Annotated in this window: 77 protein-coding genes; 36 read left to right on the top strand and 41 right to left on the bottom strand. The window is 44.8% G+C overall.

Annotation, left to right across the window (positions count from 1 at the left end; genetic code table 11):
* Nucleotides 1–116 precede the first annotated feature (116 nt).
* The 3 genes from R7Q11_RS21115 to R7Q11_RS21105 form a co-directional block, all read right to left on the bottom strand.
* Nucleotides 117–497 (bottom strand): hypothetical protein, encoded by a 381-nt coding sequence (locus R7Q11_RS21115; RefSeq protein WP_005375467.1) that lies wholly within the window; start codon nt 495–497, stop codon nt 117–119.
* A 167-nt stretch (nt 498–664) separates the two neighbouring features.
* On the bottom strand, nt 665–1051 hold the full coding sequence (locus R7Q11_RS21110) for a GlcG/HbpS family heme-binding protein (RefSeq protein WP_042521512.1): 387 nt from the start codon (nt 1049–1051) through the stop codon (nt 665–667).
* Between the two features lie 9 nt (nt 1052–1060).
* Nucleotides 1061–2029: an aldo/keto reductase family oxidoreductase gene (locus tag R7Q11_RS21105; RefSeq protein ID WP_115386740.1), complete on the bottom strand. Its 969-nt coding sequence runs from the start codon at nt 2027–2029 to the stop codon at nt 1061–1063.
* Between the two features lie 141 nt (nt 2030–2170).
* Here R7Q11_RS21105 and R7Q11_RS21100 point away from each other — a divergent pair, with 141 nt between their 5' ends.
* A complete protein-coding gene (locus R7Q11_RS21100) occupies nt 2171–3046 on the top strand; it encodes a LysR family transcriptional regulator (RefSeq protein ID WP_017635840.1) in 876 nt (291 codons plus the stop codon).
* 9 nt (nt 3047–3055) lie between these two features.
* Here R7Q11_RS21100 and R7Q11_RS21095 read toward each other — a convergent pair whose 3' ends face one another.
* Nucleotides 3056–4813 carry an SgrR family transcriptional regulator gene (locus tag R7Q11_RS21095; RefSeq protein ID WP_225466703.1) on the bottom strand — a complete coding sequence of 586 codons (1758 nt, stop codon included), beginning with the start codon at nt 4811–4813 and terminating at the stop codon, nt 3056–3058.
* 566 nt (nt 4814–5379) lie between these two features.
* Between R7Q11_RS21095 and R7Q11_RS21090 the strand changes: the two genes are divergently transcribed.
* Both R7Q11_RS21090 and R7Q11_RS21085 read left to right on the top strand, forming a co-directional pair.
* A complete protein-coding gene (locus R7Q11_RS21090) occupies nt 5380–5919 on the top strand; it encodes a redoxin domain-containing protein (RefSeq protein ID WP_225466702.1) in 540 nt (179 codons plus the stop codon).
* Nucleotides 5920–6431: 512 nt separating this feature from the next.
* Entirely contained in the window at nt 6432–7115 is a 684-nt protein-coding gene (locus R7Q11_RS21085; protein ID WP_225466701.1) for a hypothetical protein, read from the top strand.
* 195 nt (nt 7116–7310) lie between these two features.
* Here R7Q11_RS21085 and R7Q11_RS21080 read toward each other — a convergent pair whose 3' ends face one another.
* Nucleotides 7311–7676: a winged helix-turn-helix transcriptional regulator gene (locus R7Q11_RS21080; protein ID WP_005375456.1), complete on the bottom strand. Its 366-nt coding sequence runs from the start codon at nt 7674–7676 to the stop codon at nt 7311–7313.
* 167 nt (nt 7677–7843) lie between these two features.
* Complete coding sequence (locus R7Q11_RS21075) at nt 7844–8428, bottom strand: NAD(P)H-dependent oxidoreductase (protein WP_017635228.1); 585 nt, start codon at nt 8426–8428, stop codon at nt 7844–7846.
* A 270-nt stretch (nt 8429–8698) separates the two neighbouring features.
* Here R7Q11_RS21075 and R7Q11_RS21070 point away from each other — a divergent pair, with 270 nt between their 5' ends.
* Nucleotides 8699–9040 (top strand): ArsR/SmtB family transcription factor, encoded by a 342-nt coding sequence (locus R7Q11_RS21070; RefSeq protein WP_009706198.1) that lies wholly within the window; start codon nt 8699–8701, stop codon nt 9038–9040.
* Nucleotides 9041–9125: 85 nt separating this feature from the next.
* On the top strand, nt 9126–10181 hold the full coding sequence (gene arsB / locus R7Q11_RS21065; protein ID WP_005375449.1) for an ACR3 family arsenite efflux transporter: 1056 nt from the start codon (nt 9126–9128) through the stop codon (nt 10179–10181).
* Between the two features lie 36 nt (nt 10182–10217).
* Here arsB and R7Q11_RS21060 read toward each other — a convergent pair whose 3' ends face one another.
* Nucleotides 10218–10997 carry an AraC family transcriptional regulator gene (locus R7Q11_RS21060; RefSeq protein ID WP_136976486.1) on the bottom strand — a complete coding sequence of 260 codons (780 nt, stop codon included), beginning with the start codon at nt 10995–10997 and terminating at the stop codon, nt 10218–10220.
* A 19-nt stretch (nt 10998–11016) separates the two neighbouring features.
* Nucleotides 11017–11550 (bottom strand): YbhB/YbcL family Raf kinase inhibitor-like protein, encoded by a 534-nt coding sequence (locus R7Q11_RS21055; RefSeq protein ID WP_047101665.1) that lies wholly within the window; start codon nt 11548–11550, stop codon nt 11017–11019.
* A gap of 187 nt (nt 11551–11737) precedes the next feature.
* Between R7Q11_RS21055 and R7Q11_RS21050 the strand changes: the two genes are divergently transcribed.
* The 4 genes from R7Q11_RS21050 to R7Q11_RS21035 all read left to right on the top strand — a co-directional run bounded on the left by R7Q11_RS21050 (nt 11738) and on the right by R7Q11_RS21035 (nt 15715).
* Complete coding sequence (locus tag R7Q11_RS21050; RefSeq protein ID WP_225466700.1) at nt 11738–12529, top strand: PhzF family phenazine biosynthesis protein; 792 nt, start codon at nt 11738–11740, stop codon at nt 12527–12529.
* A 207-nt stretch (nt 12530–12736) separates the two neighbouring features.
* Nucleotides 12737–13687, top strand: a complete 951-nt coding sequence (locus R7Q11_RS21045; RefSeq protein ID WP_395229540.1) for an HlyD family secretion protein — start codon at nt 12737–12739, stop codon at nt 13685–13687.
* A 4-nt stretch (nt 13688–13691) separates the two neighbouring features.
* Nucleotides 13692–14618 carry an ABC transporter ATP-binding protein gene (locus tag R7Q11_RS21040; RefSeq protein ID WP_225466699.1) on the top strand — a complete coding sequence of 309 codons (927 nt, stop codon included), beginning with the start codon at nt 13692–13694 and terminating at the stop codon, nt 14616–14618.
* Nucleotides 14618–15715, top strand: a complete 1098-nt coding sequence (locus tag R7Q11_RS21035) for an ABC transporter permease (RefSeq protein ID WP_017635233.1) — start codon at nt 14618–14620, stop codon at nt 15713–15715. The genes R7Q11_RS21040 and R7Q11_RS21035 overlap by 1 nt, the downstream gene beginning before the upstream one ends.
* 109 nt (nt 15716–15824) lie before the next feature.
* Here the strand turns inward: R7Q11_RS21035 and R7Q11_RS21030 are convergent, their stop codons facing one another.
* Nucleotides 15825–16196, bottom strand: coding sequence for a hypothetical protein (locus R7Q11_RS21030; RefSeq protein WP_005375433.1), 372 nt, complete (start codon nt 16194–16196; stop codon nt 15825–15827).
* A 360-nt stretch (nt 16197–16556) separates the two neighbouring features.
* Entirely contained in the window at nt 16557–20795 is a 4239-nt protein-coding gene (gene fdhF / locus R7Q11_RS21025) for a formate dehydrogenase subunit alpha (RefSeq protein ID WP_225466698.1), read from the bottom strand.
* Nucleotides 20796–21110: 315 nt separating this feature from the next.
* Between fdhF and R7Q11_RS21020 the strand changes: the two genes are divergently transcribed.
* From R7Q11_RS21020 to R7Q11_RS20990, 7 genes are all read left to right on the top strand, one after another.
* Nucleotides 21111–21533, top strand: coding sequence for a hypothetical protein (locus R7Q11_RS21020; RefSeq protein ID WP_225466697.1), 423 nt, complete (start codon nt 21111–21113; stop codon nt 21531–21533).
* Nucleotides 21534–21670: 137 nt separating this feature from the next.
* Nucleotides 21671–23083, top strand: a complete 1413-nt coding sequence (locus R7Q11_RS21015; RefSeq protein ID WP_029788421.1) for a TolC family protein — start codon at nt 21671–21673, stop codon at nt 23081–23083.
* Between the two features lie 97 nt (nt 23084–23180).
* Nucleotides 23181–24905: an efflux RND transporter periplasmic adaptor subunit gene (locus tag R7Q11_RS21010; protein ID WP_225466696.1), complete on the top strand. Its 1725-nt coding sequence runs from the start codon at nt 23181–23183 to the stop codon at nt 24903–24905.
* A complete protein-coding gene (locus R7Q11_RS21005; RefSeq protein WP_225466695.1) occupies nt 24902–28081 on the top strand; it encodes an efflux RND transporter permease subunit in 3180 nt (1059 codons plus the stop codon). The genes R7Q11_RS21010 and R7Q11_RS21005 overlap by 4 nt, the downstream gene beginning before the upstream one ends.
* A 77-nt stretch (nt 28082–28158) precedes the next feature.
* A complete protein-coding gene (copI, locus tag R7Q11_RS21000) occupies nt 28159–28725 on the top strand; it encodes a copper-resistant cuproprotein CopI (RefSeq protein ID WP_017821519.1) in 567 nt (188 codons plus the stop codon).
* A gap of 326 nt (nt 28726–29051) precedes the next feature.
* Nucleotides 29052–29903, top strand: a complete 852-nt coding sequence (gene blaCARB, locus R7Q11_RS20995; protein ID WP_225466694.1) for a CARB family carbenicillin-hydrolyzing class A beta-lactamase — start codon at nt 29052–29054, stop codon at nt 29901–29903.
* Between the two features lie 282 nt (nt 29904–30185).
* Entirely contained in the window at nt 30186–31235 is a 1050-nt protein-coding gene (locus R7Q11_RS20990; RefSeq protein ID WP_213970909.1) for a sensor domain-containing diguanylate cyclase, read from the top strand.
* Nucleotides 31236–31347: 112 nt separating this feature from the next.
* Here R7Q11_RS20990 and R7Q11_RS20985 read toward each other — a convergent pair whose 3' ends face one another.
* Nucleotides 31348–31500, bottom strand: a complete 153-nt coding sequence (locus R7Q11_RS20985; RefSeq protein WP_005375418.1) for a hypothetical protein — start codon at nt 31498–31500, stop codon at nt 31348–31350.
* Between the two features lie 246 nt (nt 31501–31746).
* On the opposite strand from R7Q11_RS20985, the gene speG reads away from it, so the two are divergent.
* Complete coding sequence (gene speG / locus R7Q11_RS20980) at nt 31747–32286, top strand: spermidine N1-acetyltransferase (RefSeq protein WP_005375417.1); 540 nt, start codon at nt 31747–31749, stop codon at nt 32284–32286.
* A gap of 47 nt (nt 32287–32333) precedes the next feature.
* Here the strand turns inward: speG and R7Q11_RS20975 are convergent, their stop codons facing one another.
* From R7Q11_RS20975 to R7Q11_RS20945, 7 genes are all read right to left on the bottom strand, one after another.
* Nucleotides 32334–33131, bottom strand: a complete 798-nt coding sequence (locus R7Q11_RS20975) for a hypothetical protein (protein WP_213970908.1) — start codon at nt 33129–33131, stop codon at nt 32334–32336.
* 175 nt (nt 33132–33306) lie between these two features.
* On the bottom strand, nt 33307–34392 hold the full coding sequence (locus tag R7Q11_RS20970; RefSeq protein WP_213879478.1) for an OmpP1/FadL family transporter: 1086 nt from the start codon (nt 34390–34392) through the stop codon (nt 33307–33309).
* Nucleotides 34393–34512: 120 nt separating this feature from the next.
* Nucleotides 34513–37653: an efflux RND transporter permease subunit VmeQ gene (gene vmeQ, locus R7Q11_RS20965; RefSeq protein WP_225466693.1), complete on the bottom strand. Its 3141-nt coding sequence runs from the start codon at nt 37651–37653 to the stop codon at nt 34513–34515.
* Nucleotides 37654–37663: 10 nt separating this feature from the next.
* Nucleotides 37664–38806, bottom strand: coding sequence for an efflux RND transporter periplasmic adaptor subunit (gene vmeP / locus R7Q11_RS20960; protein WP_213893308.1), 1143 nt, complete (start codon nt 38804–38806; stop codon nt 37664–37666).
* 90 nt (nt 38807–38896) lie between these two features.
* Nucleotides 38897–39688 carry a hypothetical protein gene (locus tag R7Q11_RS20955; RefSeq protein WP_213873891.1) on the bottom strand — a complete coding sequence of 264 codons (792 nt, stop codon included), beginning with the start codon at nt 39686–39688 and terminating at the stop codon, nt 38897–38899.
* Between the two features lie 529 nt (nt 39689–40217).
* A complete protein-coding gene (locus tag R7Q11_RS20950) occupies nt 40218–42377 on the bottom strand; it encodes a prolyl oligopeptidase family serine peptidase (RefSeq protein ID WP_225466692.1) in 2160 nt (719 codons plus the stop codon).
* A 206-nt stretch (nt 42378–42583) separates the two neighbouring features.
* Nucleotides 42584–44155 (bottom strand): ATP-binding cassette domain-containing protein, encoded by a 1572-nt coding sequence (locus R7Q11_RS20945; protein ID WP_033906795.1) that lies wholly within the window; start codon nt 44153–44155, stop codon nt 42584–42586.
* Between the two features lie 445 nt (nt 44156–44600).
* On the opposite strand from R7Q11_RS20945, the gene R7Q11_RS20940 reads away from it, so the two are divergent.
* The 3 genes from R7Q11_RS20940 to R7Q11_RS20930 all read left to right on the top strand — a co-directional run bounded on the left by R7Q11_RS20940 (nt 44601) and on the right by R7Q11_RS20930 (nt 47771).
* The gene (locus R7Q11_RS20940; protein ID WP_005375398.1) at nt 44601–45026 is read left to right on the top strand and encodes a universal stress protein; all 426 of its coding nucleotides are present in this window, start codon (nt 44601–44603) and stop codon (nt 45024–45026) included.
* A gap of 166 nt (nt 45027–45192) precedes the next feature.
* Nucleotides 45193–45810 (top strand): NAD(P)H-dependent oxidoreductase, encoded by a 618-nt coding sequence (locus tag R7Q11_RS20935; RefSeq protein WP_005375391.1) that lies wholly within the window; start codon nt 45193–45195, stop codon nt 45808–45810.
* A complete protein-coding gene (locus R7Q11_RS20930) occupies nt 45807–47771 on the top strand; it encodes a monovalent cation:proton antiporter-2 (CPA2) family protein (RefSeq protein ID WP_225466691.1) in 1965 nt (654 codons plus the stop codon). The genes R7Q11_RS20935 and R7Q11_RS20930 overlap by 4 nt, the downstream gene beginning before the upstream one ends.
* A 92-nt stretch (nt 47772–47863) precedes the next feature.
* On the opposite strand, the gene R7Q11_RS20925 is transcribed toward R7Q11_RS20930, so the two are convergent.
* Complete coding sequence (locus R7Q11_RS20925; RefSeq protein WP_005392536.1) at nt 47864–48157, bottom strand: hypothetical protein; 294 nt, start codon at nt 48155–48157, stop codon at nt 47864–47866.
* A gap of 245 nt (nt 48158–48402) precedes the next feature.
* On the opposite strand from R7Q11_RS20925, the gene R7Q11_RS20920 reads away from it, so the two are divergent.
* The gene (locus tag R7Q11_RS20920; protein ID WP_005375388.1) at nt 48403–48696 is read left to right on the top strand and encodes an ArsR/SmtB family transcription factor; all 294 of its coding nucleotides are present in this window, start codon (nt 48403–48405) and stop codon (nt 48694–48696) included.
* Between the two features lie 108 nt (nt 48697–48804).
* Here the strand turns inward: R7Q11_RS20920 and R7Q11_RS20915 are convergent, their stop codons facing one another.
* Nucleotides 48805–50154 (bottom strand): alpha-amylase family protein, encoded by a 1350-nt coding sequence (locus R7Q11_RS20915; protein WP_005385092.1) that lies wholly within the window; start codon nt 50152–50154, stop codon nt 48805–48807.
* Between the two features lie 520 nt (nt 50155–50674).
* On the opposite strand from R7Q11_RS20915, the gene R7Q11_RS20910 reads away from it, so the two are divergent.
* Both R7Q11_RS20910 and R7Q11_RS20905 read left to right on the top strand, forming a co-directional pair.
* Nucleotides 50675–51031 (top strand): MerR family transcriptional regulator, encoded by a 357-nt coding sequence (locus R7Q11_RS20910; RefSeq protein ID WP_017821530.1) that lies wholly within the window; start codon nt 50675–50677, stop codon nt 51029–51031.
* Nucleotides 51032–51089: 58 nt separating this feature from the next.
* Nucleotides 51090–51467: a carboxymuconolactone decarboxylase family protein gene (locus R7Q11_RS20905; protein WP_042521541.1), complete on the top strand. Its 378-nt coding sequence runs from the start codon at nt 51090–51092 to the stop codon at nt 51465–51467.
* Between the two features lie 77 nt (nt 51468–51544).
* On the opposite strand, the gene R7Q11_RS20900 is transcribed toward R7Q11_RS20905, so the two are convergent.
* Both R7Q11_RS20900 and R7Q11_RS20895 read right to left on the bottom strand, forming a co-directional pair.
* Nucleotides 51545–51775, bottom strand: a complete 231-nt coding sequence (locus tag R7Q11_RS20900; protein ID WP_005375384.1) for a PAS factor family protein — start codon at nt 51773–51775, stop codon at nt 51545–51547.
* A gap of 282 nt (nt 51776–52057) precedes the next feature.
* On the bottom strand, nt 52058–54484 hold the full coding sequence (locus R7Q11_RS20895) for a M9 family metallopeptidase (protein ID WP_005375382.1): 2427 nt from the start codon (nt 54482–54484) through the stop codon (nt 52058–52060).
* Between the two features lie 447 nt (nt 54485–54931).
* On the opposite strand from R7Q11_RS20895, the gene R7Q11_RS20890 reads away from it, so the two are divergent.
* A complete protein-coding gene (locus R7Q11_RS20890; RefSeq protein ID WP_225466690.1) occupies nt 54932–55909 on the top strand; it encodes a hypothetical protein in 978 nt (325 codons plus the stop codon).
* 31 nt (nt 55910–55940) lie between these two features.
* Here R7Q11_RS20890 and accD read toward each other — a convergent pair whose 3' ends face one another.
* Nucleotides 55941–56804 carry an acetyl-CoA carboxylase, carboxyltransferase subunit beta gene (gene accD, locus R7Q11_RS20885; protein WP_017821534.1) on the bottom strand — a complete coding sequence of 288 codons (864 nt, stop codon included), beginning with the start codon at nt 56802–56804 and terminating at the stop codon, nt 55941–55943.
* A gap of 141 nt (nt 56805–56945) precedes the next feature.
* Between accD and R7Q11_RS20880 the strand changes: the two genes are divergently transcribed.
* Complete coding sequence (locus R7Q11_RS20880; protein ID WP_047101713.1) at nt 56946–57845, top strand: LysR family transcriptional regulator; 900 nt, start codon at nt 56946–56948, stop codon at nt 57843–57845.
* Nucleotides 57846–57993: 148 nt separating this feature from the next.
* On the opposite strand, the gene R7Q11_RS20875 is transcribed toward R7Q11_RS20880, so the two are convergent.
* Entirely contained in the window at nt 57994–59553 is a 1560-nt protein-coding gene (locus R7Q11_RS20875) for a methyl-accepting chemotaxis protein (RefSeq protein WP_225466689.1), read from the bottom strand.
* Between the two features lie 550 nt (nt 59554–60103).
* Nucleotides 60104–61180 (bottom strand): nickel/cobalt efflux protein RcnA, encoded by a 1077-nt coding sequence (locus R7Q11_RS20870; protein ID WP_225466688.1) that lies wholly within the window; start codon nt 61178–61180, stop codon nt 60104–60106.
* Between the two features lie 135 nt (nt 61181–61315).
* Here R7Q11_RS20870 and rcnR point away from each other — a divergent pair, with 135 nt between their 5' ends.
* Nucleotides 61316–61588 carry a Ni(II)/Co(II)-binding transcriptional repressor RcnR gene (gene rcnR, locus R7Q11_RS20865; protein WP_005375370.1) on the top strand — a complete coding sequence of 91 codons (273 nt, stop codon included), beginning with the start codon at nt 61316–61318 and terminating at the stop codon, nt 61586–61588.
* A 359-nt stretch (nt 61589–61947) separates the two neighbouring features.
* Here rcnR and R7Q11_RS20860 read toward each other — a convergent pair whose 3' ends face one another.
* The 4 genes from R7Q11_RS20860 to R7Q11_RS20845 form a co-directional block, all read right to left on the bottom strand.
* Nucleotides 61948–62583 carry a DsbA family protein gene (locus R7Q11_RS20860; RefSeq protein WP_053303806.1) on the bottom strand — a complete coding sequence of 212 codons (636 nt, stop codon included), beginning with the start codon at nt 62581–62583 and terminating at the stop codon, nt 61948–61950.
* A gap of 32 nt (nt 62584–62615) precedes the next feature.
* Complete coding sequence (locus tag R7Q11_RS20855; RefSeq protein ID WP_053303807.1) at nt 62616–63497, bottom strand: glutathione S-transferase C-terminal domain-containing protein; 882 nt, start codon at nt 63495–63497, stop codon at nt 62616–62618.
* Between the two features lie 96 nt (nt 63498–63593).
* Nucleotides 63594–64058: a Dps family protein gene (locus R7Q11_RS20850; RefSeq protein ID WP_053303808.1), complete on the bottom strand. Its 465-nt coding sequence runs from the start codon at nt 64056–64058 to the stop codon at nt 63594–63596.
* Between the two features lie 10 nt (nt 64059–64068).
* A complete protein-coding gene (locus R7Q11_RS20845) occupies nt 64069–64608 on the bottom strand; it encodes an NADPH-dependent FMN reductase (protein ID WP_225466687.1) in 540 nt (179 codons plus the stop codon).
* Between the two features lie 147 nt (nt 64609–64755).
* On the opposite strand from R7Q11_RS20845, the gene R7Q11_RS20840 reads away from it, so the two are divergent.
* Nucleotides 64756–65655, top strand: a complete 900-nt coding sequence (locus tag R7Q11_RS20840; RefSeq protein ID WP_053303810.1) for a LysR family transcriptional regulator — start codon at nt 64756–64758, stop codon at nt 65653–65655.
* A gap of 91 nt (nt 65656–65746) precedes the next feature.
* On the opposite strand, the gene R7Q11_RS20835 is transcribed toward R7Q11_RS20840, so the two are convergent.
* Nucleotides 65747–66649, bottom strand: coding sequence for a DMT family transporter (locus R7Q11_RS20835; RefSeq protein WP_053303811.1), 903 nt, complete (start codon nt 66647–66649; stop codon nt 65747–65749).
* Between the two features lie 287 nt (nt 66650–66936).
* Here R7Q11_RS20835 and R7Q11_RS20830 point away from each other — a divergent pair, with 287 nt between their 5' ends.
* A complete protein-coding gene (locus R7Q11_RS20830; RefSeq protein WP_202599865.1) occupies nt 66937–67737 on the top strand; it encodes a hypothetical protein in 801 nt (266 codons plus the stop codon).
* Nucleotides 67738–68050: 313 nt separating this feature from the next.
* Here R7Q11_RS20830 and R7Q11_RS20825 read toward each other — a convergent pair whose 3' ends face one another.
* The 6 genes from R7Q11_RS20825 to ppiC form a co-directional block, all read right to left on the bottom strand.
* On the bottom strand, nt 68051–69805 hold the full coding sequence (locus tag R7Q11_RS20825; RefSeq protein ID WP_405532257.1) for an ABC transporter permease subunit: 1755 nt from the start codon (nt 69803–69805) through the stop codon (nt 68051–68053).
* A gap of 4 nt (nt 69806–69809) precedes the next feature.
* The gene (locus R7Q11_RS20820) at nt 69810–71324 is read right to left on the bottom strand and encodes an ABC transporter substrate-binding protein (protein WP_005375350.1); all 1515 of its coding nucleotides are present in this window, start codon (nt 71322–71324) and stop codon (nt 69810–69812) included.
* Nucleotides 71314–72162 carry an ABC transporter ATP-binding protein gene (locus R7Q11_RS20815; RefSeq protein ID WP_005375349.1) on the bottom strand — a complete coding sequence of 283 codons (849 nt, stop codon included), beginning with the start codon at nt 72160–72162 and terminating at the stop codon, nt 71314–71316. The genes R7Q11_RS20820 and R7Q11_RS20815 overlap by 11 nt, the downstream gene beginning before the upstream one ends.
* A gap of 20 nt (nt 72163–72182) precedes the next feature.
* A complete protein-coding gene (locus R7Q11_RS20810; protein ID WP_005375347.1) occupies nt 72183–72944 on the bottom strand; it encodes an ATP-binding cassette domain-containing protein in 762 nt (253 codons plus the stop codon).
* Nucleotides 72945–73116: 172 nt separating this feature from the next.
* Nucleotides 73117–74421: an MATE family efflux transporter gene (locus R7Q11_RS20805; RefSeq protein ID WP_005375345.1), complete on the bottom strand. Its 1305-nt coding sequence runs from the start codon at nt 74419–74421 to the stop codon at nt 73117–73119.
* A gap of 343 nt (nt 74422–74764) precedes the next feature.
* Complete coding sequence (ppiC, locus tag R7Q11_RS20800; RefSeq protein WP_080276970.1) at nt 74765–75106, bottom strand: peptidylprolyl isomerase PpiC; 342 nt, start codon at nt 75104–75106, stop codon at nt 74765–74767.
* A 214-nt stretch (nt 75107–75320) separates the two neighbouring features.
* Between ppiC and R7Q11_RS20795 the strand changes: the two genes are divergently transcribed.
* Entirely contained in the window at nt 75321–76235 is a 915-nt protein-coding gene (locus R7Q11_RS20795; RefSeq protein ID WP_005375335.1) for a chemotaxis protein, read from the top strand.
* Nucleotides 76236–76315: 80 nt separating this feature from the next.
* Here the strand turns inward: R7Q11_RS20795 and R7Q11_RS20790 are convergent, their stop codons facing one another.
* From R7Q11_RS20790 to hutW, 4 genes are all read right to left on the bottom strand, one after another.
* Nucleotides 76316–76852 carry an ATP:cob(I)alamin adenosyltransferase gene (locus tag R7Q11_RS20790; RefSeq protein ID WP_005375333.1) on the bottom strand — a complete coding sequence of 179 codons (537 nt, stop codon included), beginning with the start codon at nt 76850–76852 and terminating at the stop codon, nt 76316–76318.
* Nucleotides 76853–76949: 97 nt separating this feature from the next.
* A complete protein-coding gene (hutZ, locus tag R7Q11_RS20785; RefSeq protein ID WP_225466685.1) occupies nt 76950–77480 on the bottom strand; it encodes a heme utilization protein HutZ in 531 nt (176 codons plus the stop codon).
* Between the two features lie 56 nt (nt 77481–77536).
* Complete coding sequence (hutX, locus tag R7Q11_RS20780) at nt 77537–78040, bottom strand: heme utilization cystosolic carrier protein HutX (protein WP_005375329.1); 504 nt, start codon at nt 78038–78040, stop codon at nt 77537–77539.
* Nucleotides 78041–78072: 32 nt separating this feature from the next.
* Nucleotides 78073–79443, bottom strand: a complete 1371-nt coding sequence (hutW, locus tag R7Q11_RS20775) for a heme anaerobic degradation radical SAM methyltransferase ChuW/HutW (RefSeq protein WP_017821234.1) — start codon at nt 79441–79443, stop codon at nt 78073–78075.
* 160 nt (nt 79444–79603) lie between these two features.
* Here hutW and R7Q11_RS20770 point away from each other — a divergent pair, with 160 nt between their 5' ends.
* From R7Q11_RS20770 to R7Q11_RS20745, 6 genes are read left to right on the top strand one after another with little or no spacing between them, the layout of a single operon-like run.
* On the top strand, nt 79604–80350 hold the full coding sequence (locus R7Q11_RS20770) for an energy transducer TonB (protein ID WP_085569329.1): 747 nt from the start codon (nt 79604–79606) through the stop codon (nt 80348–80350).
* A complete protein-coding gene (locus R7Q11_RS20765) occupies nt 80350–81048 on the top strand; it encodes a MotA/TolQ/ExbB proton channel family protein (protein ID WP_017821236.1) in 699 nt (232 codons plus the stop codon). The genes R7Q11_RS20770 and R7Q11_RS20765 overlap by 1 nt, the downstream gene beginning before the upstream one ends.
* The gene (locus R7Q11_RS20760; protein WP_005375322.1) at nt 81045–81458 is read left to right on the top strand and encodes an ExbD/TolR family protein; all 414 of its coding nucleotides are present in this window, start codon (nt 81045–81047) and stop codon (nt 81456–81458) included. Before R7Q11_RS20765 ends, R7Q11_RS20760 begins: the two co-directional genes overlap by 4 nt.
* A 28-nt stretch (nt 81459–81486) precedes the next feature.
* Complete coding sequence (locus R7Q11_RS20755; protein WP_005375320.1) at nt 81487–82356, top strand: hemin ABC transporter substrate-binding protein; 870 nt, start codon at nt 81487–81489, stop codon at nt 82354–82356.
* A 9-nt stretch (nt 82357–82365) separates the two neighbouring features.
* On the top strand, nt 82366–83403 hold the full coding sequence (locus R7Q11_RS20750; protein WP_053350537.1) for a FecCD family ABC transporter permease: 1038 nt from the start codon (nt 82366–82368) through the stop codon (nt 83401–83403).
* Complete coding sequence (locus tag R7Q11_RS20745) at nt 83403–84185, top strand: heme ABC transporter ATP-binding protein (protein WP_005385036.1); 783 nt, start codon at nt 83403–83405, stop codon at nt 84183–84185. Before R7Q11_RS20750 ends, R7Q11_RS20745 begins: the two co-directional genes overlap by 1 nt.
* A gap of 113 nt (nt 84186–84298) precedes the next feature.
* On the opposite strand, the gene R7Q11_RS20740 is transcribed toward R7Q11_RS20745, so the two are convergent.
* On the bottom strand, nt 84299–84760 hold the full coding sequence (locus R7Q11_RS20740; RefSeq protein WP_005385033.1) for a TetR/AcrR family transcriptional regulator: 462 nt from the start codon (nt 84758–84760) through the stop codon (nt 84299–84301).
* A gap of 607 nt (nt 84761–85367) precedes the next feature.
* On the opposite strand from R7Q11_RS20740, the gene R7Q11_RS20735 reads away from it, so the two are divergent.
* The gene (locus R7Q11_RS20735; protein ID WP_005375307.1) at nt 85368–85667 is read left to right on the top strand and encodes a YfcZ/YiiS family protein; all 300 of its coding nucleotides are present in this window, start codon (nt 85368–85370) and stop codon (nt 85665–85667) included.
* The last annotated feature ends 74 nt before the right edge of the window (nt 85668–85741 follow it).

The following is an 85741-nucleotide window of genomic DNA, read 5'->3' as shown; positions in this document are numbered from 1 at the left end:
AGTAGTTTTACAGGCAAAGCCGAAACGGATGATAACCACCTACTGAAGTAGGTGGTTTAGGGCTGAAAACAAAAAAAACTCGTCAAATGACGAGTTTTATTCTTTATATCAGTCCGTTACTCTAGGCTTTTCAATTCCGATGTATCAACGCCTTTTATTGCATCTTTCGCCACTTTATCAGGATCAAAGACATCACGTTCTTCATACGAATTATCAATCATGCCTTGTCCTATCGCGGTCGCCTGCTTTTGTAACTTGTTACCCTCTACCTCACCAGCATCCCAGCCTTGTCGATAATCTGAGTCGGTTTGATACCTTGTTTCGTCCTTAATATAGTGTTCAAAATCATTCCCTGCCTCTTGCATACCACTATGCCGACCGTCATGAAAGCCTTGGATATAAGCTTCATCATAACCGCTCTCTTTTAACGCGCTGTCACTCGTACCACAGCCTGAGAGGAGAACAAAAAATAGCGAAACGAATACCTTATGAAACATATTTAGGCCTCAAAGCTTTCAAATAAATTAATCATAGTTCGCGATTTCAACTTCTGCTTACTTCAGGCTATTAGATAGCATTGTGACTCGACGAAGCCTGTGAACTTGAGTCCCTACAGTGAGTACAAAGCTGGACAAAGCATCACACCTACTGATAAACATTATACTCAACGCGCGTTTAATACTTCCATCGCAAGTGCTTCATCATCTTGCTCAGCCAAACCGCTAATGCCAATTGCACCGACGATTTTCCCCTCTTGTTCTATAGGCACACCACCCATAAAGCCTGTGATCTTCGGGTCAGTCCAATAACTCAACTGCTTACCCGTCTCACGAGCCCAAGCACCCAGATTGCCGCTAGGCTGACGGTCTCTAGCCGAGGTGTAAGCTTTGTTCTGTGCCAACAAACCTGCTTGCACACTCACATCATCCATTCGGGCAAAACCGAGCAATTCTCCATGTGTATCAACCACGGCAACCGCAATGTTTTGCTTGCGAGCAGTCGCAATTTCCAATGCCGTTTGAATTAGAGTTTGAACTTGTACGTATTTCATTTTTCTCTCCTACGGGATCTCATGACCAAGGGTTTTCTCGAACAAGCCATACCAATGGCTACGTGATAGCGTGACGCTCTCTACTTGAGCACAAGCGCGAATACGTTGTGGGTTTGCAGTACCAATAACAGGTTGAATTTGGCTTGGGTGACGCGTTAGGAAGGCTAAAACAATCGCCTCTGACGGCACGCCATATTCAGCTGCTAGCGCCATCACCATCTCCGCAATCTGTCTGGTGTTGTGATCATCAGAATGTAAACCACGCTCTGAGAATCTTCCCTGCGCCATACTGCCCCACGCTTGCAGTTGGATATTGTGCTTACGGGCATGTTCCAGTATTCCTGCAACGTAGTCAGATGCAGACGAAGGAAGCCCCATGCCTTGCTTGATGAAGTCAGACTTAGCCAGACTCATTTCCAACTGGTTCGCCACAACAACTTCGCCCGTAGCTTGTTGAAGAAGATCAATTTGAGCACTGTTCATGTTAGAAACACCGAAGTGGTTAACTTTGCCAGCTTGTTTCAGAGCTTTTAGCGCTGTGCCCAGTTCTTCAAATTCAACCAAAGGATCAGGACGATGCAGCATCAAAACATCAAGGTTTTCCACGCCAAGGCGTTCAAGAATGCCCTCAACAGAAGCCGTCACCCATTTAGCAGAGAAGTCATACTGCTTAACACCTTGCTCATCTCCTAGACGGATGCCGCACTTGGATTGCAAATAAATTCGTTCTCGTAAGGTTGAGTCATTGGCTAAGATGCGCCCAAACACTTCTTCTGCCTTACCGAATTTGTAGATATCCGCATGATCAAAGAGATTGATGCCCACCTCTAATGCTACCTCTACAGCGGCATAAGCTTGGTTTTCATCTTGGGCGGTTAATGGGTTGCGATTCCACTCCCCTCCAAGCCCCATGCAGCCGAAGACCAAGCGGCTAACGTTAGGTAAGGTTTTGGCGAGCGGTAGTGTTGGATTGTTCATCGTTATTCTCACTTTTCCGATTTCTGCATCTTCAATTTCTTAAGTTAACTCTAACCATCTTACCGTTCGTAAAAATTAGTTTAATACCGTAAAATCGAATTCATTATCCTTGATACCGAACAATAAAGACGAGCAATCAAGATGGCAGATTATAAGAGAATCGAAAAACTGATGCTGTTTGCCGAAGTGGCTCAAACACTTAACTTTTCTAGGGCAGCGGAGCAACTTGGCATTTCTAAAAGTTACCTGTCAGAACAAATCAAGCGATTGGAATCGGAACTCGCCACGCCTTTGATTGTTCGAACTACACGCAGCGTGAGATTGACGGCAGAAGGTGAATCGATCTTTGCACAAGCGGAAGATCTCAAACGCCGCGTAATGGAAATGGAAAAGAGTTTAAGTCAGCGATCTGAACAAATAGACGGTCTGATTCGTCTTACCGCTCCCAAGATGTTTGCTGAAGCGGTGCTGCATGATTTGTGCGTAGCGTTTCGCGCTTTACATCCAAACGTAGAGTTCGAGATCCTTTCTAGCTATCAAGCGTTTAATCTGACAGAAACCAGCGTTGATTTTGCGTTTCGAGCGACAAGAACGCCGCCAGAGAATATGATTGCTCATCACCTTTTGGACTACCACCACTGGCTGGTTGCCTCTCCTCAGTATCTGCAAGAAGAAGGTACGCCGGAGACATTAGATGATTTACAAGAGCATCAATGCTTAACCACATTGCATCAAAAAGAGTGGCCGTTAAAAACGGGAACAGTTCAAACCCAAGGTTGGCTTTCAAGCAATGAAAACCGCTTACTCAAAGAATCAGCCCTGTCTGGCAATGGCATTGCTCGGTTAGCAAGTTACTTTGTCGAACAAGACGTTGAACATGGCCGTCTAGTGCAGGTTCTATCGGAAGAAACCGACCACCAGCACAACGCGGTTTACTTGGTGTACCCACAACTTATCTATCAATCGGCGAAAACCAGAGCCTTCATTGAATTCGTGAAGCAGCACTTTGCTATATAACTAAAGCAGTTAATCCGCCGACCACACCGAGCGAATATCTGGCCAACCCCAGTTAGTAAGAGCGACGTCTTCTAAAACACCTTGGAAACGCAAAGTTTGTGTATGGTGAAACATGGGTGCAATCCAGTATTCGCTGATCAACGTCGATGCAATTGGCTCCAATGCATTAAGGTAGTCCTCAAGTGGAACGAAAGATCTTACTCTCTGTAGTTGTTCATCTAACCATTGTGCGTTCTTCTCTCCCAAAGTGTGGAATAGCACAGCGTTGCTGAAGAAGTTCGTGAACGCTGAGGCATGACGATTATCATCTAGGTTTATGTTCGTTACGACCATTGTCTCATTTAGCTCACCGTTCTTAGCCTTCTCGTTCAGCTCACGGTAGGAATACATAACAATTTCTACTTTACTGCCAACACTCGCCAAACGATTAGAAATAGCCCGCGCACAGCGACGCAACGCGGTATAGTTATATCCTGCTATCGTAATGTGTTTAGGTAACTTAAGCGGCTCACTGAACGGACGGAGCACTGGCTTCCAACCTGGTAGCAGGTTATAAGCGGGTATACTCCCAAATACAATATTCTCGCGGCGCATCACTTCGGCCAAGTGCTCAGGTTGAATTAGCTCACTAATATAACGGCGCTGCGCTAAAGAGAGTTTGTGCTTAGCGTGCTGATTAAATAAGGCGAATAAGCAACCATCTTCTATTCGACTACGCTTGCTCGCCGATGAGTGTTCTCGGTTTTGCGTCGACATATAGTGTCCACACAAATCCTCCTCGGGCGAAGCATCCCTTTGCAACGTATTTGCTGCCAATGACGGGTTCTCCATTTGCTCGTCATTAACAATCCAGATAGTCACCAAATCCGTTAGAACTCTACATGCATAGTAACCATTAAATGCTTGCAGTTTTAAACGACTTTCATTGTGCTCGACAACAGAGAATGGGCCACTTCCGACCACCAGCTTGTTATTCGCTACGTTAACTTGGCTTACTGGTTGAATGCCGTATTTCACACCAGAAATAAGTCCAGCAAAGCCCAAGTCAGCTCGATTAAGCTTAAAAACAACTTTCAATGGCGTTGGCGCAGTAATGTTAGCAACATGTGCCAACTCTTTTTCGTAGTACTGTAGTGAACTCAACTTTGCAAACAAGCTAACCACTGTTTCTGCATCAATGGAATTACCATTATGAAAAGTCAGACCAGGACGAAGGTAGAAAGTCCATTCGAAGGTGTTTTCGTCATAACGCCAGTGATGTGCGAGTTCTGGTTGCACTTTCCCATTGTTATCACTCGAAACTAAGCAACAATAGATTTGCCTTAATAAGAAACGTTCGCTGCTACGCTGAAGTTGATGTGGAACGACGCGCTCAAACATTCGCTTATAGGTTAATTGAATATTGAGCTGTCCTTCTTGAACAGAAGCACCAGACGTTGTTTTTAACAAACGGCCAAATGCCATTTCGTCTTCATCTAATATCGCTAGTGCTTTTTCATACTTGCCTAGCTTGATACGTTCAAGAGCCAAGCTCTCTTTTAAAACGTCTAACTCCATATTCAGAATAAGAGTCGATCGTTGGTTCCGCCCAGCTTTCGGGTGCCAGCTCAACCACGCCTTCTGCTGCATCTGCGTTAGCAGGCTACGAGCATGCCGAGAAGAAGTGAACATGATGTCGGCAATGTCCTGTAACGTGGTTTTTGTTTCATCACCAACGCTAAACGAGAGTAATCGTTGGTAATAGCGAAACAAATTGAGATCAGACACTGAATCAACCTTAGATCTGTGAAGTTTGTGGATAGGAATAGTTTACTTAAGTTGGCGGTAATAAAATAAGAAAACTTCCTAATTATCTGTTCCCCTTTTCCACAATTAACCTCCAAATTCGGCTTTAAAGCCCCCAGATATTTACGTTATTAGGAATAAAGTCAACAAAAGCACTCTCTTTTTTATCTCCCCTTTTATACGCATAATTTACTCGTCAGCGTAAAGGAGGAAGAAATGAAGAAGCCAATGATGGCGTACTTTTTTTCAGCAACGCCTAGCTCAATCGAGTAATAAAATAGAAGTGATGACTCTGGTCTATCTTAACGATATGTTCCAGTGGTCATAGCCTAACCTCAAGCAGAACTTAGCTCCTGATACTACACCCCCACTTCGTTGTATCTTAAGTTCTGCTTTTCATCTTTTGCACTCTAATGCCTTATTGCAGGTTACTAAAAGTTAACTAGTTGAAACACCTCAAAACAGAGTCTACATTGAAGTCTCATCCCCCCATCGCTTTGTTAAGAAAGGGGCATTCATGGATATACACCATCAATTCGGGAGTCAATATGGCAACTTCAGTGAAACTTAAAGCGGGCGACAGCTTCCCTCATCTTCAAGCCACTTTGCTAGATGGTTCAAGCGTAACGTTGGGTCAGCCGCAAGGTGATGCGACTTGGCAAGCAGTATTCATTTATCGTGGTAAACACTGCCCTCTTTGTACTAAGTACCTCAATGAGCTTGAGAGTTACAAACAGGCTTTCGCTGATGCTGGCGTCGATATTCTTGCCGTTTCTGGCGACTCAAAAGCACAGCTAGAGGGGCATCTAGAGAAACTCGAAATCAGCTTCCCTATCGCTTACGGCCTGACCGAAGAACAAATGAAAACGCTAGGCTTGTATGTATCTATTCCTCGATCTGAACAGGAAACCGATCATAATTTCGCAGAACCAGGTCTGTTTGTAGTGAATGAACACGGCGACTTACACGTGGTGGATATTTCAAACAACCCGTTTGTTCGCCCTGAGCTTGGCGCGCTATCACGCGGATTGGCATGGATTCGCGATCCAAACAATAACTACCCTATCCGTGGCACATTGGATTACTAATATCTTCTACACCCAAGTAAACTTTCTATCCTTAAAGAAGCTAGGATTCTTGCCTTAGTGAGAATAACTTGGAATGCATATCAGATCCGTGAGATCTGATATGTATCAACAAGTTGGAAATAGAGTCCTTGTTCATTATACAACGCCTTGATGAAAAACAAGATCAGTGAAGCCCAGGCTCCCCTCAAACAACGTTAAGCATTTACTTCTAAGTCACTTTCACGATAAATACATGAAATTAAGACTAAAAACTTAGACTTAACGGATGTATAAATCATAACGGTACCTACACAAGTAGTTGGCTAGCGATTATTATCCTATTGCAACTAACAATTGTGCAAATCTAATAATTCATACCATAAATGAAAACATAGATACCGTAAGAGACAAAATAAAAGCAAACGATTAAATTACCAATAAAACACCGTTCAATTAAAATAAAAAACATTTCACTTTATAAAAATGTAATTAATCGTTATTTGCAATCACACATCTTAATTGAGAAATACAGTATGAATAAAATCTCTTTACTTTATATGGCCGTTTGTATCGGATTAGTTGGATGCGGTTCAGAAGGAAGCGACAACGATCCAGCAAAAGATATACATCCCACCATTTCAAATCCGGAACAAGTCAACGCAATGACGGTGGACAAAGGTCATTTCTATTGTTCTGTAAACCAACAAAAACTGGAACACGGAGGGACATCTGCAACTATGTCCTACCTGATTGAAAAGAAAAGAAATTCTACGGTTGTCGACGATTATGAATGTACCGAATACGGTTTAAAGAAAGGTGAGTCAATTATCGTCACTAAAAGTGCAATTGAAAACTTTTCATACTCAAAACATTATAAAAGCACGAAGAAGAATGACATTAATGGGTTTAAAATCATCTACCCTACAGGGCTTACGACTCCGATTAATAAAGATTATGAAAAAATTACGATCACGTATAATACGGAGAGACCTGACGTTAACATTAAGATAATTCAATATTTTGACGAAAAGTCTAAATTATATACCATCAAAAAATATGAAAGCCACGTTAACGACAACTCACCAATAGGTTTAGTTGAGAAAGAGGAATTCGATAAATATTCCGATTTTGAAAAGAAACTGGAATTAAATAGTGCTTTTTTAAATTCAACTGAAGTGAGTGATTTATTCTACAACTTACTAAGTATGATAAAATAATAACTAAAAATCAAAAACTTAAAAAGTACGATTATGCTCAAGTAGCCTCGATATGCCTGACTCGAAAGAGTACGTTGTTTTACGAAACAAATTACGTTTTGAATGAAGCACATCTAAGTTACTTGGGTATAAACGGCGATGTATTGTTAATCAGCTTTCAAAAGAGAGTAACGTTTGCGATTAACTACTTTGGTCTTAACGAAGCTCAATTTGATGCTTTTCAGACCAAATTCGCAAATCATCAAGAATCTTAAGTGCGGTACGGCCGAACTCTGTTAGTTCATAGCTTACGGCAATTGGGCGGTCGCTGATCACTTTGCGCACCACCATACCTTCCGCTTCTAGCTCTTTCAGGCGTTGGTCGATCATCTTTTTACTTGCACCGCCTAGCATGCGTGCTAAGTCATTGAAACGAACTGGGCCGTCTTTCAAATGATAAATCAGAGAACCTTTCCATTTACCACCAATTAGACGCATCCCTTTCTCGATAGCACATGGCTCCGCACATACGTTCGCCACTGACTTACGACCTTTGCTATCTACACTGATTCTGCTTTCCACAATACACCTCAAGATACGCACCTAATCTAGGTAACGAAAAGTAAGCTAGATACATTTAGTGCTTTAGAGTAATAAAAACGTCACCTCGCCGCAAACAAATAAAAATGGACCGCATGTAGCAGTCCATCTCAATTCATCATTCAGTTCGCACTATCTTTCTAAAAGGATTAGAAGTTTTCGTTAATGTGAGCTTCGAAACGAACAAAATCGTTTTCGATATCTGCGTTCTTCATCACGTCGTAACAAGCGAATGTAGGCAGTGCTGACATACCAAAGAAGCGGAAGTTAGCGTGCATGTGGAACATCAAATCGTCCACGCCTTTACCTTGGAATAGGTATTCGCTCTCATCATCAAACGATTCTTCTGGCGCGTTGAATGTCAGTGACAGCATGTATTTGCTGTTGGTTTGAGTGCCGCCTGTACCATAGTTTTTCTTTGGTTCTTCTGCGCTACGGCCATCGAATGCACATAGTGCGCCGCCCATACCCGCAGTAAACACGTCGTCCATGTATTTTTTGAATGACCAAGGCACAGACATCCAGTTGATTGGGCTTTGGATGATCACGCGATCAGCCCACTCAAAGTGTGCGAGTTGCTCATCTACGTTGATCTCATCTTGCATTGTCACAACGCGAACCTCATGGCCTTTTGCTTGCAGAAGCGTCTGTGCTTTGTCGACAAGAGAAGCGTTTAGACGACCTTCTGAGTATGGTGATGGTTCGTGTGCATTGATGATCAGTACGTTGCTCATGGGATTACCTTTAAATAAGTTCACAAGATGACGCAGTAACCATTGTGCGTCGGATGTGGTTTATTATGGTAACCTAGAAATATAGTGCAATTAGTTAACTTTTAGTAACCTACTTAATTTTTTATTATATCACTGTTTTTAAAACATATATTTTTTCAATTTTTCATTCATCGTTATTTTACGATTAATTTTTTCATCGCGTTGTTGCATCTTCCACAGAGCAGGCGTACACTTTATCGCAATTCGACGATTAACTATTAAGGCCAGCGAATGAGTGATAAGTGCAACGACACGTGCGAAGTTGTTTTTCAGACAACGCAACAACAGCTCGAGAAAGAACAAACTCTAGCAGCACAAGCAAAAGCTTTGTCACATCCAGCACGCTTGCGCATTCTGCACATCCTGCACACGCTCGATACCATGGGTGGTTGTTTGAACAGCGATTTGGTTTCTGAACTGGGTCTTGCGCAATCTACTGTTTCCGAGCACTTGCGTATTCTAAAGCAAGCAGGCTTTATCAGCGCCGAGCCAAACCCACCTAAGGTGTGTTACCGCATTCAACGCGACGCGTTTGATCAGTTCAATCTAGGATTTTCCAAGTTATTTGATTAATGCCCTTTGCACGCTGTTCAGGCGTGCAGAGATAAACTATACCTTTAAATATCGCCTTTCGACGATAAACGAATAAGAGAACACTATGACTACTCAAGTTTTAAATAGTGCCAGCGACAAAATGAGCTTCTTGGACCGTTACCTAACGGTGTGGATTTTTGTGGCAATGGCAATCGGTGTAGGTATTGGCGCAGCATTCCCTCAAGTTGCTGAGTGGAACGAGTCAATGTCAGTTGGTAGCACAAACGTACCGCTAGCGATTGGTTTGATTTTGATGATGTACCCGCCACTCGCAAAGGTGAACTACAACTTGCTAGGCACAGTGACGAAAGATAAAAAAGCGATCACGCTGTCTTTGGTCATGAACTGGATTGTCGGCCCTATTTTGATGTTCATCCTTGCATTGACTTTCCTAGGTGATCATCCGGGTTACATGGTTGGTATCATTCTGATCGGTCTTGCTCGTTGTATTGCCATGGTATTGGTATGGAACGATATCGGTGGCGGTAACAAAGAATACGGTGCAGCCCTAGTTGCACTAAACAGCGCTTTCCAAATCGTGACTTACAGTGTGATGGCGTGGTTGTTCATCACTGTGTTGCCACCAGTCTTTGGTTACGAAGGTTTCGTGGTTGATATCTCGATGATGGACATCGCGGAAAGCGTTCTGATTTACCTTGGTATCCCATTCCTAGCGGGCTTCCTAAGCCGCAAATGGCTGGTCGCTGCGAAAGGTGAACAATGGTACAACGACGTGTTCATCCCACGCATTTCACCAATTACGCTTATCGCCCTGCTTGCGACCATCGTACTGATGTTCAGCTTGAAAGGTGAAATGATTCTTGAACTGCCAATGGATGTATTCCGTGTAGCAATTCCACTGGCTATCTACTTTGTGTTGATGTTCTTTGTCAGCTTCTTCGTTGGTAAGAAAATGGGCATTGACTACGACAAAAACGCGTCGATTGCTTTCACGGCAACAGGCAACAACTTTGAATTGGCAATTGCGGTTTCTATCGCGGTGTTTGGCCTAAACTCAGACCAAGCTTTTGCTGGTGTCATTGGCCCGCTGATCGAAGTGCCGGTATTGATTGCTTTGGTGAACGTAGCATTGCGAATGAAAACCAAATATTATGGTTAACCTAAAAAGCACAAAAAATACAAAAGCGGTAAAACATTAACTCACCACCGTTTTAATATACTCACTGGGCGTTAGGCCGAACTTACTTTTAAAGCGTTGGCTAAAACGCCCCTCTGACTGATAACCACACAACTGTGCAAGCAGCGCAACGTTATACGAGCCATTTTGCATCAAGTAAAGTGCGTGATTTAAGCGCACTTCTGCCAATACTTCGCGATACTGGGTACCTTCTTGTTTCAGTTTTCGTATCAATGTTGCTCGGCTCATAGAAAAGTGCCCCGCGACCATGTCTAATGAATGCTCCTCCCCTGGAGAGCGCGATAAGTAACGACTAAGTTTCTGACTAAAAGAGATATGTGAACTCGAGAACAACCGATGCAATAACCCTCTCTCAGCTAGCTGCTGATATAGGCCCATAATCCAATAGCGTTGTGTCGCTTCACTTAAGCTTTCCCGCTCAAACGAAAACAAAGCATTTAACGTCGCTTGCAATGCTTTATCTGTCTCAACAACGGGTACATAGTTTCCTAATGCGTTGCTCATGCTTAGCTCCAACATTTCATCGCTAGGCACACAGTGAAAACTGAACATTCGAGAAAGAAATCGCCCTTGTAGAGGAAGATTTTCAAAATTTAGGGATGCATTTGCTTCACAAAGCATGATATTTGGATGATGGATGTCGAGTACTTCGTCTTTCCAGAAAAGATGTTTACTCCCCTTAACAATCTGAATAATGCTTGGGGAGTGAATCCTGACATTACGAAGCTTCTGCTGCTGCTCCGCACGAAACAGCGTAACCTGATATTGGTGACCCATTCTCTCCCCTTATATTCAATTATCGCGTGTAAGTCGTGGTTAATGTCGCTTTACCCAAAGCAACACTATTCAAAGTAAACCCTACAATGGCTGGTGGCGTGTTTTCATCCAAATTCAGTTCTTCAGTTGGCAATGCCCACACCGTAAACTGGTAACGATGCATCCCATCATTCTTTGGAGGACACGCGCCGCCGAACCCCGTTGTGCCGTAGTCAATACGAGATTCTTTGCCGCCTAACTTGTTCATATCAATGCCTCGAGGCAGCTCGCTAACGGTGGATGGAATATTAAACGCTATCCAATGCCAAAAACCACTGCCTGTTGGTGCATCGGGGTCATACACGGTGATCGCAAAACTTTTTGTGCCCTTTGGAGCTTCTTTCCACATCAATTGTGGTGATTGATTCCCGCCATCACATCCCCAACCAGAGTATTCAAATGTCTTCGCCATCGGGTGGCCTTCTTGAATATCTCTACTCACGAGTTCAAATGCATGGGTAGAACCGACCGCAAAAACACTCAATACCAAAACTGACTTGTATATCGCTTTCATGTTTTTCTTCCTTTCAATGAATTCAACACTAGTCTAAATACCCAGCAGTCCGAATCCTTGTCAGTAAGTATCAAAAACCACAAAATAATCTATAATTTTGACACTTTAAGATTCTAACACAAACTTCTTACTCTCTTAATTGCACTTGGTTTATGCTAATTAATCGCTCACGGAATAAGGAAGGAAAATGGAATTGGATATCTACGTGGTGGACGCCTTCACCGATACGCAATTCAAAGGCAACTCAGCAGCGGTGATACCGTTAGAGGAATGGCTAGCCCCAGAATTGATGCAAAATATCGCGACAGAAAACAACTTGTCGGAAACGGCTTTTCTAAAATCCATTGGCGCAAACCGATATGAGATTCGTTGGTTCTCTCCGATTACTGAAATCGATTTCTGTGGACACGCAACACTGGCCTCTTCGTTAGTTCTGTTTGATGAGTTTGGCATTAATGGCACGATTGAATTTCATACTCTGGAAGTAGGGACCCTCACCGTAGAGAAGAATGCGCAAGGTAAGATCGAGATGACGTTCCCTGCTCGTCCTCCAAAAGCCGTTTCTGATATTCCCTCGGCATTGATTGAAGGCCTAAGTTGCGATGTGGAACGCGTACTGCTTAGCCCTCAAGCGTATTTCGTGGTGGTCGGCAACCAGCAGGAGGTGCTTGAGGTTCAATACCGTTCAGAGCACCTCAAGACACTCGCTCCTTACGATGCGGTCGTTACCGCGAAAGGCGATCAACAAGACTTTGTATCTCGTTACTTTTGGCCTGCAAATGGTGGTGACGAAGACCCCGTAACTGGCTCGATTCACGCTAGATTAGCACCGTTCTGGGCAGAAGCGTTAGGCAAAACATCACTGATCGCTTACCAAGCTTCTCAGCGCGGAGGTATTTTGCACTGTGAAGTTACTGGCGAACAAGTAAGAGTATCTGGCGACGGCGTGCTCTACATGAAAGGCAAGATTTTTGTTTAAATGATATTCATGTAATCAACTTACAAGAGCCAAGTAAAGCACGGCTTCAGCAGGATAAAGCCAGTTTCAATAATTAATCAATTGATGAATATTGAAGGAATTAACTTCCTAGCCGGACAAAACTGACTCACGTTACACTGAATGCAGTCCCATACTCTTCTATAGCTTGATACGAGTTCGAGCTCACCTTCTTAGAGGAAGCGTCGCATGATGAAGCGAATCATTCTTGGCACCCTAGCCCTGACTCTTGTAACTGCCTGTTCCAAAGATGACGGACAGCAAGCCCTTGGCACATTAGAACGTGACCGCGTAACCTTCACTGCCACCTCTAGCGAGATAATTCGTGCCCTACCCATTAAGGAAGGCAGCCAAGTCACCGAAGGAGAAGTGCTGGTTCAGCTCGATACAAAGAACCAAGAAGCCGTTTTAGCTCACGCCGTAGCTGAACAAGCCAAGGCTGACGCTTATCTTTTAAAATTGACCAATGGTGAGCGACCAGAAGACATTGCCGCAGCGCAAGCACGCGTTGCCAGAGCGGAAGCTCAATTGGTTGAAGCGCAAAAGAACTACCAACGTAAAGCGGAGTTAGTTCGCAAGAAACTCATCAGCCAATCAGAAAAAGACACCGCTTTAGCAGCCAGAGATTCTGCCCGTGCAGAGCTAGACTCCTCACAAGAAGAGTTCAGCAAACTGACCGCTGGCTCTCGTCCTGAAGATATTGAACAAGCAAAAGCCGCACTCATGGCAGCAAAAGCCGATGTGGCACTACAAGAACAGAAACTGGCAGAACTCACCATCACCGCCACGCGAGATGGCTTGTTAGATAACCTACCGTTTAACCTTGGCGAACGCGTTCCTGTGAATGGTGTAGTTGCTGTAATACAAGCCAGCCGCGTCCCATACGCTCGCGTTTACGTTCCTGCCAACTACCGAGTCGATTTTGTGCCGGGTAAAACGGTTAACGTGCATGTAGATGGCGTTGAGCAACCATATAGCGGCACCGTTCGTTGGGTTGCGACTGAGCCTTCATTTACGCCTTATTTCGCGCTTACCGAGGAAGAACGCTCGCGTTTGATGTACCTTGCAGAAGTCGACCTACAAGACTCAGCACAATCCTTGCCTTCGGGCATTCCAGCGCAAGTGGATTTGGTGGAGTAAGCCAATGACCGAATACGCGATTCAAGCTGAAAATGTAGTGAAGAAGTTTGGTGACTTCACCGCCATCAACAACATCACGCTCAATGTACCCAAAGGCAGTATTTATGGTTTTCTTGGCCCGAACGGCTGCGGTAAATCAACAACCATTCGTGTGCTGACTGGCTTGCTTAGCCCAAGTGAGGGCAACGTGGATGTGCTTGGGCTAGAGATCCCAAAACAATCTGAGCTTCTGCGCCTCAAGATTGGCTACATGACACAAAAGTTCTCCCTCTATGATGACCTGACAGTTCAAGAGAATCTTGAGTTTATTGGACAAATCTTTGGTATGGAAACCAAGGCTCTGAAAGCTCGCATCGAAGAACAACTATCCACCTACGGTCTCGACCAGCTGCGTAAACAGCGCGTCGGCGGAATGAGTGGCGGCCAGAAACAACGCTTGTCTCTCGCCGCAGCCACTATGCACAAACCAGAACTGTTGTTTCTCGATGAACCCACGTCTGCGGTTGACCCAGAGAACCGACGCGATTTCTGGGAGCAATTGTTTGACCTCTCTGACCAAGGCACGACGATTTTGGTCTCTACGCACTACATGGACGAAGCCGAACGCTGTCATCGTCTGGCGATTATGGAAGCGGGCGAAATCCGCGCCGATGGTGAGCCAGAAGAACTCATGGCGCAAATGGGCGTTAACATCGTCGAAGTCAAAGCGGACAACCTACGCGAGCTAAAAGAGAAAGTCATTCAGCGCGAAGAAGTACGCTCAGCCGCACAGCTCGGCATTCGCTTACGCATTTTGATCCACCAGCACATCGAACAACCGATCGAATGGTTAACCCAAACCTTTCCTGAGCTTGAGGGCTGCGAGATGAACATTGCTCGCCCGAGCTTGGAAGATGTGTTTGTCAGTGTTACGGGAGAAGGTCGCCAATGATGAAATCTATTGCCCGTATGAAAGCGGTGATGATCAAAGAGATCCGTCAGCTTTCACGTGACCGAATTACCTTTGGCATGGTCGTGATGATCCCGTTGATTCAGCTTTTGCTGTTCGGCTTTGCCATTAATACGGATATTCGCAACATTCCCGTTGGCGTCGTCGATCAAAGTGGCAGTACTGCCGGGCGTGTGATTACCGAATCCGTCAAAGTCACACAAGTGGTCGATGTGGTCGAAACCTTCGCTACCGCTTCTGAAGCCGAGCAAGCCATTCAAGACGGTTTGGTGCGAGCGGCTTTAATTCTACCTAGCGACTTAACCCAACGTATGGTGCAAGGGCGAGAGCTTGGGCAGTGGATTGTAGATGGTTCAGACACCATGATCAGTTCTGCGATTCTCTCACTGCAAACCATGCCGTTAACAGATTTTGATTTTGAGATACGCCCTGCTCCAACCAAAACCTTTGAAGTTGCGCTGTATTACAACCCGAGTCGGCGCTCGGCGGTGAACATTGTCCCCGGTCTATTGGGCGTGATTCTGACTATGACGATGATCTTGTTCACCAGTGCGGCCATTGTTCGGGAACGGGAACGAGGCAATTTGGAGTTATTGATTACTACGCCAATCCACTCCATCGAACTCATGGTGGCGAAGATCATTCCCTACATCTTTGTTGGTCTGATACAAGTGTTTATCATTTTAGGCTTGGGGCACTGGATATTTGGTGTGCCGATAAACGGCGCCATTAGTCAGATACTGTTTGGCACGCTGTTGTTTATCGCCGCGAGTTTAACCTTAGGTTTGGTGATATCCACCATTGCGACGACACAGCTTCAAGCAATGCAAATGACGGTGTTTATTCTTTTGCCGTCGATTCTTCTGTCAGGATTTATGTTCCCTTATGAAGGAATGCCCGTCGCGGCACAATGGATATCAGAAGCCCTACCAGCCACTCACTTTATGCGCATTATTCGTGGTGTGGTGCTGCGCGGTGCAGACTTAATGGAGCTATGGCGAGATACAGTTTGGTTACTTGGATTCACCGTTATCGGCCTTATTGTCGCTTCATTTCGCTTCAAAAAATCACTCGACTAATCCCACGATATTGCGTTCATTCCTTAAAAACAAAAATAGCCCCAACGAAGGGCTATTTTTTGTTTCTGTATTCATACACTGTGCTATCGAGCTCAACTCTCAGACAATATTAATAGTACTCACCGTAGGAACAATCTCGTAAATCGGAAATATTGTAGTTTTTCAAAGAGTTTATTTTAAAGTTGAACACTACCTGTTTACAGACAACGCCTTCGCGATCCGTGTACGTGATAATACCTTCACTGTACGCACGCTGACCATCAGAGGATGTCACGTCAGCAACAAGTTCCAAATGGCCCTTATGCGCGTCTACGCGATTCATCATCTCAAACACATCTACCCACTCTTCGCGATTTGCCATTTGTATTAGCATGGACTTCGCCTGTGTTTCCAACTGCTGGGGGTATACATAATAACGGTTGTAACCAAAGTATGCGCACATAAGTAATAAAACGAGTGCAAATGAGGTTGTTCTTGTCATACAAGCTTCCTCTTGTTGTTATAAAAATCTTGCTTCGTTAATTCAGTATAGGAAGCGAGCAAAGTTTAGGTTATAGAACTTGCCCAAATAACAGAGGACAGTCAGAGACAGTCAATTCTATGACAAGCTCAACAACAAACTTTATTGCACTCTCATCATGGGCTTGAACAAAAATACGCCATAGAGACAGTAAGAAGTAAGAAGGGAAAACTAACCGGAGCGCGGTGATAACAGAAAAGTAAAAGGAGTTTGAAGAAAAAGACAATCCGAGTGAATGTAGTGAGAGCGGAAATCAAGATTAGATTATCCGCCCATCAACTAGGCTCAAATTGTCAGTGACAACAACGTGACTCACCGAGTTTAAACGTGTTGGTAACTATCTTCGAGAGACTCTGTCTGCGTTGTCTTTTCGCTCACTTCGACTTTAACCGCAGCGACCTTGAACTCAGGGATCTTCGCATGCGGGTCAGTTGCCGTTGTCGTTAGGCGGTTGACTGGCGATTCAACAAAGTGGAAAGGAATAAACACCACACCTTTTTGAATCCGCTTAGTCACAAAGGCATCAATCTCAATGCTGCCGCGACGTGTAGACACCGTCAGACGCTGACCATTACTGATGCCAAGTGCCTCTGCGTCTTCCACGCTCACCATCGCACGAGGGCCAGCAAGATTATCCAACCCTTTGGTTTTGCGCGTCATGGTTCCAGTATGGAACTGCTCAAGTACGCGACCCGTCGTTAACACAAGTGGGTACTCTTCATCTGGCAGCTCAGCCGCATAACGGAACGGTACGCCCACCATTTGACCTTTACCACGAGTAAACTGGGTTTGGTGCATGATGCGAGTACCGGCAGGGTTGTTCTTGTTGCTCGGCCATTGCACACCGTTTGGCGTAATGGCATCCCAACGAAGACCCGCGTATTGAGGTGTCACTCGTGCGATTTCATTAGTGATATCAGACACGCAGTGGTAATCCCAATCACTACCCATTGCATTGGCGATTTCTTGGATAATCCACCAATCTTCTTTCGCTTCACCCGGCGCCGTGACAACCGGATTCACGCGCTGAACACGACGCTCCGTATTGGTGAAGTGACCCGCTTTCTCTGCAAATGAGCAAGAAGGCAGAACCACATCCGCGTATTGCGCGGTTTCCGTTAAGAAGATGTCTTGAACCACCAAGAAATCGAGCGCTTCTAAGCCCTCAATCACATGCGCTTGGTTCGGGTCACTCAACACTGGGTTCTCACCCATGATGTACATACCACGAACGTCACGATGGCAAGCCGCATCAATGATTTCTGTCAGGGTTAAACCTTGCTCAGAAGGCAGATTTGGTGCGTTCCATTCAATCGCAAACTTCTGACGCACAATTGGGTTGTATACCTTTTGGTAGCCTGGGAAACTGTTTGGCAAAGCCCCCATATCACACGCGCCTTGCACGTTTGATTGACCACGCAGCGGATTGATACCACCACCTTCAATACCGATGTTGCCACACAGTAATTGCAGGTTAGCGATAGAACGCACGTTGTCATGACCTGTCGTATGCTGAGTGATACCCATCGAGTAGTACACAGCGGTACGATCTGCCGTGCCAATCATACGCGCCATTGCTTGAATGTCTTCGGCTTTAACACCCGTAACCAATTCCACTTTATCGAGGTTGTAAGCTGGCGACATTACTTCTTGCAGTAAGGTATCAAAGCCGTCGACACGTTCTTCGATGTACTCTTGATCGTACCAGCCGTTCTTAATGATCTGCTGCATGACACCATTTAGGAGCATCACATCCGTACCCGGACGATGCGCCATATACAGCTCAGCATGCTCTGCCATATCGACACGTTTCGGGTCAGCCACAATCAAGCGAGCGCCGTGGTGACGAATTGCTTGTTTGATGTGTGAAGCGATGATCGGGTGTGCTGATGTAGTATCCGAACCGATAATAAAGATCACATCCGAGTGCTTAATGCTTGGAATGTCGTTGGTCATTGCACCACTACCCAGTGACGCCTCAAGACCGGTTACACTCGATGCGTGACACAAACGCGCACAGTGGTCGACGTTGTTAGTGCCTAGTTCACGACGGACAAATTTTTGGAACGCGTAGTTGTCTTCGTTGGTGGTTTTCGCTGAAGAGAAACCCGCCAATGCGTTGCTGCCAAAATCTTGCTTGATGCCAGAGAACTTGCTTGCAATCAGTTGAATCGCCTCTTCCCAACTCGCAGGCTGCAACCAACCGTCTTTACGAATCAAAGGCGTGGTAAGACGCTCTTCACTGCCGATGAAATCAAAACCAAAGCGCCCTTTCACACACAGCATGCCTTGGTTCACTGGCGAGTCACCGCCCTTCACGTAACGAATCGTATTGGTTGCTTCGTCCACGAACATAGTCAACTTACAACCCACACCACAGTACGTACAAATGGTGTCGACCGCTTTCAGATCTTCAGTACGACCTTGTGAGCGGTCACGACTATCGACCATCGCGCCCGTTGGACACACTTGAACGCACGCGCCACATTGCACGCAGTTCGAATCGCCCATTAGGGTTAAGCCATTCTTGTTACTTCCAAAGTGTGGACGGTCGTCAGGACGTAATGCAGGACGACCTTGTTTGTCGCACACAAAGTTCAGTACGCCGTGCACGGCTTTGTCACGACACGCTTGGATACACTGACCACAGCTAATACAGCGGTTGGCATCAAACTCAATAAACTCAGAGCTACGGTCAACTTCGTACTTATGACGCAAGTCTTTCGCACGAAGATCTAACCAATCTTGATGCGATTTAATCTGTAAGGAGAAGTCAAAGCTTTGCTCAGCTTCATATTCGGTGGAGTAATCACGCAGCGCACAATCGGTATTTGCCTGACAGCCACATTCAAGGCAGCGTGCAGCTTCCTTCATCGCTTCTTCGTTATCAAAGCCCAACTCCACTTCAGCGAAGCTTTGCTCGCGTTGTGCTGGAGTCAGTTCAGGCATGATAGAGCGAGCGACTTTCTGGATGTTCTCGAAGTGAAGCGGGTCGACTTGAGAGAGCTTCTTCTCTTTACGCGAGTTAAACGCCGCCTTTGGCATATCTGCCATATCGCCATTCAAAAACAGATCAATGGCTTTTGCCGCAACGCGGCCATCTCCCACGGCTTCAACTGCCGTTGCAGGACCACGGCGGAAATCACCAATACTGAAGATGTTGCCCGTGCCGGTGTGCATGGTCTTTTCATCTGCATCAGAGGTGTTCCAGCGTGTAAGCGGAATCGACAAATCTTCACCTTCGAGGAAGCTCAGGTCTGGCTTTTGCGATACTGCTGCAATCACGGTGTCGAACTCTTCGGTGAAGAACTCGCCGGTTGGTTTAGGGCTGCGACGACCAGATGCATCCGGCTCACCCAATGCCATGCGCTCTAGGCGAATCGCACTAACGCGTCCAGTTTCATCGGCAAGGTTTTCTGCAGGGTTGGTCAAGAAGTGGAATTTCACCCCTTCGTGTTCCGCTTCGACAATCTCGTAGTCTTCTGCCGGCATTTCGTCACGTGTACGACGATAAATCAACGTGGTGTCTGCACCAGCACGACGCGCAGTACGAGCACAGTCAATTGCCGTATTACCACCGCCGATCACCGCGACTTTCTGACCCGTTACATAGTTTTGCTCAGTGACGTAATCTTTAAGGTAATCAACGCCTAAGTAGCAACCTTCAAGGTCACTGCCTGTGTAATGCATTTCAACCGCTTGAGACGCGCCGACAGCTAAACACACCGCATCGTATTCTTCGCTCAATTGAGAAAGCGTGAAATCCACACCCAGCTTTTGATTAGTGTGAACTTGCATGCCATTACGGCACATCAGTTCGATTTCTTTATCGAGAATGTCTTTTGGCAAACGGTATTCAGGAATACCGTAACGCAACCAACCGCCCGCTTTTGGCATGGATTCAAAGACCGTAACGTCATAGCCTTCGTTCGATAGGTAGTAGCCAGCTGTCAGACCACCAGGACCACTGCCGACGACGGCAATGTTCAACCCTTTACTTGGTTTCTTTTCTGGTACATAGGCTTCATGCGCAGACAAATCCGCATCCGCGGCATGACGTTTTAGCTGACGAATTGCGATTGGTTCATCGACTAACGAGCGGCGACATTCACTCTCACAAAATGCCGGGCACACACGACCAATCGATAGCGGCATAGGAAGCGTACGCTTAATCACTTCAATCGCTTTTTGATGATCGTTCTGTGCGATGTGATAAAGGTACGATTGGATATCAACGCCCGCTGGACACGCGGTTTTACATGGCGCTTCACAATCAGCGTAATGGTCCGTCATGATGCGGTTGAGTGCTTTTCTGCGGTGCTCGCTTAATTGTTCTGATTGCGTGACCACATTAAGGCCCCGGTAAACTTCAAGTTCACACGCACGCTTAGTACCGCCGCTTTCGACTTCAACCACACACAAGTCACACGGTACTTTTTCATTACTTTTGTTCATTCCGCACAGCGATGGGATCTCGACCCCACACACTTTTGCTGCTTCTAAAAGGGTTAGACCCTCTTCTACAATTCTATATTTTCCATCGATGACAATTTCTATCATGCAACCCCCGCAGCAAAGCAAATCCAAATCTGCACAAGTAAAGCCATACATTCTATAAGGATAATCATTTGTAAGACAAGTTAGTGTGATGTAAAACTTATAAACCACATTTTTCACGTGTCATAAAAAGCGAGGGCTTCTTTCGCTAACTTTCAACACTCGGTGTTTAACAAACGTTTTACTCCCTCGAAAGTGCGAAAACAGAAGGGTTGGACTATTTTGATAATAAGAGTAATAAATGATTGACCTTACCCTTAGGTTAACCTTTAGAATCGAAGGGTTTTCATCATTTTCATCAAACACATGGGAAAGGGTATGCACTTAAAATCGCTGCATACAATCTGGTTAACTCTCTTCACGACGCTAGTGCTATTGGTATCTAGTGTGGCGAACAGTGAGCCGTTGATGAATATTCAAATGATGTCTATTGGCATGGCTCACCATCCTTCTATGATGAGTGACAGCGAACACTGCGGTATGCCTGGCATGATGGACGTCTCCATGACTGACGCTTCTATGTCCGAAGATGGCGATGCAAGAGAAACCAGCATGAACTGTGGTGGAGGCTCCGGCATGGTTCATACCTGCTGTACTGCCGCGTGTACGATAGTTTTCGTCCCCCTACCGAATCCTATCAATAGCCCAATGCCCGTTGTCTATCGCGCAACTATTACTCCTGAAGTTGCTTCCCCTGTCGTACACGTCAGCCGTGACCTGTACCGACCTCCAATAATTTAAATCTGTATTGCATTCGACCCTGCGTAGCTATCGCAGGTGGTTTTAATGTGCCAATACGACGCAGATAAATCTGGATTACTGTTTCTGCTTTAAGCCAAACCCTTCTTCGTCGTTTCGGCAAACACTGGATTTAGATTATGGATTTTAGACCATACCGCCTTGCTGCACCTATGTGTGCCTTGGCTTTGGTTTCTGCTCCAACTTTGGTGAATGCGGCGATGCCGAATACAAAAGTGCCGAGCAAAGAAACCAAAGCAGCAAACCTTACTGCGCCAGAGATGCGCACATCATCAAAAAAACTCGCGCAACTGATCAATGTTGCCCTGAGCAATGATGGCAACCGCCAACAATATTCAGCGCAATCCGCTGCGATGCGTGAAACGGGTGTTGCAAGTTCTACCTTGATGGATCCAAAACTCAAAGTGGGTTTTGGTGGTTTACCTGTCGACAGCTTTAAGTTCGATGACGACCCAATGACCAACATCTCTGTTGGTTTAATGCAGCAATTCGAACGTGGCTCCACGCTCGATCTGCAACAGAAGAAAGCCAATCAACAAGCCGATGGGCTTGGGCTTCAAGTTCATGCTCGCGAACTTGAGGTTGCCAACAGCATGACTCAACTATGGTTAGAGCTTGGATATCAGCAAAAAGCTGAGCAAATCTTGTTTGAGAACCGCAAGTTGATGAAGGAGATGGAAAGCTTTATTCAAACCAACTATTCGATTGGTAAGAGTGAGGCGCAAGACCTACTCAACGCTCAATTACAAGTGAGCAAGCTGGATGAAAAACTGCAAGCCAATGCGCAAATGCAGCGACGTCTTGTTTCTCAGCTTTCGGAATGGCTAGGCTCGGACTGGTTAGCGACGGAACAGGCTCTGTACGCTACCAATCAACTCAACTGGGATACACTGAATAGCAAACTTGCTTCCAGCAAAGATTCCACCAAGCACTACCAACAACTTAGTCAGCACCCAATGGTTAAAATGGCCGATGTGAGTATTTCTGCCAATAAAACTCAGGTAGAGATTGCTGAACAAGCTTATAACCCGCAGTTTGGTGTGGAGGTTATGTACGCTTATCGTCAAGCCAATAACATGAAGGGTGAGCCAGCATCAGACTTGGTCAGCGCTTATCTAACCATGGACATTCCACTGTTCACGGGTGATCGCCAAGATCGCAATCTCGCTGCCGCACAATACCAAGTTGGTGCAGCACAATCACAAAAAGACACCTTATTAACGCAGATGAATGCCAAGGTGAACACTTTGCTGGTTGATCGCGGCAACTTAACCCAACGTTTAGAACGTTACCAATCCACCTTATTGCCCCAAGCGAAAGCGCGCATTCAAGCCGTTGAGCGGGGCTACCAAAACAACACAGCGCAGTTTAACGATGTGATTTCAGCCACGACAGACGAATTGGCTCTGCAATTAGAGCAACAACGTCTGCTAACCGATCTCAACATCGCAAACAGCAATTTAGCCACCCTACTCGGTGGTTTCGATTATCAAGTGGCTTCTCCAGAAGCTCGCTCTATCTCGACATATTAATTTGTGATTCCCAAAAACGTTGGGGCTACAGGTGACCGATATAGAGCAGTCAACAACGCTGTAGCGTCATGCGCAAACGGGAAAATAAGGTATAAGAATGAAAACATTACAAGTTGCAACCATCGCGCTGATTGTTGGTGGTGCTTTAGGGTTTGGTGCTAATCATTTTCTTGCGGGCTCAGCTCACGACATGAGTGCGATGGGTGGAACTTCCGCAGCAAATTCTAATGATCCACTCTATTGGGTTGCTCCAATGGATCCCAACTACAAACGTGATAAACCGGGTAAATCTCCAATGGGCATGGATTTGATTCCGGTTTACGCAGAAGACCTATCCGGTGAACAAGAGGCGCCCGGCACGGTGACTATCGATCCTTCAGTAGAAAATAATCTCGGGGTCAAAACCGCAAACGTGGCACGACAACAGTTATCACCACGCATCGAAACGGTTGGTTATATCGCCTTCGATGAAAGTCTGTTATGGCAAACCAACGTTCGTGTTGCAGGTTGGGTAGAAAAACTCTACATCAATGCTGTGGGTGAGAAGGTGAAGAAAGGCGATGTGCTTTTCACTCTCTACTCTCCGGAACTGGTTAAGGCACAGGAAGAACTGCTGAATGCTTACCGTACTGGTCGTAAAGGGCTAGTGAAAGGGGCGACTGAGCGCTTAGTAACGCTTGGTGTTGACCGTGCACAAATCAAATCCATTACTCGTCGTGGTAAAGCATCCCAAACCATTGAAATTAAAGCACCTGCTGATGGTGTTATCGCGAGCTTAAACGTGCGAGAAGGTGGCTATTTGTCTCCGGCTCAAGCGGTGATCAGTGCTGGTCCTTTGGACAATGTTTGGGTTGATGCGGAAGTCTTTGAGCGTCAAGCACATTGGATGAAAGCCGGCTCTCAAGCCACGATGACCCTTGACGCCATTCCGGGTACTGAATGGCAAGGTGTCGTAGATTACGTGTACCCAATCCTCGACCCGAAAACACGTACGTTACGCGTACGTCTCAAGTTCCCTAACCCAAATGGCGATCTAAAGCCTAACATGTTTGCCAATATCGCGTTGCAGCCTGTCACTGACTATGCGGTACTAACCATTCCTAAGTCATCCGTTATTCGCTCCGGCGGTATGACTCGCGTTGTTCTGGCTGAAGGTAATGGCAAATACCGTTCTGCTCGAATTGAAGTCGGTCGTGAAGCTGGCGAACAAATCGAAGTATTACAAGGACTTAAACAAGACGACAAGATCGTAACGTCATCTCACTTCATGCTTGACTCTGAATCAAGCCAGTCAGCAGATCTGTCTCGCATCAACGGCATAGAAGCAGCGACAGAAACAGCATGGGCAAAAGGCGAAATCACAGACGTAATGAGAGATCACCGCATGCTGACCATTAACCACCAGCCGGTACCAGAATGGGATTGGCCAGGCATGGTGATGAACTTTACTTTTGCTGATGGCGTCGAGATGGGTGACTTGAAAAAAGGTCAGGCTATCGAATTTGAAATGCAGAAAACAGAATCTGGTCAGTACCAAATCGTTGACTATAAGGCAGACAACAGCGTCATTGCAGCAGAAGTGTGGCTAACTGGTGACATCACGATGCTGATGGCTGATTTTGGCATGATTACCTTAAACCACCTACCAGTAGCAGAATGGAATTGGAATGCGGGCGAAATGAACTTCTCTGTCGGTGAAGAGGTGGATTTATCAGGTTTTGAAGAAGGAGAAAAAGTTCGGTTTCTAGTTGAAAAACAAGGATCTGATTACATTCTTAAACAGCTAACGCCAGCAACAGAGGCGGTTGAGGAATCACTATGATCAGTGCAATTATTCGTTGGTCATTGAGCAACCGTTTCTTAGTGTTGATCGCGACCTTAGCTCTTGTATTAGGCGGACTTTACAGTGTAAAGAATACGCCAGTTGATGCCATTCCGGATCTTTCTGATGTGCAAGTGATCATCAAGACAAGCTATCCGGGTCAGGCTCCTCAAGTCGTCGAGGATCAAGTCACTTACCCACTTACAACCGCCATGCTTGCCGTGCCGGGTGCTGAGACGGTTCGTGGCTACTCCTTCTTTGGTGACTCTTATGTTTATATCATTTTCAACGATGATACCGACATGTACTGGGCACGTTCTCGCGTGTTGGAGTACTTAAGCCAAGTAGCACCAAAGCTCCCACCGAACGCAAAACCAACCTTAGGTCCTGATGCGACAGGCGTAGGCTGGGTTTACAGCTACGTATTACAAGACAAAACTGGCAAGCATGATTTGGCTGATCTTCGCAGCCTGCAAGACTGGTTCTTGAAGTACGAGTTGCAAACCGTTGATGGCGTTTCTGAAGTCGCTACCGTGGGCGGTATGGTGAAGCAATACCAAGTACAGATTGATCCTGCCAAGCTGCGTGCTTACAACCTCACTTTGCAACAAGTGAACATGGCAATCCAAAACGGCAACCAAGAAACCGGCGCGTCCGTTATCGAAGTTGCGGAAGCCGAACACATGGTTCGTACCACGGGTTACTTAACCAGCATTGAAGATATCAAATCACTGCCTCTAAAAGTCACCGAGAAAGGCACGCCGTTACTATTAGGAGACATCGCAGACATTAACCTTGGTCCACAAATGCGCCGTGGTATCTCTGAGTTGAATGGCGAAGGTGAAGCTGTGGGTGGGGTTATCGTGATGCGCTTTGGTGAAAACGCCAGTAAAGTGATTGCGAAAGTCAAAGACAAACTTGCAGACCTACAACGCAGCCTACCAGAAGGCGTAGAAATTGTGGCAACCTACGACCGCTCTACCCTTATCGATTCAGCGGTAGAAAACCTATGGAAGAAGCTTGCAGAAGAGTTCATCGTCGTTGCGATTGTGTGTGCGTTGTTCCTATTCCACATTCGTTCTTCATTGGTTATCGCTCTGAGTCTACCTGTCGGAATTCTTAGTGCGTTTATCGTGATGCATTGGCAAGGCATCAACGCCAACATCATGTCCTTGGGTGGTATTGCGATAGCCATTGGTGCCATGGTGGATGGCGCAATCGTGATGATTGAAAACGTTCATAAGCACATTGAACGAACGCCACTGACCGACAAGAACCGCTGGCAAGTAATTGGCAAAGCCGCAGAGGAGGTCGGCGCACCGCTGTTCTTCTCGTTGCTGATCATTACACTTAGCTTCGTACCGGTGTTCGCCTTAGAAGGTCAGGAAGGCAAGATGTTCTCGCCGCTTGCGTTCACTAAGACTTACGCCATGGCAGCGGCAGCAGGTTTGGCAATCACACTCGTCCCTGTTCTTATGGGCTACTTCATTCGCGGTAAGGTATTACCGGAACACAAAAACCCGGTTAACCGCGGCTTGGTCGCGTTGTACCGCCCGCTGTTGAACACCAGCTTAAAATACCCTAAGACCATGATTGTTATTGCATTAGGTCTAATGGCGTCGGCTTACTACCCAACCAGTAAACTGGGTAGCGAGTTCATCCCACCGCTGGATGAAGGCGACTTGATGTACATGCCAACGACCTACCCAGGTATCTCGATTGGTAAAGCGCGCGAGCTTCTACAACAAACCAACAAGCTGATCAAAACCGTTCCAGAAGTGAAAACCGTATGGGGCAAGATTGGTCGTGCTGAGACTGCAACCGATCCAGCGCCACTCACCATGATCGAAACCGTGATTCAGTTGAAGCCACGCGATCAATGGCGTGAAGGCGTAACAACCGAGTCGCTACGCAAAGAGTTCGATAGTCTGGTTCAGTTCCCTGGTCTTACTAACGCTTGGGTTATGCCGATCAAAACGCGTATCGACATGCTGGCAACGGGCATCAAAACCCCTATCGGTATCAAGATCGCCGGACCCGATCTGAAAGTGATCGAGAAGATCGGTTCTCAGTTGGAGCCAATTCTTAATGGTGTACAAGGCACAGCATCGGTTTATGCTGAACGTGTAGCAGGAGGTCGCTATGTCACGATCGACATTAAACGTCGTGCGGCAGCGCGTTACGGCTTAAGCATCAAAGATGTGCAGCAGGTGATCTCGACCGCGGTGGGCGGCATGAATGTGGGTGAAACCATCGAAGGCTTGGAGCGTTACCCAATCAATGTTCGTTACCCACAAGACTACCGTGACTCAGTGGTCAAACTGCAAAACTTACCGTTAGTGACACCAAATGGCGCTCGTATTGCACTGGCTGACGTAGCAGACATTCGTTACGAAGACGGTCCTCCAATGATCAAGACGGAAAACGCACGTCCAAACGGCTGGGTGTTTGTCGACATCGATGGTCGTGACCTTGGTTCTTACGTCGTGGAAGCGCAACAGGTCGTGGCAGATCAACTAGAGCTTCCTGCGGGCTACTCGCTGGCTTGGTCTGGTCAATACGAATACATGGAGCGTGCGAAAGATCGCTTGAGTGTCGTGGTACCAATCACCATCGCCATCATTATGCTGCTGCTTTACTTCAGCTTCCGTCGCGTTGGCGAAGTGATGATCATCATGCTTACCCTACCGCTCGCTATGGTCGGTGGTTTATGGCTCATGCATATCCTCAACTACAACTTCTCGATTGCCGTTGGGGTCGGCTTTATTGCCCTAGCAGGCGTCGCGGTTGAAATTGGGGTCATCATGCTCGTCTACCTCAACCAAGCATGGCACTACAAAAAGCTGGATGCGGAAGAGAGCCAACAGAAGCTTGAAGCGAAAGACCTAACTGATGCCATTCGTGAAGGTGCAGGCCTGCGTGTTCGCCCAGTAATGATGACGGTACTGACGGTCATTATTGGTCTGATTCCGATCATGTACGGCGAAGGTACAGGATCAGAAGTAATGCAACGTATCGCCGCGCCAATGATTGGCGGTATGGCATCGGCACTGCTGCTGACACTGTTGGTACTTCCAGCCATCTTCAAGCTGTGGAAACAACGCGAGTTGCGCCAAAGCAATGCAACTAATCACCAAGCTGGCACACAAGCTAGTGATGTAAACAACAACGCTTAATCCCTACCTTTCCCTCAAACATGTCGTTTTGAGGGGAAGCAACCAAGTTATTAATGAATTAAAACAAGGATATGAAAATGAAAAAGACACTAATCACGCTTGCTCTAGCTCTAACAACAACGACTGCGTTTGCCCAAATGGATCATTCAAACATGGACCACGCAAACATGGATCATAGCAACATGAAGCATGAAAATATGGACCACGGCAGCATGAAGATGGACCACAGTAAAATGGACCATTCAAATATGATGGATATGCCGGGCATGTCGGCAGTAGGTATGCCAGCGAAAGGGGCAAAGCCAGACAAGGTGGTACACGTAATCTTGGGTGATGACATGACCATCAAGTTCAAGAAAGACGTCAAGATTGAGCCAAACGATGTGGTGCAGTTTGTAGTCATGAACACAGGTAAGATCAACCACGAGTTCACGATTGGTTCTGCCAAAGAGCAGTTAGAACATCGCGAAATGATGAAGACAATGAGCGGCGATCACATGCATGACTCAGGCAACGCAGTTACGGTAGAACCAGGTAAAGCGAAGCAATTACTGTGGCACTTCCACGGTGACAACAAGGTTGAGTTCGCGTGCAACATTCCGGGCCATGCAGAATCGGGCATGGTTAAAAAGATTGAACTGTAAGTAATTATCCAACTAGACAAAGGAGCTGATGATTCAGCTCCTTTTATTTCTCTGGATCAAACTATTCGTTAGCTCATGATAAGAAATTCTGAGCCAGTGTCTCACGCTAAGATATTTTTATGACCGAATCACCGACGTAATATATAAGCCAAACTACAGGCCTTGATAGCAACACTCTTCTCCCCATATTGAGACCGTTTAAGCGTATTGCAAAGAATCCTACATAAAATAGACATAGATTTAACAGTGTTTAGAGTATTGGCTCGTTATAGTTTACGTGACATCGCTACCGTGCGAACTAAAACTAAAATTGAAGAACACGATCCATGAAAAAGTTATTTTTGTTGGCTGGGCTAATGGTTTGCTCAACCCTAAGTTACGCGTCCCAACTGAATGAGGACATTTCTCTCCTCGAGCAACAAACCTCAAGCAGAATTGGGGTGTCAGTTTGGGATACCCAAGCAGACGAGCGTTGGGATTACCGTGGCGATGAACGCTTCCCACTCATGAGCACATTCAAAACCCTAGCTTGTGCCAAAATGCTAAGTGATATGGACAGCGGTAAGCTAAGTAAAAATGCGACCGCAAAAGTCGATGAGCGCAGTATCGTTGTATGGTCTCCAGTGATGGATAAGCTCGCAGGCCAAAACACACGCATAGAGCACGCGTGTGAAGCCGCTATGTTAATGAGTGATAATACCGCAGCCAACTTGGTATTAAATGAAATTGGCGGCCCTAAAGCCGTAACAATGTTTCTGCGAACAATTGGAGATAAAGCAACGCGCCTAGACAGAATAGAACCTCGCTTGAACGAAGCCACACCAGGCGACAGCCGCGATACAACCACACCTAACGCCATACTAAACACTCTGCGAACCTTGATCGAAGGCGAAACGTTGTCTTATGAGTCTCGTGTACAATTAAAAATCTGGATGCAAGACAACAAAGTTTCAGACTCGTTAATGCGTTCTGTATTACCAACAGGTTGGTCTATTGCAGACCGTTCTGGTGCGGGTGGTCATGGTTCGCGTGGCATTAACGCGATTATATGGAATGAAAATCATCGACCAGTTTACATTAGTATTTATGTCACAGAAACCGAGCTCTCACTTCAAGCTAGGGACCAGCTCGTTGCGCAGATAAGTCAGTTGATTTTACAAAAGTACAAAGACAATTAAGTCACCACTCACCTGACCCTATTTGTACCCTTTTCTAGCCCTTCTCTTCCAGAAGGGCTCATTCTGTACTTCCATCTTAAAAACACCACTTATTGAGTAATGACTTACTTATAAATAGGTATAAGATTTACTTATTTAGGGTGAGTTAACGCCCACATTAAGCAACCAAACGCACACAAACGGCGATAATTAAACCATACTCTTACCAAGAAGCACATTTTCTACAAAATAGCTTCACGTAATTTATTGTTGGTATTTGCAACATTGCCAAGGAGATGTCTATTGAGACTTGAAAGAACTTTTAACCCTGATGACTTATCGATGCAAAACATGGAAAGTCCGATATGTATGCCGATAGGGTTTGTTCACTTTTTAGCTCAATCGGAAACACTACAGCAAGTACTTGATACGGTGGCAGAATGGATAAATCGTATATTTAATTCTGACCGTGCGAGTATCACACTTTATGAAAACAATGATCATCTAAAGGTCTACTCTTTCTCTGGTAGTAAAGCTATTCCCGCTGAATTTTTAGTGCCCATTCATCAAGCGTTTGTTGGCCGAGTGTTCAAAAAGCAACAACTGATGATCTGCGATGATGTTACACAATCTGATGAGATTGATTGTGTGATGCTCGCATCCAATGGTATGGGTACGTGTATGGACGCGCCTTTAATGCACGGTAAAGTCTGCCTAGGAACGCTTAATGTTGCGCATCATCAAACGCACATTTACACAAACGAACAAGCGGCACAGCTTCAGTGCATCGCTAATTGGATTGCTTTAAACATTGCCCTTCATATACAGATAATGAAAATGGAGCACCTCGCCACGACGGATGATCTAACAGGTATTCCAAACCGCAGAGAGTTCATACGACAAATCGAAAGCCGCCTAAATGAATACCGAACCCAGGGCATTGACTTCCATGTTGCTATTTTAGATCTCGACAATTTTAAAAGCCTCAATGACCGATTTGGTCATGACGCAGGCGATAAATCACTGATCCATGCAGTTAATACTATTAAAAGTCATCTACTTGATTGTGACTTACTTGCCAGAGTTGGTGGTGAAGAGTTTGCCATCGTATTAAGAAGTCGCTCATCACAGCAAGCTCTAGACACATTAGAAACGATTCGTAATGCACTAGAAACGACGACCGTTCAACATTCAGGTTGTGATATGAGCTTCACCGCGAGTATTGGGGTAACTCAAGTCTGTCGTCTCGACGACTCATTTGAACCACTCGTTAAACGCGCCGACTTAGCACTTTACAAGGCAAAAGAAACCGGAAGAAATCGCGTTGAGTTTCATATTGGTGAAGAAAGGTAGAAAAAATAAAAAAAGGTAGCGACTCATTGTGCTACCTTTTATCGATTCTAACCCGCTTAAAATAACTAATACGAACTTTAAGCGAGTTAAAAATAAGAATGAGCAAATTTAATTATGCTTTCTTAAGATCTTTAGCTGGGTAAGTTAGTGTTTTTTCGCCTGCTTTTACATGTGTGTAAAAACCGCCACTGCTTAAACCTGTAACAACCATTTCGCCAAGATCGATACCTTTAGTCGCTACTACTACGTCACCGATTGAAAACATATTGAATACCTTGTTTGTTTAGATTAAGACACTAAGTCGTTGCGCGGTATTTAATACGATATTAGGCAAAGCACCTAATCGAGTTTTTTATCGTAAAGATTAATTTATATTTGTCGTGAACTCTAAGTTTCCACATTGAAAATCACAGGATATTTTCCAAAAAAAGATGCGCTATTCTTGTGAAATACGGTAATATTTTCTAGCATCAAGTGCGGAGGTATTCTCCGCCCTCATTGGAGAAAAATGATGAAGAAAGGCCTAAAAATGCGTGCATTAGAGCGTTCTGATTTGCGCTTTATTCATGAACTGAATAACAACCGAAATATCATGGCCTACTGGTTCGAAGAACCTTACGAGTCTTATGACGAGCTCGAAGAACTTTATCGAAAACATATACATGATGACGCTGAAAGGCGTTTTGTCGTCGAAGATGAAGACGGCATCGTAATTGGCTTAGTTGAGCTGATCGAGATTAACTACATTCACCGCAGCGCGGAATTTCAGATAATCATCGCCCCAGAGCATCAAGGCCGAGGTTATGCGACAGAGATGATTAATCGTGCGTTAGATTACTCATTCTCAATTCTTAATCTACGTAAAATCTACTTATTAGTCGCAGTGGATAACGAAGTCGCTATTCACTTATACAAAAAATGCGGCTTTATCGAAGAAGGTCACCTTGTAGAAGAATACTTTATTAACGGCGCTTACAGCGATGTTAAGCGCATGTATATATTAAAACACCAATACCAGAAAAAGATCGAAGAAAACAACTCAATTCACTAGTTCATTCTATCAAAGTAAAAACGCAGCTATTTGAGCTGCGTTTTTATTTATTCGAATTGATATTGATATGATAATACGATGCGCTTGTCTGCTTCATCCAAATAGGTGTTGTTGTCCATGACAAACGTCATTACGTTAAACGAGTGGCGTTTGCTCACGAGGTAACCAAGGCCGATACCACCAAAGAAGCCTTTGTAGTTCTCTCCTTCACTGTTTTCTGAGCCGTAAGTGCCTGCTGCGAAGCTGATTAACGTCAGTTCTTTGGTAAACGATTTCAGCGCAAATGCACCAACGTAACCGCTGCTGCCTGAAGAGCTCATCATATTGAAGCCATTCTCTGCACTTGGAGTGCCCGTAAAGTTAGGCTCGCTACAGTGGCTACTTTCTGCACCGTCACAAACAGGAACATCACCAGTGTTGTACGTATAGCCTGCCATTGGGAAAATTTGGAAGCCTGCTGGCTCAATCCCGAAATAGCTTAGCGGCATAAAGGTACCAACGCTGTAGTTGGTTTGATCCGCGCCGTTTACGTATTCATTTTTACCGAAGTTGAAGTTCACGATACCGACCGGAAACAACCACGAGCCACCAATACGCCACTCGCTCGCATCATCATTGATACGCAGGTTAATTTTGCGCGCTTGGTCAAGCGCAAGTGAGCCCGAGAATGAGATGTTTTGATCATCAAAATCGTAGTTGTTTGCGTAAGACGCGCCAAATTTCGTGATGACTTTTGTTGGGTCATCCGCCAACTTGTTTTTATTGTCTTTTACTCGATGCTCGGCACCATGAGCCAGCGTACTAACCAACAAAGTTATACACACTAACGCTAGTTTATTTTTCATTTTTTAGTCCTTTGAGATGTTGAATACCCGCACTTAGCTGCGCAGATATTTTTTGAATCATCACTCACTGGATGTGACAAAAGCGCCCTAACTACCTTAGATGGCGTGACAGCATCCAGTGCAGGTAGTTAGGGTAGAATGGCCTGTAAGGAAGGCGTTTAGCGATTAGGAATGATTAGTTTTTCCAGTTGTAGCTCATGCTCATGAAGTACAGTGCAGGCTCATCAAAGCCCGCTTGGAAGCGTGGCGTTTCTGACGATTCCATCAAGATCGCTTCAAACGCGAAACCAATTGAGTTTTCTGAATCCAATTTGTAATCAATGCCTGTACCAATGCGGTACGCCTTGCCAGTAGGAACGGTAATGTCACCGTTTGATTGGCTTTCATACATGCTGGTATCGAATGCAAAACCTGCATTCCACATCATTTTTTCATTCAGTTTGTACTGAGTACCCAATGCGATTTGGTAAGTGTCTTGTGTCTCTACGCCCAGCGTGGTTGTGTATTCGCTCCAGTCTTGCCAGTTCACGTTCCACATCACCGCTAGGTCATCATTCACTTCATGGTAAGCACTGAAGATCAGTTGTTGTGGAGCAATGGAGTTACTCTTGTCGAATTCAAATTCGGTTTCAGAAGAGTAAGACAGGCCAAGACGAGTGCCTGGTGTTGCCTCATAAAGCACACCTACTCGACCGTTGACCTGAGTATCTTGGTCTTCGTCATTGAAGTTCAGGGCTCCCTTCGTTTCCACTTCATACATACCGTACTGAATGCCAAGCGCCGCACCCACAGACCAGTGATCATTGATGCGGTAAGAAGCGGAAGGTTGAATGGTCAACGCTTGTGTCGTTGCTGTAGGAATATCTAAATGATTATTCAAAAGACCTTCGTACTCGAGGCCAAGGCCGTAGTTGCCATACAGACCAATACCCAGCGTCCATTTGTCGTTCACTTGTTGGCTGTAAAATGCCGACGCCATAGGAACAAAACCAATCACGTTGCCCGCATCGCTAGTCATCGTGTCTAGTTGCGCGTCACCGTAAAGGCCAATCAGGTTACCAGAGAAAGATTTACCAGAAACATTCGCCAGACCAGCCGGGTTTGCTGCCATTACTGAGGCATCTTGCGCACGAGCCGCCATACCAGCGGATGCCAAACCAATATCCGATGCTGTAGTTTCATAAAGGTATAACCCACCCGCTTGCGCAGCAGCACACGTCAGTAGAGAGCTCGCTACGACGATTTTTGAAAGATTTTTCATGCTAAAACCTATTATTGTTAGGGGAACCCACGCTGCGACGGTGGTTGTATATCAATGAAAGGCATTGGCCAATCGCACACAGCGTGGGGGTGTTGTGGAGTCAGTCAGTTGAAATCAGCGTTATTGCTCGCTCACCTCAAGTTCAGTGGGTTTCTTTCGCTTAAACTTCTCGCGCAGAGATTGCATCATCACGAAGAACACTGGCGTCAGTAACGTGCCTACAAACGTAGAGAGAATCATGCCGCCGAATACTGCAAAGCCCAGTGAGTGACGAGATGCCGCACCGGCACCCGATGCAATCACCAACGGGAATACCCCCCAGATGAAGGCAAATGCGGTCATCTGTACTGCACGGAAACGGATTCGAGCAGCTTCTTTGGCAGCATCAATGATGGATAAGCCCTTTTCTTCTCGCAGAACTTTGGCAAATTCCACGATAAGAATCGCCACTTTGGCGGACATACCGATCAAGATGACCACACCAATCTGCACGTACAAGTCGAACGGTTGTCCCACCAGCAGTAGCGTGCCCATTGCGCCGAGAATCGCGACTGGAACCGCCATCATTACCGCTGCAGGAATGGTCCAACTTTCGTACTGAGCCACCAAGAACAAGTATGTGAACAGCAAAGACAATGCGAACGCGATCGGCGCCATGTTGCCTGCTTTCATCTCTTGGTAAGTCATGCCTGACCACTCGTATGAGTAACCACTTGGCAAAGATTCCGCAGCCAGTTTTTCAATGGCTTTTACAACATCACCCGAGCTGTAACCTGGCGCTGGCGCACCGTTCACGGTTGCAGAACTGAACATGTTGTAGTTCGACAAGGTATCTGGGCCGAAGATCGGCTTCACTTTCACTAGCGTTGCCAGTGACACCATTTTTCCAGAGCTTGAGCGAACAAACAGATGGTTGATGTCGTCGATATTGTCACGGTATTGCTCTTCTGCTTGCACTTTCACTTGGTACGAACGACCAAACAAGTTGAAGTCAGAAATGTAGGCGCCGCCCAACTGTGCTTGCAGTGTGCTGAAGATTTCATTCAACGGTACGCCCATCGAAATCGCTTTATCGCGATCAATATCGATGTAACGTTGCGGAATATTCGCACGGAAAATCGAGAACGCACGTGCCACTTCAGGCAGTTGGTTGATTTGGGCAACAAAATCAGCGGTTGTTTTTGCCAACTCTTGTGGAGAACGGCCCAAGTTGTCCTGCAGCACAAGGTTGAAACCATCCACCGCACCCATACCTTTGATTGCCGGTGTCGCGAAAACGAACGAAGCGGCATCTGGCGTTGAGTTCAGCATTTGGTTAACTTTATTCATCAATGCGCGTTGGTGTAGCTCAGGGTCTTTACGTTTGCTCCAGTTATCCAGTTTGATGATCAACATGCCCGAGTTTGGAATCGACGCCATGTTAATTACCGAGAAGCCCGCAACCGAAACCACGTTCTCCACACCTTCCATCTGTTTTAGCTCATCAACGTACTGCTTCATTAATGGTGCAGTACGCTGCAATGCTGCTGCGTCTGGCAAACGCATTTCGACCATGAACACGCCTTTATCTTCGTTCGGTACGAAAGAGGAAGGTACGGTCATGAACGCAAATGCCAGCACCGCAATAAGCGCGCCATAAACACCGATACTCAGCACAATGCGACGGCTCGAGAAGCCAACTAAACCTTGGTATTTGCGCGTTATTGCCTCAAAACCTCGGTTAAACGCACGCAAAGGCGCAATAGGCTGCGAGTGAGTTGATTTCAACATCAACGCACAAAGCGCTGGCGTTAACGTTAATGCGTTGATCGCAGAGATCAGCACCGACACACAGATGGTGACTGCGAACTGGTTGAACATTCGACCGGAAATACCCGGCAATAGCGCAACCGGTACGAATACCGCCAACAAAATAAGCGTTGTTGCCAATACTGGCCCCGTCACTTCTTTCATAGCTTGGATCGTGGCCGGAATCGGGTCTAAATGCTCTTCATGGATAACCCGCTCCACGTTCTCTACCACGATGATCGCATCGTCCACCACGATACCGATGGCGAGGATCAAGCCAAACAACGAGATCGTGTTAATGGTCATGCCCATCACGCCCATGATTGCGAACGTCGCAATGATGGAAACCGGAATCGCTAAGGTTGGAATGATAGTCGCTCGCCAGTTCTGCAAGAAAACATACACAACGAAGGTGACAAGAAGTACCGCAATCACCAATGTCTCGTACACTTCATCAATCGATGTCTCTACGTATTCGGTAGAGTCATAAGCGATGTCGTAAACCAAATCATCTGGGAACGATTTCTCGTACTCTTTCATTGCCTCTTTCACGCGTTCCATCACGTCTAGCGCGTTCGCTGTCGGCAACTGGTACAATGCCAGAACGGCGGCTGGTTCGTTATTCATACGACCATCAGCTTCGTAACCTTGTGCGCCAACTTCCACACGAGCCACATCTTTCAAGCGAATCAAAGAACCTTTCTTGCTCGCACGAATGATGATGTTCTCGAACTCTTCCGCAGAAGTGAGTCGACCTTTGGTTTGCAAAACATATTGATATTGCTGATCACCTGGAGCTGGCATACCACCGATCTTACCCGCCGCCACTTGGATGTTTTGCGTTTTAATTGCGCCAATAACATCGCTAGCAGAAAGCTTCAAGGTAGCCAGTTTATTTGGGTTTAACCAAATACGCATTGAGTAGTCTTTCTTACCCAGCAGCGTAATGTCACTCATACCTTCGATACGTTTTAGACGCTCGACAATATTGAGATCCGCGTAGTTAGAAAGGTAGATACTGTCGTGAGACTGTTTCGGAGAACGCAGTGTGATAACGCCCAGCATGTCGGAAGATTTCTTCTTAACCGTCACACCGATTTGGTTTACTTCTTGTGGTAGAGACGACGTCGCCTGTGCCACCAAGTTGTTCACACGAACCTGCGCCATATCGCCATCTGCGCCCACTCGGAAGTAAATACGCAATGTGTATGAGCCATCGTTACCAATCACAGAAGACATGTAAATCATGTCTTCAACGCCGTTGACTTTGGCTTCTATCGGTTGTGCTACGGTCTTTTTAACCACGTCCGCGTTTGCACCCGGATACATGGTGCTCACCGTAATTACCGTTGGAGAGATTTGAGGATACTCAGAAATTGGCAAGACTTTCAGGGCGATCATACCCATCAATGTCATCGCCAGTGAGATCACCAAAGCAAACTTCGGCCGGTGAATGAAAAATTTACTTAACATCAGTACTCACTCAGCCTTGTTCACTCTGTAGTTCAACGTCTTTCACCGTTGCACCCGGACGCACTTTTTGTAGACCATTGACGATGACTTTTTCGTTAGCCGCCAAGCCAGTCAGCACAGCACGTTTCACACCGTAGGTCTGACCGAGTTCAACGTTACGACGTGACACCACGTGATCATCACCAACCACCATGACGTAGTCACCCGCTTGGTCTTGCTGAACAGCCGCCGATGGGATAAGCAAACCATCAATGGTTTTGTTGCGCAGCTTGATGGTCAAGTTGCCATATTCACCCGGCATAAGCGCGTAAGTTGGATTATCGAATTGTGCTTCTGCTCGAATTGAGCCTGTTTCTAAATCGATCTTATTGCCAACGGCGTAGATCTTGCCATCAAGCGGATACAATGAACCGTCTGAAAGGGTCAGTGTTAAATCAACATCCAGTTTGTCATCGTTACGATGAGCCACATCAATCGCACTTCTTACGCGGCGGTAGAGCTTCTCATCCACATCAAAGCCAAAGCGAATTGGGTCTACTTGAGTGATCGAAACAAGAGGAACGAGTTGAATTTTCGAAATACGGTCACCTACTCGGAAGTTGCTGAAACCCACACGACCAGAGAAAGGAGCACGCACAGAGCTAAATTCAAGATCGAGCCTTGCTGAAACCAGCGTCGCTTTCGCCTCTTCTACCGAAGCAATCGCTGCGGCGTGCGCAGCAATGGCGTCATCGTATCGCTGCTCACTGATGCTTTTATCTTTGATGAGTTTCTTCACACGTTCTGCATCACGCGTAGTTTGAACGAGTTGTGCTTTTGCTTTTTGCAACGACGCTTTTGCATACGCCAGTGCCGCTTTGTAAGGACGGTCGTCGATTTCAAACAGCAATTGGCCTTTTTCGACCATATCGCCATCTTTAAAATGAATCGCGGTTAATTCGCCACCGACTCGCGGCATAATATCAACGTCATTTACCGCTTCAGTTCGACCGATAAAATTATGATAAGGAGTGATTTTTGTTTCGGTTAGGGTAACGGTTTCAACAGAGGGTGCTTGGGCTGTTTTCGTTGCGATATCGCCAGTTTTGCATCCTGATAGTAATGCAGAAGATATAGCAATAGATACCAACGCAAATTTATATTTGGCTTTCATGATAAACCTACTTTATGTAGAAAGTGCTTTGGCCTAAATATTTAAATATATGGATAAACACACTTTCTATTCTGGAAATAAACGAGGGAGTTAGAATTGGTAGTTAAATTCGATGCGGTGATCACCATCACCGAAATTAACGTGATCATTCCAGTTTGCAAAGTAACGAATATTTGCGCGAGGATTAATTTGATAAGACAACGCAAACTCATGAGCCAAGATATTATCTTCACCCGCATAATAAGTATCTTTATATTGACTAGACCCTGACAACGTATGCATATACATTGGGTTGTAGTTAATCCAGATTTTATCGGTTAATTCAATTTTTGAGTACATACCCACAACAGTGAAAGTACCTGGAATTTCATAACCTTTGTCATCACCACTAAAATCATTAGCAATAGTGACACCCGCACCAGCTAAAGGAAATAGCTGCAACATACCAAACTTAGGTAGACCTTGAATAAAGCTATAAGATGCATCTAATTTATCGTTATCAACGTCGTAGTTTACATCTAATTGACGGCCTAGACCTTTTGCGACTTCTACTTGGAAATTACGTAGTCGGAAAGAGTCAATGCTGTCATCAACGTTGCCATATATTGGATCGTCATTGTCGCGAATGCCAAATAGCTCACCACCAATGCCTTTCATTTCAATGATGTTCATCGCCATGGTACCAGGCTGGCTAGATTGGTAAGTTTGACCGATTTTGATGTTCGCGCCTTTATCAGTAATACCAAAGCCAGCTTGGGTGTATACCGCAAGTGGGTCAGACATATCTTGTAGTTCTTCGTTATTGTTTGTCTGCGCATAGGCAGAAGACGCGAGTTGTAGGGCTGCAACCATAATGGCAACAGACGGTTTCACTAAATTCATAAAACTGTATCCATTTTAATGATTATAAAATTATTCACGTCATGAGGTCATCATAAATAGCAAGCAACACAACTCGCTTTGGATAACATAAATTATCAAAGCAAATTCAATAATGACGAAACATTCGACGCTTTAATTAAAATAAAATAAAGCATCGTAAAAGTTCAATCACCGCTACTTATATCTTATATAACTTGAAATTTGGTAATACTAACGAAGAAGGAAATATTAAAACTTATTAAAATTCAATTATCATTAGAACAAATGATTAATTAATCTTACCATATAAATAGAGAGTGCAATGGATTTATGTGATCACGTTCAATGTTTCATTTCGATCGTACAACACTCTTCATATTAATTAGAAAATTATAATAATTTAAAAAAACCTTAGTTTGATTAGCCCCGCATCAGATTAGAATAGTAGCCCTATAATAAATAAAAAGGGAATCACTCTCTGTGATTCCCTTTTATTATCGAGCGATAAAGCGCCGATGCATTTCGATAACTAAAACGCAAACAATTCGCACTATTGCAGTTTCTCTATTCCCATATTGAACAGTGCAAAACTATAAATATCTGCATTTGTCTCAATTATTTTACGCGTTGGTGTGCCTGCACCATGTCCTGCATTGGTTTCGATGCGAATTAAGGTCGGATTTGAACCCGCTTGCTTCGATTGCAACTCAGCAGCAAATTTGTATGAGTGAGCAGGAACAACACGGTCATCATGATCACCGGTTGTAATCAATGTTGCTGGGTATTCCACCCCCGCCTTTACATTGTGCACTGGCGAATAATCTTTCAGATATTGGAACATCTCTTTACTTTGCTCTGCCGTGCCGTAGTCATACGCCCAACCAGCACCTGCGGTAAAAGTATGGTAACGCAGCATATCCAGTACGCCGACTGCTGGCAGCGCCACTTTAAACAGCTCTGGACGTTGCGTCATAACGGCCCCCACTAACAAGCCACCATTCGATCCACCGTTAATGGCTAACTTGTTTGATGACGTTCCCTTTTCATCAATTAGGAATTCAGCCGCAGCAATAAAGTCATCAAACACATTTTGCTTTTGCATTTGAATGCCAGCGTTGTGCCATTCTTTGCCATATTCCCCACCACCACGAATGTTCGCTACCGCGTAAACACCACCAAGCTCTAACCAAGCCGCACGTGTCGGGCTAAAAGATGGCGTGAGGCTAATGTTGAAACCGCCATAACCATATAGGATTGTTGGTGCACTGCCGTCCATCGGTGTCCCTTTTTTATAGGTGATGATCATCGGCACTTTTGTTCCGTCTTTTGAGGTGTAAAACACCTGGCGAGATTCATATAAAGCTGGATCAAATGGCGCTTTAGATTTGTAGTACACCTCGCTATCACCATCTTTGATGTTCAGACGATAGGTAGTGCTTGGCATCTTGTAGTTGGTGAAAGAGTAGTAGACTTCGGTTTCTTCTTTTTTCCCCGAGAAACCGTATGCGCTGCCAATATCAGGCAATTTGATTTCTCGGATGAGTTTGCCGTTCATGTCGTATTGCTTCACCATCGAGATCGCATCAACAATATAGCTCGCAAACAAATTGCCACCCGCGGTAGAAACACGTAACACGTTCTTTGTTTCAGGAATCACATCTTTCCAGTTTTTGGGCTGCGGCTGACTTGCATCCACCGTCACGACGCGTTTGTTCGGCGCATTAAGGTTCGTAACCAAGTACAGTTTCGTGCCTTGGTTGTCTATCACCCAAGTATCAGAACTGGTGTTATCTAAAATGGTTTTGAGCGAGCTATTTGGCTTACTCAGGTCTTTGAAGAACAGTTTGTTGCCCGACGTCGATACGCTGGCTGAGATAAACAAGTAGCGTTCATCTTCCGACGTGTAACCCCCAACGTAGCGATACTTTTCGTCCTTTACACCACCGAAAATTAATTGGTCTTCACTTTGTTTCGTCCCTAGTTTATGAAAGTAGAGCTTGTGTTGGTCTGTCTTCGCGGAAAGTTCACTCCCTTTTGGCTTGTCATAACTTGAGTAATAGAAACCTTGATTGCCGAGCCAACTGATGCCGCTGAACTTAATATCCACCAGCGTTTCGCCGACGGGCTTTTTGGTTTCTGTGTCTAACACAATGACTTTGCGCCAATCGCTACCGCCTTCCGAAATGCTGTATGCAACCAAAGAACCATCACGTGAAAAGCTCACTCCCGCTAACGATGTGGTGCCATCTTCACTAAAAGTATTTGGATCGAGGAAAATTTCTGCTTCGCCATCACCTAACTGCCGATAAAGCACATCTTGGTTTTGTAGCCCGTCATTTTTGTAGAAATAAGTGAACTTACCCTCTTTGAACGGTTGGCTTTGCTTTTCGTAGTCCATGAGCTTAGTGATGCGCTCTTCAATCTGCTCGCGGTAAGGGATTTTCGACAGATAATCAAACGTCACTGCATTTTGTGCCTTAACCCATTCTGCGGTTTCTGGGCTGAGATCGTCTTCCAACCAGCGATAAGGATCACTCACTTTTGTACCAAAGTAGTCATCGACAACATCCACTTTTTGTGTGGTTGGATACGTGATGGTTTTCAGGGTTACCTGTTCAACCGACGATTGCGCCGCTTCATTTGCATACGCCACAGACAACACACTTCCGAGTGCGAGAGCCGTTGTGAGTGCTAGGGTGTTCTTTTTCATGAAATTCCTTTTTATTTTTCTGTTGTCTTTTTGTGCAATACATCAGAACTCTACTATATATCGACAAAATGAATCTAATTTCATTAAACGAGTTGTGAAAGCCATCCTAACTCCCTCATTTACTTACAGTTCTACAAACTAGTAAGTGGAAGTGTAGAACTTGGGAACAATACTGAAGAGCTACGATGACGTTTACTCTCTTTCGTCTAAGTCAGCTCGATTTGGCGCAAAACCCCAGACTCAGAAGCGAAATCTTGGTCGTGACTAATCAGAACAAATCCACCTTTGTATACATTTAACGCCTGACTAAGCATTATTTTTGACTCGAGGTCGAGATGGTTATCTGGTTCATCAAGCAGCAGCAAAGGCTGAGAATTTTGGTGGCTGACTATCAGCATCGCGAGCTTCATCTTCTCGCCACCGCTCAGTAGGCGCCCCAATCGAAACACTGCATCTCGACGAAAACCGATCCCGGCCAATAAGGTCCTCGCTTCACTTTCCGTCATCTCTTGGCAGCTCTCCATTACGTTCTCAAGTAACGAAAGATTTGGATTCACTGCACCAAAATGTTGGTCGAGATAATACAAAGGCGTATTCACTTGCAACTCACCACTCTGCAACGATAACTCGCCAAGCAACGTCTTTAACAAGGTTGATTTTCCGCAGCCATTTCTCCCTTTGAGATGGACTTTGTCGTTCGCAAAAATCTGCAACGTGATAGGCGTAGAATTCCCAAAAGGTAATATACCTTCTTGTATCGACAACACTTTTCGCGAACGGTTCGGATTATCTGTAAGATAAAGCTTTTGCGCCTTGAGTTGCTCATGTCGCGATTGCAACGCCTGTTCTTTGGCTTGTAAATGCGCTTGTCTGAGTTGCTCATTCTTATTGCGATTTGAAGCGCTGGCGGTCGCGCTATCCTTTTTTCCATCAAGCAAAATTTTGGGCTGACTGCCGTCTTTGCGCAGTTTGTTCCCTTGCGCGGCGCGTTGGTCTGCTTTTTCGCGATTTTTCTGGGCTTGCTCGGCTAACCGTTTTTTCTGTTTATCGACTTGCGCTAACTGCCTCTCGACCGCTTGCAGTTCAGTGCGTTTTTTCTCGGCGTACACATCGTAATTTCCACCAAAAGCCTGTAAACCTAGGCCCGAGAGTTCCCAAATTTCCTCCATCTCTCGCAACAGCTCACGATCGTGACTGATGAGTAAAATCGCGCCGCTGAAATGCGTCATAGACTCTATCAACCATTGTTTCGCCTCGGTATCGAGGTGATTGGATGGTTCGTCGAGAATCAAAAGATCCGTTTCGTTTTCAAATAACTGCCATAACTGCAAACGCGCCAACTGACCACCACTGAGCCGAGCACAAGAGAAATCAGGGTCTTGCGGCAAGCCCATCGCAGCAAGCTGCTGTTTGAGTTTCAGTTCAATATCCCACTGTTCGCCAACCAGTTCGAACCAATGCTCAGAAACATCACCTTGTTCAATCTGCTTCAAAGCATGTAAGGCCGAGTCTGTTCCCAGAAATTGGGCGATCGATTGCTGACCTGAAAGCAGATCAGACGGCTGCTGGCGATACATCATGAAAGAAGAGGGAGCAGTCACAACACCGCTGGCAGGCTGAATTTCTCCCGCTAAAATGGAAGCCAAAAGCGACTTGCCGATGCCATTGCGCCCAACCAAACCAACACGTCGTTTAGTCATGGAACAAGAAATAGACTGGAATAGCGTATCGCCATTATCAAACTGATGGCTAACATTAAAAGCTTGTAAAACCGGCATAATTTGCCTCCTGTATGACAGGGACAACAGCCGTAGCTATGATTTGAAATTGCAACAAAACGCGTGCACAAACGCATTAAGCTCTATGTAAAGTTCGACGATATACGTCAAATCAAAAAGTCGTCTTGTTGCAAAGAAATATCGGAAAGTGAGCTACGCCTACTAACCCTGCAGATCCAAAAAATAAGTAAAAATATGGATGACAGGTTTAGTTCTTCATGTTGGCGTAATCTCCTAGAGAAATGATGCGCAGAGTGTAGCCGCTTTTTTGTTCAAAAAGCAAGCTTTCTAACCAAATGTGAACAAAAAGAAAGTTTCACAGTAAGTTGTTATATCACATTAACTTTTTAACAAGTCTTTGAACAATTTCGAGATCTTAGCAACACAATTTTTATCCAAGCCATACTATGCTTAGAGTAAAGATAATCCACATAAGGGCGTGGTTATGAAATACAAACATATCCTTGTTGCACTCGAACTGTCAGATGAAAGCACCGTGCTTATCGACAGAGCGGTATCAATGGCAAACTATCTCGACTCCGATATATCCTTTATTCATATTGATGGTACGCACGGAGAAATCTATCGTGAGCTTGTAGACATTAAAGAAAACCCGGATCAAAGGCCGTTGAATGAGCATTCAATGGAATGTTTAAAAACATTTAGTGATTACATGGATTACCCACTTAAACATTTCTTCGTAGGTACTGGCGACTTGGCTGATAAATTAGAGGTCACCATTAAAGAGCAAGAAGTGGATCTTCTGATTTGTGGTCACCACCAAGATTTCTGGAGCAAGATTATTTCTTACTCCAGACACTTAATTAACAAATCACCGGTGGATATTCTAGTCGTCCCTATTCATGATTAGTAAAACGTAACGCTTCCCAAAACCACCAATTTATTTGGTGGTTTTTTATTGATATTGAAACAGCTTAAACAGTTTTCCAAACTAGCTTGGCGATCATTTATGAGTTACATTTTCTAACCAACCCGCGCTCCTACTGGGCATGGTTACTTAGATAGCAAGGATCCCTATGGCAAATAAAAAAGTACTCATTCTCTTTGCTCATCCTTCCCAGCATCGTTCAGAAGTGAATACTCCACTTTTCAAAGAAGCTCAAAAAATTGAAGGCGTGACATGTGTTGATCTCTATGGCGAATACCCTCGTTTCGATATTAATATCGACCGTGAGCAGCAACGCTTACGTGAGCATGACGTGGTGATTTTCCAATTCCCACTATATTGGTATTCAACGCCTGCGATTTTAAAAGAGTGGCAAGATCTGGTTTTGGAATATGGCTTTGCTTACGGTACAGATGGCACAGCACTGCAAGGCAAGACCATGCTTTGTGTGCTGTCTGCAGGGGGCAAAGAAGAAGCTTATAAGGCAGAGGGCTACAACCACTTTACGATTCGTCAACTGCTTGCGCCTATTGAACAAATGTCCGCACTGACCGGCATGAACTACATTGCCCCTCTCGCGATGTTTGGCGCACGTACAGCAGATGAAGAAGGGAGAATCCCTCGTCATGTTGAGCGGTACAAGAGCCTGCTAACAGCTTTAGTCGAAGATAGGTTGGATGTTGAAGCTGCGGCGTCATTAATCAAGCTTAACAGCGCATTGCCAGAGCTCATTAAGGAGGCTTCATGACGGGAATATTCTTACAAGCCTTCGTATATTTGATTGCTGCTGTAATTGCAGTCCCACTTGCTAAGCGTTTGGGACTTGGGTCCGTTTTAGGCTATCTCATCGCAGGTGTGGTCATTGGCCCAATTATCGGTTTAGTCGGTGAAGAAGCAACAACAATCCAGCACTTTGCCGAGTTTGGCGTGGTGATGATGCTGTTTCTCGTTGGCTTAGAGCTCGAACCCAAAATGTTGTGGGCGATGCGCAATCGCTTAATGGGTTTAGGAGGTCTGCAAGTCGGCGGTACCGTCGCGGCGATTATGGGTATTGCCTTATACTTTGACCAGCCTTGGACCATAGCCTTAGCCATAGGTTTGATCTTCGCCCTCTCTTCTACTGCGATTGTTTTGCAAACTTTTAGCGAAAAAGGATTAACGAAGACGGAAGGTGGACAAAACGCTTTCTCCGTGTTGCTTTTTCAAGATATTGCAGTGATACCAATGTTGGCGTTCATTCCCCTATTGGCCTTACCTGAATTAATTGAACAGGCACAGTCCGCAGCACAAACAGCCGCAGAGCACCATGAAGAATTAAGCCTCGTTGCGGGGTTGCCAGGCTGGGCATACGGCATCGTAATCACAGCATCGATAGCAATCGTCGTCGTTGGTGGACACTTTTTAAGTCGACCGCTGCTCAATTATGTGGCTAGCTCTGGTTTGCGAGAAATCTTTACCGCAACTGCACTCATGCTTGTCATTGGTATCGCTGCACTGATGAGTTTAGTGGGCTTATCTCCTGCCTTAGGAACCTTCTTGGCTGGCGTTGTATTGGCGAACAGTGAATTCCGCCACGAGTTAGAATCCAATATCGAACCATTTAAAGGCCTATTGTTAGGTCTGTTCTTTATTACCGTTGGCGCAGGGATCAACTTCTCGGTCCTTTTTGATAATTTCTGGTTGGTCATGGCATTGACCATTGGCGTGATGGTTTTGAAAGCCTTGGTGCTGTTTATTCTTGCACTGATATTTAGGGTGAAAGGCAGCAACCGCTGGCTGTTTACCCTAAGCTTGGCTCAAGCAGGTGAATTCGGCTTTGTGCTTCTAAGCTTTTCAGTGCAAAACCACGTCATCCCATTTGAACTTTCACAAACTCTTGCGTTAGTGGTTGCGATTTCGATGTTCCTGACACCAGGTTTGTTTATTCTGTTTGATAGAGTGATTCTGCCGCGCTTTGAAAGCCAGTCAAATGAACGCGAAAGCGATACGATTGAGGAAACAGGCACGGTGATCATCGCCGGCATCGGCCGCTTTGGACAAATAGTGAATCGCCTATTGGTATCAAACGGCGTGACTACCGTGGTACTTGACCATCAATCTGACCAAGTCGATAACATGCGCCAGATTGGCACTCGCGCCTATTTTGGCGACGCGACTCGACCAGATATGCTACATACAGCCGGCATTGAGCACGCCGCTGCGTTGGTTGTGGCGATTGATAACCAAGAATCGAGTGTAGAACTGGTGAAGTACGTTAAGCACACGTACCCAAAAGTAACAGTGATTGCACGTGCCTTTGACCGTGGACATGGCTATCTTTTGCGTCAAGCGGGGGCTGATATTATTGAATCAGAGACCTACCATTCTGCATTGGAGATGGGCGGTCACACAATGAAAGCCCTTGGCATTCACCCCTTCTTTGTTGAACAACAGAAGGCGACATATAAGCGTGTTGAAGCACGTAAGTCAGAAATACTTTACAAAGCTTGGGAGGATGATTCTGAAGGTGAACGCTATGACAACAATTTCCGACAACTGTTTATTCAGTTAGAGGAGAAAATGGCGGAAGAGATGCAAAAAGATCGTCATGACAAACTATCGCGGTCAGAACGTGGTTGGACACCGCCACCTAAAGGTTACGCCGATGATTTTAATGAAGATAACGTCCAAGAGCTAACACCACCAAGAGAAGAGCCTATCCAACGATAACGCACTCCATATTAAAAACCTCCCACTTGGGAGGTTTTTATTTTTTCAGTACAGAGCCACACGCCGTGCAGGATAAAATGATCTTCTCGATATTACATAAGATCATTCATTAAAATCTCATACTCTTCGTTTGCTTCTTCCACTAAATGAGAAAGCTCTAACGCATCAGTAACTGCAAGATTGAACTGCCACGGAGTTGTGTCTTCTTTACCACAGATTCGAGTTTCACACCCACGACTCTCAAAAGACAAATCATCAAACTCTGTGGTGTGGCGCTCTTGAAGTTCAACAATCTCAACTTCTAATTTACCAACAGGGTTGACTTTAACGTGGGCATGTAAATCCGAACTGTTAGACAAACAATAATCTCTATGAACCGCAATCATGGCCGCCTCCTTGGTCTGCCAACTGACAACTCAACATTGAGTGTAGACGAGGGATTTTGAACGTGGCGTGAAATAATAATGAAGATTGATCTGTCTCATTAGAACAGACAATTGTTGTCATGAAGGCATTAGCCAGCATGAATCTCATCTGATTTAAATTGTTCTGAGATCGTAATAGTTGGCATTTACCGAGACTTTCCCTATTATCGAAACAAAATTACTGTGGTCATTCTTTAGAGGTCAGTATGGAGCTTGAAGCCGTTGCTAAAGCACTAAAAGAGTTAGGGCATCCGACTCGTTTAAGTATTTACAAAGAAGTCGTCAAAGCGGGATACAAAGGTATCGCGGTAGGCGGCGTACAAGAAAAGCTTGGCATTCCAGCATCCACTCTCTCTCATCATATCTCGAGCCTTGCTTCAGCTGGTCTTCTCACCCAGCGCCGCGAGGGTAGAACCCTTTTTTGTGTTGCAGAGTATCAGTGCTTAGATGACGTAATTGGTTTTTTAAAAGCAGAATGTTGCGTTAACGAGTGCTCATAAATTTCTAGCAAAAACGAGAGAGTTTGAGTTTCTATTGAACTTCAGCAGAACGTGAATGACGATGAAAAACATACACACCGAAGTTGCTAAGCTCGGTGTGTACATCTTCTAGTTCGCGACAAGTAACATCGACGACTTAGATGGTACGATTAACTTACCGTCAGTTGGAATGATTTGTTCTGTCATCAAATCAACCCAATTGCCATCCGTTTTTAATGTCAAAGACTGTTGACGCTGTGATTTATTAAGCACCACAATACCTTTGTCACCTCGCTTAAGTACGAGCATGTCATCGTTACCTTCAAGAACACTCATCGGCTCGCCATGCGTCATATTATGGAACTGGATCATTTTTGCCATTCTCGGGTCGCTCCATGCACCTTGCCACCTTGGCTGACCATTTTTACCTTTAATACCGCTGGTGTTTAAGTCGGTATAAATCAACGGCACACCGCCATCTCGGCCTAGAATATAGGCATAAGCTAACCATTCGTTTTCCTCGTCCATGATGAGATCAAGAAAGACATCATTGTTAGGAATATCATGTGTGATAGCAAATGTAATCGCACGACCGGGGGACAAAGCCTGACCAAAACAATAGGGATCAATCAGAGACTTGAAGCTGCCCTTTTTAGCAAACGCCTTAAACATGGTTGAGAACAAAGGGAAATCGTACGCACCTAGGCGAGTTTCCTGTAGATACGGCTCAAGAAACAGCTGATACTCTTCTTCCGTCGCACCGCCATCGGTAATAATTTCACCAAATATATGCACATCCCGCGTGATATCGTCTGTCCAAACACGCTTAAGATGCTCTAACGTCATGTGTTTCGCAGCGTCAATACGAAAACCTTTCACACCAATAGCTTTCAGCGCCTTTAGGTACGCTCGCTGCTGCTCAACGACATGGTCACAAACACGAAGAGTTGGCAAGCCAGGATCGGTTGGTCCACCTGTGATACGTCCGTTTTGAACCTGCCACTTATCTTTCCAGTCTTTGATGCCGAATGCTTCAACAAAGTCCTCTTCATCAAAAAGTGGTTGAGATAGATCGCCAAACAACGCTAGCGACTGATATTTCTGTTTGTTGTTCTGGTATTCCTCCAAGACCTCTTGTCTTGGGTACTGAAGGTCTCTGCGAAGGTGGGCCTCATTTGCCATATGGTTAAACACTACGTCGGCATAAACCCACACACCAACTTGCTCCAGTTCACGAACCATATGAATAAAATCTTTGGTATCACCCAAAGCATTATCGATAACACGATAATCTTGTGGTTGATAACGCTGCCACCAGCGCTCATCGTGTGCGCTTTTCATTGGTGGCGAAACCAACACAGAGCCATAACCAAGCTCGCGGATTTCTTTTGCTCGTTGGGCAATGTCAGCATACTTCCAATCAAACGCATGTAAGATAACGTTTGCACCGAATGATTGTGTTTCCTGTGAGCCACTCATGTTGTTCTCCTGCTCGTTTCCACTCACGATTACTTGTTTGCATTTTTTTGTGAGTGAATTCAATAATCGAAATTATAAAAGCTATTCATCAGAGGCACTCACCCTTTTAGCACTAACTCAAGGCTGAAATCGAAGGCGTAGCGACTCATCCATTGCACAGCGATAAATCGTTCTGAGTGAATAACGGGCACACGACATACAACCCGAACAGACCAACACAAAACTAAGGCATTGTTTTGATTAACAAAAACTTAAATTTAAAAAGATAGAACATAAGACCTATGTACGCCCTAAAATAGGCCCAAAGGATAAAAATAGCCAAGCCAACCCGTTGAGTAATCAATTGTTAATAAAACGAAACTGGCAGATGGATCACGTTTGGCGCGTTTCAAAAATCCAGTAAATCACCATACCTAGCGTTAAAAGACTAAAGATTTCTGTTTGTATCTGTCCCGAAATGACTTCAAAATGCGAAACTTAGCTTATCTCTATGGGGTATGCTCTACCTTGGAGGATAATAATGAATATCAAAGAATTTTCTGACCTCGTCGGGCTATCTGCTCATACACTTCGATACTATGAAAAAATCGGTTTACTTAAACATGTCCATAGAAACGCGAGTGGACATCGAATGTATAGTTCGAAAGATCTAAACTGGATAAGCTTTGTTAAACGTTTAAAAGAAACTGCAATGCCACTTGAAGAGATTCTAGAGTATGCCAAATTAAGGGAAGTCGGCTCTCAATCTGTACCACAACGTCAAGCCCTGTTAGAACAACACCAAGAAAACCTCAAACGCCACATTGAGCAACAGAAAAAGCACTTATCGGCTCTAGAAGAAAAAATTGCCTTGTATACAAGTGGAAAAGTTCGTTGACTTAGAGTTAACTCTAACGATTAAGGTGTGTTTACATTTATTCACTAGGAACATACCGATGGAACAATCGCGCTTTAACAAAGGATTAGAACTACTCTCTCAAATTGATGGTGACGCTGGTCATAATGTCATCGAAAGCTTACAAGATATTTGTCCAGATTTAGCTCAGTACACCATTGAGTATCCGTTTGGCGATATTTATGCTCGCCCGGGCTTAGACCTAAAATCGAGAGAAATCGCAACCGTCGCCGCGCTAACGGCAATGGGGAATTGCGCGCCGCAACTAAAAGTGCACTTAAATGCAGCGCTGAATGTAGGCTGTAGCGAGGATGAGATTAAAGAGATCATTTTGCAGATGTCCGTCTACGCAGGTTTTCCCGCGGCATTAAACGGCATGTTTGCATTCAAAGAAGTGCTAGCGGAAAGAGCAGAGTAATAACGACGTTGAAATCAATTTAACCGCAATTAAAAACGGCCCTTGGGGTTCGGGCCGTGATTAAAACAACGAGTGAATTAGCGCTCAGGAGTTTCAAGCAGTTTAACCGCGCAATCTACCGCGTTGTTAATGCCTTGACTGCTCTCCAACTTGCCTGAACTTGCAGGACCAAGGGCACAAGAATACAAAGCCAGCTGCTTATCGAACGGCAGATCCAACTGTTCATAGAGATTTTGTCGGATTCTTGCATGTTGTTCTGGTTCTTGGTTAGCAAGGCTAATCAACGTTTCATAAATAAGCGTTTTCATGTCTTTCCCTTTTCACTTTATTGCACGGGGTGCATATATATTGTATCCATTTGGGAAGCACAAATCAGAAGCTAGGTCACAGAACGCGTCGCTAAAAAAGTTTATGTGCGCGGTAAATTGCAATACAAACCTAAAGCCGTTTAGAAAAAGGGCAACTGATAACTCGATAGATCAGCCGATTAACTAGCATTCGCCGCTGTTTGTTTATAATCGTGTCCGATATAAACAAAAACGTCGCTGTATCAGCGACGTTTTATCTCGACTTTAGTTAATCGAACCTGTTTAGTTGAAGTGCACTAGCATTTCAACGTCATCGCCTTGCTCTGGAGCCTGAAGAGCAAAGTGCACGTACCCTGCTTCAGTAACAGGAATCGCAAGGTATTCATTGCTGCCTGCATAGTTGGACGCATACTCGTGCTGCTCTACTGTAGGCCAATGCTCTCTACTCGCGTATAGATCGACATTACCAGTTTGAGAGTGAGCCGTTAGCCATACACGAACCTCTTCAACACCTTCAGGCACATAAACTGCTGCATAGCGCTGCTTGTGAACGGTAAGCATTTTGGCTTCACCAGACTCTAATACCACAGGTGCTAAATCATCTTGCACTTGGGTTGGCGGTGTTTGCGCTTCCACTTCTAGCGCAGCCACAAGATTCACTGAGTCATAGCTATCACGTCCAGTTAAGCTGATGTAGTAACGACCCGCTTTAACGTAACCATCTTGCTCTGGTTCAAACACAATCTCTTCATTGCTGCCATCAGCATATTGACTCATTTCGAAATCATAGTAATGCGCGACTTTGTTGTAGCTCATGTAAAGATCCGCATCACCCGCACCCTCAATAGATACATTGAAGTTAACGGTGTTGGCTGGAACATCAACGTAGAACAGTTTTTCGCTGTATGCTTCGCCACTGAGCTGAAGGCTTTGGTTCGCCGTCAATTCAGTCACTTGTGCTTCAGGGCTTGTTGGTTCTGTTGGCTCTTCTGGGTCTGTATCAGGTTGCTCAGGTTCCACTTTTAATGTGTCCAACCAACGTTCAAACTCAGCATCGTATTGTTGACCTAAAGACGTCACCTGCTGTGCCCATTGTTCGAACTGGCCAGAGCGCGACAATGCCAACAAGCTTTCGACGTCTTGTGGATGATTTTCTAACATGAATCGAACAGCTAGATAACCCCAACGATAGATACGATTGGTATCGTGAGAGTACGTGGTATCAAACACAGTGGAAAGACTCAGTTTACCATCTGCAATCAGCTCAATCGCAGCTTGGTAACCTTGCTTGTAATGCATGTATTCAGCAAAACCTTCTAGCCACCAAACAATATGACCATGAGCCAAGTTATCGCTGAACGAACCGTATTGGTTAAATCGTGCATCTAAATAGTGCGTGTATTCATGTTCTAGGTTCAAGATAGAGAGATCTTCACCATTCGCGTAGCGATAAGCGACGAAACGCGCAGTATTGTCCGCTTTTGAAGGGTCACCTTCTAGGTACTGACCACCGTTGTCCGTTGTATTACCAAATAGGAATGAAGAGTAATCAACGTAACTAGTGTTACTCGCGAATACCGCCACTTCAACACGATCATTCAAATCATCAGCGACAGGTTGATTACCCGTATTCGCAACTCGATGGAAGTCGGCTTCTTTTGCCGCTAGCACTTCACACGCTTTCGCTGCTTGAGCATCGGTCAGATCCTCAGAGCGAATAATGGCAGGTCCCTGACATTCAAAACGATTTGGCATTACACGTGCAGCTAAATCTTGCTTGGCTTGCTCAATATTCAGACCATTTAGGCCTTCTGGTGCGTAGTAGCTCATCATTTCAACGGCAGCAAGCCATAGTTTGTCATGCTCACTACCCAGTGGATAACGCTGCATCACCTGTTGCATTACTGCCAATGCTTTGCGTTTGGTCTCCTGATCTGGGCTCGCGAGCAAACGACCAGTTTCACGTAATGCATTGAAAACGATAAAGCTTGCATCCGTATCTAATGCCCAAGCATTATCAGATGCGAATTTCACCAACGTATCAATATGGTGTGTATTGTTTGCCATGTATCGGTAGAACGCATCGTTCGCCGCATGGCCTGCCATAGAGCGGAACAAGTTGTTTAAACCATCAACCCATTGCGTGTCCTGCGCGGTTTCACGATTAAAGTGCATCAACGCGGCCATCATGCTATCCATGGTCAGCGGCAACTGCTTAACGTTATCAACCATCAAAGTCAGGCTCTTCATTGCACCAACTTGTTCACGACCTTGATCCAAAGCATGAGGGTTGTTTAGGAATAGGTTCGTCGACTGAGCAAAACGCTGACTCAACGCTTGCGAAAACTCAGGTGTACCAGTACCAGCGTTGTAGCGAACGTAGTAGGCCGCTCGAATAAATTCGCCTAGGTTCTCTAGAATACGAGCTTGATCTGCTTCACCACGATAGCGAGCGATTTCTTGATCCAGTGCGACTTGGATACGGCTTAGGCTCGCTTCACTATAGATATCATTCAGCGTTTCTGAAGGTGCTGAAAACCAAGCGTGGTAGCAATCATACTCAGCACCAGAAACGGCAGTAGCCAGATCTCGCGATTGTTGTAAATCAGCAACAGCACACTGATTTTGTGCAAAAGAGAAGCCAGACACACTCGCTAGCATACAAGCAAGCGCCAAACGATGGCGCGGGAAAAAACGGATATGAGACATAACAACACTCATTGATTATTAACATACATTGAGTGGGGGTTTATATTCTTTACAGCTCAAACAGTGAAATCAGTGTCATAAAATTTATGAAACCGCTCCCAAAAATAGGTCTTTTACTCTAATTAAATGGGAGCAATCCCACTCCAAAAAACTCACAATTATCAATAAAAACATTAATTTACCTTTTTCTAAATAACGACTTTATGAGGAAAATTGCCCTTAAACGCCCCCCTTAACTCTTCCAGATAGAGTTCACGACAATCAAAGGTTCTAAATTAAATTTTGATGCTTGATACCATCTATTTTTATTTGTGACTCATTCCCAATAAGTCATAGAGTGCATATCAAAAGGTTGGCATTAATGGTAAATTCTCCGCCAAATCAAACACATTTACTCCTCCAGTCATTGATGAGTGAATAAAGCAGATATTTGGCTAGGGATAATACATGTCACTTTGGGGATTTTTGGGAGCGGGGATTGCCTACTTCATGACAACGTTTGCCTTTGTTTTTGGCGGCATTTTTTGGTTATGTGCTGAAGGTAATACATTAAGAGAAACAAAGCGTCAATCATCAATAATGTCCGGGTTTATTGCTTGTACTATTGGAACTTGGGTGCTTGCTTTTGGTGTTTACGTTTACGGTTACTTTTGGGATAACTCTTCTCACTATTATTTTTATTTGCTCGCTCCATGGGGACTTGCCATTTTTGGGGTAAAACTTCGTAACCGCTGGGTTAAGCAATACGCGCGTGTAAAAAACGCAAAAGAAGAACAGTGGCAAAAGCGCTGGCGAGAATTATTAGGGGAAGATACTGAAGAGCTTCCACCATATACACATGATTACGAGCTCTACTCGGGCATTTGGCAAGCCAATGAAGCGCTCCAAGAACAGTGTTTTGCAGCCCTTCCTCACGGGAAAGCAGTCTACGAGAGAGTGAAAGCCTTCCAAACGATGGCCTCCCCCGCTGGTGACATAAACAATCAAGTTTTGCTGAGTAAACTCGATCAACTAGAGGATGAAATCATTCAAGTTCTTGAGCAACACTCGCAAAAGAAAGTAAGCATTGAAACTGGCGCAGGTACTTTACACAAAGAGTCAAAACGCAATGTTTATCACCATGAGAATGGCCCAACAGAAGAGCAACTGTACGACTCAATCAACCTCCAACATGATTTGGATCGAGAGCTACGCAACATTATCTATGATCGGCTCGGTTACGATGGCGAAGATGAGTACTTTTTCCTCCAAGCGCCACTCGAAGAGCTTACCGAGAATGAAACCGCAATCAACTGGATGCTCTGGGGGTTAGTAAGCGACCATTTTGCTGTTGACCCATACCAAACGGCGTTGGATCTCAGCCTAATGAATGCGGAACCAAGATGGGGGCAAAATGAACGGTTTGTAATGATTACGGCTCAATAAACGCAAGTACTAAGCCTAACTTTAATACAACCTATTCTGAGACCACCCTCGCGTTGGTTAACTTAGCCAGTAAGCGGCCAACGCGATCGCGCATTTCACGTCTATCGACAATCATATCTAGCGCACCATGCGCTAGTAAAAATTCACTTCGCTGAAACTCGTCTGGTAGCTTTTCACGTACCGTTTGCTCAATGACCCGTCTTCCCGCAAAGCCAATACTTGCTTTAGGTTCACCAATATTGATGTCTCCTAGCATGGCCAAACTCGCCGAGACGCCACCATAAGTTTGGTCCGTCAATACTGAGATATAGGGTAATCTGTGCTCAGATAAGTGGTTTAACGCGGCGCTGGTTTTTGACATTTGCATGAGTGCCACCAAAGACTCTTGCATGCGCGCCCCTCCGCAAGCGGAAAAACATACTAACCCAGATTTTGTATTAATTGCGCTTTCAACTGCTCGGACAAACTTCTCGCCAACCACTGCGCCCATCGAGCCTGCCATGAAAGAGAATTCGAATGCACACGCAACAACAGGCAGCCCCAATAACTTGCCCTCCATCACCACCAACGCATCTTTTTCTCCAGTCGTTTTCTGTGCTAAAGCTATTCGCTCTTTATATCGCTTTAAGTCTTTAAAACCCAAAATATCTTGTGGCTCCAACTCACTTGCCAACTCTTGTTGTGTTCCATGGTCCAGAAAAGAGATCAACCTTTGACGCGCAGCCATTCTCATGTGATATGAGCATTTAGGGCATACTTCCAAATTTTCTTTTAACGCGGCACGATAAAGTATTTGTTCACACTCAGGACACTTTGTCCAAACGCCCTCAGGGATAGACGCTTTGCGCGAACCTATTATATTTTTATTCTCAAATAACCGTTCTAACCAGCTCATAAATTCACCACTATTGATTACGTTCTAGCGCGATATCTCGTTGTTTGTTCGCTTAAACTTGTAAATAAAATTGTATGTAACTTAGTACAGGGATAAAGTGCGATATGCTGGCTTGATAATCCAATAAAGTAGGATAATGAAATGTTTGATAACGTTGACCAAATCTGGTTAAAAAGTTTTCACTGTGTTTATGAGAACAACAGCTTTAAGCGAGCCGCTGAGTGTTTGAATATACCAACATCAAATATCAGCCGACACATTGCCCTGCTTGAAGAAAAGTTAAACATTAGGTTGTTCAATAGAACAACAAGGCGAATGACGCCTACCGAGGCTGGAGAAGAGCTCTATAGCAGCACTCGTCCGTTATTGGAGCAACTCAACGCCGCACTAGAAACGGTAACGCGCCACTCGCACACGGTAACAGGGGAACTGCGAATTCTTATGCCAGACACACCTGTACTGGCCAAAGCGGTTGTCACCTTTTGCACGCAATACCCGTCAATCTCTTTGTCTTGCGATACAACGCTAAACCCTAAAGATGATGTTATTGACAGCTTTGATGTCATTTTGAGTTTTCATAGAGGGACTTTGTCAGACAGTAACTGGGTGGCGAGAGAGATAAAACGCTGGCCCAGTGCCATTTTAGCCGCGCCTCAACTAATTGAGAAATACGCCACCCCTTACAAAATTACGGATCTAAGTCATGTTCCCTGCATCACGACGCTTACCGCAGTAAATGGTGCACCATGGGTATTCAGAAACCCTGCTGGGGGCCATATTACTCAAACTGTGCAATCTTCATTCAAAGTAAACAGCGGTCATCTCGCCAGATATGGCGCGTTATCAGGGCTTGGATACGCAATATTGCCAATTGAGTCATGCCAAAATGAGATCAAAAATGGTGAGCTAGAAATCGTCACTCTAGAGTACGAACCTGAGGATTTAGTGCTTTACGCCTTTTACTCGTCTAGAAAACATGTAGCTAAGAAAATATCTATGTTTGTTGAACATTTAAAGCAAAATGCGAAACTTAACGCTTAGCTAAGCTTTACTCAACTAATTTATCATATTTTGTTTTATCGTCTAGAAAGGACAGACACCGCTAAGCGATTTGAGACTCGATTTTTTCAAATAAAAAAGCCAGCAATTAACATTTACTGGCTTTTTATTAAAGAGGGTCAGTTGGCGTTTAGATTCTAAACGCTCCCACGTGACGATCGAGTGTTCGCGATAGCTCCGCGAGTTGTTGACTTGATGCTTCTAGTTGCTCACTCGCCGTTAGCGCACTTTTCACTGAGTGGCTGACGGTATCCATGTTCATATTAATTTCGTTTGCTACCGTTGATTGCTGTTCTGTTGCGGTTGCTACTTGAGTATTGATATCTGAAATAGTCGTCACTTGTGCAGCTATTGCTTCTAAAGCCTGTCGAGCTAACTCGGTTTCTGCCGTTCCTTCTTCAATAAGAGTCTTACTATTGCTCATTGAATTCACCGCACTTTGAGCTTCAGTTTGTAGCTGGTGAATCATGTTGTCAATTTCATCGGTAGAATGAGCCGTTTTAGTCGCTAGGTTGCGAACTTCATCAGCTACGACTGCAAAACCTCGGCCGGCATCACCAGCGCGTGCCGCTTCGATAGCCGCATTGAGAGCCAATAGATTGGTTTGCTCCGAAATACCTCTAATCACCTCTAGAATACTACCAATCGACTGAGTATTTTCAGCAAGACTCACGATAATGTTGGAAGTGCTGTTCATCTCGTTTTCAAGATTAGTCATCGCCGTTTTGGTTCTTTCTAGCGTCGTGTAGCCATCTTGCGCTTCATTACTTGCTGCACTCGCAGCATTTGCCGCTCCAGCAGCATTGGAGGCAATTTCATTGACCGTCGCAATCATTTCGTTCATGGATGTGACAACCAGCATGGTTTGCTCGTTCTGCTCTTGCCCTCTTGTGAGCGCTTGTTGAGATTGCCCACGCAAAGCGACAGCTGAACTATTAAGCTCCACACCAGTATTTACAACTTGTGTAATAATCTCATGTACTTTCCCAACAAAAACGTTGAAAGCAGAAGAAATTTGCGCGACTTCGTCATTACCTTTCGCTGGCAAACGAACGGTTAAGTCTCCGTCTCCTTTTGAGATGTCTTGTAGAGCGTCTTTAAGCGCAGAAAGCGGTCTCATCAGTTTATTTAGCAAAAGTGACAGAATCAAAACACACATAACGAAGATCGCCACCATAGAGATCAACTGGTAAGTAATAATTCCATTCGTCGCTTGGCTCACTTCAGTAATAGGAATACCGATATCAAAAGTACCGTATAACTGACCATCCACATAAATTGGTGCCATGATGTCAAACACCCATACTTTCTGGACATCGGCATACCACTTTGAGTACTGTTGAACACCTCTCGTCGCGCCTTCAACAGTATATTCATCGTTATAGGTTTTGTTCAGCTTGTGCTTATCACTGTGGGCTACTGCCGTTACGTTACGGTCAATTACAACGGCATAACTCACGTCTGAACGTTGTTTCAGCCCCTCAACAAGCGATTGTAAATCTTGCATTGGATTAGCTGAGTTCTCCAAAATATAACTCGCATTTCCCGCTAGAAACTCAGCTTGAACTTGGGATTTGTTTAAGATGATGTCATCGATTTTCTTACTCGAAATTAGGTACGTTGATGCCATACTCGCCACGACAGCAATACCAAACATGGCGCAGACTGCTAATAAGATGATTCTTTTCATTATAATTGTCTCAATACAATTCAATTGATGCTCATTAATCGAGCGCTAAGCCTTTCTTCTCCAAAACCAACCAAACTGCATTTTGGGTCTGTTTGGCAGAGCAAGACATAACTTTATAACTATGTATCTGCTTGGTTCCCGATTACTTTAGACAGAAGGAAAAAAAGTCTTCAAAACGTCACATTTCTACGAGGTTTGGCGAAGGGACGAGTACGCAAAAGGAAACGTTTGCATAGTTAAATTTAACTATGCGACCAAATTGGTATCGAACATTAAAGAAAAGACTTCTAATTAGCGTTTTGACCGTCGGGAGCACTGTGGTCAGTGCTCCCGTTTTATCATTTAGTATCTCAGGTTCAGATATTAGAGCCACAATTGCAGCGGTTGTAATCCGAGATGCTTGGTGAAGCGAGAATGACTTGGTTTGCAGATATGGCAGCGATGTCAGATCGAGTGATTCTCAATCAAGAATCGGCAGCAAAATAGGCAAACCAAGGCATGAAGCTATTACCCATGCAAAAAGAAAGGAAAAGAATCTTTACCACAGAGTTTAACTCGTCAGCGATATGTATCCATGCATACCCATGTATAAACCAACTGCACTGATCAAGACGCCCGATAAGTAAGGAGCTCGACGTGCAACATCATTCAAACCGCTCCATTTAGATGTCGCTTTTTGCACGCCCACTGCTGCCACAACGCCAACTGCAACCAGAGTCAAGGCTAAGCCAATACTGAATGACACAACTAAAGTCGCACCAAGAGTCATTGCCTTAAGCTGCAAACAGATAAGCAAAACCGTTACCGCAGCAGGGCATGGAATCAAACCACCCGTTAATCCAAACAGCAGAATTTGCCCATTCGTCACGTCTCGATTCTCAAAGCGTTTTTGAATGTCTAAAGCGTGAGCGCGTTCGTGAGCATCTTGATATTCCTTATCTTCGCTTTCTAAATGAGAACCAGGACGGAAATGTACATCAAAGTCATGGGTATGATCATGGTGCCCGATGATCAAAGTGACAGAAAGTCCATTAGAGACTTTAATGCAAGACGCCGATTCCAAGTATCCATCACGCTCTATAAAGTGATAAATATCAGCAGGTTGATAACCATCACTCGATACCGAAACCTTGATACCTTCAGCAGTTAAAGGTTTACCGCTGAGTGTTCGCAACTGGAAACGGTGATGCTCCCCTTCCTGTGTAATCGAAAGCGAAACATGCCCATGTCCTGTATCCACAACTTGCGTCGTCCAATCGCGAGCATGATCCTGAGCTTTGTTCCAAGCTCGCTCATCGCTCCATGTCCGCCAAAACATCCATACGCCGGTTGTCACGATAATGACCCCAGAGATAAGTTGCATCCATGGTTCAGCCGCTTCAGCGGTGAATTTCTGGCTAATATACATCCCACCAACAGCGATTAACCATACAATTGCAGTGTGAGAAAGTGTGGCAGCTAAACCCAGCATCACGGCTTGTTTGACCGTTCCTTTCACCGCGACAATGAACGCCGCCATCATCGTTTTAGAGTGCCCAGGTTCTAAACCGTGCAAGGCGCCAAGCAAAATGGCACTGGGAATAAAGAACCACCCATTACCTTGTTGTAGTAACGCGACAAAATCCATTGTTGTTCTCTGTTGTTGATTCTAATTTATCGCAAACTATACTCCCCCCTAGTATTAAATACTACCCCCCAGTATAAATTGAGTGCTACATTATCAGTTAGAATAACTCGGCCCGTAACTTAAAGAAGATAAGACATGTCGCATACAACCAGAGATCAAAAGAAGCTCAACACTCGAGTCAGTAAAATACAGGGTCAGGTGAATGGACTTAAAAAAATGCTGGAAGAAGAGCATGAATGCCAAGATGTGTTGCAGCAGATTGCCGCTATTCGGGGAGCAGTAAATGGTTTGATGCGAGAAGTAATTAAAGGTCACTTACTTGAACACGTCGTACTTGAGGAAGACAAAACTCAACGTGAAAAAGATATGGAAGTCGTATTAAAAGTACTGGACTCTTATATAAAGTAACCCTACTTCGCTAGAGTAAAGTCACTAGGGTTAAACTCGAATATACCCTTTATAGATAATCGCTTACTAAGCGGGAAATAACAATGGCAGATATAGACCATACTACCTGCCATTTACATAACAATATATTCCGTAACAACCTCACTTAGTGCCGTAAATTCCCTAATAATGCTCACATCAATCATTCTGGCTGCAACTTTAACCAGAACCGACTTGATACACATAGGGGCAAAATCTATTCAGGTTGGAAAGTACTTATATCCATCAGATGGATAACTTTAACTCACACAAATTGAAAAAAGCCAGCTATCTAGCTGGCAAAAGGCATTGTGAAAATTTGAAAAGGCTTTTCTTGGGACTCAAACTTTATTTGTGAGCTCTTTTAATGTTTTACGCAATGTATTGATACCGAGAGCACCCGGTACAACCCACCCTTTATTGATAACCAACGTTGGCGTAGAAGTGATGTCATATTCTTGAGCCAACTTTCTATCACGCTGTATCTCAGCTTGTCGCTCCGGAGAAGCAAAGTCCTCAAGAAAACGAGCCTTATTCAGCCCAACCTCACCAGCAATTTCTGTAAGCTCGTCCAAATCACCAATATTTCTGTTTTCACTCATATGTGCATGTGTAACAGCATCAAAATAGTCCCAGTAAGCACTGGATCCTCCCTGTTGTTCAGCCGCCTTACATGCCACCAAACCTGGCGTTGAAAATGGGTATTCAAACGTCTGCTGACGCATCCCTTCTACGTTTACGCGCTTTTTATCGTCGGCACGCGCACATTGCTCCCAGTGTTCCAAAATAATTTGCTTCGCTTGTTTCATTGAGCCAAACTTGCCAATCATTTCTTCCCGTGAGGCAGACAAAGCAAATGCATGATGATGGATATCTAAATTAAACTCTTTTTCAAGCTGGCGTAGTCGAGGTGACAAAACATAACACCACCCACAAATGACGTCGTGAAAAAAATCGACTCTAATTTTTTTGCTCATTACTTTTCTCCAAGATTGAAAGTATTACTGGCTTACCAACTAATGACCGGTCCTGCTGGAACAATTCCATAAGGGTTAATGTGCTTGTGCGAGAAGTAGTAATGCAACTTCATGTACTCGATATCGATCGTTTTTCTGATGCTCTCATGACTGAGTAAATCCAGCATATACTGGTAAAGGTTATCGAAGGCTTTTAGTGGCTTTTTATTGGCCTTAAAGTGAACTTCATAAACGGCTTCAAACCTGACAAGTGTGGGTAACAGAAACAGATCCGATAGTGTGATATTCGAACCATACAGATAACGAGTTTGACTTAGCCTGTTGTTCAACTGCTCCATAGCATCAAATAAGGTGTCACTGGCTAGATCATATTCTGCCTGCTCTGTGGCAAAACCAACGTGGTAGACCTTTCGATTCACATTGACGTGTAACCACTCGTTCAGCTTTTCTATTTCTTCTCGCAGACTATCTGGAACCAACTCAACTTTGTTCTTAGCTAAAGGTAGCCAGTTGGTAGCAAGCTCCATTGCTATCGCAGAGGAATCATTACCTACAATTGCATGATCTTGTCTGTCCCATAGTATCGGTACTGTTACTCTTCCCGTGTAATTTGGATTTGCTCGTTGGTAAAGCTCTATCAAGTTTTGAGAGCCGTACAAAGGATCTGAGTTAGCATCGTCAAATAACCATCCGTCGGAATATCGCTTTGCTGCAACAGAAGAAACAGTTATTGCGTCATTCAATCCTAGGTAATTGATCACCAGATAAGGCCGATGGGCAAAAGGGCAAGCAAACGACATGTACAAGTGATAACGCCCTTGCTCAGCGACTTTTGGCAATTCAAAGCTGTCCTCATGAGACAGGTCTTTTACTTCTTTATTTGGATACCAAATCCCTTTTTCTAAAACAGCCATGGGGTGCACCTACATACTTAAATTAAGGAAACATATGTAATAACGCGAGCTTTCGCTCAACGTTACATTGTTAAGGTATACAGCGACGAATTTGACTCACAGCATTGAACGTAACATCCAGGCTGTTTTTTCATGCTCTCGCATTCGATCAGAAACCAATGAAGCAGAAGATTCATCATCCCCATCCTGAGCCAATTTCAGAACGTCTCGGCAAGTCTTGACCACTTGCTCATGAGAACGAACAAGAATAGACACCATTTGTTCTGCTGAGGGCACGCCATCTACTTCAGAAACTGAGCTAAGGTCGGCGAACGCTTTGTAAGTCCCTGGCGCAACTTCACCTAGTGTTCGTATTCGCTCAGCAATGTCATCGACGGCGATTGCCAATGCGTTGTATTGCTCTTCAAACATAAGATGTAGCTCGCGAAATTGGGGGCCAGTAACGTTCCAATGAAAATTATGCGTTTGCAAATACAAAGTGTAGGAGTCTGCCAGAAGGCGTTTAAGCGCTTCTCCAATCACAACACGATCCTGTTCGTTTATACCAATATCCACTTTCATACCTACGCTCCTATAGTGCGTTTTCAAAGGAAGACATCAGCGCTTCCAGTTCAACTTTAGTCGCTACGTCAAACTCACCATCGTGAATTTTCTCCTGATAACTCCCTAAACTGTAGATTCCTTTAACGTCGCCACCCCACCATGGCATTAGCTCCGCCATCGTTCTGAGATTGGTCGCACCGCCATTCGGTCCAGGAGAAGTACTGACTAAAAGAACGGGTTTCTTATCGTCACCAAAGAAGGATTTACCTGATTCAGCAACACGTGAAAGCCAGTCAATGACATTCTTTAAAAATGCGGGCATAGAGCCGTTGTGCTCAGGAGAAGCAACAATCAGCGCATCGTGTTCATTCATCATTTGTCTCAATGTGATGGCGTCGGCTGGTATACCTTTTGACTCTGCATCAATGCCATACATTGGCAAATCGAAATCTTTCAATTCGATGATGGTCACTTTAGTTTGGGTGGCTTTTTCAGCCAAGGAACGAATCAGAGTATTATGGATTGACTGACTGTGATTACTTCCCGAGAGCGCGAGTATCTTTTTCATGAGTTAGTCCTGTTAGGTATTTAAGGTCAACACCTCAGTGTTGGTGATTACAATAAATACTAATTGACTAGCATTGGTGAATAAACTATATGTTAGTAACTAAATAGTTTACTTTTGGTAAACAATAAGAGTTTAAATGAGGTCGAAGTGGATAAAATAAGGGCGCTAACCGTTTTCAGAAGGGTTGTGGAACTGGGAAGCTTCAAAGCAGCAGCTGAAGATTTAAGTCTGTCAAAAGCAGCCGTTAGTAAGAATATCAATGAGTTGGAAGACTATCTTAAAAGCCCTCTGATAAACCGAACTACGCGTAACATGCACATAACGGATAATGGTCAACTTTACTACAATCAGGTTTGCAACATATTAGATGATTTGAAACATGCTGATTTGTCAGTCATCGAGTCGTCTCATACGTTAAAAGGATCACTGAAAATAAGCGTTCCTATGTCGTTAGGAATTTTAGAAATTAACCCCATCATTTGTGAATTCATGCACCAATATCCTGATTTGTCTATTGAAGTTGTCATGAGTGACCAATATGTCGATCTCATCGACTCAGGCATTGATATAGCGATTCGAGGAGGGGGAGAATTAAGCAATTCTAGTTTAAGATCCCGAAAGCTTATCGATATGAGACGAGTGCTTTGCGCTTCTCCTGAATATCTTTCAAAATCCAGCGAGATTCTTAAGCCAGAAGATCTCGCTCATCATAAGTGCCTCATATACAGTTTTTCTTCGTCAGCAAGACGTTGGCTATTCAGAAATGAGGATGAAGTCAAAGAGATCGAGCTTCAATCAAGTTCTTATGTCGTAAACAATGGATTAGCGCTCAAGCAAACAGCGTGCTCAGGCCATGGTATTTTATTGCTGCCGGATTTATTCGTTAAAGGCGAGTTAGAATCTGGGGAATTAGTTGAGGTTTTATCGATGTGGCAAGCTGATAGGCATTCACTGTATGTTGTTTATCCTTTCCATAAAGAGCAATCTCAAAAAGTCAGAACTTTTATTGATTTTGTCGTTAAACACTTCGAAAACAAACAGCACTAGCCTTCATCTTCTCCTGTCAAATTGATTACCTGAGCATGAAAACGCAACCTTTGTGAGAAGGTGGCCAGATGTGAGAAGGTGGCCAGATTTTTCAACAGACTTGATTTCGCTCGGCCTGACTATTCGACACTTGCAATACCACAGTAGAAAGAATGGATAGTGCAATACCAGGATATACAGCTGTGGGTATACTCTTTCCATCAAATAACAACATGATAAAAGCAACAAATACAGGACTTAGATAAATATAAGCCATCACTTTTGCAGGCCCCAGTACAACGGTGGCTTTGTGGATGATAAAGGTTGAGAGCAATGTCGCAAACAAAGCGAGGTATAGCATGTGCAAGGTAAGCTCGGCATTTAATGCAAACCAGTCTAGTGGTTGATGGAATACAAACAATGCCAGCAACATCCAGAAGGCACCGCCAATCAGAGTACAAAACACGGTAACAATGGTTTCTTCTCCACGATGAAAAACTTTCATCGAGACAGAAAAACACACCATAGACATACACCCGAGCAAAAACAAAATATCTCCTTTGTTGAGGTTTAGTTTCAATAATGTCTCTAAATCTCCTTTCACAACCACCCAACATGTCCCGACAGTCCCTACCAAATAAACGCCAAGCATCTGAATAGATAATTTTTCCTTAAAGAGGAAAACACTAACAATGGCAGTAATAAATGGCACTAATGTATACAGTGTGCCTGTGTTTAATGCCGTGGTTGTCTGCAAAGCCCTGAACATACATATAAAAAAGATCGCAAAGAAAAGGCTCATGATAAGACTTCTTGGAAACACATCTTTTGCCATTTTGATGCGATGTTTCTTTGTCAGAATAAAAGGAAACAATACCAGTGCTGCAAGCAGGAATCTCAATAACGTTAAGGAGAATGGATTGATTACACCGGATAGTTTTTCTGAAGATAAAAAAGATCCTGCAACCAGCGCTGTCACTAATAAGGACAAAAGGTGATATTTAATATTTTTCACATCAAGGCCATCTATTTTAAGGGGATAAATACTCTACTAGTGCTCAAGCACTAAAGACTTAACCATAACAGCCGCATTGAGTAATTAAAGCTCCATTTAGTAACTTAACTGTTTACCAAAGAGAAATAGTTTGTAGTAATTGACTCCTTATTGATACACCTCCACATCGTCAGTTCACTATTGGTAAACAATTTGTTTACCTGAGTGCTGTTTATCTGATTTAGCGCGACTTCTACACTTAGGCCTGAAAACACAACTCATCGTCCTATAATCAAGCAGGAGACCGAATGATGAAAAAATGGATCAATTTAGTATTAGTGAGCATGATTGCCACTATGCCGATCGCACAAAGCGTAGCAAAAACAATGTCAACAGAGGGTCAGCTGACTCTGTCTTACAGTGATGGTAGAGCGCCAACTCAAGGCGTTGAGAAGGTCAACGAAGTGCTCAAAACTATTGGTGTGCGAGTTAGTACCGTTTCGCTGCCTGAAGAAGCCAAACCTATTCTGGAAATATCCAAAAAAAGAGCTATTACAAAGGAAGAAAGTGAAAAACTAATCTCACTATTTTCTATGCACCGTGGTGACTTACTGGATCAAATCGAAAAAGCTGGCCGATTACCAGAGGCACACAGAGGCGGTTTCCTATCGACGTCTGAAGTAGGCGTTGCTCCATATCCAAAGGTTTATGATATGAAAGCAATGACTCCAGAAGTTATGCACTTTCTACAAGAAAAATTCGGCAAGTTACATGTTAATAGCTCAGAGAATGGCGTAGGTATCGATGAAGTGATGACCATCGTGTCTGGTGGGCCATGGACTTGGTTCTTTGTATTACCAGACAATGTGATTGGTAAACTGACGCTGAGTCACGTCTCACTAGATGGTGATGCGTGGCGAATCAGCTACCCAGGTCTCGTACCTCATGGTGGGTTCTTAGATGCACCTTATGGCTTGGTTGTCGCTTATGCACACGGCCCTAAAAACTTTGTTATGCGTTATGAAGAGCCGAGTGTTGAAGGTACGGAAACGCTGGGTACTAACTCATGGATCGACTTCAGCGGCGATATTCCAAAGCTACTGGATTAATATCAAAAGTACGACAAACCAAGACTAACGAAAAAAATGACTCGGCTTACTTGCTGAGTCTTTTTTCATTTTTAGGGGATATCACTCCTTTGGTTAACGAAGTGTCCTTGGTAAGTATAACTTTTCTTTAACTAGCAACAGCTTAGCGATAGAAAAGCCAACTGTATAGGTAATAAGTGGGGATTGAGCGCTTCCAATATACATAGACCGTGCTGTGTACTTTCTGGCAGAAAACACATCCTTTTGTTTTCTAAATTACCAAATTACTGATTACATCTGGATATGGAAGCTCACTTCGCTTTATCGCTGCTCGTCACTTGTCATCAAAAATCAAATTCACTGCAATTGCCATCAAAACTAAGCCTGAGATTGGCAGCAAGACACCTAATGGTGAGCGCTCTATGTAAGGCAAGTTTTCCGCAATCAATAAGCCCCACTCAGGTTCTGGCGGCTTAACGCCAAGTCCGATAAAACTCAGAGACGTCAGGCTGAGCGTAATGTACGGCAAACGCAGAAACGCATGACGAATCAATGGCGGCAGCACATAAGGTAACAAGTAGTAACGGAGTACTCGCCACTGACTGGTTCCCCAAATGGGCGCAAGATGCGTGTAAGGCTGCGCTTTGGCTTCCATCAACAAACTTGCACAGTGCGCTGCTAATGGTGCCCATGACACCATAACAATCGCAATCAAGGCACTGTTTGGGTTCATCCCCGTTAGACCCGCAATCAGCAGACCCGCCACAATGTATGGCACACCTTTGGTGATCTCAATTAAGCCTTGGCTATAACGAGTCACAAAGCCGAGCAGCAAACCAATCACCAAACTTAGGAAGGTGGCGATGATGCCCATTTTGATTGTCGACATCATACCGCCACCAACGCGAGCAAGCAGATCTCGCCCGACCGCATCGGCACCAAACGGGGCAGCCAAGCTTGGCGATTCAAGGCGGGTAAATTGGATGGTGTAAGGATCGCGCATTAACGCCCATCCCGCACAACCAATCAGCAAGGCAAAGATTATGGCACTGACGATGCGTTTGGTGGTGCTTTGGGTAAAACGGAACGTGCTGTGACTGCTGATCAGCTTGCCACTTGTGACACTGTGCCCGAGTAACCAGCGTTGCAATAAGATGCTCGCACTACTGATCAACATCGAGAACACCAGCAACACCAACAAGCCACCTTGCAGCATCGGCAGATCTTGTGACTTCGCTGCACCTAAGATCAATCGTCCAATACCCGGAATGGAAAACACCTGTTCCACAGCAACCGCACCGCCGGTTAAACCAATCACCGTCATTGCGATTTGAGGAATCAAGTTACTAACGGCACGCCACAAGGCAAAGCGTAAGATTTGAAACTTACTGACGTTCGCCGATAGCCAAGTGATCACCCAAGGTTCATCTAATACACGCTTGAGGCTGTCATTGAGCAAACGACCGAACAAACCAGCAGCAGGCAATGCCATTGCCAAACTGGGTAACCAGAGGTTTTGCACGCCTTGCCAACCATAAGGTGGGAACCAACCCAACCAAATGGAAAACACCATGATCAGCAGCGAAGCAATCACGTATTCCGGCAGTGAAACCAACACCGAACTGAGCGTGTCATGATGTTTGTCTAAACGATTCTGTTGCCAACGACGCACAGTGTAAAGCACGCTCGCCATGCACATTACAAATGCCATGCCCAGCGCTGTAAGCATCAGTAGTAACGACGTTTTTGCGGTTTGTTGAACGCTCTCCATCACGGATGCGCCGCTCACCCAAGAGACACCTAAGTCTCCTTGCATGGCAAGCGTCAACCAATCCCACAATCGCTCAGCAGCGCTGCGGTCAAGTTGAAGATCCTCTCGAATGGCTTGCAGAGCTTCTGCCGTCAGCAATTGTTGAGCACCCGCACGAGCACGGAGGATTGATTGGCTTGGGTCGATACCTGCAATATCCGGCATCAAACCCACCAGCATAACCACTACCCCGAGTGACAGGAAGCGCGACAAAAAACGCGTAAACCATTCAGGCATACAAGCGCTCCAACGAGAGCGCATGTTGGCAACAGACGACATCGAGTTAGTTCACCTCAGTAAACTGGTCGATCAGGCGACGCTCACGTGGGTCACGTTGTGCATTCTTCACGCGGTCACTCTCACCTTGGATTACACGCTCGTGAAGCAGTGGAATCACAGCGTATTGCTCAAGGATTTTGCTTTCTGCTTCGATGATCGCTTGTTGGCGTTTCTCACCCAAAGGCTGACGATCAGCGTGTTTCAATGCTGCGTCCACTTCTTCAGAGCAGAACTGACCTAGGTTGTAAGAACCTTTACAGCTAAAGTCACTTTGCATGTACGCCACTGGGTCACCAGAATCCAGCACCGTTGCACGTGACAACAAGAACGCATCGAACTTACCTGCTAGTGCATCGTTTTCGATTTGTGCGTATTCACGAACGTCTAGCTCAACCACAAAGCCAGCCGCTTCAAGTTGTTGCTTTAGCAGCACCGCTACTTCTGGCAACTCAGCACGGTCGGTAAATGTACCGATGGTGATCTTCTCACCGTTCGCGTGGCGCATTTCCATGGTTTCCATACGAGGGTTCGCATCACGAATTGGTTGAGCCCATGCCAATGCTGGACCTAACAGACCTTTCGCTGAATCGGCGTGGTTCTCGTAAACCGTTTTGATGATTTGCTCACGGTTAACCGCTTGAGCTGCAGCTTTACGCAAACCGAACTGGCCAAACACGTCTGATTTATTGTTTAGGTAAAGCGTGTTGGTACGCGGCATTGCGACTTCGTGCAGCTGTGAAGATTCCATCATCGCGATTTGCGATACAGGAACCGCTTCAACGACATCCGCCTCACCGGTACGCAGCGCTGCAGCACGAGCAAAACCGTTTGGTACGTATTCCGCAAAAATGCTATCTACTTTCGCTTTTTCACCCCAGTAACCATCAAAACGCTTCAATTTAGCGCTGGTTGTCCCGTTGATTTCTGTCAGAACGAATGGGCCCGTACCCGCATTGATTGGCACAACACGACCGTTTTCTTGGTATGCAGCACCAGAAAGGATCGCTAACTGTGGACTAGATAGACGACTTGGCAACAATGGATCGTTAAAGGTCGTTTTGATTTCAACAGTGAAGTCGTCCAATGCGCTAACTTGCCATTCGATACCATCCAAAATGCGTGGTTTTGGTGCGGCATCTAATGCTTTTTGTAGAGAGTTCACAACCGCGTTGGCATCAAGGTCAGAACCATCGTGGAATTTCACGCCCTTACGTACCGTAAATTGCCACGTCATCGGGTCAACTTGTTCCCACTCCGTTGCCAGCATAGGCTCTGCTACCGACTGATCGTTTAGGTTCACTAGCGTTTCTGCCGTGCTCCAACGTGATAGTTTGAACGCGTCATCTGAAAGTGGCGACAAACCTGTGCGTGGTGGCTGCATCATGGCAACGCGAATTTTCGTTGCTTGCGGTGCCGCTGCTTTTTCCGCATCTGGCTTACTTTCGCCAGAGTCAAAACAACCCGTCAGTAGTGCGCTTAAAGCCAGCGACAAAGCTAACTTGGGAGTACTAAGGTGCATAAGAAACCTCTCCAATGGTTTTTGTGAATTCATTACTTTTGTGTTGAGCGCTCATCAAGGCTCTCGTGATCAAGTGCGATGGGTTATTTGTCACGTTTTGTGCCGTGCCGTGTTCGACAACGCGTCCTTTGTCTAACACTAGGATTTCATCGCATAGGGTTTGTGCCGCATCGAGGTCATGTGTCACCAAAATCAGGCGCATCTGACGACTCTTTTGAATGCCTGCCAACAAGTCGAGAATCTGTTTACGACTGACGGGGTCTAAGCTGCTGGTTGGCTCATCGGCAACCAATACGCAAGGCTCAACAATCAAAGCTCTGGCGATAGCCACACGTTGGGCTTGCCCAACTGATAATTGCTGCGGGTTACGATCCAACAATGTGAGATCCAAACCGACATCCGCCAACACCTTTTCCACCTTCTCATTGAGCTCTTGTGTCAAACCAATGTTGCTTAGCGGCTCCAGTAAGATCTGGCGAACGGCGTAATAAGGATTCAAGCTCGATTGCGGCTCTTGCGGAATCAATTGAATGTGCTGGCACAACTCTTGGCGCTGCTTAGCCGAGCTACGCGATAGCGGATAGCCACACACATACACTTCACCAGATGTGGGTTTACGAAGACCAAACAGAAGCTCAATCAAAGTCGATTTACCCGCACCAGAAGGACCAACAATCGCAATGTTCTTTGTGTCGATGGAAAGATCCAATTGTTCGAGCGCTTTAAACGGTTTGCCCCCCAACCAACTTGGTTTGGAGTAATAGTGAACACTGGCTTGCTCAAAGCGAACTTCCGCCGATTTAGGCTGCGTGTGCCCGCTCAAGTTGTGCTTAGTCAAAATAGGCTCCAGAGATGAGGTTAAGGCAGCAGTTGCGCAAGTTGTTGGCAGAAAGGATGCGAACTTTGCTGAATGGCTTGCCAAGGTGCGCCATAAGCCACCATGGTGTTGTCCGCAATCACCAAGACTTTGTCACACGCCAAAGCCGCAGATAGATCGTGCGTGATCAACAAACCACTGATGTTGCGTTGCTGAACACTACTGCGAAACAACTCAAGGATCTCCGCTTCGGTGATTGGATCGAGCGCACTGGTGGGCTCATCAGCGATGATCAAGTTGGCACTACCAAGCAACGCAATCGCAATACAAATACGCTGGCGCTGACCACCAGATAACTGGCTTGGATGCTGCGCCAATGCTGCTTTTGGATCTGCAAATCCGAGTTGAGACAACAAGGTCGTCACCGTTTCTCGGTTTGCTGAAGACAAGCGTGTTTTGTTGCCCGTCAATGCCAAACACAGTTGTTGCTCGACAGACGCCAATGGATTCAGCGCTTTAAGTGCATCTTGGAAAATGACCGCGGGACGCTGGGATTGACTCCGTTGCAGCATGGCAGTTTGTGCGACTTCACTGCTGTTAAGCTGGATACTTCCGTCTACCCAAATATCTGACGGCAAAAAACCTGCGACGGCTTTCGACAACATGGATTTACCAATGCCGGAAGGTCCCATAATGGCAAGAGCTTCACCTTGAAACAGCTCAAAAGAAATGTCTTTGAAGAGTGTGCGTTCTGAGTCTGTAAGGCTGAGATTATTAACGGAGAGTATTGGTTGAGAAATCACGGCATCAAACTAAATGTAATAATATAACATCACAAATAATATCATGCGGGTTAAAGCAAGGAAACCAGTCGGAAAGGTTATTTCATCACCTTTTTCAGATTTATCAGCAAGGGCAGATGGCTCCACCCTTGTCATAAGAACATCTAAATTAGGTCGTTTGTGACAGTGTGAATTAAAGACACTTTTGTTTAACTTGACCGAGGTATGGGAACAAGAAGACAAAACGCCCAACGTAGAACAAAGTGAATGCCAGCCACAAACCGTGATTGCCCCAATATTGCACCGCAATAAATTGGGTCACTAAGAACAACACCATGGTTAGAAAGGTAGAGTTACGCACTGGTCGCGTCGTCCCTGTACCGGTAAAGATGCCGTAAAACGTAAGACCAAAACCAGCAACCAACGGAAATGCCAATAACCAAGGGCTCATGTCTAGATACAGCTCAACAAGGTTTGGCAAAGTGGTAAATAACGACACCACTTGATGTTTGAACAGCACTAACAGCAAGGTCAAGACAACAACGAACGCCGCGGTCCATTGCGTGTTTAGCTTAATCACGTTATCAAGCAATGTCGGATTCTTCTGGCCTACGGCTTTACCTGCGAAGACGCTCGACGCATTCGCCACACCATCGAACATGTAGCTGACGATAAAGGTCACTTGCATCAAGATTGCGTTCGCAGCAAGCACATCAGAACCAAGCTGAGAGCCTACACGCGCCATCATGTTGAAGAACACCAATAGACACACAGTGCGAAGCAGCAGATCCATATTGGAAGACGCGATAACTTTGAGATCTTTACGCGTCATTTTCGCGGTCTGAATGTAATCAAACAGCGGGAAGCGACAGGTTTTCAACACCAGCACCGCACCAATAACAAACGTCGAAATTTGCGCGATAAGTGTCGCTACCGCAACGCCAGCAATGCCCATATCGAAGTACAACACAAAGACGATATCCAGCACGATGTTCAGCACGTTACCAAACACTTGCGTGAACAAGGTTTCTTTGGCTTTCGCCTGTCCCATCAACCAACCAATCACGGTGTAGTTCAGCAGTACAAACGGCGCACCAAAGATCATGATATCGAAGTAAGTCTTAGCGTTTTCTGCCACGACTGCATCAGGGGAGATAATCAGCTCTGCCCCCATCCAAATCACGGACTGCAACGCAATGAAAATCAAGCCAAGGCAGAGCGAAAGCACGAAAGGACGGAATAAGCTGCTCGCTTGATCTTCTGGGCTATTTTTACCTAATGCGATTGCACTTTGCCCGGTAGTACTGACGCGGAAGAAGCCAAACAGCCAATACAAGGTATTCATGATGACGGTGCCGATCGCTACACCACCAATCATCTCAGCCACACCGAGTTTACCGATCACCGCGGTGTCCACCGCCCCCAATAATGGTTGGGTTACCGTAGAAACGATGAAAGGAAATGCGATTTTAAAATAGTCTTTATGAGTCAGGGACATCTTAAATTATGAACAGGATTAATTTTTATAAGGTCGCTATCATATGCGAATGGCGCCCGAACATGAACCAAAGTTCACCAGCAAGGAATAGCATTGATAATTGATACAACCAGCCAACGTATTCTCATACCAAAGCTTGAAATAGGATAACGACTTATGAGAAAAGCCAAGTTAACTGCATATAAATGAGTTTCTAGTTTGGAAAGATTAGCGTTTGGTTGAGCATGGCAGATCAGAATGTATCTGCCATGTCATAACGGTAGTGATTGGTGAAAAGAGACCGTACAGATGATATTTAATGCTTGTGGGTTTCATCTGACAATGTTTAGGTCGATACCAAGCCTTATGTTCTGTAAAGCACCTTTACAACATGCCAACCGAACTTGGTTTTAACTAGATGCGGCGTTAACACTTCGCCAGAAAAGCACACTTTGTCGAATTGAGGTACCATTTGACCACGGCGGAATTCACCAAGGTCACCACCGCGTTTGCCTGACGGGCAAGTTGAATACTTCTTCGCTAATGTCTGAAACTTTGCGCCTTTTTTCAGTTGCTTGATTATGTCTTCCGCTTGCTCTTTGTGCTTCACAAGAATATGTAATGCGGCTGCTGTATTTGCCATTGATCTATCTCTCACTATTCTGGTCGCGCAAGTGTACCCAATCCTTTTTAACAGACCAAACATTTCTTAATAATAGCTCAGCGGTAAAGGCCCAAATACACGAGGAATATAAAATCGTCTACATAATGAGTTTAAAATACAAACAAGTTTTGCTCAGTTAATCACTATTCTCTAAAAGATTGTCTAAAAAGCTCACATTTGTCTCTCCGATGGTTGAAGCCTTCGTCTGATAAGATTAGATTAGACACAATTCGGTGGTATTTATAAGGTTATTTTCATGGCAAAAGTCGTTAGCAAAGCGAATCAATCTCAGGGCATGTTGATGTTTAAGCTCACCCTGCAACAGAGTTTCGCTATCGGTACGCTAAAAGTCCGTGAAATCGTCCCGTACATGCCAACGACAAAGATCCCTTACTCGCATCATCACGTCATTGGAACCGTTACGATACGTAACTTAACAGTACCAGTGATCGATATGTCAGCGGCTGTTGGCTTTCGTCCTATTAATGAAGAAGAATATAAAAGCTGCTACTTGATCGTGACAGATTGCTTGCGAACCGTGGTTGCGTTTATGGTTCGTAGTATAGAGAAGATCATTGAGTGTGATTGGAAAGCTATTGAAACGCCACCTCCGAGCGCTGGAAAAAATATTTTCGTGACTGGAATTACTCGCTACGAGGACAAAACTGTTCAAATGCTGGATGTGGAGCTGCTACTTTCCAAAATTTATCCGCAGTACGAGAATTCAAAGATACCAATGCTGACAGATATTGAGCGAGAACGCCTAAAAGCACTCAGTATTCTATTGGTGGATGACTCTTCCATCGCTCGTAAACAGCTGTGTGACGCACTCGATAGCATCAATATTGGGTATCAAATCTGTAAAAATGGTTTAGATGCATTGGAACTGATGAAAAGTGACGCTGCGGCTCATCGCCCAATTGATATTCTGGTCAGCGATATTGAAATGCCCGGATTAGACGGTTATGAATTAGCATTTGAAGTTCAGAATAATTCCTCTCTGAACCATTCATACCGCATTTTACATACATCGTTATCGAGCGAAATCTGTGTAGACAGAGCTCACCAAGTTGGCGCGCATGAGGCACTTGAGAAATTCAATGCAGGAGAACTAATCGAAGCGATGCTTCGCGGAGCAAAAGAGCTAGAAGCCAAAGCTATGACTTCTTAACTCTTATTGGACGAGTTGATTTGAGAATATAATGCAGTGCTTGTCCTATCCCTGATGCTCACATCCGCTAATTTCTCAGCTCACTTCTTTGGCATCGCGTAACTACGAGAAACGAATTCCGTCTCTTTGACTTGGTGAGCATGATTAATATAAGAAGCTAGGCTGTAAAGTACATTCGCTAATAAGTTCGCGTAACGAAACAAAATAGGTGCGGGCTGCTTCTTACCTGTATGTTCAACGGCAACTAATGCTCGTACCGTTTTTTTAGCTTGGCAACGGCACAAATGCAATTGACTGGCTGCCGGGTGCCCCCCGGGTAGAACAAAGCCTTTGAAGCCGCCATCAATACGTTGCTTGAGCAAAGCATAATCGGCCTTTAACTCTTCAACTTCCGTCTCTGTAATCGCTAATTTCCCGCGAACCGAACCATTTAGATGATAAACATTAGGCTGCATTCTTGTCAGTATATCGCGGCTAAACTCGTCCAACTCCATAGCGAGAACAAGGCCAATACGACTACAAAGTTCATCTGCTGTAATTTCAAAGTCACAAACCGGACTGTCCTCGTAAATAAACGGATAGCAAATCTCGCTCAATTCCTTACTTACAGGTTTCATGCTTTTGTTCCAATATAAAAAAGGGAGTCAGTATAACCTAACTCCCTTTAAACGTTCATTATGCCAAATGATCGACATTCATATGATCGGTTTACAATCAGGCACTTTCGACTTTCTTGTGACCTTCTTGAAGGTGAACAAAGTCGACTAAATCATCACCAGACACTTGATACGCCTGACCAAAACCTTTAACAAATAGCCCCGATTCTGGCTTTAAGTTGAACAAAACGAAATCCTCTAGCTGGCTTAGACCATCAATAATCTCACCAAAACGCTCTTTCATTTGTCCAACAACTTGTTGCCACATCTCTGTGTCTCGCTCAACTACATTTGCTACCGCATCAAAAGTTAAGCGCTTACGAGCAAACAACTGCTTTGAAGACTCTTCATCTTCGATCATCATCAATGAAACATTTGGATTTTCTAAAAGGTTACGGGCATGACGAGCGATTTTAGAAATGAGAACGAAATAACCTCCCTGGTTTTGGACATAAGGCGCGTAGCTTACATTCGGGCGACCTTCTGCATCGACAGTTGCAAGCTGAAGTGTACGGCGCTCCTGACGAAACTCTTTGATCTCTGGCCCTAAACGACCTTGCAAACGCTCTTGTTTAACTTGTTGATCCATATTGATACCTGACTTTACTAATTAGTATTCGAGTTAAGCCTCGATTATGTTTGTGATTACTTTTTTAATTCGGCTTGTAGGGCGCGAAATGCGGTGACTTGCTCTTCAATCAACTCGCGCTTTTCGTTACGGCCTAAATAAATCTTGAAAATATTGCTTCCGCACTCTGAGAAAAAACCAAAATAGTGACTCTCTCTACCCATAAACGGTTTACTGACTAATGCGACATTTTTAACGTTATCTAATTTAAGGTGGCCGTGCAGTTCACCTTCTCTACCCATTAAATTGTAATAGCCACGCGCCACTTTTCCTTTTGGAAACGGCGCTTTAACTTCAAAGATAGAACCAAAAGAGTGGACGATGGTCGTCACCGGGCCAAAACCAACCAAACTTTCTAAGATGCTTTGCGCTTGCTCTCCTGGTGCAATAGCCACCATTTCCTGAGGTAGAGCCGCAACAACCTCAAACTCGGAAATGCCAAGACGCTCTGCCATCGCAGCTGGCAATAATTGTGGTTCTTGCTCTAGTAATACTTCAACTTGTTGCTTGATTGATTCCATTGTGTCTTCCGTTTTTGTTCAATTTGTTTTCATTAATTATTGGATGCTTTCGGTACGGTTTCGTTCATCTCTGACGTGAGTACCTGAATACAACTTTGAGCCAATGACACAGCCCAGAAGCTGCCTGCAAGAGTAAGGACTGCGCTACGTTCATGTAGTTGTACTAAGCCTTTCGCTTGCCACACTTTAAATAGAGGCAATAAAAACCCGAACGCGTCCTCTCCCATAAATGATGGAAGTTGATTTGCTTGAACAATGCCACGGTCAAACGCAGATTTGAGTGCAGAAAAAAGTGGTTCTAGAGGGCTTTGCTTCATCATCATCGCGATGGCGCTTTGACCTTCTTTGACCGCTTTAATATAGGTCTCTAGTGTGCGGTGTTGCATCATCCCGTAGCCACCGATATTACCTCCAGCACCACAGCCAATTGGCAATACCTCTGCATAAGTCTTGGCTAAACTATTGTATAAACTACGCTCGCGGTTATCGATTGCCCAATGGTTCACACTCAGTTGCTTCATATGGTGTTTGGCCATAAAGTTCACACCGAGCTCATACATTCCCGCTTTTTCTGGTGTGGTCGCAGGTGGCGGGATTTTTCCCTTTTCTACGAGGTTGAGCATGGGAGCTGACCCACCAACCACTAACTGATACAAATCCAGTCCGTGTGCGCCAGTCGAGAGGAAATCATTTAAATCTTGCTCTAACACTTCTTTGGTTTGATAAGGTAAGCCATAGAGTAAATCGATAATGACCGGAATTTTGTCTTCTTTGGCGATCTCGCTCACTCGTTTGAGGACATCTTCCCTATCATCTAAACGTTTTGCGCTGCGGCGCACTTGTGTATTAAAACTTTGCACACCAAAAGAGAAACGATTAAACCCACCCTCTAAAGCGCCTTGATACAACTCATCAGAAAAACGATTGATGCGACCTTCTAAGGTGATTTCGCAGTCTGCAGCCAAAGGAAAGTGGTCTCGGATAGCCTGGCCTAACACACGAACCTGTACTGGAGATAAATCCGTTGGCGTTCCGCCCCCGATATATACGGCGTGAAAAATACCATTTTGTGTCCAAGGTAATGCCGCTTTCTCTCTAAGCTCCTGCATTAATGCTTCAAAGTACTCATCAACCAGTGTGCGACTTGCAGCATTTTGAAAGAAGTTACAAAAAGTGCAACGAACGCGACAAAACGGAACATGAATATAAAGACAGCGTTTATTGGTCGCTTTAATTGAGTTAGCCGTAATACTCGAAAAAATCGCCTGTTGTTGAGACGAGGGCACAGGTACGCTCGCTCCCCCGGCATGTGCAGAATGCTTCTTAACAAAAGCAAATCGCAATGGATCAGGACTATCACTGCCCAACACTGATTCATCAAGCTTATCGATATCGACGCTCATATATACTCGCTTAACTCCCATCATGTAAGGGATGGAAGCTGATCTTAAAAATTCTGCAAGAATCATAATTTGAGCGTAATGATAATGCAATTGATAATTGATCTTATTTCCATTGTAAGTAATAATCTGCCCAAGTTTTCATAGTTTCCCGAGATATTCCGTGAACGTACAAAGATATGTCATTGCAGGAGGTGCTTCCCTTGCCATCCATGCCGCACTTCTTTTTGTTTCTCAAGAGACAAAGGTGTTCGCGATGCCTGCTGGAAACCCAGCAAGTTCGGTAAGTCTAAATCTTGTGTCTGCTCCTCCCGCTGTCGAAAAATCTACACCAGAAAATGTAGCGCCACCAAAAGAGCAGCAGCCTCAAGACCAACCTGAACCAGAAAAGAAGATTGTAAAAAAACAGGTCGTCAAGAAAGACGCTGTTAAGAAGAAGGTAGTAGAGAAAAAACCAGAACCGGTTAAACAATCTAAACCTAAAACGGTCGAGCCCACCAAAACCGTAACAAAGCAAAAGGTTCAGCCCGAAGCGAAACCAAAGAAAAAAACGGAACCGGTGAAGAAAGAGACGGTAGCTCAACAATCCGCACCTGCGAGCCAATCCAAAGGGGCAACATCTCAGCCTGTCTTGGTCGACAAACCAACGTTTGTGAGTCAACCAACACAACCCCGTTACCCAAGGTCTGCACAAAGACGCGGTATTGAAGGTGTAGCCTTGTATGAGATATGGCTAGATGAGAATGGTAACCAGATTAAACAGGTTTTGATTGAGTCTTCCGGCACAGAGTCGCTAGATGCCTCAGCACTTCGTGCGATCAAACAGTGGCAATTTACACCACATATTTCAGGTGGGCTAAAAGTCGCTCACCGAGTACAAGTACCTGTTCGTTTTAAGTTGGATGGATAATGGAACAACTACAAGAATTACAAACTCAATTTGGGCTGATGACATGGCCTTTGATCATTTGCTCAGCTCTAACCGTGATGATCATCGCCGAGCGATTATTCCATGTGTTAATTAGCCTTGGTGTAGGAAAGCGAGCCATTCGCCAAAAGCTCACAGGATTAGACCCAACAAATGGGAGCGAGCTTGAAGCACTTGCTGAAGAGTTGTCGAATAAGCGGCCGCTTCTGTACCGTGGTGTTGCGATGTTGCTTGCTCATCATTCTTTCTCGAAATCTTTAAGAGAAGATGCCGCAGGTATTTGGCTGCAAGAAAAACGCCATCAGTTGCATTCCGGCCTTCGTTTGCTGACGCTGATTGGCGTCATCAGCCCTTTAATTGGCTTGCTTGGTACGGTACTTGGCTTAATTGACATGTTTAAAGGCATCGCGGTTTCAACGGGGAATATCACTCCGAATGATTTGGCTGACGGCCTAGGTCTTGCTATGCGCACCACTGCCGCGGGTCTCATTATCGCACTTCCTGCCATTTCAGGAGCGCAGATCATTGGTTTGTGGGCGGATCGTGTAATCGCCAAGCTTGAGCACACTTTAAACTACGTCAACTTATGGCTTGAAGGCATCTCGTTACAGCATGTCTCGCCAGACCACTCAAAAGTAACACTGCGCTCTTCTGGGAAGATTGAGGCCGCAAGTCAATGATTAAAACACCACAAGAAAATAGTCGTAACGGTTTAACCCCCGATTTAACACCGCTGTTAGACATTATTTTTATCGTCATGGTTTTCCTGATGTTAACCGCAGCGGTCAAACTCGATTCATTAGACGTCAATTTACCGAGCACAGAATCTCAGGCTGTTGCAGATGTCGATAAGCAATCCATCACGGTAAATATTCTTAAAGACGAGCCTTACTGGGCTATTAACGGCAAGACATATATCGATTGGGACAACTTTACCCTCGCGCTGTTAGAAGAGAGTAAGTCAAGCGATAAACCGATTGTAATTGGAGCAGAAAAAACCGCGAATATTCAGTCGCTAGTACAACTTCTCGGCTTTTTACAAGAAAACGGAATTCAAGCAACTCAGTTACTCACTGAAGAGCCATCATAAAAATAAGTAAGATAGAGATCCTTTCAAAATGAAGAACACACGCATCACTATTCATGCTGTTGTCACGGCAGCTATTTCCCTACTTGCGAGTAGTCAACTTTTTGCCAATGAAACGCCATCCTCAGAGCGCGTTGTTAGCGCAGGCAGCGCCGTCACTGAACTCTTGCTTGAACTCGACGCTAAAGATAGCTTGGTTGCTATCGACGTCACCAGTCAATTACCAAAAGGGATGGAACTGCCTAAAGTGGGCTACCATCGTCGTCTTTCAGCGGAGGGGTTGCTCGCCTTACGTCCGACAAAAGTCATTGGTTCTGATGAGATGGGGCCGAAAACAACATTGAGCCAATTGAAATCGGCTGGCGTAGATGTAGAAATCGTTAATACTGATGCAAATGTCGAGGGCCTTTATCAACGTATTGATCAAATTGCGAACCTTATGGATCGCAAAGCTCAAGCTGAAAGCTTAAAGCAAGATGTCCAGGCGCAAGTACAAGCACTCAATGCAAACCAACCTGATCAAGCGAAGAAAAAGAAAGTGCTCTTTCTGCTGATCCATGAAGGGCGACCTGCAAATGTTGCGGGCTCACAAACGACACCCGATGCAATTATTCAACTCGCCGGCGGACAAAACCCAGCCGCTACACAACTCTCGTCTTACAAGCCTCTATCCACAGAAGCGATGGTAGAGATGCAGCCTGACGTGATTCTTGTTAGTGGTCGCAGCTATGAAACGTTGGGTGGTGCCGATGCAATTTTAAAAGCAATGCCGCTTCTTGCTGCAACACCCGCTGGAAAGAACAAAGACATCATAACGATTGATGGCCATGCTCTGGTAGGTGGTTTGGGCCTTAAAAGCCTTGCAGAAGCTAAACGCTTGAATGCACTGCTTTACCCATAGAGACATGACATGTTGTTAAGACGCATCCCCCTTTCAACGACGTTATCAGTGCTTAGTGGATTTTTAGCATTTATTGCTATCGCCTCTATTACCGTTGGCCCAATGAACATTAGCTTTGCTGACAGTTTGCGTAGCCTAACGGGAGGCAGTTCTGATCTCGCTCCTCACATTCAGTTGGTCATTAACGAAATCCGATTGCCTCGAACCATTTTGTGTATGTTCATCGGCGCCATTTTAGCAATTTGTGGTGTGGTTATGCAGGGCTTGTTCCGTAACCCATTAGCCGAGCCTGGTATCATTGGTGTGTCTGCTGGCGCTGCTCTTGGTGGTGCATTCGCTATTGTTGTATTTGCTGAATTTAGCCAAAACTATCCGCAACTAATGAACTTAGCGGCTCTGCCTCTTTTTGCTTTCCTTGGCGGTGCACTAACGACTATTCTCGTTTATAAACTCGGCACAAGTAAGTTTGGTACCTCAGTTACAATTATGTTGTTAGCCGGCGTTGCCATCAGCGCGCTCTCGGGGGCTGCGATTGGCTACATGAACTTTATCGCAGATGATCAGATGCTGCGAGATTTGACGCTTTGGTCGATGGGCTCATTAGCTGGTGCAAATTGGTCAGGGATTGCTCTATCTGCTATAACACTCGTCATCCTATTGCTCTGGTTTCAGAAGAAGTCGATGGCGCTGAATGCTCTGTTGTTAGGGGAATCAGAAGCAAGACACTTAGGAGTTCCGGTTCAAAAACTCAAACGTCAGCTTATTTTACTTTCTGCACTGGGTGTTGGTATTACGGTGAGCATCAGTGGTGCAATTGGCTTTATTGGGCTCGTGATTCCTCACTTAGGGCGCATGCTCGCTGGGCCTGACCATCGAACGCTATTACCAATATCTGCCTTAATGGGAGCACTGCTTCTTACTGCCGCAGATATGTTTGCTCGTGTTGCCGTGGCACCAGCTGAATTACCAGTTGGAATCGTGACCGCATTAATTGGCGCGCCCTTTTTCATCTACTTATTGTTCCAGCAAAAAGGGAAGATTTTGTAATGAACCAGATCGTTTTATCGGGGAAAAACATTTCGATGACATATGGCAACCGTGTGGTGCTCGATGACATCAACATTGATATCCGAGCTGGTGAAGTGACCGCCCTACTCGGCCCCAATGGCGCAGGTAAAAGTACTTTACTCAAGCTTCTATGCGGTGAGATCTCTTCGAATCATCACATCACCTACTTCGGTAAACAAAAGCATGATTGGGAGCCTGAAAAAAGCGCCAAACATATTGCAATGCTCCCGCAGCACAGCACCTTAACCTTCCCATTTCTAGCCAGAGAAGTCGTAGAGCTGGGGGCAATACCGCTATCACTGTCCAATAAAGAAACCACTAAACTGGCTTTACATTACATGGAACAAACCGACGTATTGCATTTAGCAGAAAGCCTGTACCCGTCTTTATCTGGTGGAGAAAAGCAACGACTGCATCTAGCACGAGTGATGACACAACTACATCAATCTGGCGAAAAACGAATCTTAATGCTTGATGAACCTACCTCAGCGTTGGATCTCGCCCATCAACACAACACGTTAAAAATTGCTCGTGAAACGGCAAAAGCACAGAACGCTGCGGTGGTTGTGGTGTTACATGACTTGAATCTAGCCTCTCAGTACGCGGACCGCCTTGTACTCTTGCATAACGGGAAACTAGTTTGTGATGACACGCCATGGAATGCACTAACGTCAGAGCGCATTGAACAAGTTTATGGCTATCGCTCTATTGTGACAAAACATCCGACGCTAGACTTCCCTCAAGTGCATGCCGCAGCATAAAGCGTATCTCCTCTAAAGCCGTCTCGAAAACACTTTGATACGACAAAGGCCCGCAATATGAGAGTTGCGGGCCTTTGCTTTTATATTGGCAGAATTTGTTGCTTTAAACGCTATTACTTGCTCATTTGGATCAATGAACGACCAATCAACCACTCAAGCTCTTTGTCACCACCCGCACCAAACTGGCTTTCAACCATTTTGTATAAGCGGTCAATACCATTAGCAGCAAATTCTTGCGCATTTTCAGCGGTGACAATGTGATGGAATAGCAGTCGTAAAATCGCGAGGAACTCAGCATCTTCCAGCGCTTTAATCCAACTTTGTGAAAATGCATTTAATCCTTTATCAAACTCTAAGTGTTCAATAAACATTTTAAAGATACGGCCATCCAGTGCGGCGGTGAAGTCCGTTTTCTTAGGGAAGTGATGGCTAATACCGGTACGCGATATACCTGTCTGCTGGCTTAGCGTCGTGTACGACATTTTGTCGTAACCTAATCTGAGTAGCTGATCAATAACGGCATCCATGATCTTTTGGATAGTGATTTCGGTATCTTCTTTACTACGCTTTGGCATATTTTAAGCTCTTCTCTTTGTAAATCCATCTAACTCACTATTAAATGAGGCCAGAATGAAATCATTCTTAGCATTATACCCGGCTCGCCGATGCGGTTCGATTAGCGAAAACCTAGAAATCAGGTTGCTAAGCACTGCACTTGAAAGCGCTTTGGGTATATGTATTGCGACTATTTAATATCATGTCGAGTTCCAAACCATAACGTCTTTACACTGCGTAATGTGTAATTTTCAGTTATGTTTTTGTCAATACATGCTACTCAAAATAAGGCGAAAAGTTAGTCTCATCAAAACCTTGCGCCAATTATTCATCGAAACTATTCAAAGACCAAGAATGATAATTATTAAAAATAATCAATCAAGAAATAGTCTTATAAATTAACCATTAGTTCAACTGGACTGAGCAAAATCTCGTCACTATGTTCGTTAATTGATTTTAAATGTTGATATATATCACATTAACGTTCTTGATGATTTAGTAATCCAATCTTTAACCCTTACTTAACAAGTGCCTACTCTGTTCCTTTTTTACGCAAAAGTCGTCATTTTTGTAGATACAGATCAAATACCTGATAGAATACCCTTAGTATTTACAAGAGGATTCGTTATGAGTGTCGAATTAGAAAAAAACCAAGTATGTGAGGCCTGCGGCTGTGCTGGCGAGATTGGCTTTATCATCAAAGAAGGTGACGAAGTTGCCGACGTAACGGTTTTCGCACAGACAAAAACAGAGCTAGAGTCTGAACTACAAAAATACATCGAGCTCGCTAAATCAGTATGTGCTGATGTTGAATACAATGTTTCAGAAATAACCGAAGAATCGAACCAAGCGACGGCTCGATTCAAATTTGAAGTAAGTGCTGAAAAACTTATCTTTGAATTAAAAACTCGCTCACTCGCGCGTTAGTAAATTACCACCTTCTAAAGAAGGTGGCTTTGTGTGAGCCCCCTAAAAGGGGGCCTTTGTTTAGTCCAGCGCCA

This window comes from Vibrio sp. 970 (assembly GCF_033339075.1).
Note: the sequence above shows the minus strand (reverse complement) of the source record. Positions and strands in the feature narration are given on the sequence as shown.

Excerpts from the sequence above, each read along its gene's own strand:
- R7Q11_RS21115 (WP_005375467.1), bottom strand. The coding sequence starts at position 497 with ATGTTTCATAAGGTATTCGTTTCGCTATTTTTTGTTCTCCTCTCAGGC.
- R7Q11_RS21110 (WP_042521512.1), bottom strand. The coding sequence starts at position 1,051 with ATGAAATACGTACAAGTTCAAACTCTAATTCAAACGGCATTGGAAATT.
- R7Q11_RS21105 (WP_115386740.1), bottom strand. The coding sequence starts at position 2,029 with ATGAACAATCCAACACTACCGCTCGCCAAAACCTTACCTAACGTTAGC.
- R7Q11_RS21100 (WP_017635840.1), top strand. The coding sequence starts at position 2,171 with ATGGCAGATTATAAGAGAATCGAAAAACTGATGCTGTTTGCCGAAGTG.
- R7Q11_RS21090 (WP_225466702.1), top strand. The coding sequence starts at position 5,380 with ATGGCAACTTCAGTGAAACTTAAAGCGGGCGACAGCTTCCCTCATCTT.
- R7Q11_RS21085 (WP_225466701.1), top strand. The coding sequence starts at position 6,432 with ATGAATAAAATCTCTTTACTTTATATGGCCGTTTGTATCGGATTAGTT.
- R7Q11_RS21075 (WP_017635228.1), bottom strand. The coding sequence starts at position 8,428 with ATGAGCAACGTACTGATCATCAATGCACACGAACCATCACCATACTCA.
- R7Q11_RS21070 (WP_009706198.1), top strand. The coding sequence starts at position 8,699 with ATGAGTGATAAGTGCAACGACACGTGCGAAGTTGTTTTTCAGACAACG.
- arsB (WP_005375449.1), top strand. The coding sequence starts at position 9,126 with ATGACTACTCAAGTTTTAAATAGTGCCAGCGACAAAATGAGCTTCTTG.
- R7Q11_RS21060 (WP_136976486.1), bottom strand. The coding sequence starts at position 10,997 with ATGGGTCACCAATATCAGGTTACGCTGTTTCGTGCGGAGCAGCAGCAG.
- R7Q11_RS21055 (WP_047101665.1), bottom strand. The coding sequence starts at position 11,550 with ATGAAAGCGATATACAAGTCAGTTTTGGTATTGAGTGTTTTTGCGGTC.
- R7Q11_RS21050 (WP_225466700.1), top strand. The coding sequence starts at position 11,738 with ATGGAATTGGATATCTACGTGGTGGACGCCTTCACCGATACGCAATTC.
- R7Q11_RS21045 (WP_395229540.1), top strand. The coding sequence starts at position 12,737 with ATGATGAAGCGAATCATTCTTGGCACCCTAGCCCTGACTCTTGTAACT.
- R7Q11_RS21040 (WP_225466699.1), top strand. The coding sequence starts at position 13,692 with ATGACCGAATACGCGATTCAAGCTGAAAATGTAGTGAAGAAGTTTGGT.
- R7Q11_RS21035 (WP_017635233.1), top strand. The coding sequence starts at position 14,618 with ATGAAATCTATTGCCCGTATGAAAGCGGTGATGATCAAAGAGATCCGT.
- R7Q11_RS21030 (WP_005375433.1), bottom strand. The coding sequence starts at position 16,196 with ATGACAAGAACAACCTCATTTGCACTCGTTTTATTACTTATGTGCGCA.
- fdhF (WP_225466698.1), bottom strand. The coding sequence starts at position 20,795 with ATGATAGAAATTGTCATCGATGGAAAATATAGAATTGTAGAAGAGGGT.
- R7Q11_RS21020 (WP_225466697.1), top strand. The coding sequence starts at position 21,111 with ATGCACTTAAAATCGCTGCATACAATCTGGTTAACTCTCTTCACGACG.
- R7Q11_RS21015 (WP_029788421.1), top strand. The coding sequence starts at position 21,671 with ATGGATTTTAGACCATACCGCCTTGCTGCACCTATGTGTGCCTTGGCT.
- R7Q11_RS21010 (WP_225466696.1), top strand. The coding sequence starts at position 23,181 with ATGAAAACATTACAAGTTGCAACCATCGCGCTGATTGTTGGTGGTGCT.
- R7Q11_RS21005 (WP_225466695.1), top strand. The coding sequence starts at position 24,902 with ATGATCAGTGCAATTATTCGTTGGTCATTGAGCAACCGTTTCTTAGTG.
- copI (WP_017821519.1), top strand. The coding sequence starts at position 28,159 with ATGAAAAAGACACTAATCACGCTTGCTCTAGCTCTAACAACAACGACT.
- blaCARB (WP_225466694.1), top strand. The coding sequence starts at position 29,052 with ATGAAAAAGTTATTTTTGTTGGCTGGGCTAATGGTTTGCTCAACCCTA.
- R7Q11_RS20985 (WP_005375418.1), bottom strand. The coding sequence starts at position 31,500 with ATGTTTTCAATCGGTGACGTAGTAGTAGCGACTAAAGGTATCGATCTT.
- speG (WP_005375417.1), top strand. The coding sequence starts at position 31,747 with ATGAAGAAAGGCCTAAAAATGCGTGCATTAGAGCGTTCTGATTTGCGC.
- R7Q11_RS20975 (WP_213970908.1), bottom strand. The coding sequence starts at position 33,131 with ATGAAAAATAAACTAGCGTTAGTGTGTATAACTTTGTTGGTTAGTACG.
- R7Q11_RS20970 (WP_213879478.1), bottom strand. The coding sequence starts at position 34,392 with ATGAAAAATCTTTCAAAAATCGTCGTAGCGAGCTCTCTACTGACGTGT.
- vmeQ (WP_225466693.1), bottom strand. The coding sequence starts at position 37,653 with ATGTTAAGTAAATTTTTCATTCACCGGCCGAAGTTTGCTTTGGTGATC.
- vmeP (WP_213893308.1), bottom strand. The coding sequence starts at position 38,806 with ATGAAAGCCAAATATAAATTTGCGTTGGTATCTATTGCTATATCTTCT.
- R7Q11_RS20955 (WP_213873891.1), bottom strand. The coding sequence starts at position 39,688 with ATGAATTTAGTGAAACCGTCTGTTGCCATTATGGTTGCAGCCCTACAA.
- R7Q11_RS20950 (WP_225466692.1), bottom strand. The coding sequence starts at position 42,377 with ATGAAAAAGAACACCCTAGCACTCACAACGGCTCTCGCACTCGGAAGT.
- R7Q11_RS20945 (WP_033906795.1), bottom strand. The coding sequence starts at position 44,155 with ATGCCGGTTTTACAAGCTTTTAATGTTAGCCATCAGTTTGATAATGGC.
- R7Q11_RS20940 (WP_005375398.1), top strand. The coding sequence starts at position 44,601 with ATGAAATACAAACATATCCTTGTTGCACTCGAACTGTCAGATGAAAGC.
- R7Q11_RS20935 (WP_005375391.1), top strand. The coding sequence starts at position 45,193 with ATGGCAAATAAAAAAGTACTCATTCTCTTTGCTCATCCTTCCCAGCAT.
- R7Q11_RS20930 (WP_225466691.1), top strand. The coding sequence starts at position 45,807 with ATGACGGGAATATTCTTACAAGCCTTCGTATATTTGATTGCTGCTGTA.
- R7Q11_RS20925 (WP_005392536.1), bottom strand. The coding sequence starts at position 48,157 with ATGATTGCGGTTCATAGAGATTATTGTTTGTCTAACAGTTCGGATTTA.
- R7Q11_RS20920 (WP_005375388.1), top strand. The coding sequence starts at position 48,403 with ATGGAGCTTGAAGCCGTTGCTAAAGCACTAAAAGAGTTAGGGCATCCG.
- R7Q11_RS20915 (WP_005385092.1), bottom strand. The coding sequence starts at position 50,154 with ATGAGTGGCTCACAGGAAACACAATCATTCGGTGCAAACGTTATCTTA.
- R7Q11_RS20910 (WP_017821530.1), top strand. The coding sequence starts at position 50,675 with ATGAATATCAAAGAATTTTCTGACCTCGTCGGGCTATCTGCTCATACA.
- R7Q11_RS20905 (WP_042521541.1), top strand. The coding sequence starts at position 51,090 with ATGGAACAATCGCGCTTTAACAAAGGATTAGAACTACTCTCTCAAATT.
- R7Q11_RS20900 (WP_005375384.1), bottom strand. The coding sequence starts at position 51,775 with ATGAAAACGCTTATTTATGAAACGTTGATTAGCCTTGCTAACCAAGAA.
- R7Q11_RS20895 (WP_005375382.1), bottom strand. The coding sequence starts at position 54,484 with ATGTCTCATATCCGTTTTTTCCCGCGCCATCGTTTGGCGCTTGCTTGT.
- R7Q11_RS20890 (WP_225466690.1), top strand. The coding sequence starts at position 54,932 with ATGTCACTTTGGGGATTTTTGGGAGCGGGGATTGCCTACTTCATGACA.
- accD (WP_017821534.1), bottom strand. The coding sequence starts at position 56,804 with ATGAGCTGGTTAGAACGGTTATTTGAGAATAAAAATATAATAGGTTCG.
- R7Q11_RS20880 (WP_047101713.1), top strand. The coding sequence starts at position 56,946 with ATGTTTGATAACGTTGACCAAATCTGGTTAAAAAGTTTTCACTGTGTT.
- R7Q11_RS20875 (WP_225466689.1), bottom strand. The coding sequence starts at position 59,553 with ATGAAAAGAATCATCTTATTAGCAGTCTGCGCCATGTTTGGTATTGCT.
- R7Q11_RS20870 (WP_225466688.1), bottom strand. The coding sequence starts at position 61,180 with ATGGATTTTGTCGCGTTACTACAACAAGGTAATGGGTGGTTCTTTATT.
- rcnR (WP_005375370.1), top strand. The coding sequence starts at position 61,316 with ATGTCGCATACAACCAGAGATCAAAAGAAGCTCAACACTCGAGTCAGT.
- R7Q11_RS20860 (WP_053303806.1), bottom strand. The coding sequence starts at position 62,583 with ATGAGCAAAAAAATTAGAGTCGATTTTTTTCACGACGTCATTTGTGGG.
- R7Q11_RS20855 (WP_053303807.1), bottom strand. The coding sequence starts at position 63,497 with ATGGCTGTTTTAGAAAAAGGGATTTGGTATCCAAATAAAGAAGTAAAA.
- R7Q11_RS20850 (WP_053303808.1), bottom strand. The coding sequence starts at position 64,058 with ATGAAAGTGGATATTGGTATAAACGAACAGGATCGTGTTGTGATTGGA.
- R7Q11_RS20845 (WP_225466687.1), bottom strand. The coding sequence starts at position 64,608 with ATGAAAAAGATACTCGCGCTCTCGGGAAGTAATCACAGTCAGTCAATC.
- R7Q11_RS20830 (WP_202599865.1), top strand. The coding sequence starts at position 66,937 with ATGATGAAAAAATGGATCAATTTAGTATTAGTGAGCATGATTGCCACT.
- R7Q11_RS20825 (WP_405532257.1), bottom strand. The coding sequence starts at position 69,805 with ATGTCGTCTGTTGCCAACATGCGCTCTCGTTGGAGCGCTTGTATGCCT.
- R7Q11_RS20820 (WP_005375350.1), bottom strand. The coding sequence starts at position 71,324 with ATGCACCTTAGTACTCCCAAGTTAGCTTTGTCGCTGGCTTTAAGCGCA.
- R7Q11_RS20805 (WP_005375345.1), bottom strand. The coding sequence starts at position 74,421 with ATGTCCCTGACTCATAAAGACTATTTTAAAATCGCATTTCCTTTCATC.
- ppiC (WP_080276970.1), bottom strand. The coding sequence starts at position 75,106 with ATGTTTGGTCTGTTAAAAAGGATTGGGTACACTTGCGCGACCAGAATA.
- R7Q11_RS20795 (WP_005375335.1), top strand. The coding sequence starts at position 75,321 with ATGGCAAAAGTCGTTAGCAAAGCGAATCAATCTCAGGGCATGTTGATG.
- R7Q11_RS20790 (WP_005375333.1), bottom strand. The coding sequence starts at position 76,852 with ATGAAACCTGTAAGTAAGGAATTGAGCGAGATTTGCTATCCGTTTATT.
- hutZ (WP_225466685.1), bottom strand. The coding sequence starts at position 77,480 with ATGGATCAACAAGTTAAACAAGAGCGTTTGCAAGGTCGTTTAGGGCCA.
- hutX (WP_005375329.1), bottom strand. The coding sequence starts at position 78,040 with ATGGAATCAATCAAGCAACAAGTTGAAGTATTACTAGAGCAAGAACCA.
- hutW (WP_017821234.1), bottom strand. The coding sequence starts at position 79,443 with ATGAGCGTCGATATCGATAAGCTTGATGAATCAGTGTTGGGCAGTGAT.
- R7Q11_RS20765 (WP_017821236.1), top strand. The coding sequence starts at position 80,350 with ATGGAACAACTACAAGAATTACAAACTCAATTTGGGCTGATGACATGG.
- R7Q11_RS20760 (WP_005375322.1), top strand. The coding sequence starts at position 81,045 with ATGATTAAAACACCACAAGAAAATAGTCGTAACGGTTTAACCCCCGAT.
- R7Q11_RS20755 (WP_005375320.1), top strand. The coding sequence starts at position 81,487 with ATGAAGAACACACGCATCACTATTCATGCTGTTGTCACGGCAGCTATT.
- R7Q11_RS20750 (WP_053350537.1), top strand. The coding sequence starts at position 82,366 with ATGTTGTTAAGACGCATCCCCCTTTCAACGACGTTATCAGTGCTTAGT.
- R7Q11_RS20745 (WP_005385036.1), top strand. The coding sequence starts at position 83,403 with ATGAACCAGATCGTTTTATCGGGGAAAAACATTTCGATGACATATGGC.
- R7Q11_RS20740 (WP_005385033.1), bottom strand. The coding sequence starts at position 84,760 with ATGCCAAAGCGTAGTAAAGAAGATACCGAAATCACTATCCAAAAGATC.
- R7Q11_RS20735 (WP_005375307.1), top strand. The coding sequence starts at position 85,368 with ATGAGTGTCGAATTAGAAAAAAACCAAGTATGTGAGGCCTGCGGCTGT.